Source organism: Apibacter muscae (assembly GCF_007845635.1).
GTDB lineage: Bacteria > Bacteroidota > Bacteroidia > Flavobacteriales > Weeksellaceae > Apibacter > Apibacter muscae.
The window spans coordinates 346,030-461,372 of sequence record NZ_SELG01000041.1; the positions used below are offsets into that span (position 1 = coordinate 346,030).

A 115,343-nucleotide genomic window follows, 5' to 3' on the forward strand; every position below is an offset into this window, starting at 1 on the left:
AGAAATTATAAATCAATTAAATCAAATTTCTAAGAATACGCTTATAGAAACGTTAGGAATTAAATTTATTTCTTTTACAGAAGATAGCTTAATAGCAGAATTAGAAGTATGCTCTAAAGTTTTACAACCTATGAATTTTTTACACGGAGGAACATCTTTAGCATTGGCTGAAACCATAGGTTCCTGTTTATCTATGACCACCACTAATTTAGATGAAAATTATGTTTTTGGTTCTGAAGTGAATGGTTATCACCTAAAACCAGTTAAAGAAGGTAAAATTATAGCCATAGCAACATTTATACATAAAGGAAGATCAACTCAAGTTATAGAAATTAATATTTTTAATGAAATTGAAGGTAAAAAATTTAAAAATTGTTTTGTTACAATGATTAATAGAATTGTAAAAAAGGACAGAATTAAATAATTAATGTTGAGTAATCTGTATGTATAAATTACCATTTGCAATAATACGTTTGCCTAAATGCTCAAAATATTTTCTAATTGAAAATGATAAAAATGGTTCTAATTTATACAAGTTCAATTCCTTTAATAATTCTAAACAATATATACTTTCATATCATAACTTAATTGAACTTCATAAACCCGAATTCAAAAATTTAAATTTCTCGTTAAGCAAAAGTGAAGAAGTAAAGATTCTAAATAAAAATGATTATATCACGCTAGTAAATAAAACAATAGATTATATTAAAAACAGTAATGCTTTAAAAATTGTAATATCCAGAAATTTATGGCTTTCAAGATCAAATATTAATCCAATTAATTCTTTCTTAGCATTGTGTGATGCTAATCCAAACTCTTTCTGTCATTTAAGTGTGTGGAACAATGACGAGATTTGGATCGGTTCAACTCCTGAAATTTTAGGATATTATGACAACTCTATTTTTAAAACTATGGCATTGGCAGGCACTTTACCCAACAAAAATTCATACCATTGGAGTGAAAAAGAAATTTATGAACAGAAATTAGTTTCTGATTATATATATCAAATCCTAAATATTTACTGCGATAATATATCAATATTAGGTCCAGAAACCTATGGTCTTAATCACATTAAACATCTAGTTACTCATTTTTCTTCTCAAATAAAAAATGATAAATCTATATACGAATTAATAAACGCTTTGCATCCTACACCTGCTGTATGCGGTTTGCCTTTAAATTTAAGTAAAAAATTCATTGATGAAAATGAAGGCTATGATAGAGATTTCTATGCAGGATTTATTGGGCTAGAAGATATAAGTTTCAAGAAATATTTTGTAAATCTAAGATGTGGAAAACTATTTAGTAATGGGGCATTATTATTTGTTGGTGGTGGAATAACCGCACAAAGCAATCCTGAAAAGGAATGGTACGAAACTGAAATGAAGTCTAAAATTATCGTTGAATGTTTAAAATAACAAAAGCCAAAAAATTAATTTTGGCTTTTATATTATTGTATCCACTCAATATCTGCATCTTTAAAAATTAAATTTAAAGGCTTAAATAAAGATTCTGAATCTTTTGCAAATAAAAATTTAATTTTATTTACAGGAACGGTCATAAATACTGTTGATTGATTTCCTCCAATTACATCAATTTCATCAATCAGCGACCATACAAAAACCTCAAAAGGCATTTGTGCAGGTAGTAAGATTAAACCAGGGTAAGTTTTTTCATAATCTAAATAATCCTTATCAGCTGGGTGCGGTTTATAAAATATATCATATTCATTAGAATATTCATTGTATACCTGACTTATATATTGTTCTTGGGCAGAGGAATTAGTTGTTCCAATTATTATTAAATTCTTTTTTGGTGATTTTTTAAATAATTCACTGAATTTTTGTTTATCAAACTTTGTTAAATTATAAAATAAGTTTTGCTTTTCTAAGGGTAATGAGTTTAATAAATCTAAAGGAGAAATATTTTTTACTTTCATATTCATCACTTGAGATTTAATATAGCTACTTTGTGTTTCTAATAAATTCTTATCTTGCTTAAAATAAGTATAGTTTGGTAAAGTAGACATATAATAAGGCCAATCATGAGACTGATATTCAGCTAATTTAGGTGTTATCAATTTATCAACTGAATTCCATTTTAGATTATTTATTTCACTTGCTACATCATCCCATTTAGCATTACCTTGAGATGGATTATAAAAATAGTCAAAAAAATTATTATAAGTTGCTGTTCCATCAGACAACAAAGTCACTTTTACCTTTGAAGAATCAATACCCTGTGCTACAAACCAATCATATCCTAGTCTAGATCTCAAATCATCAACAAAAAATTCAAAAACGGAATTAGGTTCCATTCTATTAATTTCCATAATCCTATTTTTCATCATATCCCGTGCAGATATCTTATTAGGATTATTATCTCCATATAAAAAAGTTATATTGGATGGGAATAAATTAACATCAAAAGTATTTATTCTTTCACAAGAAAAATAGGTAGGATTATTATGTGATAATGCATGTAAACTAGCATATAAGGAAGGCATAGTTCCAAAAGTAACATAAAAATAATAAGTTTCTTTTTTAGGGCTATATGAATTTTCTCTATTTCCTTCTAAATCATCTTCGTTGCTGCATGAATTAATTAAATTTAATAACAAGATTAGAAAAATCAAATGGCAAATTCTTTTCATTTTATTTATTCATGCAACTAAAGTACGAAATAAAGTTTATATTACATTATAATTAATTGACTTACAAAATCATTTATTTTAATTAACATATGATTATTTAGAAATTTTTAGCATAAAATAATTCAAATTTATAATATTCCTTAATATTTAATTAAAAAAACCTCTTAAAATAAGAGGCTTTAAAATATAGTTTTTGTTTATTAGATATATTTATTCATTTACTAAATCAGAGTAATTTTCAGTATCTTTAATATCTTCTTCAATTTCTACTCCTTCTTCCTTTTCAATTTTTGTTATTGCAGCAATTTCATCGTTTTTTCTAAGATTGATCAGTCTAACTCCTTGTGTATTTCTGCTCATAACTCTTAATTCCTCTACAGACATTCTAATTGCAACTCCGGATTTATTAATGATCATTAAATCATTATCATCTGAAACTTTCTGAATAGCTATTAATCCTCCGGTTTTTTCAGTAATGTTTAATGTTATTACCCCTTTTCCTCCTCTATTAGTTATTCTATATGCATCCGCATGGGTCCTTTTTCCATAACCTTTTTCAGATACAACTAACACTGTATCTTTTTCTGAATCTGAAATGATTACCATCCCAATAACTTCATCCTTATCATCTCCAAGAGTAATTCCTCTTACCCCTGATGCATTTCTTCCTATGGATCTAAGTTTTTCTTGTGGAAATCTAAGTGCTTTACCATATAAGGTTGCCAACATAATTTCATCGTTCCCAGAAGTTAAACTTGCGCTAATCAATGTTTCACCGTCTCTAACATTTATTGCATTAATACCGTTTGATCTTGGCCTTGAATATGCTTCAAGGGATGTTTTTTTTATGGTTCCTTTTTGAGTTACCATTACCACGAAAGTATTTCGGGTATATTCTTCATTTTTTAAATCATGAGTCAATATATAAGCTTTTACTTTATCGTTTGACTCAATATTTATTAAATTTTGAATTGGTCTACCTTTAGATGCTTTTGATCCCTCAGGAACTTCATAAACACGTAACCAAAAGCATTTTCCTTTTTCAGTAAAGAATAGCATATACTGATGTGCAGTTGCAGAAACTACATATTCAAGGAAATCTTCATCTCTGGTAGATGCTGCTTTATTTCCTATTCCTCCTCTTGATTGAGTTTTGTATTCAGAAAGAGAAGTTCTTTTAATATAACCCATTTTAGAAATAGTTAATACTACTTTCTCATCAGGTATAATATCCTCAATACTCATTTCTCCACCAGCAAAATTAATTTCAGTACGTCTTTCATCTCCATACTTTTTCTTAATTTCCTGCAATTCTTCTTTGATTATTTGAAAACGTAGTCCTTCATCATTAAGAATGTTATTCAAATATTCAATCTCTTTCATGATAGCCTCATACTCCTCTCGGATTTTATCTAACTCCATTCCGGTTAGACGAGCCAATCTTAAATCTAAAACTGCTTGAGCTTGAATTTCAGACAATTCAAATTCTTGAATTAATCCTGACTTAGCTTCACTTGGATTCGAGCTATTTCTAATTATTTTAATGGCTAAATCTAAAGAATCTTGAGTGGCTATCACTTTCATAAATCCTTCTAGAATATGTGCTCGCTCTTGTGCTTTTCTTAAAAGATAATTGGTTCTTCGAACGACAACATCATGCCTGTGTTCAACAAAATGATGAATAATATCTTTTAAATTTAGCTGAACCGGTCTACCTTTCACTAAGGCTATATTATTAACGCTAAAAGAAGTTTGTAAAGCCGTATATTTATAAAGCAAGTTTAAAACTACATTTGGAATTGCGTCATTTTTTAAAATGTAGACAACTCTCATTCCTTTTCTATCGGACTCGTCTCTTATTTCGGAAATCCCTTGTAATTTATCTTCTTTAATTAATTCTGCAGTACGAGCAATCATATCTGCTTTATTCACTTGATAAGGAATTTCTGTAACTATAATTGCCTCCCTACCATGTACTTCTTCAAAATTCGCTCTACCCCTTAAAACAATTCGTCCTCTTCCTGTTTCAAAGGCAGATTTTACTCCTTCATATCCATAAATAATTCCGCCGGTTGGGAAATCTGGAGCCTTAATATATTGTATTAAGTCTTCAATGGTTATTTCTCTATTTTCAATGTAAGCACAAATAGCATCAATAGATTCAGATAAATTATGTGGTGCCATATTAGTTGCCATTCCCACCGCTATTCCTGATGCTCCATTAATTAATAGATTAGGAATACGTGTTGGCATAACTTTAGGCTCTTCTAAAGTATCATCAAAGTTTAACTGAGTATCAACCGTATCTTTATCTATATCTGAAAGTATATCTTCTGAAATCTTTTTTAATCTTGCCTCCGTATATCGCATTGCTGCTGGTGGATCACCATCTATGGAACCATAGTTTCCTTGTCCATCTACCAATTGATATCTCATCGACCATTCTTGAGCTAAACGTACCATAGTATCGTATACGGAAGAGTCTCCATGCGGATGATATTTACCCATAACTTCCCCTACAATTCTGGCCGATTTTTTATAAGAACTACTTGAGGTAACTCCTAGTTCATGCATTCCAAATAAAACTCTTCTATGTACGGGCTTTAATCCATCTCTTACATCAGGAAGAGCTCTAGAAACTATTACAGACATGGAATAGTCTATATAAGATGATTTCATCTCATCCTCAATGTTTATAGGAATTAACTTTTCCCCTTCTCCTGTCATATGATTTATTATTTATTATAAATGATAGCTTGTAAAAGTACTCTTTTTTATATAGATAAACAAGGCAAAAAATCCTATTAGTTTAGATTAAATTAAATCTTTTTATGTTTTTTATTTATTTATATCTTTGATAGATGAAAAAGATTATTTTTATTTTCTTTACTGTTTCCTCGTATTTTTCTATAGGACAAGTAAATAGTGACGAATGCCGAAAATTCACCATCGGCGAATTTAACAATATAAATAATGAAAATCTAACTCTAAATTCAGTTATTATTCGAAACAAAAATAAACAACTGGAAATAGTTAATGGGATTAAATCTAATAAGAATATAAGATGGTTAAACGACTGTGATTACATTTTATTCTTTGATAAAAAAGAAGCTAAAAAGGATCCTTTTAAAAAATTTATAAATGACAATGGTGGTATATCTATATCGCCTGAGAAAATTGAAGGCAATACACTTTATTATAAGTCATATTACTTCGATGGTAAGAGAGGTGTTAAAGGTAGTGGAAAGCTAATTAAAACGAGTAGTAATCCCGAATTTAGATAATTTAATTTATAAAAAAAGATGGATATAAAATCCATCTTTTTTTTGTAACATATTATTGATTCTTTAATTTCTTTTTCTTTTTTTTCTTAAAATAATCGTAAGAAAAATATGCAATTAAAAGAACAATGAAATAGGGTAAGTAACTAGTTTTATCTTTGGGTAATGTATCGGTATTTGGAATTTTAAACATTCGATCCCATCTTATTTTAAACTTGGCTTTATGTCCGTATCCGTCCACTTTTTCTCCCGAAGGTGTTTTAAATGTATTTTCAAACAATCCTTGGATACTTAACCAAGTAAATACAGGGGAACCTATTATATGATTTTCTGGAACATATCCAAAATATCTACTATCCAAAGAATTATCTCTATTGTCTCCCATCATCCAATAATAATTTTGTTTAATTGTGTAATTGTCTGTAGGGGTTCCATTTATGTAAAATTGATTACCAACTATCTTCAAATCATTATTTTCATATCTAGTAATTATATCTCTATACTGCTCAATATTTTCATGATTTAAATGTATAACATCACCTTTTCGTGGGATTTGGATAGGTCCATACTGTGATCTATTCCAATGCTTAGTGATTGGAAATATTGATTGAGCTGAATCAATTTTTCCGTAAGCATTGATCCTAAGATCTTGCACACCTACTTTGGCTATGTCTTGAGCAACAGAATCAACCGTATTTAAATTTTTAATTAAATTTAAATTTTCGGTAGTTAATCCTTCAAAAGTATATTTTCTTTTATCTCTTATTTCAGATTGAGTTTCAAAATAGGGAGCATACCCTAATAAATCATCTATTTTTTTTGGACTTATTCCTGATTCATTGGTATAAATGTTATATTTTCTTTGTTGCTCTTCGTCCTTTTTTATATTTTCAGGTTTACCATTTACATATAGATTTGCATCTTTAATCTCCAAAATATCTCCTGGTACACCTACTGCTCTCTTAACGTAAGGATCTTTACGATCAATAGCCGTATGTAGGGAATCTGTAGGATAGTTAAAAACTACTATATCTCCTCTTTTGACATCCGTCCATCCAGGAAGTCTAAAGTAAGGAAGACGTATATTATCTATATAGGAGTTGGTTTGGTGCTGTGGCTTACTACTATCCCCTAAAGGTATTTTATTTTGTAAAAACGGCAATGCCACCGGGGTCATAGGTAATCGTATTCCGTATTTTATCTTATTAACAAAAAGAAAATCACCAACCAATAAGGTTCTTTCCATTGATCCGGTTGGAATCGTAAAAGGTTGAATAATGAAGGTATGAATAACGGTTGCAAATATAACTGCAAAAAGTACTGCTGAAATAAGAGTTTCCTTTCTTTCAATCTTACCGATATATTTGGTTTGTGGTGAATAATTTACATAGGCTAAAAAAATAAAAGAAAATAACACAACGAACAAAGCATCCATCCACGATCTTCTATTGTAATGACTGATAAAATCTACTAAAATTATTATGGTCATTATAGGTCCCACAATCGGAATAAACACTATAAAAATCCACCACCAAGGCCTATGGATGATTTTAATAGTAACTAATAAATTATATACAGGAATTAATGATTCCCAAGCTTTTCTACCTGCTTTTTGAAATAATTTCCATGTTGTTAAAAAATATAGAATATTGGTAATTATTCCAAAAATTAAGTAATATTGTAATAAATTCATCTAAAATAATTTTATAATCCTAACACATCCTTCATTGTGAAAATACCTTTTTTTCCTACTAACCATTTAGCTGCTACTAAAGCGCCTGAAGCAAAGCCTTTTCTAGAATGAGCGATGTGTTTTATTTCAATTTGATCTACTTCTGAATTATACAATACTGTATGTGTTCCGGGAACATCTTTTTCTCTTTTGGCTTCAATAGCTAATTGATTACTTGAAGATTCAGAAGATAATTTCCAACCATCCATATGATAGATTGGTATAATTTCTTCTGCTAATGTTATGGCAGTTCCACTTGGTGCATCTTTTTTTTCAGTGTGATGTATTTCTTCCAAACTAATTGTATAATCTGGATGATTTTTCATCAATTGAGCAATTCTTTTGTTTATTTCAAAGAATAAGTTAACTCCTAAGCTATAATTAGACGCATAAATAAATGCACCATTAACCTGACTACAGATTTTCTCTACTTCAGGCAATCTATCTAGCCAAGCTGTAGTTCCACAAACAACTGGTATACCTAATTCTAAGCAAGCCACAACATTGTCATATGCTGTTTGAGGGGTGGAAAATTCAATGGCTACATCTGCTTCATTTATATTTTCTTTAGTCGGCTTTTCTTCAAGTCTAGCAACTATTTGATCTCCTTGAGCTTCAGCTATTGTTTCTATAGCTTTTCCCATTTTTCCATAACCTACTAATGCTATTTTCATGAAATTTTGTTTAAATTTTAAATATTAAAGTTTACTAAAAGTTAAAGCTAAATGCTAAGCCCAACTTTTGATTGTATAATACAGTATTTGGATCTTCAAGTATAACAGGTTTTATCGCAAGATCTTTATCCTTATCGAATATTGATAAATGTGCATCAACAGCAGCATCAACTATATTAAGTAGATAGGCTAATGTAGTGAGTACAATAGCATAATCTCTATTTCTTCTTTCTGTATCTTGTGCATTTGCCAATACTCGAGCATCAATTCCTTGTACTCCTGAAAACTCATGGGGTTTACCTGATAATTGAGCTAAATATGCTTTATGATACTTATTGTATCTATCGTCATAATGTTTTATAAAACCTACTCCGGTTGCAATTACTCCTAAAACTATAGGTGCCTTAATATATTTTCTATTATACATTTGTCCTAAACCAGGTAATATGGCTGAATATAAGGATGCTTTTAAAGGACTTCTGGTAAGGCTTTGTGTTAATGAGTCAATTCTATTGGTATTTTTAATAATTAGATCTTCCTGAACAGAGATTAAACTATCTTGCTTAGAATGTTGAGATTTAACAATAGATATTGTTAAAAATGAAAAAATTAAGAGTATAATTTTAATCATTACTTAATTTTCTAAAAACTTTTGAATTCTTTGAAATTCTTCTTCAGAATTAAAATTAATAATTATTTTACCTTTACCTTTATCACTTGCCTTGATTTCTACTTTATCCGTTTCAAAAAAATCTTCAAATGTTTTTAGTCCTTTTTTAAGTGAATTGGAGAGTTCCCTTACTTTTTTATCTTTTTTTTCCTTTGGATTTTTTATGGTTCTAATTAAGGCTTCCGTTTGTCTTACGGATAGTTGTTCTTTAACCACTTTTTCATATACAAATATTTGCTGTCCATGATCTTCCAAAGAAATTAAAGCTCTTCCGTGCCCCATTGATATAATATTATCTCTAATTCCGGTTTGAATAATCGGAGATAATTTTAATAATCTTAAATAGTTGGTAATTGTACTTCTATCTTTGCCTACTCTATGACTTAAATCTTCTTGGGTTATTTGAATTTCCTCAATCAATTTTTCAAAAGATAAGGCAACTTCAATAGGATCTAAATCTCTACGTTGAATATTTTCAACTAGAGCCATTTCAAGTAATTCCTGATCATTCGCTAAGCGAATAAAAGCAGGTAATTTTTTTAAACCCGCCATTTTAGAAGCTCTATATCTTCTTTCACCAGATATTAGATCGTACTTACTTCCATTTTTTCGAACAGTGATAGGCTGTATAAGTCCAAGTTGTTGGATGGATATTGATAATTCTTTTAGTGCCTTTTCTTCAAAATTACTTCTTGGTTGATTAGGATTGGTAATTATATCCTCTAATGAAATTTCAACAATATTACCAACCAGTTCTTCAGCTCCTTTTTCCTCTGCTGAATTCACTTTTTTTGAATTTTCACTTAAAATTGCAGATAATCCTCTGCCCATAGCTCTTTTTTTATCCCCTGACATAAGATTATTTAACTTCCTCTTTATTTTTATTTAATACTTCTTCTGCTAATAAAATATAATTAATAGCCCCCTTACTTTCAGCGTCATATTTTAGAATTGATTCACCAAAGCTAGGGGCTTCACTTAATCTAACATTTCTTTGAATTAAACTTTCAAATACCATGTTAGGAAAGTGTGTTTTTACCTCCTCTACTACCTGATTGGATAATCGTAATCTAGCATCGTACATGGTAAGAAGTAAACCCTCAATTGTAAGTGTAGGATTATGCAATTTCTGAACACTGTTAATGGTATTTAATAATTTCCCTAGTCCTTCTAAAGCAAAATACTCGCACTGAATAGGAACTATCACAGAATCTGCGGCTGTAAGAGCATTTAAAGTAATTAAACCTAAAGATGGAGCACAATCAATGATTATATAGTCAAAGTCTGACTTTATATCTTGAAGCGCTTCTCTTAACATATACTCCCGCTTTTCTTTGTCTACTAATTCTATTTCTGCAGCTACTAAATCTATATGCGCTGGAATTAATTTAACATTAGGAGATGTAGTATTTTGAATGGCATCTTTAGCTTGGGCACTATGTTCTAAAACTTCATAGGTTCCTACTTCAACTTGATCAACATCTATCCCTAAACCAGAACTAGCATTTGCTTGAGGATCGGCATCTATTAATAGAACTTTCTTCTCTAAAACTCCTATTGCAGCTGCTAAATTAACAGCTGTAGTAGTTTTTCCAACTCCTCCTTTTTGATTTGCAATAGCAATAATTTTTCCCATTAGTTTTCAAAATTTCGAATGTAAAAATACGATTTTAAAATGTTATTTTATGAAAAAATTATTAACATTACAATTGTATATGCATTTTAGTCAGCTTTATTGAAGTACTATTAAATAATATAAATTGAAATAAAAATTTTTAATTACTACAAATAAAAAGCCTCTCATTGATATGAGAGGCTTTTAATAAATATAATCTATTACAATTATACTTTTATTTCTACTTCAACTCCACTAGGTAATTCTAATTTCATTAGAGCATCTACAGTTTTAGAAGATGAACTGTAAATATCCATTAACCTTTTGTGAGAGTTTAACTGAAATTGCTCACGAGATTTTTTATTAACGTGTGGAGAACGTAACACAGTAAAAATTCTTTTGTGTGTAGGTAATGGAATTGGACCATTAACAACAGCACCAGTAGCTTTTACTGTTTTTACGATTTTTTCCGCTGATTTATCAACTAAATTATAATCGTATGATTTAAGTTTTATTCTAATTTTTTGGCTCATGTTTTTAATATTATGCGTTTGTACCCTTAGCTTTTGCTATTACATCATCTGCAACATTTTGTGGAGCTGCTTCGTAATGATCAAACTCCATGGTAGAAGTTGCACGTCCAGAAGATAATGTTCTTAAAGAAGTAACATATCCAAACATTTCAGATAATGGAACAAAAGCTTTAATAACTTTAGCATTATTTCTATCATCCATACCATTAACCGTAGCTCTACGACGATTTAAATCTCCTACAATATCCCCCATATATTCTTCTGGAGTTAATACTTCCAATTTCATAATAGGTTCCATAATTACAGGTTTCGCTTTTCTAGCTGCTTCTTTAAATCCTAATTTAGCAGCTAATTCAAAGGATAACTGATCTGAATCCACAGGGTGGAAAGAACCATCTTTTAAAATAACTTTCATTCCATCAATTTCATATCCTGCTAAAGGTCCATTTTTCATGGCTTCTTTAAATCCTTTCTCTACAGATGGAACAAATTCTCTTGGAATATTTCCACCTTTGATTTCATTAACAAATTCCAACCCAACTTTACCTTCATCGGCAGGAGATAATTGAAACACAATATCAGCAAATTTACCTCTACCACCGGTTTGTTTCTTATAAACTTCGCGATGATCAGCAGATTGCATAAGTGCTTCTTTGTACTCTACTTGAGGTTGTCCTTGGTTAACTTCAACTTTAAACTCTCTCTTTAAACGATCAACAATAATATCTAAGTGAAGCTCTCCCATCCCTGAAATTACAGTCTGACCTGTAGTTTCATCCGTTTTTACTTGGAATGTTGGATCTTCTTCTGCTAATTTAGATAAAGCTAAACCAAGTTTATCAACATCAGCTTTAGTTTTCGGTTCAACTGCAATACCTATAACTGGATCTGGGAAAACCATACTTTCTAAAACTATCGGAGCTTTTTCATCACAAAGTGTATCTCCAGTTTTGATGTCTTTAAATCCTACTGCTGCACCAATATCCCCTGCTTCAATATATTCAATAGGATTCTGTTTATTCGCATGCATTTGATAAATACGAGAAATTCTCTCTTTATCTCCAGAACGTGTATTTAGTACGTAAGAACCTGCATCTAAATGCCCAGAATATGCTCTAAAGAATGCTAAACGTCCTACATATGGGTCAGTAGCAATTTTAAAAGCTAATGCTGCAAATGGTTCCTTTGCAGATGGTTTTCTAGATATAGGCTCATCTGTTTTAGGATCCGTACCCTCAATTGCTTCTTTATCAATTGGAGAAGGTAAATATCTACAAACTGCATCTAGCATAAACTGAACTCCTTTATTTTTAAAGGAAGATCCACATACCATAGGGATGATACTAATATCAATAGTAGCTTTTCTTAAAGCCTCATGAATTTCTTCTTCAGAAATTGAATCTGGATCTTCAAAGAATTTTTCCATCAATCCTTCATCATATTCAGCAACAGCTTCGATTAAAAATTGACGATATTCTTGAACTTCCTCCTTCATATCTTCAGGAATTTCAACGATATCAAAGGTAGAACCAAAATTATCGTTATGCCAAACTACAGCTCTATTCTTTACTAAGTCAACAATTCCTTTAAAATCTTCTTCAGATCCTATAGGAAGAACGATAGGAACAGCATTGGAACCTAACATATCTTTTACTTGTCGACAAACATTTAAGAAATCTGCCCCTTGACGGTCCATCTTATTTACAAATCCCATTCTTGGAACTTTGTAATTATCTGCTAATCTCCAGTTAGTTTCAGATTGTGGTTCAACACCATCTACTGCACTAAATAAGAATACCAAACCGTCTAATACACGTAATGAACGATTTACTTCAACAGTAAAATCTACGTGTCCGGGAGTATCAATGATATTAAAATGGTAGGCATGAGTATCCGCTACTTTTTTACCATCATCAGTTAACGGGAAATTCCAGCTACATGTAGTTGCAGCAGATTGAATTGTAATTCCTCTTTCTGCTTCTTGAGCCATCCAGTCCATGGTAGATGCACCATCGTGTACCTCACCAATTTTGTGGTTAACTCCTGTATAGAATAATATCCTTTCGGTAGTAGTAGTTTTTCCTGCATCAATATGAGCAGCAATTCCTATATTTCTTGTATATTTTAAATCTCTTGACATATTATTCTTAGAATTTGAAATGTGAGAATGCTTTGTTAGCCTCAGCCATTCGATGAGTATCTGTTTTTTTCTTAACAGCAGCTCCTTCCTCTTTAGCTGCAGCAATAACTTCCGCTGCTAATCTTTGAGCCATTGATTTTTCATTTCTGTCTCTAGAGTATTTAATTAACCATTTCATTGCCATAGAAATTTTTCTATCTGGACGAATAGGCATTGGTATTTGAAAGTTAGCTCCTCCTACTCTTCTGCTACGAACTTCAACATGAGGCATAACGTTCTCTAGAGCATCTTTCCAAATTTCTAAAGAAGTTTTTTCTTGATCTTCTTTTTTACTTTCTACAATATCTAATGCATCATAGAATATTTTAAAAGCTATACTTTTTTTACCATCTTTCATTAAGTTATTAACGAAACGTGTTACCAATTGATCGTTAAATTTTGGATCTGGTAAAAGTGGGCGTTTTTTTGCTTTCGTTTTTCTCATCTTACCTGAATAATTTCGTTATTACTATTTTTTGTCTTTCGGTCGTTTAGCTCCATATTTACTTCTTCTCTGTAAACGTCCTTGAACACCTGCGGTATCCAATGCTCCTCTTACAATGTGATAACGAACTCCCGGTAAATCTTTTACCCTTCCGCCTCTCACCAATACTATCGAGTGCTCTTGGAGATTATGTCCTTCACCTGGAATGTACGCATTTACTTCTTTCCCATTAGTCAAACGAACCCTAGCAACTTTTCTAAGTGCTGAATTCGGTTTTTTAGGTGTTGTAGTATAAACACGAGTACATACTCCACGTCTTTGTGGACAAGAATCCAAAGCAGCCGATTTACTCTTCTTGGTAAGCGTGGCCCTTCCTTTTCTTACTAATTGTTGAATAGTTGGCATTTATGCTCTTTTAATTTTGGGGCAAATGTAATGTTTTTTATTCAAAATAAAAAAATTATGCTCTTAAAGCTTTTTTATAATTGAATTTTTATATTTAATGTGAATCTTTATATCCGATCAATAGAAATTATTTTAGATTTTATTAAAAATTTTTAAATTGATTTCTTGGAAAAATTATTTATTTAGACTTTTAAATGAATAGTCCTAATTTTAATTATAAATCCATAATAAGACTGGCTTTGTTTTATTCTTTAACAATGAATCCATCTTTTCCATTGTTTTATTATCTATAACCGGGCAACCTTGACTATATCCTAAAGGTATATGTTCCGGATAAATCTCATGATCAGGCATCTGACTATAGGAATGCAATACTATAATTCTTGAAAATGCTTTATTATTAGTTTTTTCCAAACCATGCATTTTATAATGGATTTTTGTCCCCCATTGGCTAGGGGCTCGTACCCCAATTTTATATTTCCCTAAAGAAGATGTATAACTATTGGGGACATTGGAAAAAACTATTTTTTCTTGAGTGCTTCTAAAGTTTTCGTTTCCATATCCATGGGCTACTAAACCTTTAATTATAGCTTTATTTTCGTTATAATCCCATACATAAAAACGATTTTTCCCAGAATGAATACTAAAATCTATTAAAATTGCATGTGTTGTATCGTAACCATTATTTTGGATGAATTGATACGCTTCTTTTGACTTATCTGCTAAATTATCTGGTTTAAGTTTTAAATGAACAATGTCCTTATTAATACTTTTAAATAACTTAACCTTTAGGTATGCATATGCATCTTTGTACATATTTTTATGGTATAAAGCTAAACTGCTAACTAAAAATAGACAAAGAAAAAGAGCTAATAGCAATAAGTTTTTATTCTTCATGATAATTTATAACAAAATAAGAATTTTATTATATAACAAATAAATTTTTTTTTAATATTTTATTTAGAGAAATTATACTTTAAAGTAGAATAACTATTACTTGTTTAATTTACTATTTTTGTATTTTGAATAGTTTCTTTTAGCTTAATTTAAGAAACTTTATAATCTCATCTATTTCTAATACTAAGAAAACATTTATGGATTTACAAGATCAACTTAAAAAACTTTTCCCAGATCATAAAATTGAAAATAACGAAGAAGATTGTTTATCTAATGATAATGAATTATTTTTTCAAGATGATCCTATCATTTGCAAATATGAAAAAAAAGGAAGAAATGGTAAACCTGTTACCATATTAGAAGGTTATCAAGGAGATGATGATGATTTTAAGAAATTAGCTAAAGAAATTAAATCAATTTTAGGTGTTGGAGGTTCTGCTAAAGAAGGTATTATAATTTTACAGGGTAATTATAGAGATAAAGTAATGGATATTTTAAAAAATAAAGGTTTTAAGGTTAAGCGTGTAGGGGGATAGTATACTTTCTTACACTAAATATTCAATAAATCTTTAGTGGACGGTTATAGCTTAACCTGTTTTTAACAAATATAAAATAGATTTGTTTTGAAATATTTTAAAACAAATTTTATGAAAAAAAAATTCCTATCGGTTTTCTTAATTATTTTTTCTTTAGCCTTTTCTCAAAATCAAAAGCCTAAATTGGTGATTGGTATTGTGGTAGACCAAATGAGAACCGAATTTTTATTTCGATATTCCTCTCTTTTCTCTGATAACGGATTTAAAAGACTATTAAATGATGGTTTTTTTTATAGCAATCTTCATTATAATTATGTGCCTACATTTACTGCACCTGGGCACGCATCCATTTATACAGGAACTACTCCGGTTAATCATGGAATTGTAGCCAATGAATGGTTCCATAGAGGTTTAAAAAGAGATGTTTATTGTACAGAAGACTTTTCCGTTGTATCCCTTGGAAATCCTGATAAAAATAAAGAAGGACAAATGTCCCCTAAAAATTTACAGTCAAGTACAATAACTGATGAATTAAAACTTGCCACAAATTTTAAGAGTAAAGTTTATGGAATTAGTATGAAAGATCGTGGTGCAATTCTTCCAGCTGGACATTTTGCGAATCGTGCTTATTGGATTTCCGATAATGGAAACTTTATTTCAAGCAATTTTTATGGGAATGAATTTCCAAGTTGGGTAACTTCTTTTAATGAAAGTAAAAGATATATGAAATACATTCAAGAAGGTTGGAAATTATTTAAAGATATTTCTTATTATAAAGATTGTCTACCTGATGATAATCCTTACGAAAGCACTGGCTTAAAAATACACAAGAAAGCTGTATTTCCATACCTTTTAACAGAAGATTTTGCTCAGACTGGACCTAAGGTTATTAAAAGTACTCCATTTACCAATAACCTGATTGTTGAATTTGCTGAAGAACTTATTGAAAATGAAAAATTAGGAAATGGTGATGTCACTGATTTTCTTACTTTAAGTTTTTCTGCTACTGATATTATTACTCATTTAACTGGACCTCGTTCCATTGAAACTTTAGATACTTATTTGAGATTGGATGATTTATTGGGGAAATTTTTAACATTTTTGGATAAAAAAGTTGGCAAAGGAAACTATTTACTTTTTTTAACGGCTGACCATTCGGGTAGTGAAAATCCTAAACATTTAAAAGATCATGGGTATGATATTTCCTCTTTAAATGCAAAAGAAATGGAGAATAAATTAAGAGCTTATTCTATTGAAAAATATGGAAAAGATTTAATTTTATCGTATTCTAACCAAAACATTTACATTGATGATGCTCTAATTTCCCCGAGTAAAAAGTTCAATGAAATTGTTAAAGATTTTGCTAATTTTATTGAATCTTTCCCTGAAGTTAAAAGAGCATATACTGAAGATGAAATCTTAAATATTTCTGCCGTTGATGAGCATGGTTCTATGATATTTAGAGGTTATGATAAAAAACAAAATGGTCAAATTTATGTACTACTAAAACCTGGATACATTGAATATAAACCACAGGGGGCTACACATGGTTCCAGCTACACTTATGACACTCATGTTCCTTTAATATTTTATGGTTGGAAAACTCCACATGGAACAAGTTCTGAAAAACATTACATTACCGAAATTGCTCCTACAATCGCACAAAAAATAAGTATTACTTTTCCTAATTCTACAAATTCTCAAATTTTATCGGAAGTAATAAAATATTAATAAAAAAAGGTTCTTTCAAGAACCTTTTTTTATTTTCTTATACTTTAATAGATGGAAACATATAAATAATACTATCAGCCATACGGGTATCAATTCCACTGATAATTTCATTCCTGTAAACCACATGATAATTAAGATAGCTATTAAAAAAAATAAGCATATATAATTTCCTATAGGATACCAAAGCGATGGAAATTTAGTTTTTATAATCCCTTGATTTTTTAAAGCTTTTTTAAAATAAAAATGTGTAATAGTTATAATTATCCAATTCAATACTAAACAAGAGACTACTAAGGACATAAGATACTCCAATGCTTCCTCTGGCATAATTTTATTAACAATCACGCAAATAGCTGCAAAAATTGCTGATACCAGTATTGCCATTATAGGGACATGATTCTTATTTAGTTTTGATAAAAATTTAGGTGCATTTCCTTGCTTTGATAAACCGTATAACATTCTACTATTGCTGTAAACACTACTATTATAAACAGACAGAGCTGCTGTTAAAACAACAAGATTTAAGGCATTTGCAATAATTTTAGTAAATGAAATGGTTGTGCCAAATAAATCAAATTGAAATCCTGATAGAGAATTAAATATAGTTACAAAAGGACTTGTTTTAATAGTTATTTCCCTCCATGGAGATAAGGAAAATAATATAATTAAAGCTCCTACGTAAAAAATTAATATCCTATATATGACCTGATTGGTTGCTTTCGGAATCGTTTTTTCTGGGTGGTCAGTTTCAGCAGCTGCAATACCTATCAGTTCTAAGCCACCAAATGAAAACATTATAAAAGCTAATGAAGATAATAATCCTTGGTATCCTCCACTACCATCTGAGGTGAAAAAACCTTTTGGAAATAGTCCTCCATCGCTCCACAAATTGGAAATATTTGCTTTGGGCCCACCAGATCCGCTTAATAATAAATATATTCCAAATATAATCATAGCAACTATGGCAACAACCTTGATAATTGAAAACCAAAACTCTGCTTCGCCATATATTTTTACATTTGCTAAGTTAATCGTATTTATAATTACAAAGAAGAATAAACTTGAAGCCCACAGAGGAATTTCAGGCCACCAAAACTGTACGTAAGTACCAATAGCTGTTAACTCTGCCATACTTACTAAAATATACAACAACCAATAATTCCAACCAGAAGCAAAACCTGTAAAGGGGCTCCAGTATTTGTAAGCAAACTGACTAAAACTACCAGAAATAGGCTCTTGGACAACCATTTCTCCTAATTGCCTCATAATCATAAAGGCAATAAAGCCAGCAATGGCATAGCCGATAATAACGGATGGTCCTGCTAATACCGCTGCCGGACCAATTCCTAAAAATAATCCAGTACCTATCGCTCCTCCTAATGCTATTAATTGTATGTGACGATTGGAAAGACTTCTTTTTAACTCGCCTTTATTTAAGTTCTTATTTTCTTCTTCCAAAAATTCTTAGATTAAATAATAATATTGTATAAATTATCTGCTAAATGGTCTACCAATTAAATTGTATGGTTTGCTTTACTTCTGGGGACAATGTTGCCCCAACTGGACAAGTATAAGCGACTCTTTCTAAAATTGTTTTCTGCTTATCCTCTAAATTTAATAGTGGGAAAAATATAATTACTTTAATCTCCCCTATCCTCCTAGGTTCCGCATTCATTATTTTAGTAACTTCTGCCTTGGTTCCTTTTATATCTATTCCCATTGAAGAAGCTTTAATTCCCATAACTGTAAGCATACAGCTAGCTAAAGCACTTGCTACCATATCGGTAGGAGAAAAACTTTCACCCTTTCCATGATTATCTTTAGGTGCATCTGTGGATATTTTTGTTCCACTTTGTATATGAGTTGCTTCAGTATGCAAACTTCCTTCGTATAATACTTCTACTGTCATAATTTATATAATTTGTTGAAACTATTTAGAATTTATAATTCTAATACGCTAAATTAATCGTTAAATCTAAAAAAAATAATCTAGTTTTAAAAATCTATATAGTCATTAATTAGTAAGTTTAAAATTCCATACTAAATCTATTGTAACAAAAAATTCAATTGATTTTTATTATTTACTATAACAACGTCATTTTGTCATTAACGATGGGTTGGTATTTTTTTTGACTTTTACCTTCAAAATAATATTAAAATAAATAAATTTAAAATATGGCTAAAGGAAATATTAATGTATCAGTAGAAAATATTTTTCCTCTGATTAAGAAATTTTTATACAGTGATCATGAAATATTTTTACGTGAGTTAATTTCTAACGCAACGGATGCTACTTTAAAACTTAAACATTTAACCAATACAGGAGAAGCCAAGGTAGAATATGGCAATCCTATGATTGAAGTTAAAATAAATAAAGAAAATAAAACTCTTCAAATTATTGACCAAGGGATAGGGATGACGGAAGAAGAGGTTCAAAAATATATTAATGAGGTTGCTTTCTCTGGTGCTGAAGATTTTATTTCTAAACATAAAGATGCTGAAAAAGAAGGTATTATCGGGCATTTTGGTTTAGGGTTCTATTCTGCCTTTATGGTTGCGGATAAGGTTGAAATTATTACTAAGTCTTATACAGATGCACCTGCTGTACAATGGGTTTGTGATGGTAGCCCACAATTTGAACTTGGTCCGTCTGATAAAAAAGATAGAGGTACTGAAATAGTTTTGCATATAGCAGAAGATTCTCAGGAATTTTTAGAAGAGTATAAAATACGTGAGTTATTGCAAAAATACAATCGTTTTATGCCTATTCCAATTAAGTTTGGAACTAAGGAAGAAACTTTACCATTGCCTGAAGGGGCTGATAAGGATGCAACTCCTGAAAAAGTAATAGTTGATGATATTATTAACAATCCTAACCCGGCATGGACCAAAGCACCCTCTGAGCTAAAAGAAGAAGATTATAAAGCTTTTTATCACGAATTGTATCCAATGCAATTTGACGAGCCTTTGTTCCATATACATTTAAATGTAGATTATCCTTTTCACTTAACCGGTATTTTATTTTTTCCTAAATTAGGTAATAATCTAAATATTGATAAGGATAAAATTCAATTATATCAAAACCAAGTTTTTGTTACGGACGAGGTTAAGGGTATAGTTCCTGACTTCTTAATGTTGCTTCGTGGAGTGATTGACTCTCCAGACATTCCATTAAACGTTTCTCGTTCTTATTTGCAAGCCGATGGTGCGGTTAAGAAAATTTCTTCTTACATCACAAAGAAAGTTGCAGATAAAATGGTTTCATTAATGAATGATAACCGCGAAGACTACGAAAAAAAATGGAATGATATAAAAGTAGTTATTGAATATGGAATGATCTCTGAAGAGAAGTTCTATGAAAAATCTGATAAGTTTGCTCTTTATCCAACAGTGGATGGTAAATATTTAACTTTTGAAGAATTAAAAGATAAAATAAAGGATAACCAAACGGATAAGGATGGTAAATTAATTATTCTTTATGCTTCAAATATAGATGAACAAGACCAATACATACAAACGGCTAAAGAAAAAGGGTATGAAGTTTTATTGTTAGATTCTCCTATTGTTCCTCACTTAATTCAAAAGCTGGAAACTACCAAAGAAAATATTTCTTTTGTACGCGTAGATGCTGATCATATTAATAATCTTATTAAAAAAGATGAAAATATAGCTTCTATACTTACCGATGAAGAAAAAGAAACATTAAAAAAAGATTTAGAGGAAACTATTGACTCTAAAACTTATACGATAGCTTTGGAAAACTTAAGTAAAGATGATGCTCCATTTATTTTAACCCAACCAGAATTTATGCGTAGAATGAAAGATATGCAACAAACAGGTGGTGGAATGTTTGGTATGATGGGTGGTTTTCCAGAATCTTATAATTTAGTTGTGAATACCAATAGTGCATTAGCTTCTGATATTTTGAAAAAAGAAAATAAAGATGAAAAAGCAACTATTATAAAACAAGCGTTAGATTTAGCAAAATTATCTCAGAACATCTTAAAGGGTAAAGATCTTACAAATTTCATTAAACGTAGTTTTGATTTAATTAAATAAAGTATCTCTTTACATACATAAAAAGCTGTATAATATTTATACAGCTTTTTTTATGATTGAATAAAAATTTTGAAAAGGATAAAAAAACATATTAATTTATAGATTTCAAGGTAACTAATTGATTAGATCAGAGTTTAAATATATTTTTTATTATCTATAATTAATCTAATTCATCGGTATTTATTAAGGCAAATACTGTTAGTTAAAAAATAAAAAAAACCTCAACTTGTAATGTTGAGGTTTTTTATGTTTTTAATTTTTCAACCAATGATTTGAAAATTTGCAGTTTTTATAGGAGTCTTGAACTTTAATATAAGTGGATGGAATTTGGGTTTCAACCCATTTTTCTACCACTTCATTTTGCTTAGTTTTTTCAGCAAATCCTTTTATTCTATTATAATCAGTTTCCAAGTTCATTTTATGCGAAGGAATTACCTCCGTAATTTTTAATAATTTAACACCCGTTCTATTGTTAAGATCATCTTCGAATGCTTCGGAAACATCCCCTTTAGATAATCCTAGTAGATTATAAGAATCTTTTCTTGCCAATTTACTTCTTTCAAAACGGTTATCTCCAGTTTTTTGATTGGATAATAACCCCCCGTTGTATTTTGTAAGTTTATCATCGGAATATTTGGTAACCGCTTCATTAAAAGTGATTTTGTCAGAAATAATTTCCTCCCTTATTTTTTTTAATTTATCTAATGCAGCAGCAATTTCTTCCTGATTGGGTTTTGATTGTAATAATATATGTCTTAAATCTATAATTTGTCCTCTTTTTTTCTCTAAGTATATAATATGGTAACCATATTCGGTTTCAAAGGGCTCTGAAATTTCACCTTCTCCTAAACTAAATGCTACTGCATCAAATTCTTTAACCATAATTCCTCTACGGACATTTAAAATTTGTCCACCATTAGGAGCTGAACCCGGATCCTCAGAATATGTTTTAGCCATTTCAGCAAAACTTGCCCCCTCTTGTATTTGTTTTTTTATGTCTTTAAGTTGATTTATTAATTCTTGTTTATGCGCATCTGTTAGTTGGGGATACATAAGTATTTGTGCATATTCAATTTCATCATTTAGATATGGAAATTCATTTTCATGAGCTTGATAAAAAGCTCTCAAATATTCAGGCGAAATATCTACATTTTTTGTTATTTCAAACATCTTTCTTTGTGTATACATTTGATTTCTAACCATGGTTTCTAAAACCGATCTTAGTTCGGCCATGGTTTTAAACTTAAAGTTTAATAATAATTCCTGGTCTGTTTTAAAATAATTTTTATATCCATCAAGTCTAGAATCTACTTCCCTATTCACCTCGTCTTTACTAACAGAAATCAAAGTATCTTGTTTGGCTTTATATAGAATAATTTTTTCTTTCATCATGTTCTCTAAAAAATCGCATCGGTCGGTAATCTGTTGTCCCTCTGATTTTGCGTAATTTTCAGCATCAAAAATATCTGTATCTGTAATTATTTCATCTCCTACAACTGCAACTATTCCGTCTAGTTTTCTTTCTTGTGAGTAAGTGTATAAGCTTGCAAAAAATGTTAATATTAAAAGTATTCTGTTCATTTTTAGTATTTGGTAAGATTTAAAAATCTAATTAATTATATTTTTTCTTTAAAGTATTTATTTCTATTATATTTTTATTAATAACGGCATTATTTTTCATTTGTTTTATGTTTTCATGAATTTTATAATCTACGTAATCTTTAATGTAGTATTTTTTAAAATCCTCTAAACTTAAGGGTTCATCTTTAATAATATTTTTTATATCCATCACTAATCTTCTGTTCTTGCTGTCTAAAACTTTTATTCCCTTAGACAATTTTGTATCGGAAGAAAATCCTAAAAATTTCGCTGGAAACTTGCCCTGCTCTATGATAACCAATGGATTATTTTCATGGTCCATTTTAGCTTTATAAAAATTTTTAATATCATCTACAGATTGATTATTCTTTAATAAGGATAGTAATTCCTTTTCCACTTCTTGATTTAAACAGTAATAAAATGTTCCATCAATTCTTTCTTTCCATATATATTTAGATTTATGATCGTTTAAAAATTGTTGTTGTCCTTCATCATCAGCATATGATTGGTTAGTTAACAAAGATACAGTGTATTTAACTAACAATTGGTCTTCTTCTAATTTCAAACGCTTTTTAACATCATCCATATCATAGAAGTTCTCTTTATAAAACTCTATAAGTTTTGTATCTTGCCAATTGTTAATCAATTCATCTACAATAAATTTCCTATTAATATAATTGTAAGAAGTTAATTGATACTTTAATTGATCCAATAATTTCTGATTGGTTAAAATATAATCTTCATTATTTTCATTACCAATTTTTATTAAATCTATAATTCTATTTTCAGAATAATTAGAGAATTCTTTAAAATTATTAGGAAGATTATTGATAAAATTATTTATAGCAATAGAGTTTGAATTGAAAAAAGGTTTTTTCTTTAATATATCTATAAGTTTACGGTCTAGTTCTTCCAATAAATTGTTTTGTTTTAACTCATAAAAAATTTTTGAACTAGCTAGATTATAATCTTTAAATTCGTCCAAAAAAACTAATTTATAAATAACATATCCTTCATTGGTTTTTATAGGTTTGGAATACTCTCTATGTAAAGGCAATTTATTTTTTTGACTAATAATATAATTATAGATTTCCTTATTTTCAAAATGCTTTAGTAATATTGTTTTATCTGTAACCTTAGAATATTTCTGTTTAACATTTTCCAACTTATCTCCATTTTTTAGTTGTTTATAAATGGCTTCAATAATTAGTTTTCCATTATCTGTTGGATCATCAATTTTAATTTCTTCCAATCGAACCTGCCCCAACCATTCTCTTTCTTCAGAAACTAATATTAAATAATTATTACCCTCTTCGTCTTTATAAATAACTACTTTGCCAATAGGAGCATCATAAATAGCATCTAATAAATTTTTATTAATTGAAAATACATCTAAATATTTTGGCTCTATCCATTTAGATTCTACAGAGTATTCGTTTGCAGCTTTTTCAAATAATTTAGTATTGTTTTTTATGCTTCTAATTGTTTTATCAATAAATAATTTTTGTTGATCAACTGATTTATCTTTGAAATTATCTTTATTAAAAATGAATATCTGAACTTTTTTTTCCAATTGTAATTTATTGAAATAATCTTGCAATAAAGGCTTTAGAATTTCTTGTGGATAATATAAACTATCCTGAATCATTTGATGTTTATTGGATAACTCCTTTAAGTAAGAAACGGATTTATCCACCCCTTTACTAAGTCCGTATTGCTTGATTAATTGATAATCAATAAAATTATCAATAGTCGTATCAGTTCCTAATATATCTAAACTTTTAGAGTATTCCTCCAAAAAGTTCTGAGTATAAATGGTGTCTTTATTAATTGTTATTAAGACGGATTGAGAATATAAAGATGTAGTTGTAAAAAGTCCTAAAAAAAATGCTAACTTATTCACTATATATTAATTTTATCTACAAAAGTATTGAAAGTAGTAGTACTTAAAAAATTTTTATCTAAAAGAAAATTAATCAATATTTCAATTTAAATATCAAAACAGATAATTTAAAAATCTTCAATCAATTTCTCGTCTTCAAAATATTGTATAATAGCTTTTTTTATCAGTAGCATTTGTTCATTGGATTTTAAATCCGGTAGTTCTTCTAAAGTTATATAATGCGGCCATCCATCATCGTCAAACCTATCAAACTTATAATAACCAAAAGGCTCTAACAATCGACAAACGGCAATGTGTATTAAATTCATCTTATCATCTTTTTTATAGCGTCTATACCCACCGCCAAATTCCTGAAGACCTATTAAAAAAATAATAGTATTTAGATCAGGGGTCTCATCTTGATTAAATTTTATTTTCATAAAATTTTCAATTTTAGACCATCTTTTCATTTCATTCATAAAAACATATCATAATTCATTTTCGTATCAAATTTATAAATAAAATGTGAGTATTGATTAAAATCTAGTTTTCGTTTATATTTCAATGTTTATACAAAAGGATTGCAAAGTGAAATGAAGAATACTTAATAAATTTGATTATTTTTGAATTCTATTTTAACACTTACAGACATATAAAAATATAATGAACAAATATCAAAACCCTTTAGAAAGTCGTTATTGCAGTGATGAAATGTTATATAATTTTTCTCCTGAAAAAAAATTTACGACTTGGAGAAAGTTATGGATTGCTTTAGCAGAAATTGAGAAAGAACTAGGACTTGATATCACAGACGAACAAATCAAGGAGTTAAAAGATAACATTAGCCCCATTGATTTTGCTAAAGCAAATGAATATGAAAAGAAGTTCCGTCACGATGTTATGGCTCATGTTCATACTTATGGTGACGTTGCCCCTAAAGCAAGACCTATAATACACTTGGGAGCTACTTCTGCCTTTGTAGGTGATAATACTGATTTAATTCAAATTAAGGATGGATTGGAATTAGTTAAAAAGAAACTTATAAACGTTATAAAAGGTCTTCACGATTTTGCTTTAAAGTATAAAGATCTTCCTACCCTAGGTTTTACCCATTATCAACCGGCACAACTTACTACCGTAGGTAAAAGAGCCACCCTATGGCTACAATCTGCTTTGTTAGATTTAGAAGAATTGGATTTTCGTATTGAAACTTTAAGATTTAGAGGAGTTAAAGGTACTACTGGAACTGCGGCAAGTTTTAAAGAGTTGTTTGATGGTGATTTTAATAAAGTAAAAGAATTAGACAGAAAACTATCTAAACGTTTTGGTTTTACGCATGTTTTTAAAGTTAGTGGACAAACCTACGATAGAAAAATTGATGCTCAAGCTTTAAATATTTTATCTAATATAGCACAATCCGCACATAAATTCACCAATGACCTAAGACTACTTCAAAATCTAAAAGAAATTGAAGAACCTTTTGAAAAAAACCAAATAGGTTCCAGCGCAATGGCATATAAAAGAAATCCTATGCGTTCAGAACGTATAGCCTCATTAGCTAAGTTTGTAATTTCATTAGCAAGTTCTCCTGCAATGGTTGCTTCTACTCAATGGTTTGAAAGAACCTTAGATGATTCTGCAAATAAGCGATTAAGCCTACCGCAAGCCTTTTTAGCTATTGATGCTATTTTAATTATATGGAATAATATTTTAGATGGAATTGTGGTATATCCTAAAATGATTGAAAAGCATATTCAAGAAGAATTACCGTTTATGGCTACCGAATACATTATTATGGAAGGTGTTAAAAACGGTGGTGACAGACAAGAATTACATGAAATTATTAGAACTCACTCCATGGAAGCAGGTAAACAAGTGAAAATAGAAGGAAAAAATAATGATTTAATAGAACGAATTATTGCTGATTCAAGAGTAAATATTGATAAAGATAAATTATTGAATTTATTAAACCCATCTAATTTTATTGGGTTTGCTCCTGAACAAACTGAAGAATTTTTAGATGGTGAAGTAAATCCTATATTAAATAAATACAAAGACCTGCTTGGTATTGATACCGACTTAAAAGTTTAATGAAAATTACCCTATTAGCCATCGGTAAGACAAACTCTAAGGAACTTATAAATTTAATTAAAAGTTTAGAAAAACGCTTGCCTAGCTTTATTAAATTTGAAAGGAAAGAATTACCGGACATAAAAAATGCAAAAAACCTTTCTGAGAATGAATTAAAAAATGCAGAAGCAGATTTAATTATTTCCCAGCTTGAACCCAACGATGTTGTTTACCTTCTTGATGAAAAGGGGGTAGAATATACTTCCATGGAGTTCTCCCTATTAATGGATCAACACATGAACAATTCCGTAAAACATCTAGTTTTTTGTATTGGGGGCGCTTGGGGATTTTCTCAAAAAATGTACAGTCTTAATCCGCACAAAATAGCCTTGTCCAAAATGACATTTACACACCAAATGGTACGTTTATTTTTCGTTGAACAACTGTATAGAGCTTTTAGTATTTTGCAAGGAAAACCTTACCACAATGAATAATTATTTAAAACTAAACGGATACGAGATTGCTTTATATCTAATAATCTTTTTTATAGGAGGAAACCTTATAGGAGCAATTTTAGGAGGAGTAGCTCTCTTCCTTAATATTAATACCTATGTGGTTATCCCTATAGCTACCCTTTTAAGTTATGGTTTAGTCTATTTTAGCTATTCTAATTTTAAAAAACAATCAAAAAAAGAAATTTTTAAAATAAATTATTCGTTAAAAAATTTCAAATATTTCCCTTTAATTCTTATTATATTTATTGGACAATTTTTTATTTCTGAATTTATATCAAGTTTAATTCCTACCGAAGGTAAAATCTTTGGAAAATTATATCAAACCATGTCCTATGGATTGCTTGGAAACTTTGAAAAATACCCTTGGATCACTTTTTTCTCAATCTGTATATTAGCCCCATTCTTAGAAGAAATCTTTTTTCGAGGTTTTTTACTGAAAGGTATGCTTAACAACCAAGTTAAACCCTACAAAGCCATAATTATTTCTGCATTGTTATTTGGAGGCATACACTTTTATCCTTGGCAAATCGTTGGCGGATTTTTTGCAGGTATAGTTTTAGGCTTATCTTTTTATAAAACAGGTTCTTTGTTAATATGCACTCTATTACATTTTTTAAATAATTTTTTAGGCTTTCTATTATTTATGAAATACCATCAATTAGAAATGCCAACCCTAGGGTTAAATGAATATTTAACCTTTTTCATCGGCATATTAATAGTTATATTTTTCGGATATATTTATTTAAAACAGACAAAAAATTACGAATGGAGATCCTTTTAGCAACACAAAACGAACATAAAAAAGAAGAAATTATTAACATCCTCCCACAGAATTTTAATCTTAAAACATTTAACGACTACAATTTTAAAGGTGAGATTGAAGAAAGTGGAAAAACTTTTGAGGAAAATGCTTATATAAAAGCAAAATTTGGATTCGACTTTACAAATATCCCCTGTTTTGCAGACGATAGTGGATTAGTGATTGAGGCATTAAACGGTGAACCTGGAATATATTCCGCAAGATATGCAGGAACAGGTTCATTTAACGATAATATAGCCAAAGTTCTTAAAAATTTGGAAGCTCATTCCAATAGAAACGCTTACTTTATAAGTGTGATTTGCTGGGTTTTTAAGAATGAGGTTCAATACTTTGAAGGGAAAATTCATGGTACAATTTCAGAAAATATAAGAGGTGAAAATGGATTTGGTTACGATCCTATTTTTATTCCTAACGGCTATGATATTAGCTTTTCTGAATTCCCACCGGCACAAAAGAATTTAATTAGCCATAGAGCCATCGCTTTAAATAAATTTACCAATTTTCTAAATCAAAAATTAGGTATTAATAAATAAAAACTCTTTAAATACTTTCGATTTCGAAATTAATATTTGAACGCTAAATAACTAATTAACAAATACTTATTTTTAAATAATACTAAAAATAAATATATTTCATTTAAATATCATAAATATTATTTCGTATTTTATTGTTTTGTTATGATATAGTAATTAAATTTGTTGTAGTGTATAACATAAATCGTTCAATTAAATAAAATATTAAAAAAATGAATAAGAAAAAAATAGCCATAGGTTGTGACGAAGCTGCCTATGATTTAAAAGTAGTTTTAAAAGATCATTTAGAAAAACTAGGTTATGAAGTAAAAGACTTTGGCGCTAATAAAGGTGAAGTTGTTTTATATCCTGATGTAGCAGCCAGCGTTGCTAAAGCAGTGGCTGCAGGAGAATTTGAAAGAGCTGTATTAACCTGTGGAACAGGAATTGGTATGGCTATAACTGCAAATAAAATCCCTGGAGTTAGAGCTGCGGTATGCCATGATTCATTCTCAGCACAAAGAGCTAGAAAAAGCAATGATGCACAAATTATTTGTTTTGGAGAAAGAGTGATAGGCGTTGAACTAGCTAAAAACTTATTGGATATTTGGTTAGAATCTGAATTTAGTGGCGGAGGATCTGCCCCTAAAGTACAACGTATCTGTGACTACGAAGCTGAATATAATAAATAGTAAAATGATTATTTTTTAACATAAGTAAAAAGCCGGAAATTCCGGCTTTTTGCTTTTAAATTTATCTGAAATTATTTCTTTAAAAAACAGGTTTTTAAAACAATACTAGATCCGTCAATTTTACAATCAACTTCATCAGAATTTTCGGTTAACCTTATACTTTTTACTTTAGTACCTCTTTTTATAACCATTGAAGAACCTTTTACTTTTAAATCTTTAATTACAGTTACCGCATCCCCATCTTTTAGCTCAGCACCATTACTATCTAAAGGTATGCTAGAAACTTCATTCTCTTCTCCTGACCATTCAAAAAAACAATCGGGGCAAACATTAGACGTACCATCAAAATAAACATTTTCTTGGGAACATTTAGGACAATTAAGAATATCTGTCATTGTATATCTTTTAACTTAGAAGGCAAATATACTTTATTTAAACAGTATCTGCAAACCACTAAAATTATATATTTTATAACAATTATAAAAAATAATTAATGCTTATAATATGTAAATAGATTCTACGATTTCCATATAATAAATAAATTTTAAAATAATTAATTAACACAACCAATATGTTGCTAAATTTGTTCCTACAGTTACTCTATATTAAATATGAAAGGTAGGATAGTAATTAAAATTGGTAGTCAAATATTAACTAAAAAAGACGGTACCCTAAATGTAACACAAATGTCTTCTCTAGTAGATCAATTGGCTCAATTACATAAAGATAATTACGAGATTATATTAGTTTCTTCGGGTGCTGTAGCAGCTGGAAAGTCTGAAATTCAACCTAAATTTAAATTAGATAGCGTCTCTTCCCGACAATTATTTTCCACCATTGGGCAAGTTAAATTAATTCAGAGATATTACGATCTATTTAAACAATATAACATTGTTTGTGGACAAATATTAGCAACTAAGGACGATTTTTCTACCCGCAAGCACTATTTAAATCAAAGAAATTGCATGAAAGTGATGATAGACAACGGGATTATTCCTATTGTAAATGAAAATGATGCCATTTCAGTAAATGAATTAATGTTTACGGATAACGATGAACTTTCGGGACTTGTAGCAACTATGATGAATTGTAGTAAACTGATAATACTAAGCAATATAGACGGAATATATACAGGGAATCCCAGCAATCCGGAATCATCTTTAATAGAGAAAATTTATCCAGGAGATGATCATATTAAACAATATATTCAAACAACCAAGTCATCAGCCGGACGCGGAGGAATGAAATCTAAATATAATATTGCAAAAAAAGTGGCAGAGGAAGGAGTTGAAGTAATCATAGCTAATGGGGAAACTTCAAACATTTTGATTGATCTATTAAACAATAATGCTATTAAATCCACTACTTTTATTACTTCTAAAAAAAGTACCTCAAACATAAAAAAATGGATTGCCCATTCCGAAGATTTTTCTAAGGGTAAGATTTATATAAATGCCGGTGCTAAAGATGCTCTACTTGGAAATAAAGCGATTAGTATATTACCCGTAGGGGTAGTTAAAATAACTGGGGAATTTGAAGAGGGAGATATTGTTGAAATTTTAGATGAAAATGAAAATTCTATTGGTGTAGGTTGTAGTTCTTATACTAGTAACAAAGCTAAAAATTGTATTGGACTAAACAATTTGAAACCTATTATCCATTATGATTATTTATACATAGGCAAATAAAATTATGAAAGAGAACTTTAACCACATATTTAAAAATTCAGTACAAGCAAGTAAAGAATTAAGCTTACTTTGCGAATCAACTATAAATGAAATTTTAAATCTTCTTGCAAAAGAAACAGAAAATAATATAGATTATATTCTTTCTGAAAACAAGAAAGATACAGATAAAATGCCGATCACTAATCCTAAATATGATCGTTTACTTTTAAATCAATCTAGAATTGAGAATATTATTGAGGATCTAAAAAATGTAGCAAAACTCCCCTATCCTGTTGGTTATAATTTTTTTGAAAAGAAATTAAACAACGGTTTAATAATATCAAAAGTTTCTGTTCCTTTCGGGGTTGTTGGTATTATCTACGAAGCTAGGCCCAATGTAAGTTTTGATGTTTTTTCACTTTGCTTAAAATCTGGCAATGCCTGCTTATTAAAAGGTGGCTCAGACGCTTATCATTCTAATCAATCCATTGTTAATATTATTAAAAAAGTACTAGAAAAAACAAATGTAAATTCAGATGTCTGTACCCTTTTACCTACGGATAGATCTGCCACTGATGCTTTACTAAATGCAAATAGGTATGTGGATCTGGTAATACCTAGGGGAGGAAAAGAACTCATTGAATACGTAAGAAAAAATTCACTTGTTCCTGTAATTGAAACCGGAGCAGGGGTTTGTCATACCTATTTTCATGAAGATGGTAAGGTAGAATTTGGTGAAAAAATTATACATAATGCTAAAACTAGAAAAGTAAGTGTTTGCAACTCCTTGGATTGTTTAATTATTGATGAGAGCAGAATAAATGATTTACCAAAACTTTGCGAAAGTTTGGTAAATGAAAAAGTAATCATTTATGCGGATGATGCTTCTTACAAAGCTTTATTAAACACATACCCGCAATCTCTTCTAACAAATGCAGATGAACAAAGTTTTGGTACTGAATTTTTAGACTATAAAATGTCAATAAAAACGGTAAAAGGTTTGGATGAAGCCATTGAACATATAAATATGTATAGTTCTAAACATAGTGAAACTATAATTAGTGAGAATTTAGAAGCCATACATAAATTTGAAACCTTGGTAGATTCTGCTTGTATATATTCAAACGCTTCAACAGCTTTTACAGATGGTGCACAATTTGATCTTGGCGCTGAAATTGGTATTAGTACCCAAAAAATGCATGCTAGGGGCCCTATGGCTCTAAAGGAATTATGTACATATAAATGGATAATTAAAGGGAATGGACAGATAAGATAATTTTATTGGATTCGTAATTTGAATCGTTTATTTCATAATTATATACCATACCTCACCCAATCTACCAAATGCTACTTCTCTTCCACCATAGAAGGTGGTCCATTCTGCTAATAGATTATCTGCAGTTACTTGGTAATCAGATTCTTTAGCGTCTTTTTTAAATATTTTTTTCCACACAGAAAATAGATCATTAAAATTTCCCCAAACATTACTGAAAGTATAGGAGCTGTCAGAAGGGTTTTTTCTAAATTCTATATCCATACAATCCGCACATGTTTTTTTTGCGTGATATTCTTCTTTATTTGTTGCATTCTTAGGAATATATCTAAAAGTAAAAGATTCCGCTCCTTCTTTAGATCTTTTCTCTAAATAAGAATATTTTGACTTTGAAGATTTAATGATTCTTTCTGCAAATATTTGTGGATCTTCATTTATTGCAATGAGAATTGAGGATTCTTGATTAGTTTCTATTTGGTCATAACTTTCATCTAAATTTTCATCGGAAACTTTCATTGTTTTTTTAGAGTATTTTTGTCCGTATCTTAAAGGTACCTTTACACCTTCTTCATTTTCATAATATTTATTTCTTTTAATTGTAAAATCCTTTTCATCCAAAGAATTTTGAGTTTGTGAGTAGGCAGATACAGAAAACAATGCAACTATAAAATATATAAGATTTTTCCTCATCATAAAAATTAAACTACTTGTATTAACTTTTAAAATAACAATTTATTATAGTTAATTAAACTATGATATGATTTATTTTTTAATAATTGTGCGAATAACCTGTCAAATATATTTAAAATTTAACAATTGTATAATTCAATTTTGAGATGCTACACAACGAAGATACAACTCATATAACACTATATTTGTATACAAAGCTTTAATAAAATGGAAAAAACTATAGATGAAAATAAGAATTTAGAACAAGAACTAGCTTATAAACTCATTTGTTATACCCATAAAAATATTTTCATTACAGGTAAAGCAGGCACAGGAAAAACTACTTTTCTAAAAAACTTAAAAGAAAAGTCAGAGAAAAACACGGTTATTGCTGCTCCCACAGGTATAGCATCAATCAATGCAGGAGGAGTTACACTACATTCATTATTTTTATTGCCACTCACTAGTTTTATACCTGTAAATCATGTCAATGAAGATCGAAATATAGCAATTACCAAACAAGAAGCTTTCCAACATTTTAAGTATAACAAAGAAAAAAGAAAACTTTTAACTGAATTAGAATTATTGATTATTGATGAGGTCTCAATGCTTAGAGCAGATATTTTAGACGCTATCAATTGGGCTTTACAAAGTGTTAGAAAAAGTTTGCAACCCTTTGGCGGAGTACAAATCGTAATGATTGGAGATATGTATCAGCTTCCCCCAGTAATAAAAGAGGAACAATGGAAAATTTTAAAAAATTATTATAAAAGTTTATTCTTTTTTGATGCCTTAGTCCTACAAAATAATCAACCCATTTGTATAGAATTTAAAAAAATTTATCGGCAAGCAGACCCTGTTTTCATAAATTTATTAAATGCAATACGATACCAGGATTATGATTCCATAGATTTTAATTTACTGCAAAAAAGATATAATCCAAATTTTAATCCAGAACATTTTGGATATATCACTTTAACCACTCACAATCATTTAGCAGATTCCATAAACCAAAAAGCTTTAGAGAAAATTGAAAACCCTATTCACTATTTTGATGCCATTATAGACGGAACTTTTCCTGAAAACTCCTATCCTACCGAAGCTGAACTTATTTTAAAAGAAGGAACCCAAATCATGTTTATAAGAAATGATAGTTCCGGAGAACGCAGGTATTTCAATGGAAAGATTGGAATCATTGAAAAAATTGAAGATTTTGATATTTATATACGTTTTGAGAATCAAAAGGATTTATTAAAACTTGAACATGAAGTCTGGAAAAATATTAGATACATTGTTGATAATGAAACTGGAAAAATTAAAGAAGAAGAATTAGGATCCTTTTCGCAATTCCCTATTCGATTGGCATGGGCAATAACCATACACAAAAGCCAGGGATTGACGTTTGATAAGGTTATTATAGATGCAGGCAAATCATTTGCTTCAGGGCAAGTCTATGTTGCTTTAAGTAGATGTAGAACTTTAGAAGGAATTATATTAAAATCATTAATACAAAATTCGAACATCATCCAAGATATAAAGATTAAAGAATTCCAAGAACAAATGTGGAATTTAAATGAGTTAGAGGAAACTTTAGAGAAAGAAAAATATGCCTATGCATTAGATAATTTATTTAAAACTATAAGTTTAAAAGAACTAACGACAGAAATTAATGAATGGAAAAAAATTACAATTGAAAAGAATATTCCTGAGAAAGAAAGTGTTCTAGAACTAATATCTTCTATAGACGAAACCTTAAATTACCTACAAATTGTTTTGTATAAATTTGAAACTACTATTTACCAATGGTTTAATAAATATAAAGACCTGTCTTTAAAAATTGAAATTTGGAATAAAATAAAAACAAGAAGCATTAGTGCAGTTGAATTTTTTATTGAAGAATTATTCACCAAAGTTTGGAAGCCTATACTTAGTCATTATTTAGAGTATAAAAATAAATCAAGAATTACACAATATTTAAGATTCGTTGAAGAAATTGAAGAAAGTTTAAAGAATAAAATTAAGCAAATATCTATTGCTAAACTTATTGATGATCGTCTAAGTTATAAAGATATCATTTTTATTTCTGATAGTGGAAAAACGGTTTCAAAAGAAAAAAATAATACTGTAGAAATAACTTTAGAATTACTTAATCAAGGAAAATCAATAGACGAGATAGCCAAAGAAAGAAATCTCAGTATTTCAACTATAAGCAATCATGTATCACGACTTATTTCACAAAATAAAGTATCCGTATTCAACTTTATATCAAAAGAAAAATATGAAAAAATAGAAAACGAAATCAAAAAAATGGAAAATATAGAACTAAAATTATTAAAAGAAATTTTGGGAGATAATTATTCCTATGATGAAATTAAATATGTTCGAAGCAATTTAAGCAAATAAAAAAAGCTGTTATTACTCTAACAGCTTTACAACTTATCTTTTAAATTTATTTCTTAGTAACGCGAATATCCACACGTCTATTTTTTGCTTTACATTCTGGAGTATCATTACTTGGACAAACCGGGTGTTGTGGACCGTATCCTTCCGAAGATACTTGAGAGGTAGAAATTCCTAACTTAACCAACTCATCTTCAACCTTTTTTGCTCTCTCCGCAGAAACTTTATTGTTAATTTCTTCGCTACCTGTATTATCAGTATAACCACCCACTTTCACTATTGCATTAGGAAAAGCTTTTAAAATTTCTGCAATATTTTTCACCTGTTTGCTTGATTCATTTGTTAATGTTGCAGAACCCGTATTAAAGTATACTCTATCTAAAGTAATCCAACCTTTAGTTTTATCAGTTTCATCTACTGAAATGCTTGAATCACTTAAAAAATTGAATAATTTAGATTCTGTAGAGTTATTACCCACACCTTCCAACTTTATATTATTTGGCAAAGTTATGGCAGAAATTTCACCAGTATCATATATAAAATTACCAGCAGAATCCAATTTACCAACAATAGTTTCTTTTACTAATAACTGTTCTGAAGATAAGGAATCAGATTTTGAAGTTGTTGATGATGTGGCCGTAGCAGAATGATTGGTATTTTTATCACATTTACAACTAACAGTTGTTAGAACCAAAGCAAGTGCACCAAAATTTAGTAATGCTAATCTTTTTAATTTAATTTTTCTCATAATTTTTAATCTTTTAAAAGGCTAATTTATATAAAATCTTTCTTATAAACATGAATTATTCTACATGAATATATGGGTTAAAATTTAAATAAAATAGATACACACTTTTGTCAATTTAATGTTCATTCATTAAATTGAATCTATTATTCAATCTTAACTTATATATTTGTAATTGGATTTGTTTGCAACAAAGTATGGATAATAAAAAAATAAAGACTCATAGAAATTTAATTCAAGGATTGGAACAAGCGATAAAAACAAGTTTTTTTGAGCCTGACAAGTATGCGGATAAAGTTTTAGAAAGACTTTTAAAACTTAACAAAAAATGGGGAAGTAAAGATCGAGGTTTTGTCTCCGAGTCTTTTTACGAGATCATTCGATGGAAAAGACAACTCGAATTTTATGCAAATCGAGAAATGAAAGACGATAATATATATTTTATTATAGCTACTTATTTGCTGCTTAATAAGCAAGAAATCCCTCCTTTTCCAGAATTCGAAAAAATTTATATTAAGAAAATAAAAGAACGCTTTAAAAAACCTTTTCCTTCTCGAGCCGTTGAATTTTCAATTCCTGATTGGTTACAATCTCGAATGGAAAATGAACTGGGTTCGAGTTGGATATATGAAATGAAAGCTCTTAATATTCCAGCTTCTACTATTATAAGGGTTAATACCCTAAAAACTCATGCAGATGAATTACAAAAAAGTTTAGAAGAAGAAAAAGTTGCAACTAATTTTATTCAAGGCTATAAAGATGCTTTAGTACTGGAAAGAAAACAAAACATTTTTAAAACAAAGGCTTTTCAAGATGGTTTATTTGAGGTTCAGGATGCTTCTTCACAGTTGGTAGGAGAATTCCTTGAAGTTAAACCAGGAATGAGAGTTATTGATTCATGCGCAGGCGCAGGTGGTAAAACCTTGCATTTAGCAGCACTTATGGAAAACAAGGGGCAAATACTAGCCTTAGATATTCATGAGTGGAAATTACAAACCCTTAAGCAAAGAGCTAGAAGAAACGGTGCGCATAATATTCAAACGAAAGCTGTTACAGATTCTAAAATTTTAAAACGTTTGGAAAATACTGCTGATCGAGTACTTATAGATGCACCTTGTTCTGGATTAGGCGTTTTAAGAAGAAATCCGGATGCTAAATGGAAACTAAACAATGAGTTTATATATAGAATTATTGATGAACAAAAGCAAATTTTACAAAACAATTCTAAACTTGTTAAAAAAAATGGATACTTAGTTTATGCCACCTGTTCCATTTTGCCTTCTGAAAACTCACATCAAGTTGAAAATTTTCTAAGTAAAAATCCCGATTTTGAATTAATTGATGAAAAGAAAATAATGCCTTCTACCAGTAATTTTGATGGTTTTTATATGGCTAAAATAGTTCGTAAATAATATTTTTTCAAAAGACCAGATATTAAAGAATATTCAAAAGCCAAAACTCCTTATTGGATTTTTGAATTTTTAAAACACCTACTTTGAATTAAACATTTAATTTAAAGTAGGTTTTTAGTTTTTCAATTGTATTTTGGACTTGACTCTTTAAATTTTCTAAATCTGCATCATTAACTATACAAAAATTAGTCAAATTTTTAATTTTTTCTTGGCTCCATTGATTTTTTAATCGATCATTAATTTCTCTTAAAGACCAACCATCTCTTTGCATAATTCTTTTCAAGCGAATCTTTTCACTTGCTATTACTGCAATAGTGGCATCGCAACCTAAATATGAACCACTTTCAAACAAAATAGCTGATTCTTTTATACAAATTTTACTTTCTTGTGTAGATATCCATTTGGCAAAATCATTTTTAACGGCTTCATGAACAATTAAATTTTGTTTTCTTAATAATTCGGGATTTGAAAATATTTGGTCGGCAATGAATTTTCTATTTAAATCATCACCAATATAAGCATTAGGTCCTAGTAAATCTATAATTTTAGATTTCAATTGACAATCTTGAATCATTAAAATTTTTGCATTAGAATCAGAATTGTATACAGGATACCCTTGCTCATTAAATATATTAGCAACAGTTGATTTTCCAACTCCCATACCTCCGGTTAATCCAACAATAAACATCTTATACAAGAGAATCAACCATAAAAAAATGTGAAATGCTTCCTCCTAAGACAAATAAATGCCAAATAAAATGAGAATATGGAATTTTTTCAATAACATAAAAAATTGTACCTAAACTATATAATAATCCGCCAATGATTAAGAAGATTAATGCTTGAAGGCTCATTAAATCAATTATGTTTCTAATATCAAAAATAATTAACCAGCCCATGGATAAATAAAGTAACAAAGAAAGCTTATCAACTTTACCCGTTAAAAATATTTTCAATATTATTCCAAGAGCTGCAATGGACCATACAATCGTAAATAATAACCAACCAGAACTTTTTTCGAGGGTTATTAAACAAACAGGAGTGTAAGTACCAGCAATCAAAAGAAAAATGCTCATATGGTCTAAAATCCTAGCTCTGTTTTTTAGTTTTCCACTTTCTAAATAATGATAAAAAGTTGAAGATAAAAAAAGTGCAATCATTGAAACCCCATATATCCATATACTAATTGTACTAAAATCAGTATTTTTTTTATTTTTGAATAAAAGATATATTAAACCAAATATTCCAAATAAAACACCTGCTGCATGAGAAATCGTGTTTAAAATTTCTTCTTTATTTCTATTTAATTTTATAAGTTTCATTTAAAAAATTCTAGAATTTTAAATATTAAATATAGAATATTTTTAATATAAATTTACTATTTAAATGAAATAAAAAAAATTACTGTATTTTTGCCAAGACATTTATCTTAAATAATTATGGCAAAAATAAAAATTGGATTAGTACAATCAAGTTGCTCCAATAATATTGAAAATAATATTAATAAAGCTATTGAAGGAATAAAGATGGCTGCTAAAGATGGGGCACAAATAGTATGTCTTCAAGAATTATTTTCTTCTCTATATTTTTGCGATATCGAAGATTATGATAATTTTAAGTTAGCTGAGCCTATCCCTGGTCCAACTACAGATAAACTTACCCAAATTGCTAAAGAATTAAAAGTTGTAATTATAGCTTCATTATTTGAAAAAAGATCCCAAGGACTTTATCATAATACTACTGCTGTTTTAGACGCGGATGGTACTTATTTAGGAAAATATAGAAAAATGCATATTCCCGATGATCCAGCTTTTTATGAAAAATTTTATTTCACTCCTGGAGATTTAGGGTACAAAGTATTTCATACGAAATATGCAAAAATAGGAGTTCTAATATGCTGGGATCAATGGTATCCAGAAGCATCGCGAATTACCTCACTCATGGGTGCAGACATTCTCTTTTATCCTACAGCCATTGGTTGGGCTTCTACTCAAGATGAAGGTACCAACACAGAACAGTATAATGCTTGGCAAACTATACAAAGAAGTCATGCTATAGCCAATGGTGTACATACTGTTAGTGTAAATCGTGTGGGTTATGAACAAGAGGGTGCAATGAAATTTTGGGGAGGATCTTTCGTCTCGAATCCGTTGGGATCAATTCTATACCAAGCTTCACATGATCATGAGGAGGTTAAAGTTATAGAAATTGATACTGAAAAATCAGACAGTTATAGAGTTCATTGGCCATTTCTGAGAGATCGAAGAATTGATTCTTACCAACCCATATGTAAAAGATTTATAGACGAAGATTAAGTGATTATATGATGTTAAAATTTCTTATCATAAATCCAATCCCCCGTCCTTCTATAGATGACAACTTGATTAACTATATTGTCTTAAGTTCACTATTTATTTTAGTTTTATCCCGTATAGTTCTCCTTCCTAAAAAAGAATCTTTTTTTAGATTTAAAGCTCTCATGGGAGAAGATGAAAATTTTACTTTGTTCACTTCAATTTGTGCATTATTATATTTAATATTCTTATCCTTAGTTTTAGTTCCTTTCTTTAAAATTCATATACCTTTTAATAATTCTCAACTAGCCAAAATAAGTTTAATATTTACATTTCTTTGTATTTATCATGTAACCTCACATGTATTAGGCAATAGCTTTATTTATATACTAGGTAAAAAGGAAGAATATAAAGTCAATAACATTAATAACTTTAGATTTACATTTATAAAACTTGTTATTTCAATTTTACTATGTTTTATAATTTACTATACGAACATTCCTAGGTTTTATGCTTTAAATATAGCAATATTTACTCTTGGAATTATACTTACTCTAGAATGGATATATTTAATGTTTTTTATAAAAAAAAATATAAATATTCCAAATTATTATGATTTTTTATATCTTTGCGCCTTTAAAATATTGCCCACGCTATGTTTAATTAAAATAGCGTTTTTGGGAGAAGAATTATAGTTTGTTTAAATATGAAAATTAAATCCGTTTTAGTTTCACAGCCTGAACCAATAGGAGATAGTTCTCCCTATTTTGATTTGCAAAAAAAGCATAAAATTAAAATTGATTTTTGTCCATTTATAGAAATTGAAGGAGCCAATGCTAAAGAAGTTAGAATCCAAAAGATTGATTTCTCTAACTTTACAGCAATAATTTTTACTAGTAGAAATGCCATTGATCATTTTTTCAGATTAGCTGAAGAAATGAGATTTACAGTTCCAGATTCAATGAAGTATGTGTGTCAATCTGAAGCCATAGCTTTATATCTTCAAAGATACATCGTATACCGAAAAAGAAAAATTTATTTCGGTGAAAAAAATATTCAAAGTATAATTCCTTTATTAAAGAAAAATCAAAAAGAAAAATATTTATTGCCAACTTCAGATATGCTCAATCAAGATATACCCGATGCTCTTGATAAAGCAGAAGTTGATTGGACGCGTGCAATATTATTTAGAACTGTTAGTAGTAATGTTGTTTCAAACATCAAAGATATTTATGATTACGATGCACTTATTTTCTTTAGTCCTTATGGCATTAAATCACTTTTTGATAATTACAAAGATTTTAAACAAGGAAATATACACATAGGAACTTTTGGTGCATCAACTAAATTTACAGCTGAAGAAGCTGGACTAAAAGTAAGTCTATTTGCTCCAACCAAAGAATCTCCTTCAATGACAAAAGCTTTGGATGATTTTTTACAATAATATATTTTAAAATATATAAATTGCTGCATAATTAAACTAAAAAATTTAAATTTAAACAAGCTATTCTAAATAATGACAACTTATAAAGATTCCGGTGTAGATAAAGAAGAAGGGTACCAAACAGTATCTAAAATTAAAGATGAAGTATCTCAAACACACAATCCAAATGTTTTAAATAATATTGGAAGTTTTGGAGCCTTTTATGAACTTTCTGGTTATAAAAACCCTATATTGGTTTCTGGTACTGATGGAGTTGGTACAAAGCTTAGAATTGCCTTAGATTCTGAAATTTATGATACCATAGGTATTGATTGTTTTGCCATGTGTGCAAATGATATTTTATGTCATGGAGCAAAGCCATTATTTTTTCTAGATTATTTAGCTTGTGGAAATTTAGATTCAGATATTGCTTCAAAAATTATTTTGGGAATTGTAAAAGCTTGCAAAGAAACTAAAACAGCATTAATAGGAGGTGAAACGGCTGAAATGCCAGGTATGTATAAAAAAGGTGATTATGATGTCGCTGGGTTCTGCGTAGGTGTAGTTGAAAAAGAAGATATTATTGATGGAACCCAAATAAAGAAAGATCAAGTAATTATAAGTTTACCTTCAAGTGGCTTTCATTCTAACGGTTATTCGCTTATAAGAAAAATTTTCACTGATATCAATGAGAATTTTGAAGGTCAACCGTTGTATAAAACATTATTAACTCCAACAAGATTATATCAAAATGATATATTTAAAATATTAGAAAAATATCCTGTATATGGAATTGCTCATATTACCGGAGGTGGTATAATTGAAAATTTACCAAGAATAATACCCAATGGGCTTTGTGCTAACATAAGCGTTTCATCTATTCATGTTCCATCTATTATGAAGGAGCTTCAAAAAAGAGGTAAAATAAGTAATGATGAAATGTTTGGCACTTTTAACATGGGTGTGGGGATGTGTATTATAGTTGATGAAGAAAATTCCCTACCAATTTTAAATCTAATTGAAGGTAGCTCAATCATCGGTAATATAATAAACAATTCAAAAAAAATTATTCTTAATTTTTAAATAAAAAAATTTTTTTTATCTTAATTATTCTTTTATTTTATAAATTTACATGTAAATAATTTTTACATAAATTTTTTTGTAATTTATGTAAAGGCTATTGTGAATTAAAACTAAAAATACTTTATGAAGAGAATAATTAAGAAATCTCCCATATTTTTAATATTTTGCCTATTAATAATAATATTATTTCCATTAAAGATAAATGCTGAATATTCACCTGAAAAGCAAATGAATGAAGGAAGTAAACATTCAATTTTATTTCCTAAAGTTTCTAATGCTAAGGTTATCCATGAAATAATTGAAATAGATGTTGTTCCATATTTTAATGATCCTAAAGACTATTTTGTAAATTATAATATTACATACCACATAGAATCTGATCATGAACAGATTCTTCCATTAATTTTTATTGCTTCAAATTTTAAAAATTCACCTATTAATATTTTAATTAATGGCAAAGAAGTAAATACAAATTCAATATTAGATAATCAGAATTTAATATTTAGCATATTCCCTTATATAAAATCTGATGGTAATGAGAACGTATGTATTATAGATACAAAAAATAATGTAAATTTATTTAATATTAAAGAATTAGTTTATTTTAATAGCTTATTAAAAAAAGGAAAAAATGAAATTCACTTAAATTATAAAGGGAATTTAGAAAGTAATAATTATGGATTTCTAAAGAACTATAATTTAGATTATTATCTATTTCCTTATAAATTTTGGAATTCCTTTGGACCCATTTTTGTAAAATTAAATACACCACCAAACTATAAAATTAAACAATCATCAATAGGAAATCCTTCACAAAAATTATCTAAAAATTTATATTTCTGGAGATTAAATAAAATTAATAAAAAAGAATTTAAAATTAGTTTGTCTCCTAAAATTTCAACATTATCCTATTTTTTACTATTGTTAAAACCCGTTGGAATTACTTTAACTTTTGGATTATTAATTAGTTTGATACATATCTATTTCATAAAAAAATTTAGAAAAAAAGATAATCATTCCATTAATTACTATTTAATATTAGGAAATATTATCAATCCCCCATTGTTTTACTTAACTTATTGTTTGTCATTTAAATTAATAGAATGGTCTTTAGGAAGTATTGCACTTAAAAATTATGAATATATAATTTCTCCTATATTATATTTACCACTCATATATGTTCTCTATGATTATACCATGTGGTTTTTAGATATTAGCCTAAAAAATAATACTTCTTTAAAAAATACCTAAACTATTTTTGTATTTTTGATTTAAATTTTTAACTTATGAATATAGCAGTTTTCGTTTCTGGAGGTGGTACTAATCTACAAAATATTCAAGATGCCATAAATACAGGTATTTTAGAGAATGTTAAAATTGAATTAGTAATCGCGGATAGAAATTGCTATGCACTTGAAAGAGCTTTAGACAATGATATAACTACCTATTTGGTTGATAGAGGTAATGAAATATCAACCCAGATAGATGAAATTTTGTCTTCTTATTCTATTGATTTTATTGTCTTAGGAGGATTTTTATCCATCTTAGATTCAAATTTCTGCAACAAATGGGCTAATAAAATAATAAACATTCATCCCTCATTATTACCGAAATACGGAGGTAAAGGTATGTATGGAGAAAAAGTCCATCAAGCCGTTTTAGATGCTGGAGAAACGGAATCTGGATCTACTGTTCATTTTGTTACTTCAGAAGTTGATGAAGGTAAGATTATCCTTCAAAAATCCTTTCAAATAAATGAAAATGATTCAGCTAAAGATTTACAAAAAAAAATTCAAGTGATTGAAAAAGAAATTTTAATAAAATCCATTCAAATGTTGTGTCAATCTTAAATTAAATAAATATTTTTAACCCTTTTAATATAAGATTAACAAAATACAATATTAATTTTTTTTTTATATGTATACTTACTATCTTTGTATAAGATATACATAACTTATGGTAAGTGTAGATAGTTCTAATGAACTTTCACAAATAACAGAGAATGAAAAGACTGGTTTTTTACTGTGGAAGGTAAATAACTATTGGCTTCGTTCATTTAAAAAAAGATTTAAAGATTTAGATATCACACATAGTCAACTTTTACTTTTGCTAAGTATTTTCTGGAGCAAAACAAATGAGCTAAATCTTACTCAAAAAGAATTATCCTATAAGTCTGGTATAGATGCCATGACAACTTCCACAGCACTTAGAACACTTCAAAAAAAAGGATTAATTATAAGAAATATTAATAATAAGGACACTAGAACTCATTTAATAGAAATTACTGAAAAAGGCAAAACAATTGTTGAAAAAGCCAATGATATTATAAAAAATTTTAATAATTCCTTTTTCAGTTGTTTGAAAGATCAACAAAAACAATTTCAAGAAAATCTAATTAATTTATTATTATCCGATGAAAATTCTAAACAACATTTATTGAAATATTACCAAAAAGAACTTGAAAAATTTAATATAACCGTAGAAAATAAATAAGTATGAAAATAAAAAAAATAAAAATTATATTAGCACTTTTCATTATTACATCGCTACAATTAACTTCTTGTAAAAATGACAGTAAAACTGGTGCTGCTGCATCTATGCAACAAAATGCAGTAAAGCCTTATCCTGTACAAGTCCTGTCAGAACAACCCACTACACTTTATGTAGACTATCCAGCAACCATTAAAGGTACGCAAGACATTGAAATTAGACCAATGTTAGAAGGATTTATCAAAACTATTGAAGTGGATGAAGGATCTACCGTAAGAAAAGGACAAGTACTATTTACCTTAGATGCACCTCAGTATGAGCAAAATAAGCTAAATGCTTTAGCAGCAATTAAAACGGCAGAAGCTGATTTAAATAATGCTAAGATGGAAGTAAGAAAAGTAACTCCTTTAGTTGAAAAAGGTATTGTAAGTAAATACCAATTAGAAGCAGCAAAATATGCACTAGAAGCAAAACAAGCAGCTTTAAACCAAGCATATACAACTTTAGCTAATGCTGAAACAAATGTTTCATATACTAGAATCGTTAGCCCGGTAAATGGAAGTATTGGATCCATCCCCTATCGTTTAGGAAGCCTTGTTAATAGTTCTACTACATTAACAACTGTAGCAAATACTGCAGATGTATATGTATATTTTTCAATCAATGAAAAACAATTATTAGACTTACTTAAAACTCTTCCGGGCAAGTCGCAAAATGAAAAATTAAAACATATAGAGCCAGTAAAATTAATACTATCTACAGGCAATGAATACATTGATAGTGGTAGAATTGATGCAATTAGTGGTATAATTAATACCGGTACTGCAGCTGCTAACATGAGAGCTATATTCCCTAATACACAAGGAATTCTTAAAAGTGGATTGTCTGGTACTGTAAGAATTACAAATACAATTAAGAATGCTTTAATAATTCCACAAAAAGCAACCTATGAAATTCAAGGAATTACTTTTGTATATGTGGTACAAAACGATAACAAAGTAAAACAAGTAAGTATAAAAGTTACACCTACTCCAGATGGAAAATCTTATGTGGTAGACTCCGGACTAAAAGCTAATGATAAAATAGTCATAAACGGAATTCAAAATTTAAAAGATGGAATGGAAATTAAACCACAACTATAATTTTAAATAATTTCAAATTTATCTCTTAATTAAAAATAATAATAAATGTTTAAAATTTTTATTGAAAGACCAATCCTTTCAACCGTTATATCAATAATCATTCTGATATTAGGAGGTATCGGTATGGTTACGCTACCCGTGGCGCAATACCCTGAAATTGCACCTCCTACTGTTCAAGTTACAGCCAATTATCCTGGAGCAAGTGCCGACGTAGTTTTAAAAAGTGTTGTAATTCCATTAGAAGAACAAATCAATGGAGTTGATAATATGACTTATATGACTTCAACAGCTTCAAACGATGGTTCTGCAACGATTACAATCTATTTTAAACAAGATGCAAATCCAGATATTGCCGCAGTAAACGTTCAAAATCTTGCAGCTCGGGCAAATAGTTTACTACCAGCAGAAGTTACCAAAAATGGAGTAATTGTACAAAAAACCCAAAGTAGTAATATTCTATTTATGGGTTTAATTAGTAAAAATCCAAATTTTGATCAAAAATTTCTTCAAAACTATGCCAATATTAATATTCTACCTGAAATTAAACGTATCAATGGTGTAGGAGATGCACAGGCACGAGGTGGAAATACCTATGCTATGCGTATTTGGATTAATCCTGATAAAATGGCCATTTATGGTATAACACCTAGTGATATTTCTGCTGTTTTAGCAGAACAAAATCTAGAAGCCGCAGCTGGTTCATTCGGGGATAATAGCAATCAAACCTTTGAATACCCTTTAAGATATACCGGGAGATTGACAGATGCCAAACAGTTTCAAAATATAGTTTTAAAATCGCTACCTTCTGGTGATATATTACGATTAAAAGATGTTGCAGATGTTGAAATAGGGGCTGAATCTTACCAAGTTACTTCTACCATTGATGGATATCCTTCCACAATTATTTCAGTATCACAAACCGCAGGTTCTAATGCTAGAAAAATCATTGAAGAAGTAGAAGTAACAATGAAGGAAGCCGCAAAATCTTATCCTTCAGGGATTGAAACTGTATTTATGATGAATGCCAATGATTTCTTAAATGCATCCATTGACAAGGTTATACATACACTTATCGAGGCATTTATATTGGTATTTATAGTTGTTTTAGTATTTTTACAAGATTTAAGATCGACCATAATTCCTGCAATTTCTGTAATTGTTGCCATTGTCGGAACCTTTTTCTTCTTACTACTTTTAGGCTTTACCATAAATATATTAACTTTATTTGCATTGATTTTGGCTATTGGTATTGTGGTGGATGATGCCATTGTAGTGGTAGAAGCAGTACACTCTAAACTAGAGAATGGCATGAAGGATTCTAAAAAAGCTTCGATCCATGCTATGACAGATATTGCAGGCGCCATTGTAGCTATAACACTTGTAATGGCATCCGTATTCGTTCCAGTAAGTTTTATTGGTGGAACTGCTGGGGTTTTCTACAAACAATTTGGTTTAACCTTGGCTATTTCCATTGTAATTTCGGCGGTAAACGCGCTTACTTTAAGCCCGGCTTTATGTGCAATATTTTTGAAACCTCACAGTGATGATAAACATAAAACAACATTTATAACTAGACTAAAAGATGGATTTAATGTTGCTTTCAAAAAAACTACCAATAAATATAAGAGAATATTAATACTTACTTCAAAAGCCAAATGGAGTGTTTTTGCAATTATATTAGTATTTTCAGGATTGCTGTATTATTTAATGAAAACTACGCCTACCGACTTTGTACCTCAAGAAGATAGTGGATTTATTTTAAGTGATATTAGTTTACCTCCAGGTTCAACCATGGAACAATCAACCAAAATTGGTGATGAAGTAAATAAAATTGCTAGTAAAATCAATGGAGTTGAACATATTGCACAATTAAATGGTTTAAGTTTCTTAAGCGGTGCAGGAGGTAATTATTCTGTGGTTTTAGTAAAATTAAAACCTTGGAGTGAAAGGCCAAACATCAATATCAAAGATGTTGTTAAGGAATTATTTATAAAAACGGCTCATATACAAGGGGCTCGTATTATTTTCTTTGGAGCACCAACTTTACAAGGTTTCGGTAACTCTAACGGTTTCGAACTTCAACTTCAAGATAAAACCGGTGGTAGCTTAAGTAATTTTTATGAAGTAAGTCAGCAATTCCTAGGGGCACTCAATAAACGTCCTGAAATTCAATATGCAACTTCATCATTTGATCCTAATTTCCCTCAATATGAAATGAGTCTAAATATTGCTGAAATTAAAAGAGCTGGATTAAAAGCTACTGATATTCTAGGCGCACTGCAAGGATACGTTGGAGGAATATATGCATCCAATTACAACCAATTTGGTAAGCAATACAAAGTATATATACAATCGCATCCATCTGCACGTAAAAATTTAACCGATTTAGATGGTATGTACGTTCGAAATGCAAGCGGAGATATGGCCCCTATAGGTGGATTTGTAACTATAAAACCTACCAACGGTCCTCAAACTTTACAAAGATTTAACTTATATCAATCAATACCGGTTAGTGGTTCTCCCAATCAAGGCTATAGTGCGGGGGATGCCGTGAATGTAATTAATGAAGTTGCTGCACAAACATTGCCACAAGGATATTCTTTTGAATATTCAGGGATGACTAGAGAGCAAGTGAAAAACAGTGGATCACAAACGGTTTATATATTTATTCTTTGTTTGGTGTTTGTTTATTTCCTACTTTCTGCCTTATATGAAAGCTACATATTACCTATATCTATCATTATATCCTTACCGATAGGTATTGCAGGAGCATTTTTATTTGCAAAACTTTTTGGAATTACCAATAACATTTACTTACAGATTTGTTTAATCATGTTAATCGGTCTATTGGCTAAAAATTCCATTTTAATTGTTGAATACGCATTAGAACGAAGACTTCACGGGTTATCCATTATCGATGCAGCTATAGAAGGTGCAGAAGCTCGATTTAGACCAATACTTATGACATCCTTCGCATTCATCCTAGGTTTATTACCACTTATGTTTGCCTCTGGCGCAGGTGCTGAAGGTAATAGATCTATTGGTACTGCTGCTGTAGGTGGTATGCTTATAGGAACTATAGTAGGGTTGGTAGTTACTCCTATGCTTTATGTGATTTTCCAGACTATTCAGGAAAAAATAACTAAGATAAAACCTGCAACTACCGTAAAGGAAGATTTGGAGGATGATGATTTATAAATCTAAATTATTAAAATAATAAGAATGAAAATTCAACCAATTCAATATATAACTATTTTAGCCCTGGCAGGTTCACTCACTTCCTGTGTTACGGCAAAGTATGAGACTCCTGAAATCATAGATAATAAACTTTATCGTGATATGAATAGTAAGGATAGTACAACTATTGCAGATATTCCATGGAGCAATTTTTTTAAAGATATAAATCTACAAAACCTTATTAAAGAGGGTTTACAAAATAATCTAGATTTACAAATTGCTGTAACACGTATTAAACAATCTGAAGCAAGTTTAAGATCTGCAAAATTAGGATATTTACCTACTTTATCAGCGGAAGCTTCTTATAGTAATAGTAAACTTAATGAAGTAAAAGGCTCAGGATTTAGAACACATTCTGAAATCCCTCAACTATCTGCAACCGCAAGTTGGGAAGCTGATATTTGGGGCAAGATTGCAAGTACCAAACGTTCAGCTTTAGCTTCTTACTATCAAAGTGATGCTTATAGACTGGTCACTCAAACTTCTTTAATTGCAAATATTGCAAACAGTTATTTTAATTTGTTGGCTTACGATGAACAACTTAAAATAATGAAAAACACCATTAAACTATTAGAAGATAATGTTCAAACCATGCAATATCTGAAAGAAGCTAATATAGTGACTGGTGCTGCCGTAGAACAAAGTAAAGCTTTACTTTATTCTACAAAATTGAATGTTCCTGACTTGGAATCCAATATTAAAACATTGGAAAATTCAATTAGTTTACTTCTTGGAAAAGAACCAGGTCCGATTGTTAGATCTAAAATAGAGGAACAAGTAATTCCTACTGAACTTGAATACGGAGTTCCTGTACAACTCTTGTCTAAAAGACCGGATGTGATGATGTACGAATATGCATATAGGGCTTCTTTTGAAAATACTAATATAGCTAAAGCATCCTTATATCCCTCATTAACCTTAACAGGCAACGTAGGATATTCAACCTATCAAAATTTAAACAATTTTTTTGATTACTCTAGTATGTTTGCAAATATAGTGGGTGGATTAACACAACCTATATTTAACCAAGGAAAACTTAAAAGCCAGCTCAGAATAAGCCAAGCCAAACAAGAAGAAGCATTTCTAAACTTTAAAAAAGCCGTACTTAATTCTGGTATGGAGGTTTCCAATGCTTTATATTCTTACGAAAAAGCTAAAAGTAAAGATACAGGAAGGAATTTGCAAATTGAAGCCTTACAAAAGTCTGTAGATTTTACAAAAGAACTTTTGATATATAGCAATGCCAACTATACAGAGGTTTTAACTGCTGAGCAAAACTTATTAAGTGCTAAGCTAAATCAAGTAAATGATAGACTTCAACAACTCCAATCTGCGATAAATTTATATAAAGCTTTAGGTGGAGGCGTTAATTAATAAATAACAATTTAAACTAAAAAAGTCTGAATATTTTAATTCAGACTTTTTTAGTTATAAATCATAGATCTTTCAAAATTTTCAAATAATTTGAATATCTTCTCTGAGATATTTCATCTTCATCAACAGCTTTTATAACTGCACAATTGGGTTCATTTAAATGCAAACAATTATGAAATTTACACCAAGAACGAAATTTATATATTTCCGGAAAAAAATTTTGTAATTCCTCCTTACTAATTTCAACCAACTCAAATTCTTTAATTCCCGGAATGTCAATAATACTTCCTCCAAAACTCCAATCATACATTTGAGCAAAGGTTGTAGTATGTTTTCCTTTATCATTAGAATTTGAAATCACAGATGTTTTTAAATCCAAATCTGGTTGTAAAGCATTAATTGTAGAACTTTTACCACTCCCAGAATGTCCTAAAAAAAGACTTACTTTATTTTTTAATAAATATTTTAAAATATCAATATTAATATTTTTATTGGCTGATATCTCTAATATATCATAACCAATTTTTTTATAAATATGAGTTACCTCTTTAATTTCTTTTAAATCTTCTTCGTTTATTAATAAATCAATTTTATTAATAACAATTAAAACCGGAATATGATAAGCTTCACAAGTAATCAATAATCTATTTAGAAATCCCAAAGAAGTTTGTGGATTTTTAATGGTAAAAATAATACATGCTAAATCTATATTTGAAGCTAAAATATGTGTAGATTTTGACAAGTTTACAGACTTACGAATGATATAATTTTTTCTAGGATGTATAGTTGTTATCCATGCCACTCCATCCTCATGAAGTTCGTAATCTACTTCATCTCCAACCGCCAATGGATTGGTTGTACTAATTTTTTCTTTTTTAAACTTCCCTCTTATTCTGGCTTCGTAAATAGTACTAGTTATTTTATCTTTTAATAAATACCAACTTCCTGTGGATTTAATAATTGTTGCTTGCTTCATTTTTTTAAAATAAAAAATGCATCATTAAAGATGCATTTCAATTATATAAATATTGTAAAAATCATTATATATCATCCATGATTTTGTTTTGTAAATCTACTGATTCTTTATGAATAGAGATTAATAAATGATCTAAAAATTCTTCAGATAAACCCATTCTAGAGCCATTTCTAATAGCTAATTTCTTTAAAACATTCCATCTGTCTGGTTGAAAAATAGCAACGTTATGATCTTTTTTAAGAATTCCAATTTTCTTAGCAACATCCATTCTTGAAGCTAATAAACCTAACAATTGGTTGTCTAATTCATCTATTTCTCCTCTGTATCTGTTTAATTTAGAAGAAAAATCATCTGAAAGATCATTTTTCTTTCTAATAGTAAGATCTACTAAAATTTCTTTTAATCTTTCTGGAGTAATTTGTTGTTTAGCATCACTCCATGCTTCGTCTGGGTTACAATGAGTTTCAATCATTAAACCATTGTATTCCAAATTAAACGCCTGTTGAGCAATTTCTGATATTAGTTCTCTAGTACCTCCAATGTGAGATGGATCGCATATGATAGGTATATTAGGAAATCTATCTTTAAGTTCTAAAGCAATTTGCCATTGTGGGTTATTTCTATACTTAGACTTATTGTTAGAAGAAAAACCTCTATGAATAACTCCTAATTTTTTTATGCCTTGAGCGGCTAATCTTTCCAAACCACCAATCCATAAATCCAAATCAGGATTTACAGGATTTTTAACTAAAACTACTTTATCTGTATCTCTTAGCGATTCTGCAATTTCTTGCATTGCAAAGGGATTAACCGTAGATCTAGCTCCTATCCATAAATAATCTATATCAAACTCCAAAGCTAATTTAGCATGCGAAGCATTTGCTATTTCGGTAGCCGTAAGCATACCAAATTCTTCTTTTACTCTTCTTAACCAATTCAATCCTATAGCCCCTACTCCTTCAAAGCTTCCTGGTTTGGTTCTAGGTTTCCAAATTCCTGCGCGATAAACTTGTACATAATCTTTATCTAAACGTTCCGCTATTTCCATTACTTGTTTTTCGCTTTCAGCACTACATGGCCCAGCAATAATCAGTGGCTTGTCAAACTGATTAATCCAATCTTGATTTATATCTCGTATACTCATAATCTAAAACTTAGTTAAGCACAATATTTAATTTCAAATTTAAATATTATTTTCTCAAATCTAAATTATAATGCAATATTTTCACTAAAAATACCATTATTTTATTTAAATTTATTTACAAAATTTTCAAAAACGCCTAAACCAAACAAAGAATAATCGTATTTAACAGGGTCATCTTTGTCAAATTTTTTCAAATTATTGGTAAGTTCAACCACAGATTTCCAGTCGTTTTGATTTCTATTTAGAAGTTTTAGAGTTCTTGCTGTGTTTCCTGAATGAATATCCAAAGGACACATCAATTGAGAAGGTGAAATGCTCTGCCACAAACCAAAATCAACGCCCTTATTATCTTTTCTAACCATCCACCGTAAATACATGTTTATTCGTTTGGATGAAGAATTTTTTAATGGGCTACTTACATGTTTTTGTGTTCTTTGTAATGGTAAAATTTCAAAAAATACTTTCCGAAATCTTTCTATAGCATAAAATGTATTTGATTCATTTTTATGGGTTGAAAAAATTTTTTCAAGTCCTCCTCTATTTTTATAAATATTTTGTAATGATTTTATAAAATATATTAAATCCTCAGAATTAAAAGTTCTATGCACACACCCTTCAATTTTTTTTAAATCATTTTCTGTATGATTTAATATAAAATTATAAGGTTCTCCTTCTAAATAATTAACCATTTTTTCAGAACTTTTTAAAATACTTTTTCTATTTCCCCATGCAATTGTAGCTATTAAAAACCCAATTATCTCAATATCTTCTTTGCTGGTAAACTGATGCGGTATTTGTATAGGATCTGTTTCTATAAATCGATGATGATTGTATTCTTCAAACTTTTCATCTAAAAATAATTTTAGTTCATCGAAATTCATAAAAGTTAAACTTTTAAGCTTCTCTTTTTATTTTTTGGTTTAAAATTCCTTTTAAAATTATTTTCTTTCTTCTTAAAATTATTTAAAAAAGAAGATTCTATATCATCATTCCTATAAGTATGCTCTTTAACAATAGTAATATCTTTCTTAATTAATTTATGAATATCTTTTAATAATGGTAATTCATCATGATCGCAAAAGGCAATCGCAACGCCGTTACGCCCTGCACGGCCTGTTCTTCCAATGCGATGCACATAGGTTTCAGGAACATTAGGCAAATCATAATTAAACACATGTGATAGGTGATCTACATCAATACCCCGAGCTGCAATATCTGTAGCTATAAGTACTCTTGTGGATTTATCCTTAAAATTTTTAAGAGCATTTTGTCTAGCATTCTGTGATTTATTCCCATGAATAGCCTCCGTTCTTATACCTACCTGATTTAATTGCTTTGAAATTTTGTCCGACCCATGTTTGGTTTTAGCAAAAACAAGTATAGATTCTAAATTTTTATTTTGAAGAAGTTCAATTAATAATTTAATTTTGTTCGTCTTTTCTACATAATACAATGACTGTTCTATTTTATCAACCGTAGACGATACTGGAGTTACTTCAATTCTTGAAGGATGGTTTAATATGTTATTAGCTAATTTTTCAATTTCTGGAGGCATTGTTGCAGAAAAGAATAATGATTGTCTTTTATTGGGTAATAAGGGTAATATTTTCTTAATATCATGTATAAATCCCATATCTAGCATTTGGTCTGCCTCATCTAAAACAAAATATTCTAAGGTTTTAAGATTTATAAACTTTTGATTAATTAAATCTAATAATCTTCCCGGAGTAGCTATTAAAATATCAACTCCTGAACGAAGTGTATCTGTTTGTTTTTTTTGTGGAACTCCTCCAAAAATAACGGTGTGACACAAATTTGTATATTTGCTATATTCCTTAATATTTTCTTCAATTTGTATAGCCAATTCTCTAGTGGGTGTAAGTATCAATGCTTTGATGTTACGTCCTCTATTTTTAGTTAGATTTTGGTGTAATTGTTGAATGATTGGAATTGAAAAAGCGGCTGTTTTACCGGTTCCTGTTTGTGCAACGCCTAATAAATCTTTACCTTCTAAAAGAATGGGGATCGCTTGTGCTTGTATTGGAGTTGGATTTATGTAGTTTTGATCTTTTAGAGCTCTTAGTATAGGCTCAACTAAATTTAATTTTTCAAATGTCATACTATATTAGTCCTAGATTTAACGGACTTTTCTTATTTTAATGATCCGTAAAGGTAGACTTTTAATTTGTTATAACGTTTTAAAATAAAAATAAAATATTTTATTACCTAAATAGTTATATACTTTTTAAATAATTTACCAATTGTATACTTACTACTAAGATCAAATTATAGATGTAATAAAACTTGATGATTTTAAGATTTAACCATTTTTACTAGCTGTTTTATTCCTGAAACTAATAGTAAAATTATGGAACCAGCAATCAATCCCAATATGATTTGTTTCAAAATTTCTGGTTGTAATGATATGTGATGAACAAAATGTATATTATGATCAAAAATTCCACCGGAAACCATTAATAATGCAATTGTTCCTACAATGGATAAAACTTTTATTATAATTGGTAAAGATTTGATTAGAAGCTTTCCTATTGCTGTTAATATCCCTTTTCCTTTAGATTTTAAAATTAGAAAATTACCCATATCATCCAAACGAACTATTAAAGCTACAATTCCGTAAACCCCTACTGTCGCTATAAAAGCTACAATGGAAACTGTAAAAATTTCAATCCATAATGGTTGGTTGACTACTGTACCTAAGGCAATAATTACTATCTCAATAGAAAGAATAAAATCTGTAAATATTGCTGATTTTATTTTTTTCTTTTCAGCAATTGGATCATTTTCAAGATTTGTAACATCTTCTTTTTTTATATGTTGATTTTTATGAAAAAAATATTCGAAAATTTTTTCTACTCCTTCATAAGCTAAATAAAAGCCACCCAGAATTAAAATGTATTGAATAACTACTGGAAAAAATAAATTTAATGCAATTGCAATAGGTACAATTATTATTTTATTAATTAAAGAACCTTTTGTAATTTTCCATAATACGGGTAATTCTCTAGAAGAAACAAATCCTGTAGCTTTTTCTGCGTTAACAGCTAAATCATCTCCCAAAATGCCAGCTGTTTTGCCTGTAGCTAGTTTTGTAGTGACTGCTACATCATCCATTAGTGCGGCTATATCATCCAATATAGCAAATATTCCTGAAGCCATAGTAGGTTTAATTTTAATTCAAAAATATAAATTTATTTTTGAATTAAAATCTATATTTCTTAAACCTTTAAATTTTTATTGTATCGTATATTTTATAAATAATTATAAATCTGCTAACTAATGAGTTTTATGAACTATGAACTATATTTATAAATATTGCTTTTTAAAATACTAATTATAATAAATTTATTCCTGGGCAATTTGTATTTCTAAGCCATCTATATTTTGTTGAATAGGTATTTGACATCCTAAACGGCTATTTTCTTTTACATTAAATGCTTCAGAAAGCATGGCATCTTCTTCATCACTTTTCGGTAAAAGACAATCTTCTTTATTTAATATGTATACTTGACAAGAGGCACACATTGCCATTCCTCCACATATACCTATAGTCCCTTCCGGTTCTATTTCATAAGCTCTGATTACCTCCATAAGGTTCATAGACATATCGGTGGGTGCTACTACCTGATGTTTAGTACCCTTTCTATCTATTATAGTTATTTTGACTTCTGACATTTGTTTATTCTATGGATTTAACTACTGCTTTCTCTGCCTCTTTTACTGTACCATCGAATCCTTGTATCCCTCCAACCGTTGTATATTTTAAAACATATTTTTTATTGGGATTTATTCGATTATAAATGCTTTGGCACATTAATGTTGCTTCGTGAAAGCCGCAAAGGATTAGTTTTAGTTTTCCTGGATATATATTAATATCTCCAATGGCATAAATACCCTCAATATTGGTTTGGTAATCTAAAGCATTATTAACTTTAATAGCATTTTTCTCAATCTCTAATCCCCATTCTGCTATAGGTCCTAGCTTAGGAGTTAATCCAAACAAGGGAATGAAATAATCTGTGAATATTTCAATTTTTTTATTTTCTTTCTCTATAATTAAGGATTCTAATTTACCATCTCCATGAATGCCTATAACTTCTGCTGGAGTTATAAGTTTAATTTTACCTTTATTTTTTAAATCTTGTACTTTTTCTACAGAATCTAAGGCTCCTCTAAATTCATTTCTTCTATGTACCAAAGTTACTTCCTCGGCTATATCTGATAAAAATATACTCCAATCTAAGGCAGAATCCCCACCTCCAGCTATCACTAATTTTTTATTTCTATATAGTTCAGGATTTTTTATAAAGTATTCAACCCCTTTACCTTCATATTTTTCAATATTTTCGATTAAAGGTTTTCTAGGTTCAAAGCTCCCTAGACCTGCTGCTATAGCTATAGCTTTAGCCTTATGCTGAGTTCCTTTATCAGTAGTCACTATAAAAGTACCGTCTTCTTGTTTATCAATGGTTTGCGCAACTTCATTTAATGTAAAACCAGGTTCAAATTGCTTTATTTGCTCTTGTAAATTTTGAATTAATTCTGCGGCTTGAATGGTTGGAAAACCGGGAATGTCAAAAATAGGCTTTTTGGGATATAATTCAACCAATTGTCCACCAGGGTTGGGTAAAGAATCTATAATGTGACATCTTAATTTTAATAGTCCTGCTTCAAATACAGTAAAAAGTCCGGTAGGCCCCGCTCCTATAATTAATATATCCGTTTCAATCATTATACTAGTTAATTTTAATAATTAAATTTTAAACTATTTTTAACTGTGGTTTGTTATCAATCTTTTCCTCTAAAAATAACTTCCCTCTCAATATGCTTTTAATAAGCTCAATAAATTTATCAGCAAATGTAAGTCTTATTTGGTTGGAAGAATAAATTAATGAAATCTCCCTAGAGGGAGAATTTTTAAAATATCTTAAATTTTTCTTATCGGTTTCAGATAAGTTTTCAGATTCAAGCAATGGAAGTATGGTAAAACCAAACCCTTCATTCACTAAACTTACAATTGTAGAAAAACTACCACTTTCCAATTTAATATTGGAATGAATGGAATCTTTATACTTGCAAAGATCTAATACGTGATCTCTAAAACAATGACCTTCTTCTAGCATCAACAAATTATTAAAATCTAATTTGTCAATTTCTAATAAATCTTCTTTATATAAATCGTCTTGCGGAGAAATATAAGCTACCAGAGGTTCTCTATATATTGGTCTTTCAATTATAGGGTAATCATTATTTAATGGCGTGCTAACAATAGCAAAGTCTATCTCATCGTTTTTTAATGACTTTAAAATATCTTCTGTTTTAAGCTCTTTAATAATTAGTTCTGACTCTGGATGTTTATTTTTAAAAATTTTAAAAAATAATGGAACTAATGTTGGAATTATTGTTGGAATTATACCGATCTTTACAATTCCATTCATGCTTTTTTTATCTTCTTCAACAATTTTGGGTAGTTTATCAGCCTCCTGCAAAATGATCCTAGCTTGAGAAATAATTTTTTCGCCTATAGATGTGATTTTTATAGGATTCGTTGTTCTATCAAACAACTCAACTCCCAAAGCTTTTTCTAATTTTTGAATTTGCATGCTTAATGTGGGCTGACTTACAAATGCTTTTTCTGCGGCTACTGTAAAGTTTTTGTATTGTGCCACCGTCAATACATATTGAAGCTGTATTAAAGTCATTAGTTATTAAGCTTTATGGTTTTGTTTTAAGACGCAATTTACTAAAAAAACTACGATTTTAAATATCTTTTAAAAATAATCTAAATATTTTGTAACCTTATTTATATTCTTCTCGTATATACATTTATTAATGAAAAACACAATAATAAAATAATTTATGTTTTAATTCTATATTTTATTTTAAAACTTAAATACTTTTTTAAATATTATAACTTAGCATTCTATTTTAAAGATGAGACAATTAAAAATTACCAAACAGGTAACTAACCGTGAAACCGCTTCTCTTGATAAATATTTACAAGAAATTGGGAAGGTGGATTTAATTACTGCTGATGAAGAGGTAGACTTAGCACAACGTATAAAAGCTGGAGATAGAGTAGCTTTAGAAAAATTAACCAAAGCCAATTTAAGGTTTGTGGTATCTGTAGCAAAGCAATACCAAAACCAAGGTTTAAGTTTGCCGGATTTAATTAATGAAGGAAATTTGGGCTTGATAAAAGCAGCTAAGCGTTTCGATGAAACTAGAGGTTTTAAGTTTATTTCTTATGCAGTTTGGTGGATTAGACAATCTATTCTTCAAGCTCTTGCAGAACAATCTAGAATTGTACGATTGCCTTTAAATAAAATTGGATCTATTAATAAAATAAATAAAGCTTATGCTCATCTAGAGCAAGAACATGAAAGAGCGCCTTCTGCCGCAGAATTAAGTGAAGTTCTGGATATGAGTGAAGAAGACATTAAAGAATCCATGAAAAACTCTGGTAGACATCTTTCCATGGATGCTCCTTTAGTAGAAGGAGAAGATTCTAATTTGTATGATGTACTTCGTTCAGGAGAATCCCCTAGCCCAGATAAAGATTTAATGCTGGAATCTTTACAAACTGAAATTGAACGATCACTTTCTACACTTACCCCTAGAGAGGCAGATCTTATTCGCTTATACTTTGGTTTAAGTGGACAACATCCTATGACCTTAGAAGAAATAGGAGAAACATTTGATTTAACTCGTGAAAGGGTTAGACAAATTAAAGAAAAAGCAATCCGTAGATTAAAACATACCAGTAGAAGTAAAATATTAAAATCTTACTTAGGAAAATAAATTCTATTCTAATTTAGCTAAAAGAATCAATATATTAGTATATTGATTCTTTTTTCATTTTTTATAAACAATTAAATTTTATTATGATAGAAATTATTATTAGTGTTGTTTTTAACGTAGCTGTATCGATAATACTTAAAATTTATAGTACTAAAAATAATAGTAAAAATCTTTTATTTCAAATAATTACTTATAATTATCTTTTCTCTGCAATACTTTGTTATTTTATATTTAAACCTGATGTATTCACAATAAATTTTACTAAAATTCCATGGGGAATCTATATTCTTATGAGTATGTTAATGCCTAGTCTTTTTTTACTTATTGGACAATCCATTAAATATATTGGAATTGCAAAAACTGATATTGCTCAAAGAATATCCTTACTCTTAACAATTATTGCCTCTTTTGTATTTTTTAATGAATCTTTTCATTTAAACAAAGTATTCGGTTTATGTATCGGATTTATTTCTATATTTTTTATTTTTTATGAAAAGATAAATAGAAATAAAACTAAACCTTCCATGCTAAATAAATGGTATTTACCCTTATTAATATTTCTAGGAATGGGTATGGTAAGTATTCTATATAAAATTATTGCCATTCAAAATTCAAACATTTCCTTTATTACTTCAACCTTTATAATTTTTATAGGTTCATTTATTTTTAGCGTAATTTTAATTATTTATAGAAAGCAAAAATTCAATTTATCCGCCATATTCTGGGGACTTGGAGTAGGAATATTTAATTTTGGTAATGTTTTATTTTATTTAAGAGCTCACCAAACCCTAAGAGATAATCCTTCTATTGTATTCGCTACAATGAACTTGGGAGTCATTGTTTTTGGAAGTATAGTTGGAATTATCTTTTTTAAAGAAAAAATGTCTAAACTAAACTATTGGGGTTTGTTATTAGCCTTAATCTCAATAGTTTTAATTTCAAAAATTTAGATTCACTTACTTAGCAATAATACTATTTTCCCTAACATTATTTCTTTTATAAACAACCGTTGATACTAATATGCTAGCTTCATAAAGCAAATATAAGGGACAAGATGCCACTAACATAGAAGGAATATCTCCAGGAGTAATAAATCCTGCAATGATTAGTATTATTATTACGGCATGTCTTCTATAGGTTTTTAAAAATTTTGGAGTCAATATACCTAAGCTTGTTAAAACATAAACAATAATTGGTAATAAAAATACAAATCCCATACCTAGAATAGTTTGAAGTAAAATGCTAATATAGCTGGATAAATCTATATTCACTTTTATGGTATCTGAAATATTAAAAAAATAACCAAAATGCATGGTTAAGGGGGTAACTAAAAAATAACCAAAGGAACAACCTATGATGAATAAAAAATATGTAGCTATAAAAAATGATAGTGAGTTTTTCTTTTCCCTTGGCTTTAAACCTGGAGCAATAAACTTCCACATTTCATAGATAATGTAAGGAAACACTAAGATCAGCCCCCCTGCAACAGCTATATAAAATGCTGTGTTTAATTGTTCAAAGATTCTTCTTACTTGGATGGGAAAGTGATCCGGCATTACAAATACGTCCTGAGAACCAAATAATTGACTTACAAAATTCATTATTCTAAAAGTTATAAAATTCTTATTAACTGGACCAAATATTATATGATCCATAACAAAATGAATTTTCCAACCCACCAATAAAGCTCCTAAACATACCGCAAGTAAACATCTCAGAATATGTTTTCTTAATTCACCTACATGAGAAAGAAAAGGCATATTCGCAGTATTTTTATTTTTATTAGCCATTAATAATTATATATAAAGTCAATATATTATTTGTATCCATTTTCTAAAAGAACATGTAAATCAATAATTCCAAAATATTTTTCTCCATCCAAAACAACTAATTGACCAATTTGATTATCTTTAAATAGAGTAAAAGCAACACTTGCAAGTTCATCTTTTTGTATGGTTTTAGGATGCACAGACATAATTTCCTTAGCTGTAATTTTGTTATAATCTACATCTTTAGACAAAACTCTTCTTAAATCTCCATCAGTAATTACACCCACAACTTTTTCATTATCTACAATTACAGTAATACCATGGGAAGAAGAAGTTAATGAATTTATAACTTCTTTTAAGTGAGAATTTAAACATATTTGAGGTTTATGGATTTGTTTAACAAATTGTTCAACTTTCCATAATAAATTTTTTCCTAATGCTCCTCCAGGATGAAATTTCGCAAAATCTTCAGATTTAAAACCTTTTACTTGTAAAAGAGTTATTGCCAATGCATCTCCCAATGCTAGTTGTACAATAGTAGACGTGGTAGGTGCTAAATTATTAGGATCTGCTTCTTTATCAACCTTTGTGTCTAAGATTACATCGGCTTGCTCGGCCAATAAACAATTTTTATTGGATGTCATCGCTATTAGGCGTGATGAATATTTTTTTAAATACGGTACTACCTCTTGAATCTCCATTGAAGTTCCACTATTGGAAATACAAATAGTTATATCTTCTGATCTAATAACTCCTAGATCCCCATGCTTAGCTTCAGCAGCATGCAAAAACTGAGCAGGAGTTCCCGTTGAATTAAATGTAGCAACTAATTTATTAGCTATATGAGCGCTTTTCCCAACTCCACAAAAAATTATTTTTCCTTCACATCCTAAAATAAGATTTACAGCTTCTACAAAATCTTCTCCCAAGCGATCATTTAAAGAATTTAATTCTTTTATTTCTAAACTTAACGTATTTTTACCCAACTCTAAAATCTTATGTTTTTCCAAAATATAAATATTATTTTTTTGTTAGAGAATATTATTGTATTTTTAAAATTCACAATAACATTGGCAAATTTAAAAAAAACTACAGTTAAAAGATGAATTCTTTAGAAAAAGACTTATCTAAATCCTTAAAAAAATATTTTGGATTTAGCACCTTTAAAAAGCCACAAGAAGAAATTATTACTAGTTTACTTGAAGGTAATAATGTATTTGTTTTGATGCCTACAGGAGGAGGAAAATCCTTATGCTATCAACTACCAGCATTAATTTCTAATGGTACTGCTATTGTTGTATCTCCATTAATTGCTCTTATGAAAAACCAAGTAGATGCCATCAGAGGTATTTCTTCCAACGAAGGAGTTGCGCATGTACTTAATTCTTCTCAAAATAAAACAGAAATAAAAAAAGTTAAAGATGATATTATATCTGGAGTTACAAAACTATTATATGTAGCACCAGAATCTTTGATAAAAGAAGAATATGTTGAATTTTTAAAAAGTATTGAAATATCTTTTTTTGCTATTGATGAAGCACATTGTATCTCTGAATGGGGGCATGATTTTAGACCCGAATATAGAAATTTAAGAGCCATCATTGAAAAAATTGGTAAAGTACCAATCATTGCTTTAACAGCAACGGCAACACCTAAAGTTCAGGATGACATACAAAAAAATTTGGGTATGACTGATGCCAAAGTTTTTAAATCTTCTTTTAATCGTCCAAATTTATTTTATGAAGTAAGAAGTAAAATTAATCCTGAAAAGCAAATTATAAAATATATTAAAGAAAATCCTAACAAATCAGGAATAATTTATTGCTTAAGCAGAAAAAAAGTGGAAGAGCTAGCAGAGTTGTTAAAAATTAATGGCATAAATGCACTTCCCTATCATGCGGGATTAGAAAGTAAACTAAGAGCCTGTCATCAGGATAAATTTTTAATGGAAGAAGTAGATGTTATCTGTGCTACTATTGCCTTTGGAATGGGGATAGATAAACCTGATGTTCGATTTGTTTTCCATTATGATATTCCTAAAAGTCTGGAAAGTTATTATCAAGAAACGGGTAGAGCTGGTAGAGATGGAGGTGAGGGAAAATGTATTGCCTTTTATGATTATAAGGATATTGAAAAATTAGAAAAATTCTTAGCATCTAAATCAGTTTCTGAGAGAGAGATTGGTATGCAATTATTACAGGAAGTTGTTGGTTATGCTGAAACTTCAATGTCTAGAAGGAAATACCTTTTGCATTATTTTGGGGAAGTTTTTGATGAAGTTAACGGATTAGGTGCAAAAATGGATGATAATTCACTAAACCCTAAGCCTTTAACTGAAGTTTCCAAGGAAATTCAGCAAATGCTTTCGATTGTTGAAAAAACCAAAGAAAAACTTAAAATTAAAGATTTAGTCCATATAGCTACAGGTAAGGAAACCGCTATAATTAAATCTTATAAAATTAGTTCAGAAAATTATTTCGGTTTTGGAAAAGATAAAACAGAAAATTTTTGGAAATCTATTGTTAGACAAGCTATCGTTCATAACTTCCTAGCTAAAGACATAGAGACTTATGGCGTTTTAAAATTAACGGATTTAGGGAAAAGTTTTATATCTAATCCTACTTCTATACAAATGGCTGAAGATTGGGATTATAATCAAGAAATAGAAAATAGCAATACTATTGTACAACCCTCTGGAAACAATAATGCTATTGATAAAACTTTATTTGAAGATTTAAAAAATATTCGTAAAAAAGTTGCTAAAAAATTTAATATTCCTCCATTCGCTGTTTTTCAAGATCCAAGTTTAGAAGATATGGCTTTACAATATCCTACATCTCTAGTTGAAATGGGAAATATCTTTGGAGTTGGGGAAGGTAAAGCAAAAAAATTTGGAAAAGAATTTATTGATTATATCGCTAAATATATCGAAGATCATGATATTATTAAACCGGATGATTTAGTTATTAAACAAATTGCTAATAAATCCTCTCATAAAGTTTTTATAATTCAAAATACGGATAGAAAATTAGATTTTGAGGATATTGCTAAAGCAAAAGATCTTTCTATGAGTGAGTTACTAGACGAGATGGAAAGTATCGTTTATCAAGGAACTAAATTAAACATCAACTATTATGTAGATGAATTATTAGATGAAGATCAACAACAAGAAATCATTGATTTTTTAATGGAGTCTGAAAGTGATAAAATGTCTGTATTACTTGAAGAATTTGGAGAAGATTATTCTGATGAAGAATTACGTATTATGAGAATAAAATTTATTAGCGATGTTGCTAATTAATTAAAATTTTAAATAAAAAAGTCAATTTTAATTTCCTTCTATTTATAATATGTTAAGTTCAAATGGTTACTAATTCATTTGATGCTTTCATTAATTTAGTAGGAATTAAGTATCAATAATTTTCCTTTTTAATCATTTTTCAATAAATATTTACTTTTAATAGTAGATTTTTATTTGAACTACAAAGTCTTGTTAGGTTTAGGCAATTGTGAATAGTAATTCTTAGCTGTACTTAAAATATATCCTACATTACTTTCTAAGATATCCAAGTACATTTCATTGGAGTCTTTATTTTGTATATATAAGTGATAACATATATTGGATTTCATAAATGGAAAATAGTTATTATCTTTAACAAGTAACATAAGCAAAGTAAGAATCTCATAATCTTTTTTATCACTTTTTTTGAAACTACTTATTAGGAAAGGAATCATTTCCGTAGCATTTAATTCCCGTAATATTAATTTAAAATTAAGTCCTATATTAGGTTGTTTCAGCGAGTTTTCTTTTATAAGTTTTAGTACTTCGTTTCTATTGTTTCTAAGGAAATCAATTTCTCGTATGCTCCATATGATATCTTGATCATGATAGGGTAAATGAGCATTTATCTTATCATTCCGATCTAAAGAAGTATTTAAAATTATATTTTTATTCAAATTTTCAGGGTAAGCCATCACATACGTGAATTTCTCTTTGAATGACAACTGATTAAAATCTTCATCACTCAAAATAACTGGAACAATCTTATTTTCAGAACCATTGTTTGAAATATTCTTAATTCCAGATTTAGCAAGAAGTTTACTTATTTTTGAAAATTTATAAGTGGGTATGAAGCTTAAAGATTTATACTCAGAATATAGTGGATTAGCAATGCTTAAAGAATCTATTTGCTGTGCATTAAGTTGAAAAAATAAAATTAGTAATAGCCATAGATAATTTTTTTTCATAACATTTAGTTTATATATTTCCCTAAATATATAAAATATTTCCTTAGCAAAAAAAATAGAGGATATTTTATCCTCTATTTACTTATGAAATTAAAAATTTTATAAGAATATCTATTGTATTATTTCAAGGATAGAACTTCTTAAAATTTGCGCTTTTTTAGCTAATTCTTCCTCAGTCCATAATAAAGAGATAGGAATTGTAATTGTTCTACTTAATATGTTATCCGACTGTGTATAATCTGCATTGGCATAATTCGGTAATAACTCTTTATGTTCTTTATACAGCGGAGCTAGGGTTTTCAAAAGTTTTAAATGATCCCACTTTTTTATATAATGCCAATTATTATCAAACCAATAGGCATTGCCAATTCCTTTAGAAACCAATAATTGAGAGGCTTCCTTTGCTTTTTCTTTCGTTGGTAAAAAAATACTTAAAAATGAAGCATTGTCTCCTTTTTCATCAAGGATTCTTCTAAATTCTACCCCTTCGATATCTTTTAGAGCATCTTTAAAAACTTGTTTATTATTCCTTTGAATACTAAGAATTTTATCTAATTTTTCAAATTGTGCTAAACCCACTGCTGCATTTAATTCTGAAATTCTATAATTTAAACCTAAATAGGGATGATTCTCAGCTCCTCTATTATTACCAACATGGTCATGGCCATGATCTGTATACTGATCTGCATGGATATAATAATCATGATTATTAGTAACTACAGCTCCACCTTCTCCACAAGTAATGGTTTTAACAAAATCAAAAGAAAAACAACCTAAGTCTCCTATAGTACCTAAATATTTTCCTTTATAGGTTCCTCCAAATGCTTGGCACGCATCTTCAATTAAGAGTATATTATGTTTTTTTGCTAATTCTTTTAGTGAAGTTAAATCTGCCATCTCTCCACACATATGTACAGGCATAATTACTTTAGTTCTTGGTGAAATCGCTTTTTCAACAGATTTAGGATCCATAGTTAAAGTGTCGTCAATATCAACCAAAACAGGTATAGCTCCGACACTAAGCACAGCTTCAAAACTTGCTACAAAGGTAAAAGTTGGCAAAATTACTTCATCCCCCGCTCCAATTCCTGCAGAATTTAAAGCTGTAATTAAAGCAGTTGTTCCACTTGTTGTAAGTTGTGCATAACTTACATTCATCTTTTTTTGAATGGCTTGCTCTAATTCTTTTGCCTTCCAATGATTATTTCTTAAAGTTTCAAAATTATAACGCATTAAAATTCCACTTTCAATAACGTCATTTAGGTGTTTTTTCTCTTCTTCACCCCAAAGCTCATATCCTGGCATAATCTTATATTTTTAATATTATTTTATTGAAATGATCAACAAACAAAGATACTAAATTAGAAAATTTAATGGTTGCAGGAATTTATTTAAAATAAAACCATTAATTCATTATAAAATACATTAATATAAATTAAACTCAATTTATATAGAGATTATCAAAATTTAAATTTATTCTTGTTACATTTCTAAAGCTAGAATACAAATTTTAGATTTATTCTGGTACACTTAACCCATGGTTATTTTAAAATTTATTAAAAAACTTAATGTTTATAGGGAATTGTATGAATTAAGTTTATAATGTTTTGAGAATCAGAATTTTCACTTAATTTACCCAAAGCCATCAGTTTCATTGGGTAACTTTTACCATCGTTGTAATAAGATGGTTGATTATAATTTACCTTATCCCAAAGTGTAAAGCCTTCTCTTTCATAAAAAATAATTCTCCGTTTAGCCATTTCTTCTATGGGTAATTCTACTTCTAAAATTATAGGCTTAGAAACCTTAGATTTAATTGAATTTAAAATTTTACTGCCGTAGCCTTTGTTTCTATGTTTAGAACAAACCGCAAAATGTTCAACAAATATAAAAGTACCTAAATCCCAATAGTTAAAAAATCCTACAGGATTATTTTCACTCCATGCTAATAAAATTTGAAATTTCGGCTCATCTTTGTATACATTAAGCATTCTTTCTTTAGGTCTTCGTTCATTTTTAGGAAATGATTCTTCATAAAGATTTTCGATAAAAGTAATTTCTCTTTTATCATCCATGTTTAGTTTTTGTAATCTCATAAAAAATTTAATTTATTGATTAAAATCTAATTCTAAGGAATCATCCAATGATTCAACTTGATCTATATTATCTAATTTTTCTGTACTTTGACTATCATTTAAACTATTATTCGAATTATCATTTATAGATTCTTTCTGATCCCATTCGTTGGATAAAATTTTTGGATCATTATTATTGCCATTCCCTTCTAATCCATCCAATCTATCTTGAAAATGTTGTATTACAATTTTTTGTGCTTCAATTTCTTTTTCTAAGGATAAGTTTTGCTCTTTCAATTGTGAAATTTCTTTTTGATAATTTTGTATATCCTCTTTTAATTTAGATACTTTAGCTTCATCAATATCCGACGTCTGGGAGTTTAGAACTTCAATTCTGTTATTGGTTTGTTGAATCCCTTTTTCTAAAAATAAAATTCGATCTGTATTTCTAATTCTTTCTTTCTCTAAAGAAAGATTATAGTTTTTAGCTCCTACCAAATCTTGTTGTGTGCAGGTCAAATTCATATTATTTTTAAAATCATTAAGAACTGGTAGAGCCAAAGATTTTTCATTTAACTTATCATTAATATAAATGCCCTCTGAATCTTGAAAAGAAGTAAAAATATTCATATTTTTATCATCAACATATTCATAAACCAAAGTTCCGTTCCATAAATCTCCTTTAGGATCGAATTTTAAATTTACACCGTTTAATTTATTGATTACTCCCCCTCTAGCCTTACCTCCTTGCTTTTTAATAAAATTTTTCCAAACACTTAGTACAGTTTCTTTATTACAAACCGGTAAGCTAAAACTGAATGCTGGTACTTCTTTATTATCTTTATCGGTATATGTGATATTTTCTATATCCTGTGCTTTACCAACAACCCAAAAAAACAATACGACTATAATTGTTATTTTTACTTTCATTTGTTAATTTTTTTTAAATAATATTCAGCAATTTCCTTTCCAGAACTAATTGAATTAATCGCCCATTGAGTTTTTAAATTTATTTTTCGTTCATCAGAAATCTTCCAATCTAATTTGCTACGTTCTAACTGTTTTCTAAATTCATAAAAGCATATGCCTGCAGCAACAGAAACGTTTAAACTTTCCGTAAATCCTTTCATAGGTATTGAAAGAGAATAGTCTGCAAAATTAAATGTTTCTTTTGTCACGCCTTTAAATTCAGTACCAAAAATTAAAGCTGTGGGCTTATCTATTATAAAATCATGAATAGGGATTGCATTCTTTTCTGGAGATACTGCTACCATTTGATATCCTTTCTCCTTAATTTTAATTAATGATTCTAATCCTGAAGACATATAGTTAATATCTATCCATTTATCAGCCCCTCGAGAAACAGTAGTTTCAGGAGAAAATTCATTTCTATTCTGCAAAGCATACAAAGATTGAAACCCAAATGCTTCCATACTACGAACTATTGCAGCCGCATTTCTAAACTGATAAATATCTTCAATTACAGGCACAACAAATTCAGTTCTAAAGTTGACTAAATTCTCTATTTTTTTTAATTTATCCTCTGTTAAAAACTCTTTTAAATATTCATACAGTTCTAAATTATTTTCAATCCCTTTATACATAAGTCAAAAATAAAAATTTAAATAGACCCAAGGAAATTTATAAATATAAAAATGGTATAAGTTTTGTTTATGCTTACACCATCTAACCTCTTTATTAATTGTCTTAAATAGCTTTAAGCTACTTTTAGAGGTTAAATAGTTTTTAAAATAAACACTAAAAAAAAATATATGAATATTGATGTGATCAACAATGGTAATGTTTCCTTTATGGTTCTTACCACAGTACTTGTCTTCTTAATGATCCCAGGACTGGCTTTCTTTTATGGAGGTTTGGTTCCTAAGAAAAATTCTCTTACCATGATGATGTATACTTTCATTTCCATGGGCATTGTAACTATTTTGTGGACATTTGGTGGTTTCTCTTTAGTTTTTGGTAAGGATATAGGTGGCGTTGTTGGATCTCCTACTGAATATTTTATGTTGCATGGAGTAGATTTTAACGTTAATCCGAGATACGGTTCCTCCATTCCTTTTTTAATGTTCTTTATGTATCAACTTATGTTTGCTATAATTACCGCACCTTTAATGACTGGAGCAATAGCAAGTAGAATAACAATTATGGGATGGGTAAAAGTTCTTATTTTATGGATGATTCTTATATACTTTCCAGTAGCTCACTGGATATGGGGCGGTGGTTTTTTAAGTAAATGGGGATTTGTTGACTTTGCCGGTGGTACTGTAATACATGCAACTGCAGGTTTTAGTGCTTTGGTAGGCGTATTGTTTTTTGGAAAAAGATATTATAAAACTTCTGAAGATTACGGAAATATTAATTTAGTGATTTTAGGTGCTGCTATCCTATTATTTGGATGGTTTGGTTTTAATTCAGGAGGAGCTCTGGTAAGTGGTGAGCATGCGGCCATTGCTTTCACAAATACAGGGATTGCTGCTGGTTTTTCTACTATTGTTTGGGTTATCATATGTTATTTACGCGATAAAAAATTCTCTTTCATTGAGTTAACCACTGGAGCCGTTGCAGGTTTAGCGACCATAACTCCTTGTTCAGGATATGTTTCACCACAATCTTCTGTACTTATAGGAATTATTGCTGCCTTTGTGTGTTACGGATGTTTACAGCTTTCAATTAAATTGAAATTGGACGATGCTTTAGGCGTATGGGGGGTTCATGGCATGGGTGGTGTCACCGGTAGTATTCTAGTTGGTATTTTTGCAGCTAGTAATTTGGATGGTGTATCTGGAGGTTTTCATCAATTTATAATTCAATTGTTAGGCGTAAGCATTGTAATTGTTTATAGTTGTATTGTTTGTTGGGCTATTTTTAAAATTTGTGATCTTACAGGTTCTATACGCGTGCCTAAAGATGTTCAAGAAAAGGGTCTTGATCAAAAATATATGACAGAAATTGTTGATTTTAAATCTTCAAATTAAAACTTATTTCTAAAATTATTAAGAACTCTCTTTTTAAATTTTGAATTATCTATAAAAAAAGCTCCATAAATAATTATGGAGCTTTTAAATTTTCTTTAATTAAGTAAAATGAACATTTAAGAAATGTTCATCATTTCTGTATTTTCTGCGGAATCTTTAAACCCTAAAAAGTATAATATTCCATCTAAACCAACGGTAGATAAGGAATGATTAGCACTTTCCTTAACTTTGGGTTTGGCATGGAATGCAACTCCTAAGCCGGCAATTGAAAGCATTGGCAAATCATTAGCGCCGTCGCCTACTGCAACTGTTTGTTGTATATCGATATTTTCTAGTTTAGCAAGTAGTCGTAAATATTCAGCTTTTTTATTGCCATCGACAATATCATCCAAATAATTTCCGGTTAATTTCCCATCAATAATTTCCAATTTGTTGGCGAAAACATAATCAAATCCAAACCTTCTCTTTAAATATTCTCCAAAATAAGTAAAACCACCAGATATTATTGCTGTTTTATATCCACTTTTCTTTAAGATTTTCATTAATCTCTCTAATCCTTCGGTAATAGGTAGTTTTTCAGCAATTTCTTTCAGTACAGATTCATCTAAGCCTTTCAAAAGCTTTATTCTTCTTTTAAAACTTTCTGTAAAGTCTATTTCCCCATTCATGGCTGATTCTGTAATGGCTCTAACCTCTTCACCTACTCCTGCACGGTCTGCCAACTCATCTATAACTTCCGTTTGTATCAAAGTAGAATCCATATCAAAACAAATTAAGCGTCGCATTCTTCTATAGCCATTTTCTTCTTGTAAAGCTATATCGATATTTAATTGGGATGATAAAGCCAATAATCTATTTTGAATTTCTTTAACATCTGTAATATTTCCTCTAACGGCTAGTTCAAAACATGTTCTATCCGTTTTTTTGTTTAATGGTATTCTTTGGGTTAAACGAATGATGCGTTCAATATTTAAATTAAATTCTACTAAAATGTTAGCCACTTCAGATATTTGATTTGCTCCTAGTTCCTTTCCTAAAATATGTATAATGAATCTATTTTTTCCCTGAACTTGTACCCAATGAGTATAATCTTCAGTGGTTAAAGGTGAAAAGCGTATATTTACATTTAGGCTATTGGCTTTAAACAACATTTCTTTTAAAATATCCCCTGAACTTCCGTTTTCTGACTTAAAAATTATCGCCAATGATAATGAATGATGAATATTGGCTTGTCCTATGTCTAAAATTTCGGCATTATACTTTCCTAAAATATGAGTAAGCGCAGTTGTTATCCCAGGTTTATCAACTCCGGTTATATTAACTAAAATTATTTCTGAATTTTGCATAAATTTATTGATTCAGTAAAAATAAAAAATTTAATTTGATTTAATTTGTTTGGCTAAATTGATCATTTGCTTTGCTTCTTTAACGTCATGAACCCTTAAAACATTTGCTCCTTGAAGCAAAGCGTATAAATGCAATGCAGATGTACCTACCAGTGCTTCATCTACTGAAATATTTAAGGTTTCATAAATCATCTTTTTCCTAGAAATCCCTATGTATATAGGTAAATTAAATTTTTTTAATTGATTTAATTGATTTAGTAGCTCATAATTTTGCTCTAAAGTTTTACTAAATCCAAAACCAGGATCTAAGAATAGATTTTCTATTCCAAAATTCTTTGCTTCATTAATTTTTTCTTCAAAATATTGAACAACATTTTCAACTAAATTTTCATATTTTGTATATTGATTCATGGTTTGTGGTGTTCCTCTCATATGCATGAGTACGTAAGGTACTTTTAACCTTCCTATGGTTGGTAACATTTGAGGATCTAGGGTACCTCCAGAAACATCATTAATCATGCATACCCCTTCTTGAACGCTTTCATTGGCAACTTTACTCCAAAATGTATCTATTGATAGTTTTATTTTCGGGTATTCTTTCTTAATTATCTTTATAATTGGTATTACTCGCTTTAATTCTTCATCAGCCGTAATAAATTTTGAACCTGGACGGGTGGATTGTCCTCCAATATCTAAAAAATCTGCACCCTCTGAAATTAATTTTTCAACTTGTAATAGGGCTTTTTTTTCTGTATCATAGCAACCACCATCAAAAAAAGAATCTTCGGTTAAATTCAGTATTCCAGCAACTTTGGGCTTATTTAAATTTACTTTCTCTCCTTGTATATAATATTTCATGTATTAAAAAGTAAAAATGTTTCTTATTTAAGATATGCTTATTAATATTACTCAAAAGTAAACTATATTATACAAATTCTAGTGATGTATTTTATATAAAAGAATTTGTTATTTATTTAATTCATATTAAAATTATATAACAAATATAGATTTTTCTTTTTAACCCTTGATTCTATTAAAGTTAAGAGCTAATTTTAATTTATTTTCTTTATAAATCTTTAATAATTTTATTAATATAATTTGAAATTTAATATCTTATTAGATTTATATTAAATAAAATCGAAAGTTCAAGTATTTAACTTTAGAATGTTTAATATTAAGACTAAAATTTAGTTTATATATTTAATACTAAACTTAAGATAAATAAAAAGGCTATTAGAAATTAATAGCCTTTTTATAAATTTTAGATTGTATTATGATTCGCAACTGCTACAACTAACCAGATTTAATACTAATTCTTTAGCTACACTTTGACTTCTTTGATAATATAAAGTTTTAATCCCTAATTTCCATGCTTCAATAATAAGTCGATTAACGTCTTTTACAGGTAAATCTGACGGTATATTCAAGTTCAAGGATTGAGATTGATCCACATACTTTTGTCTGATAGCTGCTTGCTGTACTATTTCTAGCTGGCTAATTTCTTTAAATGTTTTAAATACTTGTTTTTCTTCATATGTAAGTTCGCTTAAATGCTGAACGCTACCTCCGTTAAGCATTATACTTCGCCAAGTATCTTCGTTATTAATTCCTTTTTCCGTCAATAACTCATCCAGGTATTTATTTTTTCTCATAAAGTTCCCTTTGGATAATCCTGCTTTATAGTAATTTGAACTGAAAGGTTCAATTCCTGGCGAGGTTTGGCCTAAAATTGCTGAGGATGAGGTGGTCGGTGCTATTGCCATCAAAGTTGTATTTCTACGACCATAACCTTTTAACAATTCTGGCTCTCCATATATCCTAGCTAAATCTTCGGTAGCTTTATTGGATTTATCGTGTATATGTTTAAATATTTCTACTGTTTTTTGTTTGGCTTGAATACCTTCAAAAGGAATTCGATTTCTTTGTAAATAAGAATGCCAACCTAAAACTCCTAGGCCTAAAGCTCTGTGTCTTTTCGCAAAATTGTGTGCAGCGGTTAAATAATAATTTCCTTCAGTTTTAGCTATAAATTCTTGTAAAACTGCATCTAAAAAGAAAATGGCTAATTTTACAGCTTCAGTATCTTTCCATTCTTCATATAATTCTAAATTCATTGAAGACAAACAACATATAAAAGACTCTTCTTCTGTTGATGGTAGCATAATCTCTGAGCATAGATTGGAGGATTTAATGATTAATCCTTTATCTTTATAAACTTGTGGTTTATTTTTATTTATATTGTCTGAAAAGAATATATATGGTAACCCTTTTTGTTGTCGGCTTTCCAATACTTTTGCCCAAACTTTTCTTTTACTAATATCACCATCAATCATTTCTTGCATCCAATAATCGGGAACGCAAACTCCATAAAATAAATTTTGGATTGGGTTTCCTATATCTTTAATGGTTAGAAATTCTTCAATGTCTGGATGATCTATATCTAAATAGGCAGCAAATGCTCCTCTTCTAACTCCTCCTTGAGATATGGTATCCATAGCAGTGTCAAACAATTTCATAAAGCTTACCGCCCCACTACTCTTTCCGTTGTCTGATACGGCAGAACCTCTTTCTCTAAGTTCGCCAAAATAGCCAGAGGTTCCCCCTCCTATTTTGGTCTGCATAATTACTTCACCTAATTTATGAGTGATCCCTTCAATACTATCAGTAATATGAACATTGAAACAAGAAATTGGTAAACCTCTTTCCGTTCCCATATTTGCCCAAATGGGTGAACTAAGGCTCATCCAGCCTCTTTCAATTAATTCTTGAAAAGGTTGTTTTAATTCAGGCTTATATAATCTTTGTGAAGCCGCCGTAGTAATTCTATCGATGGCTCCTTCTACAGTTTCTCCTTTTAATAAATATCCTCTATTTAAAATTTGTTCGCTCTCGGAATTTTTCCACCAAAGTTTTTCGTTCATTTTTTTTTATTTAATCGTTGCTTTTCAATAAAATTTTAGTTTTAAAAAAAAATTATTTTCTTAAACAATTATTGAATTTTATATATTGAGTAATCGCTTTGAATTTTATTGATCTACAAAATAAATATATATTAAAAATTAAGAAAATGTTATTTAAAATAAATCATTTTCAGTTATACTCTTATCATGCTTAGTATATTCAGTAGGTCTTTTAGCAAAAAAGTCGTCTAAACTATTCGCAAAAACTTCTTCTTCAAACCAAGCCATGGGTTTGTATTGTTCTGCTGATATATAATAAAGTTGCTCTATTCCTATTTGTTTTAAACTTTCATCAACTCTAAACTTCATAAAATTGATAAGATTTTCTTTACTGATAGTTTCTATACTACCCAGCTCAAAAATCCATTCTAAGATTTTTCCCTCAACTTTAATAGAGTGATTAACAATCTTTCTAATCGATTCAATTGTATCTGTATCAAAAAAATCAGGATATTCTTCTTTAATCTTATTTACTAAATATATTCCTGCATTGGCATGGATTTGTTCATCTACAGAGGTCCAACCTATAATATTGCTTACATTTTTCATTAAACCTTTAAAACGGGTAAATGAAAGAATAATGGCAAATTGACTAAACAATGAAACATTTTCTATTAAAATGGAAAATAATATCAGTGAAACGACATACTTTTTATTATCTTCAGATTTTGCATCTTTTAACGCCTCATCTAAGTATTCAATTCGTTCTCTAATTACTGGAATATCTAATAGTTTCTCGAATTGATTGTTGTAACCTAAAACTTCTAATAAACGTGAATAAGCTTCTGAGTGTCTAAATTCACATTCCGCAAATGTACTACCTAAACCATTAAATTCAGGCTTTGGAAAATGTTGATATAAATTTCCCCAAAAACTTTTTACGGCAACTTCAATTTGCGCAATGGCTAATAAACTATTTTTTATTGCATTTCTCTCTTTTTCGTCTAAATGAGAGTGAAAATCTTGAACATCTGCAGTGAAATCAACTTCAGAGTGAACCCAAAATGCTTTGTTTATAGCATCTGTAAATTGTAAAATTTCAGGATATTCAAATGGTTTATAGTTTATTCTTCTATCAAATACTGACATGGCTTTTTAGGTTTTATTTTTTTTTATGCTAACGTTATTATAGTAAAATTGTAAACTTTATTTAATTTTTAAAATTTCTTTTATAAATTTTCTTTATTACATTTTATGATCCTCCTTAGTTTGAATGAATTAACCTTATAATCCATTCAAAAATTTGAATAACTAAAATTAGAATATAAATTAAGGTTAGTCAACCTTCTACTAGAAAAGATATTAAGAAGTTATAAACAAACCAATTAAAGCATTGATTTAAAGCTAATTAATTAAAATAACCCTTGATCTAAAATTTATATCTAATTACGTGAATCTACGCCCCATTGCAACTTATCTCGAAGATTTTGATAGTACGAATAATCCTTATAATTAACTATATTAATTTTAAAATTAGCTTTAGAAATTAATATTTCATCTTCAATATTCATTTTATAATATCTAGAGTCTAAGGACATGAAATAGATATCTGAGCGTGAGTTGACTTTAAGTTTAATTTGTATATTATCCTGTAAAATTAGTGGACGTACATTTAAATTGTGGGGTGCAATGGGTGTTAAAACTACAATTTCAGCTTTAGGATAAATAATTGGTCCTCCACAACTTAATGAATATCCGGTGGAACCTGTAGGAGTTGAAACTATTAAACCATCTGCCCAAAATGTATTTAAGAATACTTCATTGACGTAAGCGTCAATATTTATCATTGAGGTTGTTTCATTTCTAATTACTGCTATTTCATTAATCGCATAAGAATTTACATTTCCGGATAGGCTTTTGATTTCTAATACGGAACGTTCGCTTATTTCGTAATTTCCCTCTAAAATTCTTGGCAATTCTCTTAAAACTTCAGTTTTCTGCAAGGTTGCTAAAAACCCTAGCCGACCGGTATTTACACCTACTATAGGAATTTTTAAATCTTTTATAATTGAAATAGTTGAAAGAATAGTCCCATCTCCCCCAAAAGTAAATAATAGTTGAAGATCTTTGGGCAATTTTTTTCTTTTGGAAAGGGTTTGAAAATTAGGGTTTTCATAACCTAAAATTTTTTGTAATTCTTGTTTATACAATTCATAAATGTAAACTTCAATCCCTCTAGTCTCAAGTTCATTAAAAAAAGTTTTTAATAAATCCTTATCTTCTTCTTTAACCACTTGTCCATAAATACCTACTTTCATAAATGTTAATTTTCTATACTTCCATAAATTTTTGAAGTTGATTGTAACGATCTTTTAATAATTCTTTTTTTATATCTTCAAAATATCTATTGGTAATTATATAGCCGAATCGTTCAAATGTATCTCCTATTGAACTTATATTTTCGGCTTTTATTTTTAATAATATTTGTGTGGTTTCAAGATCAGTTTTTACAACAGTCAATCCTAAAATTTGTCCATTATTACTTTCAACAATATTTGATATTTCACTTATTGAATATTTTTTTATTGGAGTTGTAATACCTATAAACCAACCGTAATCAGAAATAAATGGTAATGATGAAAATTCATCAATTATAGTTTCTTCTAAAACTACTCCTAAATACTCTTCTTTATCATTCAAGATTGGAAGAACATTGGTTTCATTATCACTAAAAGATTTTAATGAATCGAATATAAGAACGGTATTATGTAAATAAAAATCTTCCAGTTCAACTATATATTTATCAATAGTATCCTCAGGATTTATTTTACTGACTAATGATGCATTTAAATTCCCTAATAATTTACCTTCATTTACAACTGGCAAATGATTGACCTGCTGTTCAAACATTAAGCTTTTAGCTTTCTCAATTGAGCTTTTAAGGTTTATAGTTTGAAAATTTTTAGAAATATATTCTGTAATTATCATCTGGCTAATTTATAATAAGAATTAAAAGAATGCAAAAATCTTTAATTAACAAATTTACTTTATAATTTAATATGGTTTAAAACGGTATAAATTACTTAATAAAACTCCGAAAGTCCAGTATTTCATATATTTTGTTCTAAATTTTTTAAATTATTTAAGTTTTAACCAAATCTGTAAATTAATAAGGAAAATTATATTTATTCTATCTTTGAAATTAATTTAAGTTTAATTATCTAATTCTATATTTAATCAGTGTCCGGACTCTACCTTCATATCCCTTTTTGTAAAAAAAAATGTAGTTACTGCAATTTTCATTTTTCTACGCAACTTCAATTAAAATCAAAATTAATTGAAATGATGGGTAATGAATTGGAATTAAGAAAAAATGAAATGCAAACTCCTATAAAAACCATTTATTTTGGAGGAGGCACTCCTTCTTTATTAAATGAAGATGAAATTTTGTTTTTATTTCATAAAATCTATAGTTTTTATAATACTTCTGAGTTGATAGAAGTTACTTTGGAATGCAATCCTAATGATCTTTCCTATGATTTTCTTAATTTCTTAAAGAAAGAAACGCCAGTCAATCGATTGAGCATAGGAATACAATCTTTTTTTGATGTGGATTTAAAATTTATGAATCGCTCTCACCATTCAATGCAGGGAGAAGAATGTATAAAGATGGCTCAAGAAGTGGGTTTTAAAAATATTACCATTGATTTAATTTATGGTGGAGAAACAACATCAGATGAACAGTGGATAAAAAATTTAGAAAAAGCTATATCTCTGGGAGTTCCTCATATTTCTGCTTATGCGTTAACTGTTGAGCCTAAAACTGCTTTAGAAAATAATATAAGAAAAGGTAAATTACCTCCTGCGGATGAAGATAAACAAGCCAAACAATTCCATATTCTAAGAAATCTATTATCTAAAAAAGATTTTATTCAATATGAATTTTCCAATTTTGGGAAACAGGGATTCTTTTCAAAGCATAATATTTCGTATTGGGAAAATTTGCCCTACTTAGGCATTGGACCCTCTGCACATTCTTACAACGGAAAAGATAAAAGATGCTGGAACATTTCTAATAATGTTAAATATATTAACGCCTTAGAAAAAAATAAACTTCCTTTAGAGATTGAAAATATTAGTGATAAGGATCGGTTTAATGAAACTATTATGCTAGGATTAAGAACCTATCAAGGAATTAGTTTAAAAATTTTAAATGAAAATTTTTCTTCCTCATTTTTAGCAATTTTTAATAATGAAGCACAAAAATTAATTAACGACAAAAAATTAATCTGCAAAGATAACTACCTTACTGTAAACCCTGAATACTTGTTTTTAACAGATGGCATAATCTCACAATTATTTTTGATTGATTAATTGTTTATAATCTTATACTTTTGCAGAGATGAAAGATGATAACCGACCGATTGGAATTTTTGACTCTGGTGTAGGTGGTCTTACCACGGCTAAAGAAATTCAACGTTTATTACCAAAGGAAAATTTAATTTACTTTGGAGATTCTAAGCATTTGCCCTATGGGGATAAATCCAAAGAGGTTATAATTGAATATTCAACACAAATTACTCGTTTTTTACTTAGTAAGAATTGTAAAGCTATTGTAATTGCTTGCAATACCGCTACGGCCAATGCTTTACAAGAAGTAAGAAAATTAGCCTCAGAAAAAAATGTGCGGGTCTATGATGTTATTTCTCCAGTTGCTGAAAAAGTAGCTTTTACATTTAATCAAAATGTTGGGGTTATTGCAACTAAATCTACTATAAGTTCTCATATATATAAGAAATATATTAGAAAAAACAACAAGCATATTGCAGTGCACGAGCTTGCCACGCCTTTACTGGTTCCTGTTATTGAAGAAGGTTTTACCAACCATCAAATATCTGAAGTTATTCTTAAAACTTATTTAAATAATAAAAAGCTTAGCAATATTGATTCCTTAATTTTGGGTTGCACCCATTACCCAATTATTTTAAATGAGGTTAAAAACTTCTATCAAAATAAAATTCAAGTGATAGATTCTCCTTTAATTGTTGCCAGCCATATACAGCAAGATTTAGAGAAAAGGAAAATTCTTTCTAATTCTTCCAATTCTACGTATGAATTTTATGTATCGGATTTAACTCCCACATTCTCTAAATTAGCAAAAAAGTTTTTTGGAGCTAAAATTCATTTAAAAGTTGAAAATATTTTTTAACTATTATTGAAAGACAATTTTTATTTGTGTACCTATAGAAAGTCCCATTAAGGAACTTGCACCACCCACAGTTTTTAAATTGCTTTTATACATAGAAATTTGCAAATACTCTGAGGAATTAAATATAGCTAAGGCTTTTCCGTGATATTTATTCTCATCAGGATCATCGCCCAATACATCCGTATATTTAGTTTTAATTTCTGTAAATTCAACATTCCTAATTGAAATAACGAAGTCTCTTTTTTTACCAAATTGGTAAAATCTTTCTTTTTTAATATTGGTAACTGCATTTCCATAGTTATCAATATAAATAATCATTCCGATTAAAGAATTTTCATCTGCTTTCTCTAAAGGCTTATACTCTGTGAGAACTCTATAGTCTGATGTTTTTCTGCCTATCAATTCTAACTTTCCTCCTCTTGCTAAATGGCAAGCTACAGGAATAAACAAATCTTTTAATAAATAATTAATATCCTCGTATGGATTTATGGTAATTTCATACATTTCATGGATTACTCCTCCTTCAGTTATTAAAGATAAAATTCCGTTATCGTTGCAAATAAAGTAATGTCCATGAATTTCAGCAGCCATTGATTTTACATGCGGAGATGACAAAGCATCTACACCTATAATATGCACGGTTCCTCTTGGAAAACTTTGATAGGAGTTCCTCACAACGAAAGCAGTTTCTAGCAAATCAAATGGCATGATCTCATGAGATATATCAACAATAACCACTTCAGGCAACTGACTATATATACAACCTTTTAGGGCTGGAACATGAAAATCGTTCAATCCAAAATCCGTAGTTAGAGTTATTATCGGCATAATTTTATCTCAGAAACAAAGTTATTGCTTATTTTTGTTTTTGTAAAATTAAAACATTTAAAACTTGAATCAAATCAATTTAATTCTAGATGAGGTAGATCTGAAGCTATTTTATGGAGAATACAATCAGAATTTTAATCTTCTAACTAATCATTTTCCTAAGTTAAAGATAACCGGAAGAGACCAAAATATAAAAGCTACTGGTAATGAAGAAGATTTGCTAGAATTTGAAAAGAAAGTTAAAAGTATTGTTGCGTATATTAATCGTTATAATAAATTAAATGAAATAGCTCTGAATGGTATTCTGCATATATCTAAAGATATAAACAATGTTGAAAAGTTAGAAGATGTTATTGTTCATGGAATAGGAGGGAAAATTATATATGCTAAAACTGAAAATTTAAAAAAATTAGTTAATTGTGTAGATACCCATGATATGGTTTTCGCCATAGGACCGGCAGGTACTGGTAAAACCTATACTAGTGTAGCTCTAGCGGTTCGAGCTTTGAAAAATAAAGAGGTAAAACGCATTGTACTCACCCGTCCAGCTGTGGAAGCTGGTGAAAGTTTAGGTTTTTTACCGGGAGATTTAAAGGAAAAGCTAGATCCCTATTTACAACCTTTATATGATGCTTTAAGAGATATGATAAGTCCTGAAAAATTAGCTTCTTATTTAGAAAAAGGTATTATTGAAATTGCTCCATTGGCTTTTATGAGGGGGCGAACCTTGGACGGGGCTTTTGTAATATTAGACGAAGCACAAAATACTACACATTTGCAAATGAAAATGTTTTTAACTAGAATGGGGGCGAATGCAAAGTTTATTATTACCGGAGATCCGGGACAGATTGATTTACCTAAACAACAAAAATCGGGTTTAAAAGAAGCTATGCGAATATTGCAAGGCGTTAAAGATATTGGGTTTGTAAAACTTACAGAAATTGACGTTGTGCGTCACCGTTTAGTTAAAAAAATATTAGAAGCTTACAGAAAACAAGAGGAAGAATAGTAAAAATAATATTTTTAACAATTAAGTAATATAAAATACTTTTATAGGATTAGTTAATGATTTTGTATCATTCATTATTTTTAATAAAAATGATAATCAATAACTTTTATTCCTACTTCGTAATCCTTAAAATTAACTATACCAATATTACTTGTATTTTAAAACTAGCTAAAATTAAAGGTTTCATTGAATGTAATAAATTTAATTGGATATAATTTCTCTTTCTTCTTTGATTCCTTCTATAATTTCTTTTACTATTTCTAAATCTGCGTTTTTGTTATAACCGATGCTTATTTTGAATAAGTAATATTTATCTTTTTCCGGAAACATTGATCCTTGGGTTAGAGATACATATTTTACCGGAATTACTACTTGATAATTTTTGAATTCCTTACTATAATATTTTTTATAAAAATCCATCCATTTATCCAAAGGTTCATATATTTTTATTATGTCTAAGTTACTTTTACATAAATCTGCTTCAAAATCAATATTTTGTGGAATATATAAACTATCGGAATCCATAAGTGCACTAACATAAGTTAGATTATATCCTCCCAATAAAGATTCATCCGGTTCTTTAAAAATCCAAGTTTTTTTTTCTTTTTTTTTCTTAGTTCTTTTATGGTTACAGTATCCGATGTTTCTTTTACATTATAGAATAAATCTCCTAATGTACTTCCTATTGAATAATCCATCGTTAATGCTATTGGTTTTATACCTACAATATGACAACTTTTATTACTTTTAAATTCTTTAGAATTTATAATGGATTGGTATACTGCTACTTTAAATTTATCAACCATATTTATAGAACTTTCTTGTACTTGTCCTATCATTAAAGTTGTTAGAAAAAAACTAATCCCAATTAAATGTTTTTTCATGTATAGTTAATTTATTGTATTTATAGACTCTATTTTTCCTTGTTTTGAATAAACAATCTTATATAATTTATATTCTTGTTTTAATTCTTGTTTATTTTTTATTTGTGTATAAAAAACAGGAATAATTTCATAAGGATTTCCCCCAATTAAATCAGAAATATATAAATAAAGATTTGCCCATTTATCTAAGGGCTCATAGATTCTTATATAAGAATAATTCACTGGTTTCCATTCATTATATTCAGAAAATGCTTGGTAAAGGTTTACTCTTTGCAAATTAGAATCCATAAATTTTTCTTCTTTCAACTCTTTATATATCTTATAATTATAAGGCATTTTTTGATTTAATTTATCTACAGAAATAGAATCTTTTTTTTCTTTAATAAAAATTTGAAAAAAATTAGAATTGGGATTAATATCCAAATCCAATGTTTGGATACTAACTAAGTGAAATTCCTTTTCTTTTTTCACTTCGTCTGATAAAAGTAAAGCCTTATATATTTCTGTTTTTACAAAATCTATTTTAGCTCTATCCAAACATTATTTATAACAATTTTGTCCTCTTGAATATAATATAGCAAGTATTGTAAAACTAGCTAAAATTAAAGGTTTCATTGAATGTAATAAATTTAATCGGATATAATTTCTCTTTCATCTATTGCCCCTTTTATAATTTTATTTATTATTTCTAAATATGTTTTAAGTTTTGAACATGACTAAAATATAATTCAAGTATAAATAATTTTATTTAATCACTAATTACTTCTTTTGAAATTATACGATTATCTTGAATATTTACTTTAAATTTAAATAGCATATAATTTTCTTTTCCAGAAAACTGTTCTGAGTGTTCATATTTTACTGGAATTACAATTTCTTGATCTGTTGAATATCTAGAAAACATATAGGAATAGAGATTTCCCCATTTATCAAAAGGTTCATAAATTTTTATTATATCGTATTCATTATCACAGTAGTTGAAAAAAAAACCTATTGCACTGGTAAAAGGATTCTTTCTTCCTTCCATATTTTCAGAAATTTTATTGGAAGAATAAACCGGATATTCTTTTATATAATGTTCTATTATTTCTTCTCCCTTAAAGATATATTCTAGATCACTTTCCACTAGGAAAACCCAATAATTAGAAGGTAGGATATCTCTTAACCTTCCTAAGGTTAAAGTATCTTTATCTTTTCGAGGTTCTAAATATTCATACTTCTTTTTTATCTCTAAAGCAAAAGAGGGTATGGTAACAATTTTACATTGAACTTTATTTTGAAATTCTTGAGATGAAACAATTTCTATGAATAATCGGGTTTTAAATTGAGTAATTAAATCCAAATCTGCTTTATTTAAAGAATCTTTTTGTGCAAATATGAGGCAGCTAAATAAATAGAAACTAGCTAAAATCAAAGGTTTCATTGAATGTAATAAATTTAATCGGATATAATTTCTCTTTCTTCTTTGATTCCTTCTATAATTTCTTTTACTATTTCTAAATCTGCGTTTTTGTTATAACCGATGCTTATTTTGAATAAGTAATATTTATCTTTTTCCGGAAACATTGATCCTTGGGTTAGAGATACATATTTTACCGGAATTACTACTTGATAATTTTTGAATTCTTTACTATAATATTTTTTATAAAAATCCATCCATTTATCCAAAGGTTCATATATTTTTATTATGTCTAAGTTACTTTTACATAAATCTGCTTCAAAATCAATATTTTGTGGAATATATAAACTATCAGAATCTTTAAGTGAACTTATATATTCCAAGTCATATCCTGCCAATAAGAAATTATCAGGTTCTTTAAAAATCCAAGTTTTTTTTTTCTTATTTTTTCTTAATTCTTTTATGGATAAAGTATCCGATATTTCTTTTACATTATAAAATAAATCTCCTAAAGTACTTCCTATTGAATAATCCATCGTTAATGCTATTGGTTTTATACCTACAATATGACAATTTTTATTACTTTTAAATTCTTTAGAATTTATAATGGATTGGTATACTGCTACTTTAAATTTATCAACCATATTTATAGAACTTTCTTGTACTTGTCCTATCATTAAAGTTGTTAGAAAAAAACTAATCCCAATTAAATATTTTTTCATGTATATAATATTTTACTTTTTTATAATATTTACTTATTGATAGATTATCTGAAGTTGCTCTATTTATTATAAATTTCCCATGAGTTTTAGGAAATTTTGGGGGAAGGTATATGGATGTATTACCAAAATCAGGATCATATACTATCTTTTCTCCATCAGGAGAATCTGATCCATTTAAAAAACCAAATTCAATACTATTAAAGTTAACTCCATAATTTACATAATTTTTCCTATCAGGTAATCCTAATTTCTCTTCTTATTAGGTTACAAAATTTAGCTTCTACTTCTACCGGACCTTCATTTAAATATTCCACGGAGTTAAAATTATACTTATCATCGGTTAACTTTAATATTGCATGACCTAAAAATTCATGTTCTAATAACCTAGATAAATTAAAGTATCTATTAACACTAGGCAACGGTTCATTTAAAAGTTCATATTTTCTTTGAAATGTATACTCATAAATAAAACCATTTTGATTTAATTCATCAGTAAAATCTGCTAAATCTATAAAAGCAATATCTCCAATACTTGTATGTCTAGGAATTGTTCCTCTTTTCCCCTGTTTTCTTTTTTTATCATCCCAATCTTGTATATCGGCTTTCGGAACTCCAGGAACAACTCCTCCCGCAACATTGCCCTTTTCTTTTTTTAAATGCAATACATTACCTTCTCTATCAAAATCATTTAAGGAATAATCCGTATAATAATTATAGCTTGTATTCTCAAGTGGTTCAGCTACCAGCTCATATCCAAAATTATATCCAAACAATAGTTTGCCTTTGGAAATTTGGTTGGGGTCTAGTTCTTTTTTCCAATGGTTTATGGCAGTAAGCGAAGTTTTTTCATAGGCAGGTTTACATTCTCCATCATAATATAACATTTCATCGTCCTTATGGTACGCTAATTTTATTCCGTATTCTTCATTAAATGCTTTATGCAGTTTAGCTGGTATTTCAAACACTTGCTGTCCTTTTTCATCATAAAAACGGGTATTTATTCCTCCTTTTTTTAAATTTAAAATAGATTCTGCTTTTCCCTCTTCTTTTAAATTTTGAATATAGGCATAAACGGTAATTTTCCCTGAAGTTTCGGTTTCCGAAATATCCATAGTTACTTCCTGTTTACCCATTACCTGAGCAATGGGAATGGGAGAATCATTATTGTGTTGCACTGCCCATTTTATATTTTTCAATTCCATGGGAGATTTTATCTCTCGGTTAAACCGGGTAATCTTAAATTTATATGACTTTCCTTTCTCTACTATTTCTAGCTTTTTTCCATCTTCATCTAAGGGACCGTTTAATTCTACTACACGCAAAGGTTCCGGTGGTTGATAATCGTTTAAAAACTGCACCCCACCTTTCTTACCGATCATAATTACTTGTTTAGGAGAACTGAAAGTAAGATCTCCCTCAGTAGAAGTTAATGTTATAGTCCTCTTAGCTTTTTTTATACTTTCTCCTCCAATTATCCGTACTATTTTACCACTCTTCATTTTTTATTCATTTACTTTTCCAAATATAATTATTTTTGTAACTTTCAGGATAAAGTAAATATTTATTTTCTTCAATTTTTCTCTTTAATAAATAAACCAGATGAAATTTATTTTGATTTAAAATAATTACTATCTAACCAACCAAAATTTTTAAAAAGTAAATAGAATTAACCTTGAGAGAAATTATTAAATTTTTTTTAGCTTTGCTTTAGACAAAATATTAAAACTCTTTTAAATAATAAGTTTTTTTGTTTCTAACTAATCATCTACTTTATTTAAATTTATTATTTAAAAAAGTAGATGATTTTTAAAGTTCAATTTTTAAATTAACTTTTTTTCTCTATCCTTTTTACTTTAGATATATTTTCAACCTTTTGCAGATTTTTTAAAATTTCATCCAACTGAAAAGTATTCTTGACTTGTAATGTTATTTGACTGGTGAAAATACCATCTTCGGAGTTAAAATTCATTTTCTTTATATCTACTTTCATAAGGTTAGACAAAATATTTGAAATATCACTTATTAATCCAATACGATCAATTCCGTCAATTAAAATGTGTACTAGGAAATTTCTATGGGAGCTATTTACCCATTTGGCTTGAATGACTCTATAGTCATAGTTTGCTCTCATGTCAACCGCATTGGGACAGATTTCTTTGTGAACCTTAATTCCTTTACCAATCGTAACAAAACCAAAAATTTTATCTCCCGGTATAGGATTACAGCATAGAGCCATCTGGTAATCTAATTTTTCTTCTTCCTCTCCAAAGACAATCATATCCAATTTACCTTCCTCTTTTACCTCATCAGTTTCTTTAGAATGAATAAATGGGATATTGGGTCTTTTCCTAAGTCTTGAAAGTAGGTTATTAAACACACCTTTACTATCAACATATTTTTTTAATTCCTTTGTATCAATAATACCAGAAGCTACTTGGTAAAATATATCATGGCTTGTTTTTGCTCCAAAAAATTTTTGAATCGCATTTAGCTCTGCTTCGGAATAATTAATTTTGAAATGTCTTAATTTTCTTATAAGTAATTCCTTTCCTTCTTCTGTATACTTTCTTTTTTCGCTATTTAAAGCAGATTTTATTCTTGATTTTGCTTTTGAAGTAGCTACAAAATCTAACCAATCAATTTTTGGTTTTTGGTTGGAAGAAGTAAGTATTTCTACCTGATCTCCGCTTTTTAATTTATGGCTTAAAGGAACCAATTTACTATTTACTTTAGCCCCTAAACAATGATCTCCTATATTGGAATGTATAGAGTAGGCAAAATCTAAAGCTGTTGCACCTACAGATAGCACTTTTAAATCTCCTTTTGGGGTAAAGATAAATATATCTTTGGTGTACAAGTTTAATTTAAAATCATCTAATAACTCTTTAGTTGTAACCGTACCTTGACTTTCTAACATTTCTCGAACCTGAGAAATCCAACTTTCAATTTGATTATCTTCGTCTACCTTATAACCTTCTTTGTATTTATAATGAGCGGCTATCCCTTTTTCTGCTACTTCATCCATACGTTCAGAACGGATTTGAACTTCTACCCACTTGGATTCTGGACCAATGACTGTAACATGTAAACTTTCATATCCGGTAGATCTTGGTGTTGAAATCCAGTCCCGCATTCGGTTTGGATTGGGTACAAATTCATCAGTTACAATAGAATATATTTTCCAAGCTAAAAATTTTTCATTTTTATGGTCTGATTTATAAATGATACGAATAGCAAATAAATCATAAACTTCCTCAAAATCCACATTTTGCTTTCTCATTTTTTTATAAATGGAAAAAATGGATTTATGTCTTCCTTTCAATAAAAAATTAAGATTTTCTTCTCTTAATCTTTCAGAAATAATTTTAGAAAATTCATCAATATAACGTTGTCTATCTCTATCCGTCTCCTCTAATTTCTTAACGATAAAATTATATGAATCCGGATCCGTATATTTTAAACTTAAATCTTCCAATTCAGACTTTATCGTATAAAGCCCCATTCTATGAGCTAAGGGTGCATAAATATAGGTAGTTTCTGAAGCTATTTTTTTTTGCTTAGCCACTTTCATGCTATCCAGAGTCCTCATATTATGCAATCGATCGGCAATTTTTACTAAAATTACCCGAACGTCTTTAGAGAGTGTTAAAAGTAGCTTTCTATAATTTTCGGATTGTAAAGATAAATCTTGATGATCGATTTGTGATATCTTAGTAAGCCCCTCTATAATTTTAGCAATTTTGAGGTTGAAAAGTTTTTCAATATCTTCAACCGTATAAGCTGTATCTTCTACAACATCGTGTAATAATGCACAAACAATGCTTGTTGCTCCTAAGCCAATTTCGTCAGCTACAATTTTAGCTACCGCTAAGGGATGATAAATATAAGGTTCTCCTGTTTTTCTTCTTTGGTCTTTGTGCGCTTCTTTTGCTAAATCAAAAGCTTTACGGATTAAAATTTTATCTTCATCATTTAAAACTCTATAAGTGTTCCGAAGCATATCCTTATATCGTTTAGCTATTTCTTCGTTTTCTTTTTTTGTTTTTATATCCTCCAATTCTTGCATAAAATCCCTGTTTATCATGTGCTTACTATAACAAATTTAGCGATAATTTCCTGAACTCATTAATTATTTTTCCATGCATCTTAGCATTGTTAACATACATATACTTAAATGATTTTTAGTTTGAAAGATTTTTATGAATAAGTGTAGAAAAATCAATTTGCAATTCTATTCAAAATAATATAACTGGTAGAATTATGATTTTTTGTAAAATATAATTGTAATCTAATATATATCGATTAAAATATAAATAGAAAAAAGAGACACGAAATATATCTGAAATAAATAACTATATTTTAGATTTAATTCTTTTAAAGAATTTTGTTGAATAATTTTATGCGATTATAAAGATTCAAGTATATCCAAGTATATCTTTATAATCGTATTTTTTATATTTTTATCACTTGAATTTCCCCTAAATATTTCCTATCAACAATTATAGCTAAAAAAGGCTTTATTTTATATGACAGTTTATTTCCTTCAACTGCTTTAAAAGTAAATATTATTTTGCCCTTACCATCTTTTTTAAGAGAGATAGGAATTAATTGAGTATTAATATCTGTTGAAGGTAATGCAACTGCAATTACCCATTGTTTTTTAAAATCTATGGGTGTAGGCTGTCCATGCTTACCCATGGTTGTAGCCATTCCAATATACTGATCAAATTCTGATTGAGAAAGGATTGTAATAAAACTATTTAAATCCTCCTTAGAAAAATAATTTTCAGCTATAGTAAATGGTACGCTTTGCTCAAATTCAAATTCCTCCATTATTGGTGAATGGTTCACATTATTTTGTCTCTGATTATTAGCGCAACCATTTAGAATGAATATAAATGAAAATAAGTAAATGATTAAAATTTTCAATCTAAATTCCAATTATCTTTAAATTAGCTCTTTAATTTCCTGAATCATTTGATCAGCGATACGTTCTGCTTCGTCTTGCGTTGATGCTTCTGTATAAATTCGTATAATTGGTTCCGTATTGGATTTTCTTAAATGAACCCAATGCATTGGAAAATCTATCTTTAAACCATCAACCGTAGATAAATTTTCGTGTTTGTATTTAAGTGTTAATTTTTCAAGAATATCATCTGTATTTATTTCTGGACTTAAATCTATTTTCTTCTTACCCATAAAATAGGACGGATAGGTTTTTCTTAATTCTCCGCAGGTCATTTGTTTTTGAGCTAAATGAGTAAGAAATAAAGCTATACCTACTAATGAATCTCTACCATAATGTAGCTCTGGATATATTATTCCTCCATTTCCTTCTCCCCCAATTTTAGCTCCAACCTCTTTCATAAGAGTGACAACATTAACTTCTCCAACGGCTGATGCATGGTAGGATTGATTGTATTTTTGGGTAACATCTTTTAAAGCACGGGAAGAGGATAAATTTGAAACTGTGGAAGATGGAGTTTTCGAAAGTATATAGTCCGCTACAGCTACCAAAGTATATTCTTCCCCAAACATAGCTCCCTCCTCTGTAATTAAGGCTAAACGATCAACGTCAGGATCTACCACTATACCTAAATCTGCCTTAACTTCTGGAACCTTACGCATTATATCCGTGAGATTTTTCTCTAACGGTTCTGGGTTATGTGGAAAATGTCCGTTAGGTTCACAATACATTTCAACAACTTCTACTCCTAATTTCTTTAAAAGAGGTACCACAGAAATGCCTCCGGTTGAATTTACAGCATCTAAAACTACTTTAAAATTCGCATTTCTTATAGCGTCTACATCCACCAATGGTAATTCCAATATTTGTTGAATATGATAATCTATTCCCTCTTTATTTTCTACATAACTTCCTAAATGATCTACATCAACATAATCAAAATCATCATTTTTAGCTATTCTTAATAATTCTTCCCCATCCTTCCCTGAGATAAATTCTCCTTTTTCATTGAGTAATTTTAAAGCATTCCATTCTTTAGGATTGTGGCTTGCCGTTAGAATGATTCCCCCATCGGCTTTCAAATAAGGAACCATGAGCTCTACGGTTGGAGTCGTTGATAAACCTAAATCGATCACGTGAATTCCAGTTCCCACTAAAGTAGAGGAAACCAATTGTGAAAGCATTGAACCTGAAATACGGGCATCTCTACCAAGTACAACGGTTACATTTTCTTGATTGGATTTTCTTTTTAACCAAGTACCATAAGCAGAAGCAAACTTAACTGCATCTACTGGAGTTAAATTTTCATTTACTTTTCCACCGATAGTACCTCTAATGCCTGATATACTTTTTATTAAAGACATTGTATAAATTATTATTTATTGGAATATTCTTGGATTTTAGAGGTCATAAATTCTTTAGATTGATTGCCAATCAATCCTTCTATATGTTTTCCTTTCTGTACAACGGTCACAGGAATTCCTTGGGTTAAATCTGGATTAATTTTACCTATATTTTCCGCCAAATCCTGGATTGAAATATGATAAACATTTTTCATCTTATTCTTAGCTACGAAAGGCTCTACTTCATTTTGTGTATTAGATTCATCCACATTCATAAAAATAATTTTAACCTTTTTATCCTTATTCTCCTCTTGCAAAGCTACAAAGTCAGGAATTTCTTGTACACATGGTCCACACCAAGTTGCCCAATAATTAGTTACATATACGGTATCGCTGTCTAAATGGTATAATTTTTGGGCCTCTTTATAAGTTGTATTTTCAACGGTTTCAACCGCATCATTAATTTCAACTTTAGAATCAGTTGGATTCGTTTTTAAACTATCTGAAATTGATGTTTTTGTATCTGTGTTACTTCCTCCATTCTTCTCTTTGCATGAGAGAATTGTAGCTGCTAACATGGCTATATAAAAATATTTTTTCATCTTATTATTATTACTTGACAAAAGTACTTATTATTCTTAGAAAGTACATATGAAAAAAAATTAATTTCAGTTTCATACGATCTTAATTCCTACCCCCCAACTTTGCTGTATTAATCATTTGAAACAAATATTTATGACAACAAAAGTTTTTACAACCATAGGACTACTCATTTTATCCAACACTTTTATGAATATGGCTTGGTATGGCCACCTTAAAGTATTCGGCAAAGATAATCATACCTCTATTTTTTTTATCATATTGATTAGTTGGGGGCTTGCATTTTTTGAATATCTCTTTCAAGTACCTGCCAATAAGTTTGGATTTATTGAGAATGGAGGACCATTTTCATTGGTGCAATTGAAAGTTTTACAAGAAGCGATTACTTTAATTGTATTTATGATTTTTTCCAAACTAGTATTTAACAATATTCAATTCACTATGAATCACTTTATAGGTTTTGCTTTATTGGTAGGAGCTGTTTATTTTATTTTTAAAAAATAAGCATGAATTTAAATATGAAGAAAAATTAATTTCAACTTCATAAACTCTTTATCTTACTTCTTTAGCTTTACCACCATAATTTAAACCAATTAAAAATTTAAATATAATGAAAAATCAAACTGTAAAATCATTATTAGTACTTACATTAGCTACAGGCTTAGCAACTGAAACATTTGCACAAAAAATTCATCAAAAAAAATCTCCTTTAAGGACTGAAGTATTACAAAAAATAAATCCAATTAGTGGAAATGTTAAAGAATGGGTTTTTAATCAAGATTTTGTTTACGACGGTTTTTACCTTGAAACCAACGCTGAAAAATATTTAGTTAAATTTCCAATTCATTTAGGTGCAGAACTAAGAAATTCAATCTCTAACAATCCTATTGTAGTACAAGGAGTAGTTAAATATTCTCCGTTGGGGGAAAAAGAAATTGAATTAGTCTCATTAAAAACCCCTAACAAAGTAATTTACAATTTACCACCTGAGACACCTACCAATGTCCTTGAAAAAAAATTTGTGAATAATTCCGGAAAAATAAAGGAGGTACAGATCAATGAAATGGGAGATCCTATAGGATTTATTTTAGAAGACCGTACAGTCTTACGTTTACCGAAACATTTATCTAAACAATTGTCTAATTTAGCACCTCAAGGAAGTACAATTTCCTATACGGGAATTGAAAAATCTAAAGATAATGGGGAGGCTTATTATAATAACTATTCAGTAGTTAGATGTAATACTATAACCATTGGGGAAGACCAATACTTAATAAAGTAATATATTATATGTAAGTTAATAAATAGATCTGATATTTTCAGATCTATTTTACTATATTTATTTTCTTTTTCTATCTCTATTAATACATGATTAAAAGAATGCCAAAAAAAACAGAATATATAAATCAATTGAAACATTTCTTAGGATTGCAGCTACCTTCTAATTTAAAAAATAATGGAGAAGATCCTAATCCTAAATCTCATACTATTTTAAAGACCTTACCCAAAGAATCCATTACTTTAACGGGCAAAGTTTTGGAGTTTTTAGTAAACCCTATGGAAGATATTGATAAAATTTTATTATCTACTGAGGAAAAAAATGTAGCCGTACATTTCCCTCCCCATAAAGCCCAAGCTATACTTGAAAAAATTCAAATTGGACAATTTGTACATTTATCCGTTTGTAAATCTAAAAAGATGATATTTAAGAGTTTCCCCTTGTATGATCTTATTCATTTACAAGAACCATTTTTAAATTTAGATTCATTTAAACCTCAAAAATCTAAAGGCGGAGCTATATCTGTGCAAGGATTTATTTCAAATTTCAGATACAACGATAGAAACTTTGTAAGTGCTTTTTTTTTAGAGAATTATTTGGTCGATATACCTCCTCATTTTGGTGAAATAATTACCCCTGTACTTTCTGCAGATAAGGAGGTGATCATTCAAGGACACCTTAGACAAAATAACATGGGATTTGTTAATAAAAGCGGATTGGAAATTATTCGCCCTTATGCTTTAAATGTAGATGGAACTAATTATTTATTATAAATTATGAAAATTCTAATTATTGAGGATGAACCAAGCTTGGGTCGTTTTTTAGAAAAAGGTTTGCAACAAGCCGGATATTCCATTACGCTATCAAAGGACGGTATTGAAGGACAAAATTTAGCTGCATCAGGTAATTTTGATTTAATTTTATTGGATCTGATGCTTCCGGGAATGAATGGTTTTGATATATTGTCTAACCTTAGGGCCTTTAGTATTTCTACACCCGTAATTATATGTAGCGCACTTTCATCAACGGAACAAGTGGTTCAAGGGTTAGATATGGGAGCTGTAGATTATATTAAAAAACCTTTTGACTGGGATGAGTTATTGGCTAGAATCCGTGTAATTCAAAAAAAAATAACCCATCAAGAATCTTCAATCCTTACTATCAATGATTTATCTTTAGATATTATTGGAAGAAAAGTATCTAGAGGTGGTAAAGAAATTAAACTGACGGCTAAAGAATTTATACTTTTAGAATATTTGGCGCGTAATGTGAATAGAATTGTTAGTAAAAATCAAATTATGGAACATGTCTGGGATCTGGATTTTGATCCGGGTAGCAACCTTGTGGAAGTTCACATGTATCAACTTAGAAAAAAAATTGATAAGGAGTTTGAATATCCTCTTATTGAAACCGTAATTGGACTGGGCTATACTTTAAAAGGAATAAAATCTTAATACTATAATTATTATATTTAAATACTATTAGACATTTAAAAAATAAATATTCGCTTTTGCCTAGAAGACTTGCACTTCTTTATACATTCTTGTATATAATTCTATGCATTTTACTTTCTGCCTTTCTATTGGTTTGGTTTAAAGATACATTTTTAAAATCGTATTCGTTCTCATATATATTTTCCGCATTTTCGATTTTATTAATTATAGGTTCATTATTCACATATTTACTTTCTTATTGGTTAACGTTACTATTGCTCTCCCCCATTCACCAGCTTATTGAGCAAGTCAATCATATCAATATATATAAAGAAATAACCTTATTCAATGAACCCAAAGAAGAGGGAACTATTAAGGAACTTATTGTTTCTTTTAATCATATGCTATTGAGAATTAAAGAACAATACGAACAACAAAATGCTTTTTTTTCATCTGCATCTCATGAATTAAAAACACCTTTAACCGTTATGCTTACCCAATTGCAAATTTTATTGAATAATAAAAATTTATCCCAAGAAGTTAGAGATGTATATCAAATGCAGTTTCAAGAAACAAAACGCTTAAGCCAGCTGGTTCAAGATTTTCTCTTGATGGGAGAAATTAACAATCAACAGATTCAATTGCATAGTAAAGAATGTGATCTTACAGATATTTTATACCATTTAATTGAACCTTTGAAATCTAAATTGGATGAAAGGAATACACCTATAAAAATATCTTACCATCCTATTGAAGCTGATTATTCATTTATTTCAGATGAAGGAAAGCTAAATATTATTTTATCTAATTTATTGAATAATGCAACTAAATATTCAAAAGAAAATACAAAAATTTTAATTCATATAAGTAAGAGAGAGGGAAGTATCTTTATTAATATTATAAATACTATACGTGAAGACATTCATCCGGAAGTAACAGATCTCAATCAAAAATTTTACCATTCTAAACCTTTACACGGAGAAGGTTTTGGCTTAGGTTTATGGATATGTAAACAGTTGTCGGATTTACTTGAATTGGAATTGTTTTTTGCTATTAAAGATCAAACTTCATTTGAAGCTACTCTGGTTATATAGATCAATAAATGCATATTTTTTTCATTTAATTTAAGGGTTTGTTGAATATAAGAATCGTTAAAAAAGTTTATATTTGGCATTTAAAAATGAAAATATGAAAAAAAATATTCTTGTAGTAACCCTATTTAGTTTAATTGCTTTTTCTTGTAAAGCTCCCGGTGGTAACAAAGAAATATTTCCAGAAAATATTTTGGAAAATCAAAAATCAGATTCTTTAAAAGCAGAAAATACTTCTTTACCGCAAAAAGATGCTAAAGAAAAAGCTGTAACTTCGAACAATGATTCAATACAAGTTAAAAATGACAGTACTTCTACATCTTTAGTTACTGATTCTACCAAAAGCAAATAATCCCTACCTTATAAAAATTTCAAATGAATAAAAAAAATTTTTTATCTTCCTTATTACTTAGCTCAATACTTATTATTTCTTGTGGAGAAAATAATCAGAATAGTACTGTTCAATCCGAAAGTGATAAAGTATCTACAGAAGCTTCTGTCAATGAAAAAATATCAAGTTATAAAAATAACTTAGAATGGGAAGCTTATAAAACAGAAAGGAAAGAAGGGGTTAAAGGAACTTTTACAAAAATTAATTTATACGATACTCAAGAAAGTTTAAAATTCCCTGAATCTTTAGTTGGTTCTAAATTTAGTATTGATGGATTGTCTGTTTCTTCTGGTGATGTTGCACGAGATGCAAATTTAAATTCATTCTTTTTTAAACGATTAGCCTCTCCGGAAATTACAGGGACTTTTGAAAAATTTGAGAATGGTAAAGCAACTATCAAGATTTCTTTAAACGGTAAAGAAGCTGTTAAAGAATTTAACTATACTTTGAATGATAATGAGATTACTATAAAGGGATCCATTGATATTCTTAATGATTTTGATGCTCAAAAATCTTTTAAAGCCTTACATGGAGCTTGTTCTGATTTACACGAAGGAAAAACTTGGACTGACGTAAATTTGACTATTAAAATAGCAAAATAAGTTTTTGCATTTATTTGCTTTAATAAATGTGTATGCAAAAAAAAAATCAACTAAAATTTAGTTGATTTTTTTTAATTTATTGAACAAATTCTTTGAGCTTATCAATTTTAGATTTAGCTTCATTTAGCTTGTTCTTGTATTCCTGATCATTATTGATTGAGGTATTTACAGAAAAATAAAACTTTATTTTAGGTTCGGTACCCGAAGGTCTGCAAGCTAATTTCGTGCCTTTATCTGTATAAAAAATTAAAACATTGGATTTTGGTAAATCTAAATTTATTTTTTTACCTGTATTGGGGTTTAAAGAGGTTGAATTTTTATAGTCATCCAATTGAACAACTTTCTCTCCTATTAATTCTTTGGGAGGATTAGTTCGAAACTGCTCCATCATAGAGGATATTTCCAGCGCTCCATCTTTACCTTTTTTTACAATGGAAATTAATTCTTCGTAATAATATCCAACTTTGTGATAAATTTCTAACAAAATATTAAATAGTGTTTTACCCTTATTTTTTGCTTCTTGGGCTACTTCACAAGCCAATAATATTGATGATATAGAATCCTTATCTCTCACATAATCTCCTAACATAAAGCCAAAACTTTCTTCTCCTCCGCATATAAATTGCTCTTTACCTTCGGATTTTTTTATTAAATCAGCGATCCATTTAAAACCTGTAAGAACGGTTCTGCATTCAACTCCGTAGGCTTTGGCTAAAGGATAAAAAATGTCTGAGGTTACTATGGTTGTCCCAATAAATTGTTTCCCATTAATCTTGCCATTTTCCTTCCTTTTTTTTAATACAAAATCAGTAAGGATTGTATTAGCTTGGTTTCCGTTTAATAAAACCATTTTACCATCCAATCCACGAACGGCTATTCCCAATCGATCTGCATCCGGATCAGTACCAAAAACAATATCAGCCTCTTGCTCTTCTGCATATTTTAAAGCTATTGAAAGAGCTTCAGGCTCTTCAGGATTGGGAGATTTTACAGTTGAAAAATTTCCATCTGGGTTTTGCTGTTCCGGTACTATAAATACATTTTCATACCCCGCTTTTTTAAGTACTTGGGGTAGAACTTGGATTGATGTTCCATGCAAAGGAGTATAAACTATTTTTAAATCCTTTTTACCTGTTAGAAAGCTTGCATGTTTGGTTACAGTATCAATGAATTTTTGGTCTAAGTCCTCACCCAGGTAAGTTAGTTTAGAATCATCTCCATTAAATTTTATTTCTGAATAGTTTACTTTACGAACCTCACGTATAATTGCTTCATCTTCTGGAGGAACTATTTGTGCTCCATCCTTCCCATAAACCTTAAATCCGTTGTATTCCGGAGGATTGTGTGAAGCGGTTAATACTATTCCTGCTTCACAGTTTAATTCTCGAACTGCAAAAGATAACTCGGGAGTTGGTCTAAATTCCTTAAATAAGTAAACGTGTATTCCATTGGCTGTTAATACATCAGCAACAATTTTTGCAAAAACATCACTGTTATGTCTAACATCATAAGCAATAGCTACGCTTATTTTTTTCCCTAAATATTCTTTTATTAAATAATTCGCTAGTCCCTGTGTGGCTTGACCATAAGTATAACGATTCAAGCGGTTGGTTCCAACTCCCATGATTCCACGCATGCCACCTGTACCAAATTCTAAATCTTTGTAAAAGGCATCTTCGAGTTCTTCAGGATTATTTTCTATAAGATATTGAACTTCTTTTTGTACGTCTTTATCAAAAGGGTCTCTTAACCAGCTTTTAGCTCTTTCTGAATAATTCATTTTAATTAGTTTATAAGAATGTATTACTTCCTGATGCTGTCAGAATTTATAAATTTTAATTCAGCCAAATCAATGGTTTTTATATCTTTGGAAGGGTTTCCTATTATGGAAAGTCTGGAGTTGTTAGTAATTTTTCCTAATAGCTTACTTTTTACATACAATTCAGCAGTGGCAACATTTGAAATATTTACATTGGCTTCAGATAATTCTAAAAAAGGTGAGGTAAAATCACTTTCATCACTAGCATTTAATAGTAACTTATTACCCGTTCCTTGAATACTCGCTTTTGCTTTACCGCTTAAATCTACTTTTAAAACATCTACAACTACATTACTAGCAAGTAGCTTTGCTGATTTAGAAAGATTTATGTTTAATTGAGAAACTCTCAATTGTGAATTAATATCTACATTTATACTATCCGTAACATCAAAAGTTTCGATCTGTGGTCCATAGATATAAACATTGTATAAATCAGTTCCCTCCACTTTTTTAGATTCTGAAATGGTTAACTTACTCCCAGAAGTTTTAATTTTTAAATTGTCTAATAAATTTTTATAGGTTTCAACAACAATTCTAGGGTTTGTATTGTCGTAAAGATATATTAACCTATAGTTTCCTTTGGCCTCAACTTCATTTATATTACTTATTTTTATTTCCTTTTCACCAGTCTCTCCTTCTCCTTTTACAGAAAAACTACAAGATACTAAACAAAGGCTATAAAGGGCTATAAATGAATAAAAAATAACTTTTTTCATATTTATATTATTATTTTATTTAATATTTAAATATTGAGTAACGATATAATCATCGGTACGCTTTCTTTTTAATTGAACAATAAGCTCTCCTAAAAATCCTGCAATAAACAATAGAGTTCCTAAAATCATCATTGTTAATGCAATATAAAATAATGGATCATTAGTAACTAACTGTGCTGGAACTTTATTCCAAACTTTTATTAATTTATGAATTCCTAACCATGCAGTAGAAAGAAATCCAATTAAAAACATTAGCGTTCCCATAAAACCAAAAAAATGCATGGGACGGGAACCAAAACTGGACATGAACCAAACTGTAATTAAATCTAAGAATCCTCTTACAAAACGATTGGTTCCAAATTTAGATTTTCCGTACAACCGTGCTTGATGAGGAGCTTCTTTTTCAGTGATTTTAGTAAATCCTTCATTTTTAGCAAGAACCGGAATGTACCGGTGCATATCTCCATGTACATCAATGGATTTTACCACCTCTTTTTTGTAAGCCTTTAAACCGTTATTGAAATCATGAAGTTTAACCCCAGAAATCACTTTCGCTGCCCAGTTAAATAACTTAGAAGGAAGATTCTTGGTTAATACATTGTCGTATCTCTTTTTCTTCCAGCCAGAAACTAAGTCATAACCATCTTCAACTATCAATTTCATTAATGCAGGAATTTCTTCCGGAAAATCTTGCAAATCAGCATCCATAGTAATTACAACTTCTCCCTGCACCATTTTAAAGGCTGCATTTAATGCTTGGGATTTTCCGTAGTTTCTAGCAAATTTTATTCCTTTCACTTGTGGGTGATTTTGAGAAAATGTGGATATTATTTCCCAAGATTGATCAGTGCTCCCATCATCTACAAAAATTATTTCATAAGAAATATTTCTTTGGGTGCACACGGCTTGAATACGTTCAAGCAATTCATTTAAAGATTCTTCTTCATTAAGAAGAGGTATTACTACGGATAGTTGCATGCGGATTTCTTAATCTAAAAAACATGGACAAAAATACGGATATTATAAGGTAAAAGGTATATAACATCCCTAGAATAATTACAGTCATTCTTAAATTAAAAAAATATTTTTCTTCTGTAATCATCCAGTTTAAAAGTTTTTGGTATTGATGATATCTTTGAATATCTTCAGAAGATGGATGAACAAGCGTTGAGAATTCTTGGTCTAATCCTTCTCTCCATGTGGTATATAATTGGTGACCAAATATTTCATTGGCTCCTTTATCTACATAATTTAGAAATAATGATATGATTATAAATGAAATTGTCCCCCCAATAAACATGGTACTAAAAGAAATTGAAAAACAATCTGCAAATGATAACTTTTGGATAGATGTTTTTTTATACAACAATATAACTGCTACAAGTGTATAAAGTGCTGGCAAAATAAAAAAGTTCACTCTTAAGCTAAGAATGTAATAGCTTTGTCCTATAAATAGAAAATAGACTAAGAAAAATAGAACTAGAGTTAGAAATCCTAATAAAACTCCGTAATGTACTGATGAATTTTTCATATAATTTGGGCAAAGTTAGTCTTTTTCGTCAATATAGACTTAATAATAATCTCTTACATACTCCAAAACCTTTTTCATTTCTACTTTTAATTGACTGGTAGGCACTTGAAAATTATTATTCATAAAACTAAATGTTAAAATTTTACCTGATTTTGTTTTCAAATAACCACTAAGATTGTACACTTGCCCCATGGATCCTGTTTTAGCATATACATAAGGTGGATTTCCTGGATAACTATTTTTTAATGTTCCATTTACTCCTCCTACAGCAAATAAAGAGAGTAAACGTTCTGTTGAAATTTCCTCGTACAATTGATTTAAGACATAAACGAGATCTTTTGGGGAAAGATTATTATAACGTGAAAGACCTGAGCCATCTACCCATCGGGGCTTTTGTGGAAATTCATTTAAATAAGTTTTAAGTATATATTGAATGGTTGATTGTGAGTTTAACATTTCAGAAATGTTTAAACTAGACATTAATAATATTTGTTCTGCGATAAAGTTATCACTAACAAGCATCATCCTCTTAAACAACTCATCCGAAGGAATACTATAAAGAGTTTCTACTGTTCCTTTGGGAAAATTATTCGTTAAAAAAATTTTTTGGTTAGTTTCTTCTTCCAATAAATTTTTAATTAATTCCTTGGAAATTATAAAAGGAATTTGAATTTTTTTATTTCCTGCATAGTAAAATATATTATTATTTAGATCTCTTACCGATTGTTTTTTTTGAAATAATACTCGGTTTGCAAAATATTTTGGAACAATTTTTTGAGATTGTAAGGTTACTAAATTCCCATAAATGGGAAAGGGAGATCTTTCAGGCGAATAATCCTCAACAAAGTCGTCCCAACTACATCCGGGAGCATAAGCTGTATCGTTCCAATTTTCTATATACAGAGCTATGGGTAATTGTGAATTCTTCAAAAAATGGATGACTTTATTTTCTTTGAAATAAGATTCGAGTAAAGTAGGATCGCCAGTACCTTTAATATAAAGCGTATCGTTTTTCTTTAAATATTGTAAAGAAGGAACTGAATCTGGCATTAATTTAAGGCCTGTATAAAGTGTTAATATTTTAACGTTGGAAGCCGGTATAAAATATTTGTTACTCTGGTAATTGTATAATTCAATTTTCTCTTGTGGATTGTATAATGAGAAACCCACCCACTGATTGGAGTAAAACTCTGAATTGAAATGATTATCTAAAAATGAATTTTGGGCAAATAGATTTAATGAACCTATCATCCATAAAAAAAAGATAATTTTATTTCTTGACATATATGGTAAATATTATAGAATTTCTACCATATTAACGTATTCCTTTGGCTTTTATTAATCTATTTTTACCGGAAAGATCTTTTTTTAACTCAACAAGAATAAAATTTTTAGAAAATAATTCTTGGGTTTCCTCTGCCAAATCTTGATTAATTTCTACATAAACAGATCCGGAAGGTTTTAAATTTTTATAAGCGTAATCAATTATTGCTTGGTAAAAAATTAAAGGATTATTATCTGAGACAAATAAGGCTAGAGCAGGTTCATTTTGAACTACAGTATCTTCCATGGCATCTATTTCTGAATTTCTAATGTAGGGAGGATTGGAAACTATAACATCTAGATTGGGAATATCCTCCACCGTTGCATCCAACAGATCTCCAAAAATAAAATTAATATCAACTTGATTTAATTCTGCATTTTTTTTTGCTAATTCTACGGCTGAACTACTAACTTCTAAGGCTGAAACCTTAGAATGCTTTAAATTTTTTGCCAAAGCAATGGCAATACAACCACTCCCCGTGCATAAATCAATAATATTTATGGGGTCAAACTTTTGCTTATTTTCTTGAATCACCCAATCTACCAATTCCTCAGTTTCAGGCCTAGGTATTAATACATTGGGGTTTACTAATATTTTACAACCGTAAAATTCTGTATTTCCAACTATATATTGGTAAGGAACTCCCTGAGACAGTTGAAATAATGAATGTTGGAATAACAATGATTTTATTTCAGATTCTTCGTATAATTCATTTAAACCTAGTTGTAATATTGATTTTTTTTTATGAAGATATGCCTCTGCCAAAGTGTAAAAAATAGTATCTATTTCCTTTTGGGTATATCTTGATGAAAGTACTTCTATATATTCTTTTCTTAATTGTGCTAATGATTTCATTCTGAAAGCTATTAAATTTACCTTAAAATTACAGTTTTTTATATTAATAAAAATTTAATTATTTATAAAATACGTAATCCTTTATGTATTTCCTTCGGATTTAGATAACTGTACAATTTTTTTGGCTAGTATTTCAGTAGGATCAATGATTATGGCTTGCTTATACTTATATTCTTTATAATTTTTAAACATTAATGGAAGCTCTGTACAACCCAGAACAATAACTTCAACATCTTTTTTAATAAGATAATCAATGGCTTTCAATAAATTTTCTTTACAAAGTCCTTCTGTAAATCCAGCTTTTACACCTTGGGCACCGTAGATGCTTTCCATTACAAACTCTTGATGTTCGTGGTCTGGAACAATTGCATTTAACTTGAATTTGTAGAATTCATTTGTATATACGTTCGTTTGTATAGTTCCTGTGGTGGCTAGTAATCCTACATTAACATTTTCTCCCCAATTTTCAAGAATGTATTTAGCCGTTTCAGTAATCATGTTTATAATTGGAATGTTTAGATGGGGTTGTATACTATCTACAAACGCATGAGCAGTGTTGCAAGGAATTGCAATAGCATTTGCTCCCTCTACTTCTAATCTTTTGCAAGTTGAAAACATTGAAATTGTAGGATCAGTGTCTTTATGAATTAAATGAGCCGTTCTGTCTGGAATTTGTGGATTCTGTTCTACAATCATTTTTATATGTTCTTGATCCTTGTAGGCAGGAGTGTTTTGTATTACTTTGTTCATAAAATCAACAGTTGCTGCCGGTCCAACTCCTCCTAAAATCCCCAATTTAAATGGTTTTAAAGGTTCAAGGCTTTCATTTTGCAGTGCATAATCTGCATAAATTTGATTTACGTCTAAAATTTGTATACCTCGTTTACGAATTTGATCAGCAATTAAAGAAATTTCAGTAATCAGCGGAATTACAAAGTCGCAACCATTCTCAATTAAATTCACACAACTAGAATAAATATTCTCTAAAGCTATTCCCTCTAAATATCCATTTTTTATTCCCAGCTTACTGTATATTGATTCCATTAATAAATTTTGATTTTCTGGGTATATTAATGTATAGTCCTGAAAATATTCCTTGGTTATCTTTAGGTCTTTAACATAATCCGATGAAAGTATACCAATTCTTGAACCTTTAGGAAATCTTTTTTTTACAAAATTTTTTAAAGCTTCATATAGATTTACAATAGGAATGGAAATTTCTTTTTGCAATTCATTTATAAATGAATGACTGGCAAAACAAGGAATCAATATTTTAGTAAAATTTTTAGCTTCAAAATTTTTACATATAGAATAAGTGTAAAATTTTCTTGATTTAATATCTTTTTCTTGGTAAAGTGGCAGGTCCATTTGAGTGTAGGGTTTTTGCTCAAAACCAAAATGAAAGTTGGATTGATTTTTTAAAACCTGTTTATTTTTTAATAGTTTAAAAAATAAGTCGCCACCAGCCAAAGTTCCCAACCCTCCTATTACTGCTATTTTTTGCATAGAGAAAATTACTTCTTTATATCTATATTTCTTATTTCTAAACAGCATGAATTATGCCTGATTCAGTCTATAATTAAAATTTAGAATTACAATGAAGGTTTAATTACAGTTCAACAAAACTTTAAAATTTTATATATAATAAAATTCATACAGTCTGAATTATTTAATGTTTTTATATTAAAAAATTATATAACAATTATCAATTTATAAATTAATTACGATCTTATATAATTCTATATCAAAAATAATAATATACCACAATTATTATCTTATAAATATATTTATAAAATTATTAAAAACATTGTTAAAATTAATTTTTATTGATAAAAATTTAAAATAATAATTAAATTTGAGCATTAAAATCAAAAAATTAATTTAAAATGAAGAAATTATTTATTTTAGGATCTTTAGTTTTAACTTCACTTGTAGCTCAGGCTCAAGAGGGTTTAAAAGGTCGTTTATTTTTAGGTGGAAGCATTGGATATACTCATGACAAAGTTGGAGCCGCAGATATCAAATCTGATAATTTTAATGTTTCTCCTTTAATTGGGTATTTTATTACTCCAACCATTGCTGTAGGGGGACAAATTGGTTATGAATATGGAAAAGTTACTACTCCCATAAGTACTCCATTCGGTACTTTTGATAGCGAAGTTAAAACCAACACTTTTGTTATTCAACCCTTAGCAAGAAAATATTGGGGAATTGGAGAAAAAGTTTATTTCTTTGGTCAATTAGACGTTCCTGTTAAATTAGGTAATACTAAAGTTGGAGATAGCAAAAGTAATTTCGTGGATTGGGGTGTAAATTTAAGACCTGGTTTTGATTTATTCTTAACTAAAAATTGGTCAGTTGAAACTACTGTTGGTCGTTTCGGTTATGGAACTCATAATCCAGACGGTGTTAAACATGATGACAACTCTGCTTTTGGTCTTAACTTCAATGACGTGAATTTTGGAGTAAAATATGTTTTCTAAATTACTAAATATTTTTTTAAAGAGAGGATTATTTAATCCTCTCTTTTCTTTTTGTTTAAAAAATCTTTGGATTATATTTTTCCGGATATTTAGCCATCTCTGGATTATAAAAATTTTCAATTTCACTAAAAATTTCTTGAATAGAGTTGTTCTCTACACCAATAATTTTACTAATTCCTGCTTCTTTATTCTTATAGTCGGCATAAGCCAATACAATTGGTACTTGTGCTTCTAGAGCAATATAGTAAAAACCTTTTTTCCATTTTTCAGACCAAGACCGAGTCGCTTCTGGAGTATTAATTAATGCCATTGATTTAGATTCTTTGATTAATTTAGCAGAATACTCAACCAAATTATTCCTACTTTTTCTATTCACACCCAAACAACCTAAACTTTTAAATATAAATCCATACCAAGGTTTAGTATAATCGTCTTTAATCATAATTTTATAAGGAACTCCTAAGGACCAAAAACAGGCAATACAGTAGTAAAAATCCCAATTGGAAGTATGAGGTGCACATACCAAAACACATTTTTTAAATTTCTCTAAGGGAATAGATAATGTAAACTTCCATCCCATAATTCCTAGCATTAACTTTCCTATAATTTTTCTCAATGTAGCTTAATTTAATTACACAAAAAAAGCCCAGCTAAAACCTATTAAAGGAATTAATTGAACTTAAATTTTTAATTTTATATAGATTTAACTAAAAATATCAAAAACAATATTCATAGCTTCTAAGACCATTTTAAAAAGCATCTGCATCATAATACGAATAACTTATAAACTTCTAACAAGGCAAAAGTAACATATTTAATTTTAACAATCATATATTCTATCAATGAAATTAAAGTATTAACTTTGTATACTTATATCTTTATTTATGAATCCTGCAATTTCGGTTGTGATGGCTGCTTATAACGCCGAAACATATATATCTGCCTCTATTCAATCTATCTTAAACCAAAGTTTTCAAAATTTTGAATTTATAATAATCAATGATGGCTCTACGGACAAAACAAAATCTATCCTTGAAGAATTTGCTAAAAAAGACCCTAGAATACAAGTTGTTCATAATACTTGCAATCAGTTTGTAATTAAATCCAGAAACATTGGACTTAAAATAGCCAAAGGAAAATACATTGCAATCATGGACTCAGACGATAATGCCCTACCCTGCCGTTTAGAAACTCAATGGAATTATCTTGAAGAGAATCCAGAAGTATTTCTCTTAGGAAGCAGCGCAAAAATTATCGATGAAAATGGAATTCATGTAGGAAATTATAATGCTGTGACTAATTATCCTGATATCCAAGAGGATATTTTAAACCATAATTTATTTTATCATTCATCTATAATGTTCAGAAATGAACATTTACTGTACAGAGAAAAAATGTTATATTGTGAAGATTACGATTTCATCCTCATGTTATTATCTAACCAAAAAATCGTTATTAATCTCCCACAACCACTAATTGAATATAGAAGTACGACTAACTCCTTATCTAAAAGTAAAAACTATTTGGTTCATTGGATGTTTTTAAATCTGGCAAAACAATTTTACTTGGAAAGATTAAATTCTAAGGGTCAAGATTCCTACGATTCCTTTCACCCAGAAACTTTTACTAATCTGTTAGACATAGATTACCCTATTTCAAAAAAATCTTTAGAAATGGCTTTAAAAATAGCCTTTTATGAAGCAAATATTGATCATTTGCAAATACTTCTAAATAAATATAGTAAAAATAAATTTCCTGTTTCAAAAAAATTCATATTCTACAAGTTATTAAGTTGTAATCATTTTTTGTTTTCAATTATACACCAAATTTATAATAAGCTGTAATTGTTTTATTTCATCACATGGATATATTAATCAAATCTTTTAACCGACCATTTTATCTAGATCGTTGTATACAAAGTATATATTTAAACGTAAAGGGGGACTTCAATTTAAAAGTTCTTGACGATGGTACACCTAATAAATATCTAGAGAAAATCCAAAACAAATATCCAAAGATTAAAATCTTTACTTCCAAAAATTATAAAGAAAAAACTGAAGCGATTGAAGAAAATTTAAAATCAGGAAAGGATATTAACGGCTTTAAAATACCCACTGATTTGTGGATAGATACAGTAAAAAAGAGCTCCCAGTATTTTTTTATCACTGAAGATGATGTTTGGTTTACTCGTGAAATAGATTTAAATTCATTGGAGCAGTCAATGCAATTGGAAAAAATTTACTTGCTTAAATTGGGTTGGTTAGGCAATGCTACTTATAAAGATAATTGTATAATCAAAGCTTTAAATGCTGAGATTATTGCTACCAAGCCTCAACTCTACACAGCTCCAAACTTTATTATGAAGGCTCTTTTTAAAAACAAGTTTAAATGCTTTAGCTTATTATATAGGATGGGTTGGGTCGATCATAATACCATTGGTAAATACTGGATTTTAAATTCTATGCTTATGGGGATTTATCATCGTGATTATTGGTTGAGCATATGGCAAGATGCAAACGGACGAGTTAACGAGATTCACCAACTTATAAACGCTACTAATTTTTATAGAAAAAATAAAAAGAATGAAAATTTCATTGCTCATCTAAACCAAGAAGCTCTTAAAACAACTTTTATTTCTTCCGCTACTAATTCCTATCATAAATACGAAGTAGATTTTGATGTTAACCGATTCAATTATATTTTAAATGAAAGTTGGTATGATGATAAATTCAACAGTTTTGATAACTACCCTAAAGATTTTTCCTATGAAGTCATTTCTAATCTACTTCTTGAGGCTAATCATCCCAAAGCTAGATTTGCTGAATGGAAAAAATGGTCGGATTTATTTAAAGCTCAATACAAACAGCAAGGTTGTGAAGTAGAGTAAGCATTATTTACTTGCTTAAAATATAGATGTAGAATTAAATAGTAATTGTTTAATTGAATATCAATATTCTTTAATTAAGTATATTACATGATATAGCAGAGAAGAGTAAAATTTAGTATTACTTTTTACTGTGATAATTTGGTCTAATTTAGATTTTAAGCTATATATCCAAAGATATGAAAACAACAAACCATTTCAAAAATAAGATAAAAGCACTTTTCAACTAACATCCCGAGATTGATATACTTTTTTCTTTCCGCTATCTCTCTAAACGTAGAAAATTTGAAAATTGTTTATCCTAAATTCTATAGCAAGCGAAAAAAAGCAATTGCAATGGTTTTCACGATGATGATATATTTTGCAAAACGATAAATGCATAAATAACAGTAAACCAATTTGTATTATTAATAGCTGATGAAAAATAACAGGAATGGAAAGATCCCATGCAAAAGACAAGAGACAGAGCCTATCGAGAGAAGACTAAGCCAACTAAGAAAGCTAAAAGAGTACCGTGAAATTCATAATTAATTCTTTTTGATTTTTATAATATCGACTTACATATCCAAAGAATAAACTCCAAAAATAAGTGGTAGAAGCAAATCAAAGTTTATCAAAAACTTACTGAAGCACAACTAAAATGAAGATGTAACCACATTTCCTAATATGCTGGATGTAAAACCAAAAAAGGAATCGTTACTTGTATCAAGTATGGTTACTGATGAGAGGATATAGGTATGTTAGCTAAATCCCTTACAGATGGATTCGGAGTATCAGTTGGAGAAAATTAAATGTTTATACACCAGCAACTGGAAGAACTAAGTCGTAAATTAAAGATCGAGGGCCGTGAGAAATTTTTGTCGCAACCTATACATAATATCTTACATCTAAATTGGAAAAATTGATTAAAAACCATGTGATGCCTATTAAAAAAATGTAGAGTTATATATGAGCTGTTTATTATTTTATCTTTTCTCAAGAATAAATAACAATAATCGATATACATCACAACATATGACTTTATATTAAATAGATTTTATTTCATTATGAAACTTATATAATTATTTTTGTATTTAAATTATCCAGATTCTTAATAGTATATGTTGAATTCAAAAAATGGAACATTATAAAAAAATCACTAAATATTGGAGAGATTCCCTCGTTGACAAACAGTTTTCTAAAGGAAAATATAAGTTATCTGATCTAGCAAAAAAATTTTTGTTAAATAATAGAAGTAGTTTCTTTAGAATTAACAGTAAAAATATACTACAAAGTTTATTTTTGTTTGAGGATGGTACAATTGATACTTTATATGTTCCCTTCTCTTTTAAGAAAGTTACTAGTCACAGCAAACATGAAAAAGATTATTGTCCAGAAGTAATTTTTCCTATAATTTTCAAAGTTCAGGTTTCAGAAAATGGTTTTATTTATCCCACAGGGAATCCAATTATTCCAAGAGACTTATTACTTCCTTTAGATAAAGAAGATTTCTATATTGGTAATATGGATGATTACGATCTCTTTACCACACAATACAATGTTCCCTCATTTGAATTTGAAAAAAATTCTGAATGGGAAGTATATTTTTTGAAAAATATAGAATCCGAGTACCGAGAAGGATTAATCAGTTGCTTATTTGAACAAAATCTTATTGATTCAGACCAATCAAAGGAAGATTTTAAAAAGTTAATCAAATCTCTATCTAAAAGTAAAGCAAGTAAAAAAGAGTTTACAAGTATTTTTAATAGATATAATGAAGATTGGGATATACTTATTGAAGATAAATTAGCTAACGATAAGGAATTTAACAAATCCATTGAATCATACCTTACAAAATGGCATGAATACTTTAAATATGTTGAAAGACTATTAGATAGGGTTATTACTTCTAATGAGATACTTGAAGGCTATGAGAAGATAGTTTCTGCTTATTTTACAAATGGGGAATTAGATATTTCTTCAAAAATTACGGCAGTTTATGAAGACCTATACACTCGTAAAGAAGAGTTGCAATTGAATCTTTTACGAAATTATACAACCATTGAGCAAGAAAATGAAACTTCGATAATTGATTCAGATACCTTTTTTTCAAAACGGTTAGGACATAACAATGATAAATATCCTTTAACCGACGCACAGAGAACTGCTGTTTCTGCATTATTGGATGAAAAAAATGGAGAAATATTAGCTGTAAATGGGCCTCCTGGAACAGGGAAAACAACTATGCTTCTTTCTATTGTAGCCTGTTTATGGGTAGAAAGTGCTATCAAGGCAAGTGAGCCTCCAGTAATAATTGCAAACTCCACTAATAATCAGGCTGTAACAAATATAATAGATTCGTTTGCTAAAGATTTTTCGACTGGCAAAGGAGATTTTTCAGGCAGATGGATGGATGGCATAAATAGTTTTGGTAGTTATTTCGTATCCAGTATGCGAGGGTTAAATGCGAGAGAAAAGGGTTATTTGACAGAGGAGGTTGTAAAAGAGATGGAAACTGAGGGATTTTATGTAACTGCAAAAAAATCTTTTTTAGAGAAATCCAAGAAAGCCTTTAACCTTAGAGAGATAACAGTTGAAGAATCTGTAAATAAACTACACAGTCTATTGCTTGAAAAAAAATCTTTACTGAGTAACATTGAAGAAGCATATCGAAATTATCACAATTTTGGTAAAGAATTTAGCATACTTTTAAATATAGATTACAAAAACGAAGAGGAAATAACTGTACTTGGAAAAACGCTAAATCAAGACAAAAAGGAGATTGAAGTTATTGAAAACAAATGGGAAAAATATTTGGATTCGGAAAGTATATTTCTATCCTTATTCTCATTCCTTCCTTTCGTCAAACAAAAACGTAATTATAAAGCGAAGGTTTTTGCAAATGAGAACAATTTCAAACACCATCTACAAATAGAGGATATGGATGTCAATATATTACAGTCTAATATACAAAGTAAGAAAGAACACATCTATGCTAATATTGAAAAATTCAAAAAGTTTACTGAGGTTTGGAATAATTGTAAAATTGTTCTAAATAAGTTAGATAATGATATATGCCCTAATTTGAATTTTATAGAAATCGATAAAAAAGCGGATACCAAAATAAGATTTGAAATGTTCCTTATCGCAACCCATTATTGGGAAGGGCGCTGGTTATTGGAGATGGAGAAAATGATTGATAAAGGGCATTTGAAAAACATTGATTGGAAATATAAGAATATACGGGAGAATAATTGGAAAAGAAGAATGAAAATTACGCCATGTGCTGTAATGACTTCATATATGTTACCTAGTTATTTTTCCTTTTCAAGAAAGATTCATGATAATCTGATAAAGGAAGATTATCTTTATGATTTTATTGATCTATTGATAATTGATGAAGCTGGTCAGGTTTCTCCCGAAGTTGCGGGTGCCGGATTTTCTTTAGCAAATAAAGCTTTAGTTATTGGTGATACTTTGCAGATTCCCCCGATAAGCAAACTTACCAAGAGCATTGATATAGGTAATCTACATAAAGTAAACTTGATTTCTAAAGACTTAAAAGTAGACGAAATTGATAAGACCTACAAAAAACTGCAAAGGGTAGGGATTGCTTCAGATGGAGGAAGCGTGATGAAAATCTCTCAGAATAGATCCAAATATTATCCTGAAAAGAAGTTAGAAAGGGGTTTATATCTATATGAACATAGAAGATGTTATGATAGCATAATAAGATTCTGCAACGAACTTTGTTATAAAGGTATTCTTAAACCTATGCGAGGTGATGCTCCTGACAACGCGCTCCTCCCTTCAATGGGATATCTGAATATTGAAGGGAAATGTCAGAATGCTCATGGAAGTAAAAAGAACGAACTTGAAGCCAAAATAATAGCAGGCTGGATTATCAGCAATTATAAAAATCTGAGAGAAGCATATAATGGTAAAGAAATCAAAGATATTATTGCCGTTGTAACCCCATTCAGGGAACAATCTTATAGAATAGCCGAATATTTAAGATCGCCTAAAGACAAAAGTCTTAAAGAAGAACTTTCTCTAATCACAGTGGGAACAGTTCATTCTCTACAAGGAGCAGAAAGAGAAGTTATATTATTTTCACCCACCTATTCGAGGGATAATAAAGGCGGATTTATAGATAATGACAGAAGCATGCTTAATGTTGCTGTATCTCGAGCAAAAGACAGCTTCTTAGTTTTTGGCGATATGTCATTATTTAATAGAGAATCTGTATCTCCAACAGGGATATTGTCAAAATACCTTTTGGAGAATGAAAATAACGAATTGTCATATATTCATCAATATTCCAAACTGTTTGTAAGAGAAGATCTGATTTCCAAAAAACATGCCTTGGAGATACTAACAAACTATGAAGAGCACGATGTATTCTTGAAAAAGATATTTAGCGAAGCCACTCAAAGAATTATTATTATCTCTCCTTGGCTTATTTACTCTACCATTGAAGAAAATGGATATGACCAACTCTTATTAAATAAGAGTATAAAAGTAACGATCTATGTTGATGAAAAATTTAATACTCACACGCAAAATAAATTAGATAAAGAAAAAGAGCATGTCTTTCATTCAACTATAAATAAGTTAAATGAGTTAGGGGTTGAGGTTAAGGTTGTGAATAATATTCACAGCAAAATCGTGATAAAAGACGATGACTGCTTGTGCATTGGTTCCTTTAACTGGTTCAGCGCTCAAAGAGGCGGTAAATATGCAAATACAGAACATTCTATTGCCTATTATGGAGAGAATACGAAGGATGAAATTGATAGTATATTGAAAGAATTGAATTAATTGAATCTAATAGACTAGAAAATAACTGATACTGAAATAAAAATATCAATAAATATAAAGACAGACATAGGCGTTATTTATCTAGCAATTAATTAGATAAGTTCGAAAAAAAAAATTCCGGAAAAGAAATCTTTATAAACTCATATTTATATTCATAGGCTTAAAGATAAACTTATTTTAGAATTTTTTAAACCTACTTTTTTTGTAAATAGGTTAAATGAAATATATGATTTTAAGATTTCTAAATTAAAAAAATTAACAAGAACTCTTTTAGTTACTACTGAGAAAATTAACAAGCATCTTAAACAATTATTCTTTACTAACAAGAAGTAAATTCCTCACTATCGGGGAGCCAACGATCTAGTTTTGTTTCAATCTTTGTCATTATAAAATAATATTTAAATGACAAAGAATAATAGAGACCATTCAATTTATTCATACCACACCGGAAGAATTAAACACTCTTATATGCAAAAGCGTGAAAGAGCAATGAGTATAACCAAAAAAACACTTTCAACCTAAAGAGCCTAGCGAGTGATTCACTCGTAAACAAGTAGACAAATAGCTAAAGATTTACAAATAGAACCGACTAATACTACTCTCGTATCTTAAAAGATTGGGAACCACTATATTTAGTAGAAGTAAAATATGTAGATAGACGCATTAGTACCCTAAAATTAGTAAAATTCTATAGAGTAAAGTAACCTTACTATAGAACAAAGAAAGTATTATAAAAAAGTTTTAAATAATTATTTTGATAAATATTCTAAAACTTACTTGCAGGAATAAAAAATAAATTACACAAACACTTAACTTATTAATAAAATAGCCACCTCTTAATTTTATATTGTTTGGCTTACTTATTTAAACTACATTCGCTTATAAAATTTACGTATATGGACTTAGATTTAATTCAAAAAGGAATTAAAGAAAACCTCATCAAACTAGATGAAGAAAACCATTCAATAACCTATATACAACCCAATAAAAAAAGAAATTTTTCTAATCCGGAAGAAAAGGTACAAGCCGAAGCCTATTTAAAACTTATTTTAAATTATGGTTATAAACCCGAACGAATAAAACTCTTCGTTTCGGTTACCATGGGTTCAGGAACTAAAGAAGCAGATATTATAGTTTATAACGATGACGATTGCGAAGAGCCTTATATCTTAGTAGAATGCAAAAAAGAAGACGTAAGTGAGCCGGAATTTGCTCAGGCAATCAATCAAGCATATAGTTATGCCTATGCCTTACCTAACGATGTAAAATTTATTTGGGTTACTTCAGGCTTAAAAAATGAATATTTTGAAGTAAATAAACAAAAAGACAGTAAAATAAGCCATCCCGATATTCCTCAATTCGGAGTAAAAAAACTGGCTAATTACAAATTTGTTTATAAAGCAGATACCTTACAATCAGAAGCGGGAAAACAAAAATTTTCAGATATTAAAATAGTTTCCGAAGAAGAACTTACCAGACAATTTAAAAAAGCCCACGATGCCCTTTGGGGAGGAGGGCATTTAAACCCTTCGGAAGCTTTTGATGAGTTAGACAAACTTATTTTCTGTAAAATATGGGACGAACGAAAAGCCCGAAAAGCAGGTAAACCTTACGACTTTCAGATTATAACGGTTGAAAAAGAGGAAATAAAAAACTATAAAAAACTCTCTGAAAAAGAATTAGAAAACGCCATTCGTATTGAAGAAAATAGCCGCTTAGCCGCGAGAATTAAAAACCTATACGGGGAAGGAAGAGTAAAAGACCCTGAAGTTTTTAGGGATGATATACGTTTAACCCACGAACGCATAAGAACCGTAGTAGGCTATCTACAAGAAATAAATTTAGGAGAAACCGATTTAGATAGTAAAGGTAGAGCTTTTGAAACCTTTATGGGTTCCTTTTTTAGAGGAAATTTTGGGCAGTATTTTACCCCCCGCCCCATTGTAAAATTTATTACCGATGTTTTACCCATTACCCACGAATCTTTAGTTTTAGATACCTCTTGCGGTAGTGGTGGGTTTCTATTGTATGCCTTAAACAAAGTAAGAAACCAGGCAACCGAATTTTACCCAGAATATGAAACCAATCCATCTGATAATAACAAACACTATAAACATTGGCACGACTTTGCAGAAAAAAATCTTTATGGAATAGAAATAAACGAGCAAATTTCCAGAGCCGCCAAAATGAATATGA

Annotated in this window: 107 protein-coding genes (2 of these 107 only partly in view); 44 read left to right on the forward strand and 63 right to left on the reverse strand. The window is 29.2% G+C overall.

The features are described from left to right. Together ETU08_RS10695 and ETU08_RS10700 are read left to right on the forward strand one after the other, a co-directional pair. Nucleotides 1–424 carry the 3' portion of a hotdog fold thioesterase gene (locus tag ETU08_RS10695; protein WP_260391090.1) on the forward strand. It extends 11 nt beyond the left edge of the window, so the window shows 424 of its 435 coding nt (coding positions 12–435); its start codon lies off the left edge, out of view; its stop codon occupies nt 422–424. Between the two features lie 19 nt (nt 425–443). Next, nucleotides 444–1,418, forward strand: coding sequence for an isochorismate synthase (locus ETU08_RS10700; protein ID WP_146263017.1), 975 nt, complete (start codon nt 444–446; stop codon nt 1,416–1,418). Nucleotides 1,419–1,450: 32 nt separating this feature from the next. On the opposite strand, the gene ETU08_RS10705 is transcribed toward ETU08_RS10700, so the two are convergent. Next, nucleotides 1,451–2,653 (reverse strand): polysialyltransferase family glycosyltransferase, encoded by a 1,203-nt coding sequence (locus ETU08_RS10705; RefSeq protein WP_146263018.1) that lies wholly within the window; start codon nt 2,651–2,653, stop codon nt 1,451–1,453. 210 nt (nt 2,654–2,863) lie between these two features. Then, a complete protein-coding gene (gene gyrA, locus ETU08_RS10710) occupies nt 2,864–5,380 on the reverse strand; it encodes a DNA gyrase subunit A (protein WP_146263019.1) in 2,517 nt (838 codons plus the stop codon). Nucleotides 5,381–5,514: 134 nt separating this feature from the next. Here gyrA and ETU08_RS10715 point away from each other — a divergent pair, with 134 nt between their 5' ends. Beyond that, nucleotides 5,515–5,937: a hypothetical protein gene (locus ETU08_RS10715; RefSeq protein ID WP_146263020.1), complete on the forward strand. Its 423-nt coding sequence runs from the start codon at nt 5,515–5,517 to the stop codon at nt 5,935–5,937. 52 nt (nt 5,938–5,989) lie between these two features. On the opposite strand, the gene lepB is transcribed toward ETU08_RS10715, so the two are convergent. The 10 genes from lepB to ETU08_RS10765 form a co-directional block, all read right to left on the reverse strand. Beyond that, on the reverse strand, nt 5,990–7,627 hold the full coding sequence (gene lepB, locus ETU08_RS10720) for a signal peptidase I (RefSeq protein ID WP_146263021.1): 1,638 nt from the start codon (nt 7,625–7,627) through the stop codon (nt 5,990–5,992). Between the two features lie 11 nt (nt 7,628–7,638). Beyond that, entirely contained in the window at nt 7,639–8,340 is a 702-nt protein-coding gene (gene dapB, locus ETU08_RS10725; protein WP_146263022.1) for a 4-hydroxy-tetrahydrodipicolinate reductase, read from the reverse strand. A gap of 34 nt (nt 8,341–8,374) precedes the next feature. After that, on the reverse strand, nt 8,375–8,971 hold the full coding sequence (locus ETU08_RS10730; RefSeq protein ID WP_146263023.1) for a DUF5683 domain-containing protein: 597 nt from the start codon (nt 8,969–8,971) through the stop codon (nt 8,375–8,377). A 3-nt stretch (nt 8,972–8,974) separates the two neighbouring features. Then, nucleotides 8,975–9,865, reverse strand: coding sequence for a ParB/RepB/Spo0J family partition protein (locus tag ETU08_RS10735; RefSeq protein WP_146263024.1), 891 nt, complete (start codon nt 9,863–9,865; stop codon nt 8,975–8,977). Between the two features lie 4 nt (nt 9,866–9,869). Continuing rightward, on the reverse strand, nt 9,870–10,646 hold the full coding sequence (locus ETU08_RS10740) for a ParA family protein (protein ID WP_146263025.1): 777 nt from the start codon (nt 10,644–10,646) through the stop codon (nt 9,870–9,872). Between the two features lie 206 nt (nt 10,647–10,852). Next, the gene (gene rpsJ, locus ETU08_RS10745) at nt 10,853–11,158 is read right to left on the reverse strand and encodes a 30S ribosomal protein S10 (protein ID WP_055425679.1); all 306 of its coding nucleotides are present in this window, start codon (nt 11,156–11,158) and stop codon (nt 10,853–10,855) included. 10 nt (nt 11,159–11,168) lie between these two features. Further along, the gene (gene fusA, locus ETU08_RS10750) at nt 11,169–13,298 is read right to left on the reverse strand and encodes an elongation factor G (RefSeq protein WP_146263026.1); all 2,130 of its coding nucleotides are present in this window, start codon (nt 13,296–13,298) and stop codon (nt 11,169–11,171) included. Between the two features lie 7 nt (nt 13,299–13,305). Continuing rightward, nucleotides 13,306–13,782, reverse strand: coding sequence for a 30S ribosomal protein S7 (gene rpsG, locus ETU08_RS10755; protein WP_146263027.1), 477 nt, complete (start codon nt 13,780–13,782; stop codon nt 13,306–13,308). A gap of 24 nt (nt 13,783–13,806) precedes the next feature. Continuing rightward, on the reverse strand, nt 13,807–14,187 hold the full coding sequence (rpsL, locus tag ETU08_RS10760) for a 30S ribosomal protein S12 (RefSeq protein WP_146263028.1): 381 nt from the start codon (nt 14,185–14,187) through the stop codon (nt 13,807–13,809). Between the two features lie 210 nt (nt 14,188–14,397). Beyond that, nucleotides 14,398–15,084 carry a murein L,D-transpeptidase catalytic domain-containing protein gene (locus ETU08_RS10765; RefSeq protein ID WP_146263029.1) on the reverse strand — a complete coding sequence of 229 codons (687 nt, stop codon included), beginning with the start codon at nt 15,082–15,084 and terminating at the stop codon, nt 14,398–14,400. Nucleotides 15,085–15,281: 197 nt separating this feature from the next. On the opposite strand from ETU08_RS10765, the gene ETU08_RS10770 reads away from it, so the two are divergent. Continuing rightward, entirely contained in the window at nt 15,282–15,620 is a 339-nt protein-coding gene (locus ETU08_RS10770) for a translation initiation factor (RefSeq protein WP_146263030.1), read from the forward strand. 111 nt (nt 15,621–15,731) lie between these two features. After that, nucleotides 15,732–17,351 (forward strand): alkaline phosphatase PafA, encoded by a 1,620-nt coding sequence (gene pafA / locus ETU08_RS10775; RefSeq protein WP_146263031.1) that lies wholly within the window; start codon nt 15,732–15,734, stop codon nt 17,349–17,351. 15 nt (nt 17,352–17,366) lie between these two features. Here pafA and ETU08_RS10780 read toward each other — a convergent pair whose 3' ends face one another. Further along, a complete protein-coding gene (locus ETU08_RS10780; RefSeq protein WP_146263032.1) occupies nt 17,367–18,809 on the reverse strand; it encodes an amino acid permease in 1,443 nt (480 codons plus the stop codon). A gap of 49 nt (nt 18,810–18,858) precedes the next feature. Next, complete coding sequence (locus ETU08_RS10785; RefSeq protein WP_146263033.1) at nt 18,859–19,260, reverse strand: OsmC family protein; 402 nt, start codon at nt 19,258–19,260, stop codon at nt 18,859–18,861. Between the two features lie 266 nt (nt 19,261–19,526). Between ETU08_RS10785 and htpG the strand changes: the two genes are divergently transcribed. After that, nucleotides 19,527–21,410: a molecular chaperone HtpG gene (htpG, locus tag ETU08_RS10790; RefSeq protein WP_146263034.1), complete on the forward strand. Its 1,884-nt coding sequence runs from the start codon at nt 19,527–19,529 to the stop codon at nt 21,408–21,410. A 252-nt stretch (nt 21,411–21,662) separates the two neighbouring features. On the opposite strand, the gene ETU08_RS10795 is transcribed toward htpG, so the two are convergent. The 3 genes from ETU08_RS10795 to ETU08_RS10805 all read right to left on the reverse strand — a co-directional run bounded on the left by ETU08_RS10795 (nt 21,663) and on the right by ETU08_RS10805 (nt 25,331). Continuing rightward, nucleotides 21,663–22,991 carry a peptidylprolyl isomerase gene (locus tag ETU08_RS10795; RefSeq protein WP_146263035.1) on the reverse strand — a complete coding sequence of 443 codons (1,329 nt, stop codon included), beginning with the start codon at nt 22,989–22,991 and terminating at the stop codon, nt 21,663–21,665. Nucleotides 22,992–23,022: 31 nt separating this feature from the next. Next, nucleotides 23,023–24,912 carry a hypothetical protein gene (locus ETU08_RS10800; protein ID WP_146263036.1) on the reverse strand — a complete coding sequence of 630 codons (1,890 nt, stop codon included), beginning with the start codon at nt 24,910–24,912 and terminating at the stop codon, nt 23,023–23,025. 107 nt (nt 24,913–25,019) lie between these two features. Continuing rightward, nucleotides 25,020–25,331 (reverse strand): hypothetical protein, encoded by a 312-nt coding sequence (locus ETU08_RS10805; RefSeq protein ID WP_260391091.1) that lies wholly within the window; start codon nt 25,329–25,331, stop codon nt 25,020–25,022. Nucleotides 25,332–25,554: 223 nt separating this feature from the next. Here ETU08_RS10805 and purB point away from each other — a divergent pair, with 223 nt between their 5' ends. The 5 genes from purB (at nt 25,555) to rpiB (ending at nt 29,500) form a co-directional block, all read left to right on the forward strand. Continuing rightward, a complete protein-coding gene (purB, locus tag ETU08_RS10810) occupies nt 25,555–26,982 on the forward strand; it encodes an adenylosuccinate lyase (RefSeq protein WP_146263038.1) in 1,428 nt (475 codons plus the stop codon). After that, nucleotides 26,982–27,455, forward strand: coding sequence for a 23S rRNA (pseudouridine(1915)-N(3))-methyltransferase RlmH (gene rlmH, locus ETU08_RS10815; protein WP_146263039.1), 474 nt, complete (start codon nt 26,982–26,984; stop codon nt 27,453–27,455). The genes purB and rlmH overlap by 1 nt, the downstream gene beginning before the upstream one ends. Then, nucleotides 27,448–28,257 carry a CPBP family intramembrane glutamic endopeptidase gene (locus ETU08_RS10820; protein WP_146263040.1) on the forward strand — a complete coding sequence of 270 codons (810 nt, stop codon included), beginning with the start codon at nt 27,448–27,450 and terminating at the stop codon, nt 28,255–28,257. Before rlmH ends, ETU08_RS10820 begins: the two co-directional genes overlap by 8 nt. Next, nucleotides 28,242–28,829, forward strand: coding sequence for an RdgB/HAM1 family non-canonical purine NTP pyrophosphatase (gene rdgB, locus ETU08_RS10825; protein ID WP_146263041.1), 588 nt, complete (start codon nt 28,242–28,244; stop codon nt 28,827–28,829). The genes ETU08_RS10820 and rdgB overlap by 16 nt, the downstream gene beginning before the upstream one ends. A gap of 212 nt (nt 28,830–29,041) precedes the next feature. Continuing rightward, nucleotides 29,042–29,500, forward strand: coding sequence for a ribose 5-phosphate isomerase B (gene rpiB / locus ETU08_RS10830; protein ID WP_146263042.1), 459 nt, complete (start codon nt 29,042–29,044; stop codon nt 29,498–29,500). 71 nt (nt 29,501–29,571) lie between these two features. Here rpiB and ETU08_RS10835 read toward each other — a convergent pair whose 3' ends face one another. Continuing rightward, nucleotides 29,572–29,895, reverse strand: a complete 324-nt coding sequence (locus tag ETU08_RS10835; protein ID WP_146263043.1) for a zinc ribbon domain-containing protein YjdM — start codon at nt 29,893–29,895, stop codon at nt 29,572–29,574. 216 nt (nt 29,896–30,111) lie between these two features. Here ETU08_RS10835 and proB point away from each other — a divergent pair, with 216 nt between their 5' ends. Then, nucleotides 30,112–31,188: a glutamate 5-kinase gene (proB, locus tag ETU08_RS10840; protein WP_146263044.1), complete on the forward strand. Its 1,077-nt coding sequence runs from the start codon at nt 30,112–30,114 to the stop codon at nt 31,186–31,188. 4 nt (nt 31,189–31,192) lie between these two features. Further along, nucleotides 31,193–32,443 (forward strand): glutamate-5-semialdehyde dehydrogenase, encoded by a 1,251-nt coding sequence (locus ETU08_RS10845; RefSeq protein ID WP_146263045.1) that lies wholly within the window; start codon nt 31,193–31,195, stop codon nt 32,441–32,443. Nucleotides 32,444–32,470: 27 nt separating this feature from the next. Here the strand turns inward: ETU08_RS10845 and ETU08_RS10850 are convergent, their stop codons facing one another. Further along, nucleotides 32,471–33,133: a hypothetical protein gene (locus ETU08_RS10850; protein ID WP_146263046.1), complete on the reverse strand. Its 663-nt coding sequence runs from the start codon at nt 33,131–33,133 to the stop codon at nt 32,471–32,473. A gap of 204 nt (nt 33,134–33,337) precedes the next feature. Here ETU08_RS10850 and ETU08_RS10855 point away from each other — a divergent pair, with 204 nt between their 5' ends. Next, nucleotides 33,338–35,512 carry a helix-turn-helix domain-containing protein gene (locus ETU08_RS10855; protein WP_146263047.1) on the forward strand — a complete coding sequence of 725 codons (2,175 nt, stop codon included), beginning with the start codon at nt 33,338–33,340 and terminating at the stop codon, nt 35,510–35,512. Nucleotides 35,513–35,558: 46 nt separating this feature from the next. Here the strand turns inward: ETU08_RS10855 and ETU08_RS10860 are convergent, their stop codons facing one another. After that, nucleotides 35,559–36,257 carry an OmpA family protein gene (locus ETU08_RS10860; protein WP_146263048.1) on the reverse strand — a complete coding sequence of 233 codons (699 nt, stop codon included), beginning with the start codon at nt 36,255–36,257 and terminating at the stop codon, nt 35,559–35,561. A 194-nt stretch (nt 36,258–36,451) separates the two neighbouring features. On the opposite strand from ETU08_RS10860, the gene ETU08_RS10865 reads away from it, so the two are divergent. Continuing rightward, a complete protein-coding gene (locus ETU08_RS10865; RefSeq protein ID WP_146263049.1) occupies nt 36,452–37,666 on the forward strand; it encodes an RsmB/NOP family class I SAM-dependent RNA methyltransferase in 1,215 nt (404 codons plus the stop codon). Nucleotides 37,667–37,754: 88 nt separating this feature from the next. Here the strand turns inward: ETU08_RS10865 and coaE are convergent, their stop codons facing one another. Together coaE and trhA are read right to left on the reverse strand one after the other, a co-directional pair. Continuing rightward, nucleotides 37,755–38,354, reverse strand: coding sequence for a dephospho-CoA kinase (coaE, locus tag ETU08_RS10870; protein ID WP_146263050.1), 600 nt, complete (start codon nt 38,352–38,354; stop codon nt 37,755–37,757). Nucleotide 38,355: 1 nt separating this feature from the next. Then, on the reverse strand, nt 38,356–38,988 hold the full coding sequence (gene trhA, locus ETU08_RS10875) for a PAQR family membrane homeostasis protein TrhA (RefSeq protein ID WP_146263051.1): 633 nt from the start codon (nt 38,986–38,988) through the stop codon (nt 38,356–38,358). Between the two features lie 117 nt (nt 38,989–39,105). Here trhA and ETU08_RS10880 point away from each other — a divergent pair, with 117 nt between their 5' ends. The 10 genes from ETU08_RS10880 (at nt 39,106) to ETU08_RS10925 (ending at nt 50,709) form a co-directional block, all read left to right on the forward strand. After that, nucleotides 39,106–39,981 (forward strand): carbon-nitrogen hydrolase, encoded by an 876-nt coding sequence (locus tag ETU08_RS10880; RefSeq protein ID WP_146263052.1) that lies wholly within the window; start codon nt 39,106–39,108, stop codon nt 39,979–39,981. An 8-nt stretch (nt 39,982–39,989) separates the two neighbouring features. Continuing rightward, nucleotides 39,990–40,655, forward strand: a complete 666-nt coding sequence (locus ETU08_RS10885; RefSeq protein WP_146263053.1) for a DUF4271 domain-containing protein — start codon at nt 39,990–39,992, stop codon at nt 40,653–40,655. 11 nt (nt 40,656–40,666) lie between these two features. After that, on the forward strand, nt 40,667–41,404 hold the full coding sequence (locus ETU08_RS10890) for a uroporphyrinogen-III synthase (RefSeq protein ID WP_146263054.1): 738 nt from the start codon (nt 40,667–40,669) through the stop codon (nt 41,402–41,404). Nucleotides 41,405–41,473: 69 nt separating this feature from the next. Next, entirely contained in the window at nt 41,474–42,466 is a 993-nt protein-coding gene (purM, locus tag ETU08_RS10895; RefSeq protein ID WP_146263055.1) for a phosphoribosylformylglycinamidine cyclo-ligase, read from the forward strand. 123 nt (nt 42,467–42,589) lie between these two features. Then, nucleotides 42,590–43,717, forward strand: a complete 1,128-nt coding sequence (locus tag ETU08_RS10900; protein ID WP_146263056.1) for a hypothetical protein — start codon at nt 42,590–42,592, stop codon at nt 43,715–43,717. A gap of 35 nt (nt 43,718–43,752) precedes the next feature. Next, nucleotides 43,753–44,316 (forward strand): phosphoribosylglycinamide formyltransferase, encoded by a 564-nt coding sequence (gene purN, locus ETU08_RS10905; protein WP_146263057.1) that lies wholly within the window; start codon nt 43,753–43,755, stop codon nt 44,314–44,316. 106 nt (nt 44,317–44,422) lie between these two features. Further along, nucleotides 44,423–44,959: a MarR family winged helix-turn-helix transcriptional regulator gene (locus tag ETU08_RS10910; protein ID WP_146263058.1), complete on the forward strand. Its 537-nt coding sequence runs from the start codon at nt 44,423–44,425 to the stop codon at nt 44,957–44,959. A gap of 2 nt (nt 44,960–44,961) precedes the next feature. Continuing rightward, on the forward strand, nt 44,962–46,098 hold the full coding sequence (locus tag ETU08_RS10915) for an efflux RND transporter periplasmic adaptor subunit (RefSeq protein WP_146263059.1): 1,137 nt from the start codon (nt 44,962–44,964) through the stop codon (nt 46,096–46,098). Between the two features lie 45 nt (nt 46,099–46,143). Continuing rightward, a complete protein-coding gene (locus tag ETU08_RS10920; RefSeq protein ID WP_146263060.1) occupies nt 46,144–49,296 on the forward strand; it encodes an efflux RND transporter permease subunit in 3,153 nt (1,050 codons plus the stop codon). Between the two features lie 24 nt (nt 49,297–49,320). After that, on the forward strand, nt 49,321–50,709 hold the full coding sequence (locus ETU08_RS10925) for an efflux transporter outer membrane subunit (RefSeq protein ID WP_146263061.1): 1,389 nt from the start codon (nt 49,321–49,323) through the stop codon (nt 50,707–50,709). A 61-nt stretch (nt 50,710–50,770) separates the two neighbouring features. On the opposite strand, the gene rsgA is transcribed toward ETU08_RS10925, so the two are convergent. From rsgA to ETU08_RS10965, 8 genes are all read right to left on the reverse strand, one after another. After that, nucleotides 50,771–51,685: a ribosome small subunit-dependent GTPase A gene (rsgA, locus tag ETU08_RS10930; RefSeq protein WP_146263062.1), complete on the reverse strand. Its 915-nt coding sequence runs from the start codon at nt 51,683–51,685 to the stop codon at nt 50,771–50,773. 64 nt (nt 51,686–51,749) lie between these two features. Further along, a complete protein-coding gene (locus ETU08_RS10935) occupies nt 51,750–52,829 on the reverse strand; it encodes a bifunctional 3-deoxy-7-phosphoheptulonate synthase/chorismate mutase type II (RefSeq protein WP_146263063.1) in 1,080 nt (359 codons plus the stop codon). 101 nt (nt 52,830–52,930) lie between these two features. Next, nucleotides 52,931–53,710, reverse strand: coding sequence for a TIGR02757 family protein (locus tag ETU08_RS10940; protein ID WP_146263064.1), 780 nt, complete (start codon nt 53,708–53,710; stop codon nt 52,931–52,933). A gap of 5 nt (nt 53,711–53,715) precedes the next feature. After that, complete coding sequence (locus tag ETU08_RS10945; RefSeq protein WP_146263065.1) at nt 53,716–54,948, reverse strand: DEAD/DEAH box helicase; 1,233 nt, start codon at nt 54,946–54,948, stop codon at nt 53,716–53,718. A gap of 194 nt (nt 54,949–55,142) precedes the next feature. Then, nucleotides 55,143–56,006 (reverse strand): DUF808 domain-containing protein, encoded by an 864-nt coding sequence (locus ETU08_RS10950; protein ID WP_146263066.1) that lies wholly within the window; start codon nt 56,004–56,006, stop codon nt 55,143–55,145. Between the two features lie 186 nt (nt 56,007–56,192). After that, nucleotides 56,193–56,522: a 2Fe-2S iron-sulfur cluster-binding family protein gene (locus tag ETU08_RS10955; RefSeq protein WP_146263067.1), complete on the reverse strand. Its 330-nt coding sequence runs from the start codon at nt 56,520–56,522 to the stop codon at nt 56,193–56,195. A 4-nt stretch (nt 56,523–56,526) separates the two neighbouring features. Then, nucleotides 56,527–57,579 (reverse strand): NAD(P)/FAD-dependent oxidoreductase, encoded by a 1,053-nt coding sequence (locus ETU08_RS10960; protein WP_146263068.1) that lies wholly within the window; start codon nt 57,577–57,579, stop codon nt 56,527–56,529. Nucleotides 57,580–57,607: 28 nt separating this feature from the next. Then, a complete protein-coding gene (locus ETU08_RS10965; RefSeq protein WP_146263069.1) occupies nt 57,608–58,549 on the reverse strand; it encodes a LysR family transcriptional regulator in 942 nt (313 codons plus the stop codon). Between the two features lie 232 nt (nt 58,550–58,781). On the opposite strand from ETU08_RS10965, the gene ETU08_RS10970 reads away from it, so the two are divergent. After that, nucleotides 58,782–59,648: a sigma-70 family RNA polymerase sigma factor gene (locus ETU08_RS10970; protein ID WP_146263070.1), complete on the forward strand. Its 867-nt coding sequence runs from the start codon at nt 58,782–58,784 to the stop codon at nt 59,646–59,648. Between the two features lie 83 nt (nt 59,649–59,731). Beyond that, nucleotides 59,732–60,598 (forward strand): EamA family transporter, encoded by an 867-nt coding sequence (locus ETU08_RS10975; RefSeq protein ID WP_146263071.1) that lies wholly within the window; start codon nt 59,732–59,734, stop codon nt 60,596–60,598. Between the two features lie 6 nt (nt 60,599–60,604). On the opposite strand, the gene tatC is transcribed toward ETU08_RS10975, so the two are convergent. Both tatC and ETU08_RS10985 read right to left on the reverse strand, forming a co-directional pair. Next, the gene (tatC, locus tag ETU08_RS10980) at nt 60,605–61,438 is read right to left on the reverse strand and encodes a twin-arginine translocase subunit TatC (protein WP_260391092.1); all 834 of its coding nucleotides are present in this window, start codon (nt 61,436–61,438) and stop codon (nt 60,605–60,607) included. Nucleotides 61,439–61,464: 26 nt separating this feature from the next. Continuing rightward, entirely contained in the window at nt 61,465–62,427 is a 963-nt protein-coding gene (locus ETU08_RS10985; RefSeq protein ID WP_146263072.1) for a KpsF/GutQ family sugar-phosphate isomerase, read from the reverse strand. 92 nt (nt 62,428–62,519) lie between these two features. On the opposite strand from ETU08_RS10985, the gene recQ reads away from it, so the two are divergent. Then, nucleotides 62,520–64,718 carry a DNA helicase RecQ gene (recQ, locus tag ETU08_RS10990; protein WP_146263073.1) on the forward strand — a complete coding sequence of 733 codons (2,199 nt, stop codon included), beginning with the start codon at nt 62,520–62,522 and terminating at the stop codon, nt 64,716–64,718. Nucleotides 64,719–64,897: 179 nt separating this feature from the next. On the opposite strand, the gene ETU08_RS10995 is transcribed toward recQ, so the two are convergent. The 5 genes from ETU08_RS10995 to ETU08_RS11015 all read right to left on the reverse strand — a co-directional run bounded on the left by ETU08_RS10995 (nt 64,898) and on the right by ETU08_RS11015 (nt 69,344). Next, on the reverse strand, nt 64,898–65,665 hold the full coding sequence (locus ETU08_RS10995; protein ID WP_146263074.1) for a hypothetical protein: 768 nt from the start codon (nt 65,663–65,665) through the stop codon (nt 64,898–64,900). A 111-nt stretch (nt 65,666–65,776) separates the two neighbouring features. Next, complete coding sequence (locus tag ETU08_RS11000) at nt 65,777–66,970, reverse strand: DegT/DnrJ/EryC1/StrS family aminotransferase (RefSeq protein ID WP_146263075.1); 1,194 nt, start codon at nt 66,968–66,970, stop codon at nt 65,777–65,779. Nucleotides 66,971–67,230: 260 nt separating this feature from the next. Further along, nucleotides 67,231–67,761 carry a GNAT family N-acetyltransferase gene (locus tag ETU08_RS11005; protein WP_146263076.1) on the reverse strand — a complete coding sequence of 177 codons (531 nt, stop codon included), beginning with the start codon at nt 67,759–67,761 and terminating at the stop codon, nt 67,231–67,233. Between the two features lie 12 nt (nt 67,762–67,773). Next, nucleotides 67,774–68,670: a hypothetical protein gene (locus ETU08_RS11010; protein ID WP_146263077.1), complete on the reverse strand. Its 897-nt coding sequence runs from the start codon at nt 68,668–68,670 to the stop codon at nt 67,774–67,776. Then, entirely contained in the window at nt 68,667–69,344 is a 678-nt protein-coding gene (locus tag ETU08_RS11015) for a TrmH family RNA methyltransferase (protein WP_146263078.1), read from the reverse strand. The genes ETU08_RS11010 and ETU08_RS11015 overlap by 4 nt, the downstream gene beginning before the upstream one ends. 168 nt (nt 69,345–69,512) lie before the next feature. Here ETU08_RS11015 and ETU08_RS11020 point away from each other — a divergent pair, with 168 nt between their 5' ends. After that, nucleotides 69,513–70,733, forward strand: a complete 1,221-nt coding sequence (locus tag ETU08_RS11020; RefSeq protein ID WP_146263079.1) for an ammonium transporter — start codon at nt 69,513–69,515, stop codon at nt 70,731–70,733. 116 nt (nt 70,734–70,849) lie between these two features. Here ETU08_RS11020 and serB read toward each other — a convergent pair whose 3' ends face one another. From serB to ETU08_RS11050, 6 genes are all read right to left on the reverse strand, one after another. After that, the gene (serB, locus tag ETU08_RS11025; protein ID WP_146263080.1) at nt 70,850–72,079 is read right to left on the reverse strand and encodes a phosphoserine phosphatase SerB; all 1,230 of its coding nucleotides are present in this window, start codon (nt 72,077–72,079) and stop codon (nt 70,850–70,852) included. A gap of 30 nt (nt 72,080–72,109) precedes the next feature. Beyond that, nucleotides 72,110–72,937, reverse strand: coding sequence for a dihydropteroate synthase (folP, locus tag ETU08_RS11030; RefSeq protein ID WP_146263081.1), 828 nt, complete (start codon nt 72,935–72,937; stop codon nt 72,110–72,112). A 413-nt stretch (nt 72,938–73,350) separates the two neighbouring features. After that, on the reverse strand, nt 73,351–75,000 hold the full coding sequence (locus ETU08_RS11035; RefSeq protein WP_146263082.1) for a ribonucleoside-diphosphate reductase subunit alpha: 1,650 nt from the start codon (nt 74,998–75,000) through the stop codon (nt 73,351–73,353). Between the two features lie 153 nt (nt 75,001–75,153). Then, on the reverse strand, nt 75,154–76,128 hold the full coding sequence (locus ETU08_RS11040) for a ribonucleotide-diphosphate reductase subunit beta (RefSeq protein ID WP_146263083.1): 975 nt from the start codon (nt 76,126–76,128) through the stop codon (nt 75,154–75,156). A gap of 293 nt (nt 76,129–76,421) precedes the next feature. After that, on the reverse strand, nt 76,422–77,297 hold the full coding sequence (locus ETU08_RS11045) for an NAD kinase (RefSeq protein WP_146263084.1): 876 nt from the start codon (nt 77,295–77,297) through the stop codon (nt 76,422–76,424). Nucleotides 77,298–77,310: 13 nt separating this feature from the next. Beyond that, entirely contained in the window at nt 77,311–77,967 is a 657-nt protein-coding gene (locus tag ETU08_RS11050; RefSeq protein ID WP_146263085.1) for a CBS domain-containing protein, read from the reverse strand. Nucleotides 77,968–78,219: 252 nt separating this feature from the next. Between ETU08_RS11050 and hemW the strand changes: the two genes are divergently transcribed. Further along, the gene (gene hemW / locus ETU08_RS11055) at nt 78,220–79,353 is read left to right on the forward strand and encodes a radical SAM family heme chaperone HemW (protein ID WP_146263086.1); all 1,134 of its coding nucleotides are present in this window, start codon (nt 78,220–78,222) and stop codon (nt 79,351–79,353) included. Nucleotides 79,354–79,381: 28 nt separating this feature from the next. Then, nucleotides 79,382–80,188: a glutamate racemase gene (gene murI / locus ETU08_RS11060; RefSeq protein ID WP_146263087.1), complete on the forward strand. Its 807-nt coding sequence runs from the start codon at nt 79,382–79,384 to the stop codon at nt 80,186–80,188. A 3-nt stretch (nt 80,189–80,191) separates the two neighbouring features. Here the strand turns inward: murI and ETU08_RS11065 are convergent, their stop codons facing one another. Continuing rightward, on the reverse strand, nt 80,192–81,016 hold the full coding sequence (locus ETU08_RS11065; protein ID WP_146263088.1) for an SAM hydrolase/SAM-dependent halogenase family protein: 825 nt from the start codon (nt 81,014–81,016) through the stop codon (nt 80,192–80,194). A 64-nt stretch (nt 81,017–81,080) separates the two neighbouring features. Here ETU08_RS11065 and ETU08_RS11070 point away from each other — a divergent pair, with 64 nt between their 5' ends. Next, nucleotides 81,081–82,025, forward strand: a complete 945-nt coding sequence (locus ETU08_RS11070; protein WP_146263089.1) for a PhoH family protein — start codon at nt 81,081–81,083, stop codon at nt 82,023–82,025. Nucleotides 82,026–82,226: 201 nt separating this feature from the next. On the opposite strand, the gene ETU08_RS11075 is transcribed toward ETU08_RS11070, so the two are convergent. From ETU08_RS11075 to ETU08_RS11120, 10 genes are all read right to left on the reverse strand, one after another. Beyond that, a complete protein-coding gene (locus tag ETU08_RS11075; RefSeq protein ID WP_146263090.1) occupies nt 82,227–82,550 on the reverse strand; it encodes a hypothetical protein in 324 nt (107 codons plus the stop codon). A 17-nt stretch (nt 82,551–82,567) separates the two neighbouring features. Next, nucleotides 82,568–82,909, reverse strand: a complete 342-nt coding sequence (locus ETU08_RS11080) for a hypothetical protein (protein WP_146263091.1) — start codon at nt 82,907–82,909, stop codon at nt 82,568–82,570. 6 nt (nt 82,910–82,915) lie between these two features. Then, nucleotides 82,916–83,446, reverse strand: coding sequence for a hypothetical protein (locus ETU08_RS11085; RefSeq protein WP_146263092.1), 531 nt, complete (start codon nt 83,444–83,446; stop codon nt 82,916–82,918). A gap of 211 nt (nt 83,447–83,657) precedes the next feature. Then, entirely contained in the window at nt 83,658–84,332 is a 675-nt protein-coding gene (locus ETU08_RS11090; protein WP_146263093.1) for a hypothetical protein, read from the reverse strand. 14 nt (nt 84,333–84,346) lie between these two features. Then, nucleotides 84,347–85,030: a hypothetical protein gene (locus ETU08_RS11095; protein ID WP_146263094.1), complete on the reverse strand. Its 684-nt coding sequence runs from the start codon at nt 85,028–85,030 to the stop codon at nt 84,347–84,349. Between the two features lie 233 nt (nt 85,031–85,263). Then, entirely contained in the window at nt 85,264–86,529 is a 1,266-nt protein-coding gene (locus tag ETU08_RS11100; protein WP_146263095.1) for a hypothetical protein, read from the reverse strand. Between the two features lie 326 nt (nt 86,530–86,855). Further along, nucleotides 86,856–89,096, reverse strand: a complete 2,241-nt coding sequence (locus ETU08_RS11105) for a RelA/SpoT family protein (RefSeq protein WP_146263096.1) — start codon at nt 89,094–89,096, stop codon at nt 86,856–86,858. A gap of 386 nt (nt 89,097–89,482) precedes the next feature. Next, nucleotides 89,483–89,863: a hypothetical protein gene (locus tag ETU08_RS11110; RefSeq protein WP_146263097.1), complete on the reverse strand. Its 381-nt coding sequence runs from the start codon at nt 89,861–89,863 to the stop codon at nt 89,483–89,485. A gap of 114 nt (nt 89,864–89,977) precedes the next feature. After that, nucleotides 89,978–91,360 (reverse strand): phosphoglucosamine mutase, encoded by a 1,383-nt coding sequence (gene glmM / locus ETU08_RS11115; protein WP_146263098.1) that lies wholly within the window; start codon nt 91,358–91,360, stop codon nt 89,978–89,980. A gap of 11 nt (nt 91,361–91,371) precedes the next feature. Further along, nucleotides 91,372–91,941 (reverse strand): TlpA disulfide reductase family protein, encoded by a 570-nt coding sequence (locus tag ETU08_RS11120; protein WP_146263099.1) that lies wholly within the window; start codon nt 91,939–91,941, stop codon nt 91,372–91,374. Nucleotides 91,942–92,074: 133 nt separating this feature from the next. Here ETU08_RS11120 and ETU08_RS11125 point away from each other — a divergent pair, with 133 nt between their 5' ends. The 4 genes from ETU08_RS11125 (at nt 92,075) to ETU08_RS11140 (ending at nt 94,672) form a co-directional block, all read left to right on the forward strand. Further along, nucleotides 92,075–92,443, forward strand: a complete 369-nt coding sequence (locus ETU08_RS11125; protein ID WP_146263100.1) for a DMT family protein — start codon at nt 92,075–92,077, stop codon at nt 92,441–92,443. 106 nt (nt 92,444–92,549) lie between these two features. After that, complete coding sequence (locus ETU08_RS11130) at nt 92,550–93,221, forward strand: hypothetical protein (protein WP_146263101.1); 672 nt, start codon at nt 92,550–92,552, stop codon at nt 93,219–93,221. A gap of 98 nt (nt 93,222–93,319) precedes the next feature. Then, nucleotides 93,320–93,991 carry a hypothetical protein gene (locus tag ETU08_RS11135; protein WP_146263102.1) on the forward strand — a complete coding sequence of 224 codons (672 nt, stop codon included), beginning with the start codon at nt 93,320–93,322 and terminating at the stop codon, nt 93,989–93,991. A 3-nt stretch (nt 93,992–93,994) separates the two neighbouring features. Continuing rightward, a complete protein-coding gene (locus tag ETU08_RS11140; protein WP_146263103.1) occupies nt 93,995–94,672 on the forward strand; it encodes a response regulator transcription factor in 678 nt (225 codons plus the stop codon). Nucleotides 94,673–94,751: 79 nt separating this feature from the next. Here ETU08_RS11140 and ETU08_RS11915 read toward each other — a convergent pair whose 3' ends face one another. After that, on the reverse strand, nt 94,752–94,895 hold the full coding sequence (locus ETU08_RS11915) for a hypothetical protein (protein WP_185145319.1): 144 nt from the start codon (nt 94,893–94,895) through the stop codon (nt 94,752–94,754). Nucleotides 94,896–94,926: 31 nt separating this feature from the next. On the opposite strand from ETU08_RS11915, the gene ETU08_RS11145 reads away from it, so the two are divergent. From ETU08_RS11145 to ETU08_RS11155, 3 genes are all read left to right on the forward strand, one after another. Then, nucleotides 94,927–95,745, forward strand: coding sequence for a sensor histidine kinase (locus tag ETU08_RS11145; RefSeq protein ID WP_146263104.1), 819 nt, complete (start codon nt 94,927–94,929; stop codon nt 95,743–95,745). A gap of 94 nt (nt 95,746–95,839) precedes the next feature. Then, a complete protein-coding gene (locus ETU08_RS11150) occupies nt 95,840–96,094 on the forward strand; it encodes a hypothetical protein (protein WP_146263105.1) in 255 nt (84 codons plus the stop codon). A gap of 23 nt (nt 96,095–96,117) precedes the next feature. Then, on the forward strand, nt 96,118–96,735 hold the full coding sequence (locus ETU08_RS11155) for a YceI family protein (protein WP_146263106.1): 618 nt from the start codon (nt 96,118–96,120) through the stop codon (nt 96,733–96,735). 76 nt (nt 96,736–96,811) lie between these two features. On the opposite strand, the gene ETU08_RS11160 is transcribed toward ETU08_RS11155, so the two are convergent. From ETU08_RS11160 to ETU08_RS11190, 7 genes are all read right to left on the reverse strand, one after another. Continuing rightward, nucleotides 96,812–98,515: a phospho-sugar mutase gene (locus ETU08_RS11160; protein WP_146263107.1), complete on the reverse strand. Its 1,704-nt coding sequence runs from the start codon at nt 98,513–98,515 to the stop codon at nt 96,812–96,814. Nucleotides 98,516–98,538: 23 nt separating this feature from the next. Then, on the reverse strand, nt 98,539–99,270 hold the full coding sequence (locus tag ETU08_RS11165; RefSeq protein ID WP_146263108.1) for a GIN domain-containing protein: 732 nt from the start codon (nt 99,268–99,270) through the stop codon (nt 98,539–98,541). 15 nt (nt 99,271–99,285) lie between these two features. Then, nucleotides 99,286–100,248, reverse strand: a complete 963-nt coding sequence (locus tag ETU08_RS11170; protein ID WP_146263109.1) for a glycosyltransferase family 2 protein — start codon at nt 100,246–100,248, stop codon at nt 99,286–99,288. After that, nucleotides 100,217–100,801, reverse strand: coding sequence for a DUF4199 family protein (locus tag ETU08_RS11175; RefSeq protein ID WP_146263110.1), 585 nt, complete (start codon nt 100,799–100,801; stop codon nt 100,217–100,219). Before ETU08_RS11175 ends, ETU08_RS11170 begins: the two co-directional genes overlap by 32 nt. Nucleotides 100,802–100,840: 39 nt before the next feature. Then, the gene (locus tag ETU08_RS11180) at nt 100,841–102,085 is read right to left on the reverse strand and encodes a D-alanyl-D-alanine carboxypeptidase (RefSeq protein WP_146263111.1); all 1,245 of its coding nucleotides are present in this window, start codon (nt 102,083–102,085) and stop codon (nt 100,841–100,843) included. Between the two features lie 31 nt (nt 102,086–102,116). Next, nucleotides 102,117–102,980 carry a peptide chain release factor N(5)-glutamine methyltransferase gene (gene prmC, locus ETU08_RS11185; protein WP_146263112.1) on the reverse strand — a complete coding sequence of 288 codons (864 nt, stop codon included), beginning with the start codon at nt 102,978–102,980 and terminating at the stop codon, nt 102,117–102,119. A gap of 81 nt (nt 102,981–103,061) precedes the next feature. Beyond that, a complete protein-coding gene (locus tag ETU08_RS11190) occupies nt 103,062–104,534 on the reverse strand; it encodes a cysteate racemase (protein WP_146263113.1) in 1,473 nt (490 codons plus the stop codon). A 332-nt stretch (nt 104,535–104,866) separates the two neighbouring features. On the opposite strand from ETU08_RS11190, the gene ETU08_RS11195 reads away from it, so the two are divergent. Further along, nucleotides 104,867–105,463, forward strand: coding sequence for an outer membrane beta-barrel protein (locus ETU08_RS11195; RefSeq protein ID WP_146263114.1), 597 nt, complete (start codon nt 104,867–104,869; stop codon nt 105,461–105,463). Between the two features lie 55 nt (nt 105,464–105,518). On the opposite strand, the gene ETU08_RS11200 is transcribed toward ETU08_RS11195, so the two are convergent. After that, complete coding sequence (locus ETU08_RS11200) at nt 105,519–106,079, reverse strand: 1-acyl-sn-glycerol-3-phosphate acyltransferase (protein ID WP_146263115.1); 561 nt, start codon at nt 106,077–106,079, stop codon at nt 105,519–105,521. A gap of 268 nt (nt 106,080–106,347) precedes the next feature. On the opposite strand from ETU08_RS11200, the gene ETU08_RS11205 reads away from it, so the two are divergent. From ETU08_RS11205 to ETU08_RS11225, 4 genes are all read left to right on the forward strand, one after another. Further along, the gene (locus ETU08_RS11205) at nt 106,348–107,307 is read left to right on the forward strand and encodes a glycosyltransferase family 2 protein (protein ID WP_146263116.1); all 960 of its coding nucleotides are present in this window, start codon (nt 106,348–106,350) and stop codon (nt 107,305–107,307) included. 17 nt (nt 107,308–107,324) lie between these two features. Beyond that, nucleotides 107,325–108,350, forward strand: a complete 1,026-nt coding sequence (locus tag ETU08_RS11210) for a glycosyltransferase family 2 protein (RefSeq protein WP_146263117.1) — start codon at nt 107,325–107,327, stop codon at nt 108,348–108,350. 1,113 nt (nt 108,351–109,463) lie between these two features. Then, the gene (locus tag ETU08_RS11220; RefSeq protein ID WP_146263118.1) at nt 109,464–113,147 is read left to right on the forward strand and encodes an AAA domain-containing protein; all 3,684 of its coding nucleotides are present in this window, start codon (nt 109,464–109,466) and stop codon (nt 113,145–113,147) included. Nucleotides 113,148–114,043: 896 nt separating this feature from the next. Then, nucleotides 114,044–115,343: the 5' portion of a type I restriction-modification system subunit M gene (locus tag ETU08_RS11225; RefSeq protein WP_146263119.1), read on the forward strand. 893 nt of this gene lie beyond the right edge of the window; 1,300 of the gene's 2,193 nt are visible here — the first part of the coding sequence; it begins with the start codon at nt 114,044–114,046; its stop codon lies beyond the right edge, outside the window.

What these genes read in the sequence shown, in the direction of transcription:
- ETU08_RS10700 (WP_146263017.1), top strand. Translation starts at nt 444, where the DNA reads ATGTATAAATTACCATTTGCAATAATACGTTTGCCTAAATGCTCAAAA.
- ETU08_RS10705 (WP_146263018.1), bottom strand. Translation starts at nt 2,653, where the DNA reads ATGAAAAGAATTTGCCATTTGATTTTTCTAATCTTGTTATTAAATTTA.
- gyrA (WP_146263019.1), bottom strand. Translation starts at nt 5,380, where the DNA reads ATGACAGGAGAAGGGGAAAAGTTAATTCCTATAAACATTGAGGATGAG.
- ETU08_RS10715 (WP_146263020.1), top strand. Translation starts at nt 5,515, where the DNA reads ATGAAAAAGATTATTTTTATTTTCTTTACTGTTTCCTCGTATTTTTCT.
- lepB (WP_146263021.1), bottom strand. Translation starts at nt 7,627, where the DNA reads ATGAATTTATTACAATATTACTTAATTTTTGGAATAATTACCAATATT.
- dapB (WP_146263022.1), bottom strand. Translation starts at nt 8,340, where the DNA reads ATGAAAATAGCATTAGTAGGTTATGGAAAAATGGGAAAAGCTATAGAA.
- ETU08_RS10730 (WP_146263023.1), bottom strand. Translation starts at nt 8,971, where the DNA reads ATGATTAAAATTATACTCTTAATTTTTTCATTTTTAACAATATCTATT.
- ETU08_RS10735 (WP_146263024.1), bottom strand. Translation starts at nt 9,865, where the DNA reads ATGTCAGGGGATAAAAAAAGAGCTATGGGCAGAGGATTATCTGCAATT.
- ETU08_RS10740 (WP_146263025.1), bottom strand. Translation starts at nt 10,646, where the DNA reads ATGGGAAAAATTATTGCTATTGCAAATCAAAAAGGAGGAGTTGGAAAA.
- rpsJ (WP_055425679.1), bottom strand. Translation starts at nt 11,158, where the DNA reads ATGAGCCAAAAAATTAGAATAAAACTTAAATCATACGATTATAATTTA.
- fusA (WP_146263026.1), bottom strand. Translation starts at nt 13,298, where the DNA reads ATGTCAAGAGATTTAAAATATACAAGAAATATAGGAATTGCTGCTCAT.
- rpsG (WP_146263027.1), bottom strand. Translation starts at nt 13,782, where the DNA reads ATGAGAAAAACGAAAGCAAAAAAACGCCCACTTTTACCAGATCCAAAA.
- rpsL (WP_146263028.1), bottom strand. Translation starts at nt 14,187, where the DNA reads ATGCCAACTATTCAACAATTAGTAAGAAAAGGAAGGGCCACGCTTACC.
- ETU08_RS10765 (WP_146263029.1), bottom strand. Translation starts at nt 15,084, where the DNA reads ATGAAGAATAAAAACTTATTGCTATTAGCTCTTTTTCTTTGTCTATTT.
- ETU08_RS10770 (WP_146263030.1), top strand. Translation starts at nt 15,282, where the DNA reads ATGGATTTACAAGATCAACTTAAAAAACTTTTCCCAGATCATAAAATT.
- pafA (WP_146263031.1), top strand. Translation starts at nt 15,732, where the DNA reads ATGAAAAAAAAATTCCTATCGGTTTTCTTAATTATTTTTTCTTTAGCC.
- ETU08_RS10785 (WP_146263033.1), bottom strand. Translation starts at nt 19,260, where the DNA reads ATGACAGTAGAAGTATTATACGAAGGAAGTTTGCATACTGAAGCAACT.
- htpG (WP_146263034.1), top strand. Translation starts at nt 19,527, where the DNA reads ATGGCTAAAGGAAATATTAATGTATCAGTAGAAAATATTTTTCCTCTG.
- ETU08_RS10795 (WP_146263035.1), bottom strand. Translation starts at nt 22,991, where the DNA reads ATGAACAGAATACTTTTAATATTAACATTTTTTGCAAGCTTATACACT.
- ETU08_RS10805 (WP_260391091.1), bottom strand. Translation starts at nt 25,331, where the DNA reads ATGAAAATAAAATTTAATCAAGATGAGACCCCTGATCTAAATACTATT.
- purB (WP_146263038.1), top strand. Translation starts at nt 25,555, where the DNA reads ATGAACAAATATCAAAACCCTTTAGAAAGTCGTTATTGCAGTGATGAA.
- rlmH (WP_146263039.1), top strand. Translation starts at nt 26,982, where the DNA reads ATGAAAATTACCCTATTAGCCATCGGTAAGACAAACTCTAAGGAACTT.
- ETU08_RS10820 (WP_146263040.1), top strand. Translation starts at nt 27,448, where the DNA reads ATGAATAATTATTTAAAACTAAACGGATACGAGATTGCTTTATATCTA.
- rdgB (WP_146263041.1), top strand. Translation starts at nt 28,242, where the DNA reads ATGGAGATCCTTTTAGCAACACAAAACGAACATAAAAAAGAAGAAATT.
- rpiB (WP_146263042.1), top strand. Translation starts at nt 29,042, where the DNA reads ATGAATAAGAAAAAAATAGCCATAGGTTGTGACGAAGCTGCCTATGAT.
- ETU08_RS10835 (WP_146263043.1), bottom strand. Translation starts at nt 29,895, where the DNA reads ATGACAGATATTCTTAATTGTCCTAAATGTTCCCAAGAAAATGTTTAT.
- proB (WP_146263044.1), top strand. Translation starts at nt 30,112, where the DNA reads ATGAAAGGTAGGATAGTAATTAAAATTGGTAGTCAAATATTAACTAAA.
- ETU08_RS10845 (WP_146263045.1), top strand. Translation starts at nt 31,193, where the DNA reads ATGAAAGAGAACTTTAACCACATATTTAAAAATTCAGTACAAGCAAGT.
- ETU08_RS10850 (WP_146263046.1), bottom strand. Translation starts at nt 33,133, where the DNA reads ATGATGAGGAAAAATCTTATATATTTTATAGTTGCATTGTTTTCTGTA.
- ETU08_RS10855 (WP_146263047.1), top strand. Translation starts at nt 33,338, where the DNA reads ATGGAAAAAACTATAGATGAAAATAAGAATTTAGAACAAGAACTAGCT.
- ETU08_RS10860 (WP_146263048.1), bottom strand. Translation starts at nt 36,257, where the DNA reads ATGAGAAAAATTAAATTAAAAAGATTAGCATTACTAAATTTTGGTGCA.
- ETU08_RS10865 (WP_146263049.1), top strand. Translation starts at nt 36,452, where the DNA reads ATGGATAATAAAAAAATAAAGACTCATAGAAATTTAATTCAAGGATTG.
- coaE (WP_146263050.1), bottom strand. Translation starts at nt 38,354, where the DNA reads ATGTTTATTGTTGGATTAACCGGAGGTATGGGAGTTGGAAAATCAACT.
- trhA (WP_146263051.1), bottom strand. Translation starts at nt 38,988, where the DNA reads ATGAAACTTATAAAATTAAATAGAAATAAAGAAGAAATTTTAAACACG.
- ETU08_RS10880 (WP_146263052.1), top strand. Translation starts at nt 39,106, where the DNA reads ATGGCAAAAATAAAAATTGGATTAGTACAATCAAGTTGCTCCAATAAT.
- ETU08_RS10885 (WP_146263053.1), top strand. Translation starts at nt 39,990, where the DNA reads ATGATGTTAAAATTTCTTATCATAAATCCAATCCCCCGTCCTTCTATA.
- ETU08_RS10890 (WP_146263054.1), top strand. Translation starts at nt 40,667, where the DNA reads ATGAAAATTAAATCCGTTTTAGTTTCACAGCCTGAACCAATAGGAGAT.
- ETU08_RS10900 (WP_146263056.1), top strand. Translation starts at nt 42,590, where the DNA reads ATGAAGAGAATAATTAAGAAATCTCCCATATTTTTAATATTTTGCCTA.
- purN (WP_146263057.1), top strand. Translation starts at nt 43,753, where the DNA reads ATGAATATAGCAGTTTTCGTTTCTGGAGGTGGTACTAATCTACAAAAT.
- ETU08_RS10910 (WP_146263058.1), top strand. Translation starts at nt 44,423, where the DNA reads ATGGTAAGTGTAGATAGTTCTAATGAACTTTCACAAATAACAGAGAAT.
- ETU08_RS10915 (WP_146263059.1), top strand. Translation starts at nt 44,962, where the DNA reads ATGAAAATAAAAAAAATAAAAATTATATTAGCACTTTTCATTATTACA.
- ETU08_RS10920 (WP_146263060.1), top strand. Translation starts at nt 46,144, where the DNA reads ATGTTTAAAATTTTTATTGAAAGACCAATCCTTTCAACCGTTATATCA.
- ETU08_RS10925 (WP_146263061.1), top strand. Translation starts at nt 49,321, where the DNA reads ATGAAAATTCAACCAATTCAATATATAACTATTTTAGCCCTGGCAGGT.
- rsgA (WP_146263062.1), bottom strand. Translation starts at nt 51,685, where the DNA reads ATGAAGCAAGCAACAATTATTAAATCCACAGGAAGTTGGTATTTATTA.
- ETU08_RS10935 (WP_146263063.1), bottom strand. Translation starts at nt 52,829, where the DNA reads ATGAGTATACGAGATATAAATCAAGATTGGATTAATCAGTTTGACAAG.
- ETU08_RS10940 (WP_146263064.1), bottom strand. Translation starts at nt 53,710, where the DNA reads ATGAATTTCGATGAACTAAAATTATTTTTAGATGAAAAGTTTGAAGAA.
- ETU08_RS10945 (WP_146263065.1), bottom strand. Translation starts at nt 54,948, where the DNA reads ATGACATTTGAAAAATTAAATTTAGTTGAGCCTATACTAAGAGCTCTA.
- ETU08_RS10950 (WP_146263066.1), bottom strand. Translation starts at nt 56,006, where the DNA reads ATGGCTTCAGGAATATTTGCTATATTGGATGATATAGCCGCACTAATG.
- ETU08_RS10955 (WP_146263067.1), bottom strand. Translation starts at nt 56,522, where the DNA reads ATGTCAGAAGTCAAAATAACTATAATAGATAGAAAGGGTACTAAACAT.
- ETU08_RS10960 (WP_146263068.1), bottom strand. Translation starts at nt 57,579, where the DNA reads ATGATTGAAACGGATATATTAATTATAGGAGCGGGGCCTACCGGACTT.
- ETU08_RS10965 (WP_146263069.1), bottom strand. Translation starts at nt 58,549, where the DNA reads ATGACTTTAATACAGCTTCAATATGTATTGACGGTGGCACAATACAAA.
- ETU08_RS10970 (WP_146263070.1), top strand. Translation starts at nt 58,782, where the DNA reads ATGAGACAATTAAAAATTACCAAACAGGTAACTAACCGTGAAACCGCT.
- ETU08_RS10975 (WP_146263071.1), top strand. Translation starts at nt 59,732, where the DNA reads ATGATAGAAATTATTATTAGTGTTGTTTTTAACGTAGCTGTATCGATA.
- tatC (WP_260391092.1), bottom strand. Translation starts at nt 61,438, where the DNA reads ATGGCTAATAAAAATAAAAATACTGCGAATATGCCTTTTCTTTCTCAT.
- recQ (WP_146263073.1), top strand. Translation starts at nt 62,520, where the DNA reads ATGAATTCTTTAGAAAAAGACTTATCTAAATCCTTAAAAAAATATTTT.
- ETU08_RS10995 (WP_146263074.1), bottom strand. Translation starts at nt 65,665, where the DNA reads ATGAAAAAAAATTATCTATGGCTATTACTAATTTTATTTTTTCAACTT.
- ETU08_RS11000 (WP_146263075.1), bottom strand. Translation starts at nt 66,970, where the DNA reads ATGCCAGGATATGAGCTTTGGGGTGAAGAAGAGAAAAAACACCTAAAT.
- ETU08_RS11005 (WP_146263076.1), bottom strand. Translation starts at nt 67,761, where the DNA reads ATGAGATTACAAAAACTAAACATGGATGATAAAAGAGAAATTACTTTT.
- ETU08_RS11010 (WP_146263077.1), bottom strand. Translation starts at nt 68,670, where the DNA reads ATGAAAGTAAAAATAACAATTATAGTCGTATTGTTTTTTTGGGTTGTT.
- ETU08_RS11015 (WP_146263078.1), bottom strand. Translation starts at nt 69,344, where the DNA reads ATGTATAAAGGGATTGAAAATAATTTAGAACTGTATGAATATTTAAAA.
- ETU08_RS11020 (WP_146263079.1), top strand. Translation starts at nt 69,513, where the DNA reads ATGAATATTGATGTGATCAACAATGGTAATGTTTCCTTTATGGTTCTT.
- serB (WP_146263080.1), bottom strand. Translation starts at nt 72,079, where the DNA reads ATGCAAAATTCAGAAATAATTTTAGTTAATATAACCGGAGTTGATAAA.
- folP (WP_146263081.1), bottom strand. Translation starts at nt 72,937, where the DNA reads ATGAAATATTATATACAAGGAGAGAAAGTAAATTTAAATAAGCCCAAA.
- ETU08_RS11035 (WP_146263082.1), bottom strand. Translation starts at nt 75,000, where the DNA reads ATGAACGAAAAACTTTGGTGGAAAAATTCCGAGAGCGAACAAATTTTA.
- ETU08_RS11040 (WP_146263083.1), bottom strand. Translation starts at nt 76,128, where the DNA reads ATGTCAGTATTTGATAGAAGAATAAACTATAAACCATTTGAATATCCT.
- ETU08_RS11045 (WP_146263084.1), bottom strand. Translation starts at nt 77,297, where the DNA reads ATGAAAGTAGGTATTTATGGACAAGTGGTTAAAGAAGAAGATAAGGAT.
- ETU08_RS11050 (WP_146263085.1), bottom strand. Translation starts at nt 77,967, where the DNA reads ATGATAATTACAGAATATATTTCTAAAAATTTTCAAACTATAAACCTT.
- murI (WP_146263087.1), top strand. Translation starts at nt 79,382, where the DNA reads ATGAAAGATGATAACCGACCGATTGGAATTTTTGACTCTGGTGTAGGT.
- ETU08_RS11065 (WP_146263088.1), bottom strand. Translation starts at nt 81,016, where the DNA reads ATGCCGATAATAACTCTAACTACGGATTTTGGATTGAACGATTTTCAT.
- ETU08_RS11075 (WP_146263090.1), bottom strand. Translation starts at nt 82,550, where the DNA reads ATGGATTCCGATAGTTTATATATTCCACAAAATATTGATTTTGAAGCA.
- ETU08_RS11080 (WP_146263091.1), bottom strand. Translation starts at nt 82,909, where the DNA reads ATGAAAAAACATTTAATTGGGATTAGTTTTTTTCTAACAACTTTAATG.
- ETU08_RS11090 (WP_146263093.1), bottom strand. Translation starts at nt 84,332, where the DNA reads ATGAAACCTTTGATTTTAGCTAGTTTCTATTTATTTAGCTGCCTCATA.
- ETU08_RS11095 (WP_146263094.1), bottom strand. Translation starts at nt 85,030, where the DNA reads ATGAAAAAATATTTAATTGGGATTAGTTTTTTTCTAACAACTTTAATG.
- ETU08_RS11100 (WP_146263095.1), bottom strand. Translation starts at nt 86,529, where the DNA reads ATGAAGAGTGGTAAAATAGTACGGATAATTGGAGGAGAAAGTATAAAA.
- ETU08_RS11105 (WP_146263096.1), bottom strand. Translation starts at nt 89,096, where the DNA reads ATGCAAGAATTGGAGGATATAAAAACAAAAAAAGAAAACGAAGAAATA.
- ETU08_RS11110 (WP_146263097.1), bottom strand. Translation starts at nt 89,863, where the DNA reads ATGGAGGAATTTGAATTTGAGCAAAGCGTACCATTTACTATAGCTGAA.
- glmM (WP_146263098.1), bottom strand. Translation starts at nt 91,360, where the DNA reads ATGTCTTTAATAAAAAGTATATCAGGCATTAGAGGTACTATCGGTGGA.
- ETU08_RS11120 (WP_146263099.1), bottom strand. Translation starts at nt 91,941, where the DNA reads ATGAAAAAATATTTTTATATAGCCATGTTAGCAGCTACAATTCTCTCA.
- ETU08_RS11125 (WP_146263100.1), top strand. Translation starts at nt 92,075, where the DNA reads ATGACAACAAAAGTTTTTACAACCATAGGACTACTCATTTTATCCAAC.
- ETU08_RS11130 (WP_146263101.1), top strand. Translation starts at nt 92,550, where the DNA reads ATGAAAAATCAAACTGTAAAATCATTATTAGTACTTACATTAGCTACA.
- ETU08_RS11135 (WP_146263102.1), top strand. Translation starts at nt 93,320, where the DNA reads ATGCCAAAAAAAACAGAATATATAAATCAATTGAAACATTTCTTAGGA.
- ETU08_RS11140 (WP_146263103.1), top strand. Translation starts at nt 93,995, where the DNA reads ATGAAAATTCTAATTATTGAGGATGAACCAAGCTTGGGTCGTTTTTTA.
- ETU08_RS11150 (WP_146263105.1), top strand. Translation starts at nt 95,840, where the DNA reads ATGAAAAAAAATATTCTTGTAGTAACCCTATTTAGTTTAATTGCTTTT.
- ETU08_RS11155 (WP_146263106.1), top strand. Translation starts at nt 96,118, where the DNA reads ATGAATAAAAAAAATTTTTTATCTTCCTTATTACTTAGCTCAATACTT.
- ETU08_RS11160 (WP_146263107.1), bottom strand. Translation starts at nt 98,515, where the DNA reads ATGAATTATTCAGAAAGAGCTAAAAGCTGGTTAAGAGACCCTTTTGAT.
- ETU08_RS11165 (WP_146263108.1), bottom strand. Translation starts at nt 99,270, where the DNA reads ATGAAAAAAGTTATTTTTTATTCATTTATAGCCCTTTATAGCCTTTGT.
- ETU08_RS11170 (WP_146263109.1), bottom strand. Translation starts at nt 100,248, where the DNA reads ATGCAACTATCCGTAGTAATACCTCTTCTTAATGAAGAAGAATCTTTA.
- ETU08_RS11175 (WP_146263110.1), bottom strand. Translation starts at nt 100,801, where the DNA reads ATGAAAAATTCATCAGTACATTACGGAGTTTTATTAGGATTTCTAACT.
- ETU08_RS11180 (WP_146263111.1), bottom strand. Translation starts at nt 102,085, where the DNA reads ATGTCAAGAAATAAAATTATCTTTTTTTTATGGATGATAGGTTCATTA.
- prmC (WP_146263112.1), bottom strand. Translation starts at nt 102,980, where the DNA reads ATGAAATCATTAGCACAATTAAGAAAAGAATATATAGAAGTACTTTCA.
- ETU08_RS11190 (WP_146263113.1), bottom strand. Translation starts at nt 104,534, where the DNA reads ATGCTGTTTAGAAATAAGAAATATAGATATAAAGAAGTAATTTTCTCT.
- ETU08_RS11195 (WP_146263114.1), top strand. Translation starts at nt 104,867, where the DNA reads ATGAAGAAATTATTTATTTTAGGATCTTTAGTTTTAACTTCACTTGTA.
- ETU08_RS11205 (WP_146263116.1), top strand. Translation starts at nt 106,348, where the DNA reads ATGAATCCTGCAATTTCGGTTGTGATGGCTGCTTATAACGCCGAAACA.
- ETU08_RS11210 (WP_146263117.1), top strand. Translation starts at nt 107,325, where the DNA reads ATGGATATATTAATCAAATCTTTTAACCGACCATTTTATCTAGATCGT.
- ETU08_RS11220 (WP_146263118.1), top strand. Translation starts at nt 109,464, where the DNA reads ATGGAACATTATAAAAAAATCACTAAATATTGGAGAGATTCCCTCGTT.